Here is a 115343-nt window from a genome sequence, read left to right as displayed (position 1 = left end):
GCAGGTGCGCGAGGGTGGCCTCGGTCCACTGCGTCAGCCCGGCCTCGCGCCACTCCGGCGCCGCGTACAGGTCCAGCGCCAGCTTCACCTGGCGGTGCAGCGACTGCACGACGCCGATGTCCGACTCCTTGCCGATGCCGGAGAGCACCAGGGCGAGGTAGTCGCGGGTCGCCAGCTCGCCGTCGCGCGTCATGTCCCAGGCGGAGGCCCAGCACAGGGCGCGGGGGAGGGACTCCGTGAAGTCGCCGAGGTGCTCGGTGACGACGCGCAGCGACTCCTCGTCGAGCCGGACCTTCGCGTACGAGAGGTCGTCGTCGTTGAGCAGGATCACGGCGGGGCGGGCGGTACCGGCCGGGAACGGCACGGTCGTGCGCGCGCCGTCGACGTCCAGCTCGATGCGGTCGGTGCGGACCAGCTTGCCGGAGGCGTCGAGGTCGTAGCAGCCGATGGCGATGCGGTGCGGGCGCAGGGTCGACTCGCCCTTCGCGCCGGCGGGGAGGGCCGGGGCCTCCTGGAGCACGGTGAACGAGGTGACGTGGCCGTTCTCGTCCGTGGTGATCTCCGGGCGCAGGATGTTGATGCCCGCCGTCTCCAGCCACGCCTTCGACCAGGTCTTCAGGTCGCGGCCGGAGGTCTCCTCCAGGGCGCCCAGCAGGTCGGAGAGCCGGGTGTTGCCGAAGGCGTGCGCCTTGAAGTACGCCTGGACGCCCTTGAAGAACTCGTCCATGCCGACGTACGCCACCAGCTGCTTCAGGACCGAGGCGCCCTTGGCGTAGGTGATCCCGTCGAAGTTGACCAGCACGTCGTCCAGATCACGGATGTCCGCCATGATCGGGTGGGTGGACGGCAGCTGGTCCTGGCGGTAGGCCCAGGTCTTCTCGGAGTTGGCGAACGTGGTCCAGGAGTTCGGCCACTTCGAGCCCTGCGCGTACGCCTGGCAGGCGACCGAGGTGTACGTGGCGAACGACTCGTTCAGCCACAGGTCGTTCCACCACTCCATGGTGACGAGGTCGCCGAACCACATGTGCGCCAGCTCGTGCAGGATGGTCTCCGCACGCCGCTCGTACGCCGCGTCCGTCACCTTCGAACGGAACACGTACTGGTCGCGGATGGTGACCGCGCCCGCGTTCTCCATCGCGCCGGCGTTGAACTCCGGGACGAACAGCTGGTCGTACTTGGCGAACGGGTAGTCGTAGGCGAACTTCTCCTGGAACCAGTCGAAGCCCTGCCGCGTGACGTCGAAGATCTCGTCCGCGTCGAGGAACTCGGCCAGCGACGGGCGGCAGTAGATGCCGAGCGGGACCGTCTGGCCGTCCCGCTCGTAGCTGCTGTGCACCGAGTGGTACGGGCCGGCGATCAGGGCGGTGATGTACGACGAGATGCGCGGCGTCGGTTCGAAGGACCAGACGTCGTCCTGCGGCTCGGGCGTCGGCGAGTTCGAGATGACCGTCCAGCCGTGCGGCGCCTTCACGGTGAACCGGAACGTAGCCTTCAGGTCCGGCTGCTCGAAGCTCGCGAAGACCCGGCGCGCGTCCGGCACCTCGAACTGGGTGTACAGGTAGGCCTGCTGGTCGACCGGGTCGACGAAGCGGTGCAGGCCCTCGCCCGTGTTGGTGTACGCGCAGTCGGCGACGACCTTCAGCTCGTTGGAGCCGGCGACCAGGTGCGGGAGCGCGATGCGCGAGTCGCGGAAGACGGCCGCGACGTCCAGGGCCTTGCCGTTCAGCTCGACCTCGTGCACGGCCGGGGCGACCAGGTCGATGAAGGTCTCCGCACCGGCTTCGGCGGAGTCGAAGCGCACGGTGGTCACGGACCGGTAGGTGCCGCCCTCCTGCGCTCCGGAGAGGTCGAGATCGATCTCGTACGCGTCCACGGTCAGCAGGCGCGCCCGCTCCTGTGCCTCTTCGCGGGTCAGATTGGTGCCAGGCACGCGGTCATCTCCTTGGTATGTGACGTTTCCGGTCATCCTTCCACGTCACAGGCTCCGGCGGGGGGCCCGGTCCGCGGTGGACACGCGCATAGGAATGGGCGGCCACCGGGACCCGGTGGCCGCCCATTCCTATGCGCGTGTCCGTCCGGCGTCAGCCGTTCAGCTCCGCCGCGACCAGCTCCGCGATCTGGATCGCGTTCAGCGCCGCGCCCTTGCGCAGGTTGTCGCCGGAGACGAAGAGCGCGAGGCCGTTCTCCACGGTCTCGTCGGCCCGGATCCGGCCGACGAACGAGACGTCCTTGCCGGCGGCCTGGAGCGGGGTGGGGATCTCGGAGACCTCGACGCCCGGCGCGTCCTTCAGCAGCTCGTAGGCGCGCTCGACGCCGATCGGACGGGCGAAACGGGCGTTGATCTGGAGCGAGTGGCCGGTGAAGACCGGCACCCGGACGCAGGTGCCGGACACCTTCAGCTCCGGGATCTCCAGGATCTTGCGGGACTCGTTGCGGAGCTTCTGCTCCTCGTCGGTCTCGAAGGAGCCGTCGTCCACGATCGCCCCGGCCAGCGGCAGCACGTTGAAGGCGATCGGACGCTTGTAGACGCCCGGCTCGGGGAACTCGACGGCCCCGCCGTCGTGGGTGAGCCGGTCGGCCTCGGCGACGACCTTGGACGCCTGGCCGTGCAGCTCGGCGACACCGGCCAGCCCGGAGCCGGACACCGCCTGGTAGCTGGCGACGACCAGCGCGTCGAGCCCGGCCTCGTCGTGCAGCGGGCGCAGCACGGGCATGGCGGCCATCGTGGTGCAGTTCGGGTTGGCGATGATGCCCTTGGGCCGGTCCGCGATCGCGTGCGGGTTGACCTCGGAGACGACGAGCGGGACCTCGGGGTCCCTGCGCCAGGCGGAGGAGTTGTCGATCACGACGGCGCCCTGCGAGGCGACCTTCTCGGCGAGCGCCTTCGAGGTCGCGCCGCCGGCCGAGAACAGCACGATGTCCAGCCCGGTGTAGTCGGCCGTCGAGGCGTCCTCGACGGTGATCTCCCGGCCCTGCCACTCGATCGTCGAGCCCGCGGAACGCGCGGAGGCGAACAGCCGCAGTTCGTCGGCCGGGAACTTCCGCTCGGCCAGGATCCTGCGCATGACAGTGCCGACCTGACCGGTGGCGCCGACGATTCCGACCTTCACAGGGACTCCTTCGAACGTACGAACTGAGACGGTTGCCGTTCCATGATGCGTATGTTCACGGCTTTCTTGTCCAATCCATTGTCCGAGGTACGGACAGTGCCCGCCCGGCGGGGCGCACAGCAGTGGGGCGGGAGCTCCATCGAGCGCCCGCCCCACTGCCGTACCTGTCGTACGGATCACACGGTGACCGTTACGGCGTGACCTTCTCGATCACGACGCTGCCGGTGCCCGCGGCGGTGCCGCGGCTGTTCACCAGGTGGACCTCGCCGAAGAACTGCCGGCCCTCGGGAGCCGCCCCGGCGGCCACGACCTCGGCGGCGATCTGGGCGGAGGCGCCGTTGGCCAGGTTCAGGGCCTTCGACTCGTCGACCTTGATCGTGCCGAGCGACGGCGCGTAGTACACGTCGCGGTAGTCGTACGTGGTGGTCCCGGCCGGGACGTCGTAGCCGTCGATCAGGACGGTGTACGTACCGGCGGCGGGCTTCACCAGGCTGACGGACTCCTCGGAGCCCGCCGTGGTGGACTTTCCGACCTCGGTGTCGCCCCGGTAGACGTACAGGTCCAGGTCGGCGTTGGCGTCCGCCGTGCCGCCGATGGCGACGTCCAGCTTCTCGACGCCCTCACCGATGGTGACCGTGTACTCCTGCTGGTCGCCCGTCTTGATCGACGGCTTCGCGACCTTGGCCGAGCCCAGCGAGCCGCCCTTGAGCGTGCCCGCCAGGTCACCCGCGTTGTTGGTGACCTTCCAGTTCACCGCGGCCGGCGTACCGATCTTCGCCTCGGCGATGGTCTGCACCGCCGGGTCGAAGGTGGCACCGAGCAGTGAGACATCCAGCTTGTACGGGTTGTCCAGCAGCGGCGAGGTACGCCGTGCCTCGACCTCGATCTCCCAGACGCCCGGCTGCGGGTCCTTGTAGGAGCGCACGTCGGGGCGGCAGGTGTTGGCCGGGTTCTCGTAGTTCGGGTAGCAGAAGATCGTGGAGCTGTCCTCCATCTGCACCCCGTACGGGTGGATCGAGATGAAGCGGGTCTGGCTGCCCGAACGCAGCGCGCTCATCGCGACCTCAAGGGTCTTGGCGCCCTCCGGAACCGTCAGGAAGTACGACGTGCTGCTGTTGCGCTGCACCGAGCCGGAGGCCTTGAACGCGTAGGCGGGCTTCACGAGCTTCGTGGAGACGACCACCGTGGTGAGGATCTGCTGGTCCACACCGACGGTCTTGCTGTCGTCCACCTTCAGGATCGCGCTGTGCACGCCCGCGCTGCCCGGCTTCGCCTGGACCTTGACGGTCACGGGCTTGTCCAGCGGCAGGGCGACGGTGGCCGGACCGACCAGCTTGAAGGTGCCGTCGTTGTTCTTCCACGACAGCTTGTGCTTGACGGCCTTGTCCGGGCCCGTGGTGCGGGTGATCGTGACGTCGTACGTCTTCGTCTGGCCGGCCTTCAGGCCGCCCTCGCGGTCGTACAGGCCGGTGCCGAAGCCGGGGGTCTTCAGCGCGAAGTCGATCGCGGTGTCGACCGGGGCCTTCACCGAGTACTCGTGCGCCGGGGCACCCTGCTTCTCGATCTGCTTCCAGGCGCCGACGATGTCGATCAGACCGGAGCCCTGGGCGTGCGCGGGCACGTCCTTGATGTGGGTGGCGGTGCTGGTCAGCGCGGTGCGCAGATCGGCCGGGGGCAGCTCGATGTGCTTCTGCTTCGCGGCGGACAGCAGCAGCGCGGTCGCGCCCGCGGCCTGCGGCGAGGCCATCGAGGTGCCCTGCAGCATGGAGTAGCCGGCCGGCAGCTCGTAGCCCGACTCCTTGACCGGGCCGCCGGGCAGCCAGGTCTGGGTGGTGTTGATGGCCGCGCCCGGGGCCGTCAGGATCGGGGCGAAGCCGCCGTCCTCACGCGGACCGCGCGAGGAGAAGGGCAGCATGTCGTACTTCTTGGTGACGTTGGAGCCGTAGTTGGCGGCCCAGGTCTCCTTGGAGATCGACGCGCCGACGGAGATGACGTGGTCGGCGAGGCCGGGGTCACCGATGGTGTTGACACCCGGGCCGTCGTTGCCGGCCGAGATGACCAGCTGGACGCCGTACATGTCGATGAGTCGCTTGTAGAGCGCGGCGCGGGCGTTGTTGCCGTCGTTGAGCGGCGGCAGGCCGCCGATCGACATGTTGACGACATCGACACCGCGGTTCACGACGAGGTCGATCATGCCCTCGGTGAGCGCGATGTTGGTGCAGCCGCCGTCCCAGGTGCAGGCGCGCGAGGAGACGATCTGCGCGCCCGGCGCGGCACCGTTCATCTTGCCGCCGAACAGGCCGTTCGCGGCGGTGATGCCCGCGACGTGGGTGCCGTGCTCGCTCTCGATGACGCCGATGTTGACGTAGTCGGAGGTGGCGCCGGCGGCGTTGTAGACGACGTTCTTGCGGGTCTCGACGACGAACGGGATCCGCTCGGCGACATCGGTCCGCGGGTCGTCCTTGCCGAAGTAGGAGACCTGGTGCTTCTCCTTGTACGGCTTGAGCACGGCGTCGTCGGAGAAGTCCGCGTTGTCGTTCAGGTCGACACGGGTGGTGCCGGTGACCGGGTCGTAGAGCACGGCCCACACATCGGTGGTGTCGCCGTCCCGGTTCAGGTCGCCCTTCATGTCGCCGCCCCTGGTGGCGGCCTCGGCGAACAGCTTGATCCGGTAGTCGCCCGCGGGCGCCTTGTACGTACGGTCCTTGTACGTGAACGTCGGACCGGACACGGCGTCCGTCATCCGCAGCCACGTGCCGTCGCCGTCGCTGACCGGGTCGGTCGCGGTCACCCAGTCGACGATCTTGCGGGCACCGGTGGTGGTCTTCTGCAGCGCCGGGTGGCCGAGGTCGACACCCGAGTCGAGGACACCGATGGTCACCCCGCGGCCGTCGGCCTTCGGGTGCTGCTGGACGAAGTCGACCGCGCCCGTCTCGAAGGACGGGTTGTACGGGTTCTTCGCCGGGGTCTTCTTGCCGGGCGCCGGGTACGAGCCGGTGGCCTTCGCCTTCACCCCGGACCCGGTGGCGCGGTCGCCCGCGGGCGTCGGGTCGTCCAGCTTGATCTCCTGCTTGAGATCGATGCCCTGGACGGACGACAGCTTGGACGCCGCCCTGATGGTGGCATCGGCGGTCGCGGTGGGCACGGTGGCCCGCACGTAGCCGAGCTTGTCGTAGGCACGTCCCAGCACGGAGCCCTTGACGGCGTCCAACTGCTTGGTGACCTGCTCGGTCGCACCGGGAGCGGTGGCGACCATCATCGTGATGTTCTTCTGGCCCTTGGCCTTCGCCTTGGCCAGCAGCTGCTCGTCATGGGTGCCGAGCTTGTTCGCCGTGGCGCCCTCGGCGGCCGACTTGACGGGAGCGGTGTCGGGCGTGTCGGCGGCGAAGACGGGGGCGACACCGGTGGCGGCCAGTGCGGCCACCAGACCGGCGGCGGCCGCGACTCGGGCCACGCGTCTCGCCCCGGGTATGGAACTGGGGGATTCGGAGGTCATCAGCATCCCTGGATATGAAAGAGAGAGTCCGGAATTCGGTACCGGATGACCGCTCACCCTTTCGTAAATGACAGGGGTTTGTGGAGAGTTGAAGGGGGCTAGATGTGGACATGGCAGAATCCCGCCACTGGTGCTGATGTGCCATCAGGGACGAAGCGACAGATAAGTGACGCCCGTGACCCGCTCCGCCGATCCTCGCGTGCTCAGCGGGGCAGGATCATCACATACGCGGCCGGTTCGCGGTCGGCCGCCGCCATCAGCGCCGTACGCACCACGACCGCCTGCTGCTCGCCCGTGTCGCGGAGCCGCCTCGGGGAGAGGCGTACGACGGTGACGCCGAGCCGCTCCAGATGCTCCCGCTCCGCCGCGTGCCCCGACCACGGCGCCCGGGTGTCCAGCTCCACCGCGACCGCATGCTCGGGCCAGTAGGCGTCCACGCCGCCGAGGCAGGGGCCGCCCGGCAGTCTCAGCTCCACGTTCCACAGCGGCTCCGGCAGGCCGTACGCCCGCACCACCTCGTACAGCCGGCCCTCCGCCAGTGCCCGGCCCTCGGCGAGGAACGAGTCCACGGCCTGCACCACCTGGGGCCGGCCGAGCAGCTCGGCGCGGCTCAACTCCCTTACCACCGCAGCTGGTTCGCAGTGCCCGCCGCGCACCGCCTCGATGAGCAGCCCGCGCACGGCCAAAGGATCCTCTAGCCCGGCGATCGCGTCCGCGAGCGCCCGCTCCACCGGGGCCACGGGCAGGCCGTCCACCAACTCGGCGCGGGGCGAAGCGGGGGAGCGCACCACGCGCACGTACCCGACCGAACGCAGCCGCCGGGTGCGCGGCACCAGCACGTCGATCCCGGCCGCCGGGGAGAGCGGCGGCGCGGCGGCGAAGCCGTGCAGGGCGAGTGCGGCGAGACCGGTGATCATCGCCTCGCCGTACCCGGTCCCCGGGTCCGTCCCCGCTCCGGGCTGCGCCGGTACGTCCCGGCGGCCGGGGGCCGGTGTCCGGCCGGCGTACAGCAGCGCGGAGACCAGCCGCTCCTCGCCGGTGGGCGGCTCCGGGTGCAGGACGTACACGCCGGGCAGCGGACGCTGCCACGGCCCGCCGGTCCGGCAGCGCGCGGCGGCCTGTGCGGCGGACACCCCCCGCGCCCTCAACTGCGTCGCGGACAGCACACGTTGGCGGACATCGCCGTCGGTGCGGGGGTGGCAGGGGGAGAGTGGCGTGTTCTGGCTCATGTTCCGGGGTATCCCGCATGCCACGGCGGCGCTAACCCCTGTTACACGCTCGTCGACAATTCAGGACAACGTCGTCCTAAAGTACGCATGTTCGACGACCGAAAAGGCCCGGCTTCTCCGAGAACCGGACGAGCCGGAAGCCGGGCGACCCGGGGCCGGAAGAACCGGGCCCGGGCGAGCCGGGGCGGGGCGGGGCCGGACGTACCGGCCCCGCCCCGCCCCGCATCCGTCAGATCCCCGCCGCGGCCCGTGCCGCGCCCGTGTCGCACGCCTGCGCCCGCAAGGCCCGCGCCAGGTCGTCCCGGGCCTCCAGCACCAGCCTGCGCAGCGCCGGCGCCGCGTCCTCGTGGGCGGCCAGCCACGCGTCCGTCGCGGCCAGCGTCGACGGGTCGTCCTGGAGCGCCGGGAACAGGCCCTTGACCACGATCACCCCGATCTGGATCGACCGCTCGGCCCAGACCCGCTCGATCGCGTCGAAGTACGTGCTGGTGTAAGGCGCCAGCAGCTCCCGCTGCGACGACTGGGCGAAGCCCGCGATCGTCGCCTCGACCAGCGCGTTGGACAGCGCGTCCGACTCCACGACGGCCGCCCAGGCCTGCGCCTTGACCGCCTCGGAGGGCCGCGAGGCCAGGCACCGCACCTGGTGCCGCTTGCCGGACGCCGTGTCGTCGCGGGCCAGTTCGGCGTCGATCGCCGACTCGTCGGCCACCCCGTGCGAGGCCAGCGGGGAGAGGAACGCCCACCGCAGCTCCTGGTCGACGTCGAGCCCGTCGATCCGGGCCGAGCCGTCCAGCAGCCCTGTCAGCAGCTGGAAGTCCGTGTCGGAGTCGGCGACCGACGCGAAGAACCGCGCCCACGCCAGCTGGTGCTCGCTGCCCGGCTCCGCGACCCGCAGCTCCCGCAGCGCACCCTCGGACAGCGCCCGGCCGCCCTCCTCGCGCCATCCGGGCGCCGCGTACTGCACCAGCGCGGTCCGGGTCCAGGCGTGCAGCATCTGGAGCACACCGATGTCGGACTCCCGGCCCGAGAAGGCCAGCACGAGGGAGACGAAGTCACGGGCGGGCATCAGCCCGTCCCGGGTCAGGTTCCACAGCGCCGACCAGCACAGCGCCCGGGCGAGGGGGTCCGTGATGTCGCCCAGGTGCTCCCGCAGCGTGGCCAGCGACACCTCGTCGAAGCGGACCTTGCAGTACGTGAGGTCGTCGTCGTTGACCAGGATCAGCTCGGGCCGCTCGGCCCCCGCCAGCTCCCCGACCACCGTGCGCGGTCCGGCCACGTCGACCTCGGCGCGCGCGTAGCGCACCAGGTCGCCGTCGGGGGTGCGCCGGTACAGGCCGACCGCGACCCGGTGCGGCCGCAGCTCCGGGTGGGACTCGGCCGCCTCCTGGAGGACCGCCAGCTCCGTGATCCGGTCCGCCGCGTCGTACGTCACGACCGGGGTCAGCGAGTTGACGCCCGCGGTCTGCAGCCACGACCGCGACCAGGCGGTCATGTCCCGCCCGGACGTCTCGGCCAGCACCGACAGCAGGTCGCCCAGCTGGGTGTTGCCGTAGGCGTGCTTCTTGAAGTAGCGCCGGGCGCCCTCCAGGAACGCCTCCCGCCCCACGTACGCCACCAGCTGCTTCAGGACCGAGGCGCCCTTGGCGTACGTGATGCCGTCGAAGTTCAGCTTGGCGTCCTCCAGGTCACGGATGTCGGCCGTGACCGGGTGCGTGGACGGCAGCTGGTCGGCGCGGTACGCCCAGGACTTGCGGTTGTTGGCGAAGGTGATCCAGCCGTTCTCGAAACGGGTCGACTCCACCATGGAGAACGCGCCCATGAAGTCGGCGAAGGACTCCTTCAGCCACAGGTCGTCCCACCACTGCATGGTGACGAGGTCGCCGAACCACATGTGCGCCATCTCGTGCAGGATGACGTTGGCCCGGCTCTCGTACGCGGCCTGCGTCACCTTGCCGCGGAAGATGTACTCCTCGCGGAACGTGACACAGCCCGGGTTCTCCATCGCACCGAGGTTGTACTCCGGCACGAACGCCTGGTCGTACTTCCCGAACGGGTACGGGTAGTCGAAGTTGTCGTGGAAGAAGTCCAGGCCCTGCTTGGTGATCAGGAAGACGTCGTCCGCGTCGAAGTGCCGGGCCAGCCCCTTGCGGCACATCGCGCCGAGCGGGATCTCCAGCGTCGTGCCGTCCTCGAACGTACGGCTGTAGGAGTCCGTCACGTAGTGGTACGGACCGGCGACGACCGCCGTGATGTACGTGGAGATCGGCTTCGTCTCGGCGAACCGCCGGACCTCGCCCTCCCGGGACTCCTCCGCGCCGTTGCTCCACACCGTCCAGCCCTCCGGCGCCGTCACCTGGAAGCGGAAGGGAGCCTTCAGGTCGGGCTGCTCGAAGTTGGTGAAGACGCGCCGCGCGTCGGCCGGCTCGTACTGCGTGTAGAGGTAGACCTCGCCGTCCTCCGGGTCGACGAAGCGGTGCATGCCCTCGCCGGTCCGGCTGTACGCGCACTGCGCGTCGACCACCAGGACGTTCTCGCCCTCGGGCAGTCCGTCCAGCGCCACCCGGGTGCCGTCGAAGACCACGGCGGGGTCGAGCGGCTGCCCGTTCAGCGTCACCGCGTCCACCGCCGGTGCCACCAGGTCCGCGAAGGTCGACGCCCCGGCCCGCGCGTTGCGGAAGCGGATCGTGGTCACCGAGCGGAAGGTGCGCGGACCGGATGCGGCGTCCCCGTCCCCGTCGGGCCCGCCGATGGCGGAACGCAGATCGAGCTCGACCTCGTAACCGTCGACGGTCAGCAGCTCGGCCCTCACGCGGGCCTCGTCACGGGACAGGTTCTCACCGGGCACGGGCACACTCCTTTGTGTCACGTTCGAATGGATTTGATCCTCCCATGCTGCTGCTCGGCCCGGAACTCGGGAATGGCGGGCGCCTCCGGCGACGTTCATCGCACAGATGCGATCGCCCTTATGAGGAGAGACGATGCCCGAGAACAGCACGGCGACCGGCAGGACCCCTGTCGATTTCTGGTTCGACCCGCTCTGCCCCTGGGCCTGGATGACCTCCCGCTGGATGCTGGAGGTGGAGAAGGTCCGCGACGTCGAGGTCCGCTGGCACGTGATGAGCCTGTCGGTCCTCAACGAGGACCGGATCGACGAGCTGCCGGAGCAGTACCGCGAGCTGCTGGAGACGGGCTGGGGCCCGGTCCGTGTGGTCATCGCCGCCCAGCAGAAGCACGGCGACGAGGTCGTCGGCCCGCTGTACACCGCGCTCGGCACCCGCTTCCACAACCAGGGCGAGGGAGCCACCCGCGAGGCGGTCGTGGGCGCGCTCCAGGACGTCGGCCTGCCCGTCGATCTGGCGGACTTCGCGGACTCGGACGTGTACGACGCGGAGCTGCGCGCCTCCCACAAGGAGGGCATCGACAAGGTCGGCCAGGAAGTCGGCACCCCGGTCATCGCGGTCCCCGGCGCGGACGGCGAGCAGATCGCCTTCTTCGGCCCGGTCGTCACCCCCGCCCCGAAGGGCGAGGAGGCGGCGAAGCTCTGGGACGGCACGCTGCTGGTGGCGTCGATCCCCGGCTTCTACGAGATCAAGCGGACCCGGACCCAGGGCCCGATCTTCGACTGACCTGCCGGACACGGTGCGGGTCCGGGCGGCGGTCCGGGCCCGCACCGTTCCCGTCCTCGGCCTCGTCGAAATCCCCCAGGTGCAGTGGAGGCCGCGGACCGGGTTCCGGTCGCCCGAGCAGGGGCGGCAGGAGCCCGTCCATGCCCTGCGGCCGGACCGTCTCCCGGGTGGCCGCCAGCTCGTCCACCGTCCACCATCGATGGCCGTACCGGGCCTCGTCGGTCTCCACCCGCACCGCCGCCACCTCGGCGGCGGTGACGCGGGCCACGCGGTACTCCTCGTACTGGTCGAAGCCCTGGCCGTCCACGCCGAACAACGTCTGCCGGGTCCACACCACCGGCCCGATCCGGTCGGCCGGCAGGCTCAGCGCGGTCTCCTCCCGGACCTCACGCATCGCGGCCCGCACGTAGTCCTCGCCGTCCTCGACCCCGCCGCCGACGGTGAACCACCAGCGGGCACCGTCCCGTACCGGGTCCCTGCCGCACAACAGCAGCAGTCGGTCATGCCCGTCGATCAGCAGTACCCGAGACGTCCACCGCTTTCGAAGCCTTCGAAGTCCCATGTTCCGCAGTCCCATGTTCCGAAGTCCCGTGGGGCGCAAGGTTATCCACCGCTCCCGCGGCCCGGCGCCCGGCCGCGGTCAGGGCCAGGGTGACCGTGATCGAGGCCGCCGCCATCACGGTCATCGCCGTCGCGGGCGAGGTCCACTGGGCGACGGTGCCGGCCAGCGCTGCCGCGACGCCCTGCATGGTGAGCATTCCGGAGGAGTGCAGGCCGAGCGCCTGGCCGGTGAACTCGTCCGGGACCAGGGCCATCAGCCGCTCCTGGAACAGCAGGCTCGCCGAGAACCCGACCGAGGCGAGCACCGCCAGCGCGAGCGCCAGGGGAAGCGCCGGGCGCGTGACGAAGAGCAGATACGGGGCGGCCAGGAGCAGTTGCAGGGGAGTGGCCAGCCGTCCCCGCCACTGCCGCGCGAACAGCCGGCCCGCCACGGTGTCCCCGATGAGCATCCCCAGCGCGGCGAAGGCGAAGAGGAGCCCGGCCTGCTCAGGGGCGTACGGGACGAAGAGCGACTCGCAGCCGACGATCAGCCCGTTCGGCACCCAGAGCGCGAGATAGACCCGGCGGCGCGGGCCCGAGGACCACAGCAGGGCGTTGACCCGCCAGGTCTCGGCGGCCGACGGCCGTCCGGAGGCGCGCGGCGCCCTGCGAGCCAGCCCGAACCGGGCGACGGCCGCACCCGCCAGATACAGCGCGGCGGCGACCAGCAGCGTGCCGCGCGCGGAGAGTGTCGCCACCAGCAGCCCGCCGAGCGCGAACCCGCCGATCTGCATCAGGCCGGAGCACATGTTCAGTACGGAACGCCCCAGCAGGTAGCCGTCCTTGGGCAGCACCTCGTTGAGCAGTCCGTACCGCACCCCGCCGCCCACGGCCGCGACCACCCCCTGGGCCAGGATGATCGCGAAGACCACCGGCAACGGCAGGCCGGGCACGGCGAGGACGGCGGTGGCCAGTCCGAAGGCGAGCGCCAGACCGGTCGTCGCGGCCCGGGGCGGCAGCCGGTCCGCCGCCGACATCAGCAGGGTCGCCCCGATCATCTGGGCGAGCGAGGAGCCGAACATGGACAGGGCGGCGAGCAGCGGCGAGTCGGTCGCGGCGTAGACGAGGGTGCCGAGGGCCAGCCCGCTCGTCGTTGACGCGGCGACCTGGACGGCGCTGGTCGCGAAGAACGGTCCGAACTGCGGCGTACGGAAGAGTTCCCGGTAGGTGCGCATGCGGGGAGTCTCGGCGGCGGTCCGGGACGGCCGTTACAGTTTCGCGCGGAGGCGAAACGTCATGGGTATGTGGCAGATCGACACGGACACGCTCGCGGGGAGCCGGTTCGTCGTCTCACCCCTCGCCGAGACCGTCTCCGCCCTGAACTCCCTGGAGCGGGGCCGGCCCGAGCACTCCGGCGAACGGGCCTGGCTCGACGCCCATCTGCCCGCCTACCGGGCCCTGAAGGCAGCCGACCCGGTCGCGGCCCTGCTGGTACCGGCGGGGCTCGGCGGCAGCTGGAGCGCGGACTTCCTCACCCCCACGCCGACGGGCGAGGGCGCCCCGTCCTTCGAGGAGGAGCTGGCCCCCGTCCGGGCGACCACCCCCGAGCGCGCCCGGGCGGACCTGACGGTCGCGCTCGGCGGCGGCCCCCTCCCGGACCTCCTGGACCGGGACGACCTGGCCCGGCGGGCCGCCGACGTCCTGCACTGGGTCTGGCTGCACACCGTGCTGCCCGACTGGCCGCGCCGCCGCCGGATCATCGAGGCGGACATCGTCGCGCGGACCGGTCAGCTGAGCCAGGGCGGCTGGGCGGCCGCCCTGGGCGGTCTGTGCCCGGGGATGCGGTGGCTGGGCGGGAGCCGGCTCCAGATCAACAGGCACGACTATCCCCCGAAGCAACTCTCCGGCGTACGGCTGCTGTTCGTCCCGGTCACCCAGCGCTCGGGCTGGGCCTCCTGGGACGACGCGGCCGAGCGTTACGCGCTCGTCTACCCCTGCTCCGGCGCCCTGGCCGACGCGCACCGGGCCCGGGTCCCGGACAGCCTGTCCCGCCTGCTGGGTCCCGCGCGGGCGTCGGTCCTGGTCCTCCTCTCCAGCCCGAAGAGCACCACCCAACTGGTGGCCCTGACCGGCCAGGCCCTCGGCTCGGTGGGCCGCCACCTCAAGATCCTCCTGGACGCGGGCCTGGCGTGCCGCCGCCGGGCCGGCCGGTCGGTGCTGTACTTCCGCACGGAGGCGGGGGACGTGCTGGTGGGGGCGCAGGGGGGTGGTTGAGGGGCCCGCCCGCTCACCCCTTCGAAGCAGCAGCGGCGCTCGTCGGCGGAGCGGTCCCCTCGCCGACCGCGAACGCGATGCTCCGCGCGCGGCGGCGGACGGCTCCAACGACGCGGAGATCGCCGCCGCGCTTCACCTCTCCGCGGCCATTCGGGAACTGGCGGCCCGCAACCACGCGGAGGCGGGCCGCATCGCGCGGGAAGAGGGCCGTCGTCAGCGCGTTCCGTCGGGATCAGGCCGGGCTCAGGTGGGGAATTCGCCGAGCCAGGTGTGCTCGAGGAGATGCTTGGGCAGGTACTCGGACTCGACATCGATGGGGAGTTCCCCGTCGTACGCGAGGCACGCGATGGCCAGGGGCCCGAGCGCGATGCTGCCGTCGATGTCGGCGGCCCGTTCGTCGTTCAGGGTCCAGTACGTCTGGTGCAGTTTCAGGGCTTCGACGAGTGCGGGGCTGAAGCCTTCGGTATCCCTGGTGACGAAGTGGTAGAAGAGATTGATCGGCGGATAGAGCTGCCCCTGGAGAAGGTCGAGCGGAGTGATCCGTGCGACTGAGGGATCCGACATCTGGATCGCGGCGGTGAGCTTTTCCACCAGCCCGGGGCGTCGCAGCCAGTAGGTCTGGAGTGCGTCGACCCAGTGGTAGATGTACTCGTCGTACGCCCCCTCCGGAGCGCGCAGCCGCTCCAGCGGGATCTCGCACAACTGCGTCATCCGCTGCTGCTCACGGCAGATGACGGCGAGCCAGAACGCCGTCAGCCAGTTGCCCGCGTCAGCGGCCGACAGTGGGCCGGCAGCCGGGAGAGTTCGTAGCTTACGATCGATGCGGCACTCGATTGTTCCTTCGCTCGTCCCTGTCACGGCGAAGAGTGCCGAGCCGAGCTGCATCGCGTTGACCGCGGCCTCCCACGTCTCGACATTCGCTGCTCGTGGGTCGGCGACGCAATGAGCATTCAGGGCCATGACAGCCGTACTGAATGTGAAGTCGATCATGTCCGCAGACTCTTCGGTCCTGCCGATTCGCCTGGATACTCGCTCACTCAGCTGCTGCGCGAAGCCTTCGGCTTCGGGACCGCTGGGCAAGGCGTGGCGGATGAAGGATTCGGTCACGAAATGGTTCCCTTGCTTATATCGAATCGCCTGTACCTGTAGCCATTGTACGTCCCTGAGTTCTTTTCCCCCTTGACTACGACATATTCGAGTTTTTCTGTCCCCAAGACCTTTTCTATGGCGTCGACGAGCTTTGTTTCGCCTCGCTTTTCCATGATTTTGAGGATTTCTGAGAAATATTCTCTGCTTCCCTGGGAAACTTGCTTACCGTTGGATAGGGTCCTTCTCCCGAGTTCTGTTGTCGTGCTGCTCTTCGCCTCGATGACGACGACGCGACCGTCCTCATGTGTCCATATTTGATCGAACTGATCGTTCCCGTTCCTCGGGCCGAGAAGTTCCTCTTTCTGGAACCCCGGATGCTGCTCGGCCATGTAATGGTACTCGGCCACCTTCTCCCCGAATTCCTCGGTGGCATGTCCCATCTGGGTGTGGGATTCTTTGTATGTGCCTTTCGCTTCTCCCAGGAGCCCGCCTGATTCGAATGTTCCCTGAGCCTCGTGGGTCCTGGCGGCTTCTGCCTTCCAATCTGTTACCAGGTTGTCCCACCGGATGGCGAAGTGTCGCTTCTTCGTGGCCTCTTCCAGAATTCTCAGCCTGAGCTTGCTTTTGACGGTTTCCGCTTTGACGGAAACGTATCCGTCGTCCAGGTAGTGAGGGGTGGGGGGAGCGGGGACGTCCTTGGCGCGGATCCACGGGTCGCTCTCCAGCAGACGGGTGAGCTGAGGCGGAGCGAACCCGCTCGCGTCGTGCCGCTCCACCCTGATGCGTGTTCCGTCTTTCCTGTAGTAGCGCTCGAAGTAACCCGGCTCTTCGTTGGCGCGGTGGACCTGGATCTCCTCGATCTGCTCCCGGGTGAGTGAATCGCGAGGACCGTAGGGGTTGGCGCCGTCGTGCATGAAACTGGGGCGCGGCACGGGCTGGCGTTGCGGCGGAATCGCACTGTCGCCGATGTGCGGGGCGCCGCTGTGGCCGCCGGTGCCAGGGGGGCCGGGGTGGGCGGAGCCGGTGGGGAGGTCGAGGCCGGAGGTGGGGCCCGCGCCTGGTGGCCCGGGGTGGTGGGCGGGGCCGTTTCCGCCTGACCCGCCGCTGGGGGTGCTGCTGTCCAGATGGTTGCTGAGGGTGTGGTCGCCGACGCCGCCGCCAGGTGCGTGGTTGAGGCCGCTGTCCGGCAGGCGGTTGCCCGCGCTCCCGCCCGATGCGTCGCTTCCGGGCCGGCCGAGATCGCCCAGGTCGTTGCCGATGCGGGTGGCGTCGTCGCCGGTGCGGGCGCCTGCGCCGGTCAGGGCGGGTTCGCGTACGGGTTCGGGGGTCTGCGCACGGGGTTGTTGGTGGGCCTGGTCGGCGCGTTGGGCGAGGGAGCCGTCCTCGTTGTAGAGGTTGCCGTCGCGGTCCAGGTACGGAGCGCCCTCGTCGAAGGGGGATCTGACGGTGCCCTCGGGGAGTGCCACGGCTCCGTCGGGGAGCTTGACGGTGCCCTCGGGGAGGGCGGTGGCGCCTTCGGGGACGGTGGCGCCCTCGGGGAGGTGGAGGGTGCCGTCGGGGAGTTTGACGGTGCCTTCGGGAAGAGTGATGACGTGATCGGGGAGGGGCGGGAACTCGACGCGGCCCAGACCCTTGAGGCCGGCCATCACGTCGCCGATCCTCCTCAGCCCGACGCCTGCGCCCTTGAAGACGTACGTCATGGGGTCCACGGCGCGGGCGGTCTTGCTGGTGAGGGAGAGGGCCTTGGCGGCCAGTCCGGCTTTGCCCGCGCCTGCGGCTGCGCCGCCGGAGCCGCCAGTGAAGACGGTGGTCAGGACGTTGAAGGTGACGGCGCCGGCGGCGCGGGAGGGGTTGCTGCCCCACTGATCCCAGGCGATCAGGGCCTTGCCGGTCTCCTTCACCGCAGTCTGGGAGTCGCGTATCCAGGCCGAGTGGTCGCCGGGCAGGGCGTGCAGGACGAGCATCGCGGCGGGGGAGAGCCCGGTGGCGAGTTTGGCCAGGCCGGTCCAGGCCTCCTTCGCGGCGTCGCCGCCCTCGAAACCGGCCAGGGTGCCCAGGCCCTTGATCGTGCCCCAGACCCCGTCGACGAGGAAGCCCTTGCCGAAGTCGTAGGCGTGCTCCCACACCTGCCACCAGGGAGTCGACTCCTCGACCGCCTCTCCCCAGGGCAGGCTCTTCGCCTGCTTGAGGGCCTCGGTGTCGTACCCGTAGGTGCCCTTCTTGCCGGAGCCGTCATCGATCGTGAGGGCCTTGCCGCCGACCAGGGCGACGATCTTGGCGTGACAGGCCCGTTCCACCTCCTGGAAGGCGGTCCAGACCTCGGCTATCTCGCCACGGCGCCGGTTGTTCTCCTCGACCAGGTCGCCGTCCTCGCGCCACTTGTCGTCGCTGTCGACCTTGACCCGGAAGGCGACGGCGTCCCGCTTCAGCTCCTTGAGCTTCTCCACCAGCGGGAACGCGTCGTCCGAGTAGGTGCCCAGTGCGCCGGCGATGACGCACAGGTCCGAACTCAGCGTGAGTCCGGTCGACGCGACCGGGGCGGTCGTCGCGAACAACTGCTCCGCCTCGGGAGCCTTGTAGAAGGCGCTCAGCCCGCCGAAGCTGCTGTGCACATCCCCGGCAGCCGTCGCGATCGCGGCCCCGTGGCCCGACAGCGCCGTCACCTTCGTGTCGAGCAGCGCCAGATCACCGGTGAACACCGGTATCCCCACCGGGTCGACCGGCTCGGCGTCACTCACCGGTGCCCCTGCATGCCCTTGAGGACGTCCAGACGTACGGCCTTCGCCGCGTTCTGCGCATGCCTGGCCGTCTCCAGATCACCCTCGCAGTACGCGTTGGTGGCCTCGACCGCACCCAGCACGGACGCCTGAATCCGCTCCGCCGCCGCCTCCAGGTCCTTCTTGCGCACGCCCAGATACTCACCCAGCGCCGCCGCCACCGGACCCATCGCCTGGCGGGACAACGGCGCCTGACCCGGAGCCACCGGACCCTGAAGGTGCGTGACCGCCTGTGGGCCCGGTACCGCCGTGCCCGCCGCCTGAGCAGCCTCCGACACCGTCGCCATCAACGCCGTCAGGGCCTTCTCCAGATCACCGGCATGCCCGCCGACCACCCTCAACTGCCCCTGCACACCCTGCGGTCTGATGTCCCACGCCACCATGAAGTACCCCCCCTTGCACCGGTTGCCCTTGCCGTCAGAGGCTTTCAGCAATCGGAAGCAATCATCCGTGGGCTCTTCTCTATCAACGTCAACATCGCTTGTGCAATCAGCAAATCGCCAATCGGCCAATTGTGGCCGGTGCACCCTCGGCTTGGTGGGCCGCCACCTCAAGATCCTCCTGGACGCGGGCCTGGCGGGCCGCCGCCGGGCCGGCCGCTCGGTCCTGTACTTCCGCACGGAGGCGGGGGATGTGCTGGTGGGGGCGCAGGGGGGCGGTTGAGGGGCTGCGGGGCCGAGCACTTCCTTGCCCCGGTCGGTACAGCCGCTGTTCTCGGCCGGCCTCGCCGTCCCACCACGCAGCCGTCGGCCTGAAGCACCTCGAAGGTGATGACGCCCGAGGGGTCCGGGCCGGGAGCGACCGGCCCGGCTGCCGGGGGCGGCTTCCCGGCCGGTCACTGCCTGCGACTCGTCGTTCAGGCGAGCGCCGGTGCGGCAGCGGGCAGGTAGGGGGTGATGTTGCGCCAGGCGCGCTCGACGTATTCCTCCTTCTCGCCGACCGGGGCGACGTAGTGCAGCGCGCTTTCGGCGGCGTCGTTGCCCTTGAGTCGGGCGATGACCCAGGCGGCGAGGTAGTGCGAGGCCAGGCAGCCGCCGGCGGTCGCAATGTTGTCCTCGGCGTAGAAGGGCTGGTTGAGCACCTCGACGCCGGCGGCGACGACCCAGGGCCTGGTGATCAGGTCGGTGCAAGCGGGAACGCCGTTGAGCAGGCCGAGCCTGGCCAGCACCAGCGCGCCGGAGCACTGTGCCGCGATGAGCTGGCGCGAGGGGTCCAGGCGGCGCAGGACGCTCATGATCGCCGGGTCCTCGACGACCTCGCGGGTGGCCCTGCCACTGCCGACGATGACGGCGTCAGCGGTGCACGCCTCCTCAAGAGTGGACATCTGCTCGATGACCACCCCGTTCATCGACGTCACCCTGGGACTCGGGGTGGCAATGGTGACGCGCCAGTCGTCGGCCCTGATGCGGTTGAGCACACCGAGAGCGATCAGGGAGTCGAGCTCGTTGTAGCCCTCGAAGGTGAGGATGGCGATGTGCACGGCGGCTGTCCTTCCCGGTAGGTGGGTCCTGACCGTAAGGGCCCACGACCAGGACAGTCGAGAAATTGTCATGCATACAATCCGGTGCATGGCAGCTTCGCGGTACAAAAAGCTGGTCGACGCGTTCGCATGCGACATCCGGACCGGGCGGCTCGCCGCGGGCGTGCGGCTGCCGACACACCGCGGGCTCGCCGCTCGTGAGGGCATCGCCGTGGTGACCGCGACCCGGGTGTACGCCGAGCTGGAAACGATGGGTCTGGTGAGCCGGGAACAGGGCCGCGGTACGTTCGTGCGTGACATCGCGGTGCCCGCCGGTCACGGCATCGATCAGCAGGCCGTCGCCACGGATGCGGTCGACCTCAGCTTCAACTGTCCGTCGCTGCCCGGGCAGGCCGATCTCCTCCGGCAGGCACTGCGAGAGGTGGCCACCTCCGGCGATCTCGACTCGCTGCTGCGCTACCAGCCACATCGAGGGCGCCCCCAGGACAGAGCCTCGATCGCGCGGCACCTGAGGCGCCGGGGAATCACCACGGACGCGGACCGGATCCTCATCACCAACGGTGCGCAGCAGGGCCTGGCCATCACTGTCATGGCCGCGCTCAACGTCGGCGACGTCGTCGCGGTCGACGCACTCACCTACCCGGGTTTCAAGGTGCTCGCGCATGCCTTTCGTCTCGACCTGGCGCCCATACCCGTAACCGCCGACGGGCCGGATCTCGATGCCCTCGAAGAACTGTGTGCGACGCGCCCGGTGCGCGCGATCTACACCATGCCCACCTTGCACAACCCTCTGGGCTGGGTCATGCCGGAACCTGACCGGACCCGCCTCGTCGGGATCGCCCGGCAGTACGGTCCGCTCCTCATCGAAGACGCCTCCTACGCCTACCTGGTGGAGGACCCGCCACCGCCCCTGGCGGCAATCGCGCCGGACATCACCGTCCACGTCTCGGGACTGTCCAAGAGCGTCGCCACCGGTCTCCGGGTCGGTTTCGTCGTTGCCCCGCCCTCTGCGGTGCCCTCGCTCGAACGCGCGATTCGGGCGACCACCTGGAACACCCCGGCCCTCACCACGGCCATCGTCTGCCGCTGGATCGAGGACGGCACGGTGGACCGCCTGGAAGCGCTGAAACGGGACGACGCCAGGACCCGCCAAGCACTCGCCGGACAAGAGCTGGCCGGCCTGCCCCTCATCGGCCACCCCTCGTCCTACTTCACATGGCTGCCGCTGCCCGACGACGCACGCGCCGACCGCCTGACCGCCACCCTCGCACGTCAGCACATCGCGGTGTCCACGGCCGAGCCGTTCACCACCTCGCTGCACACACCGCAAGCGATCCGCCTCGCTCTGGGCTCGACCGATCTGGACAGTCTCCGCTCGACCCTGCGTGCAGTGCGACGAGCAGCCGTCGAGGACGCCTGCGCTTGAACCCCCCTTCGGCGCAAGGTACTCGGCCGCGCTGTGCTTCCTCTCATGGGGCGAAGGCCGCGGAGAGGATCCGGTCGACCAGGGCGAGATCATTTCCTCCGCCGTTGGTGGGGTTGAAGGAGTACACCAGGCGGCGACGCAGGTCACGGGTCGTGAACATGCCGTCGGTGTAGCCGAAGGTGCTGCCGGTCTTGCCCCATACGGTCACTCCGTCGGGCAGGGTCGCGCGCATCAGTCCGGCGCTGTAGTAGGCGCGGCCGTGACCCGGGTCGTGGGCGTTGCCGTCGAGGTAGGGGACATGGGGGACGGTGAAGAGTTCCGCCTGCCCGGCCGGTGGCAGGAGCCGTCCTCGGAAGAGCGCGGTCAGGAAGCGGTCGAGGTCGGCCGTGGTGGAGATCATGCCCCCGGCGCCCGGGTTCTGTTCGGTGATGTCGACCAGTTGCGTCCCGCCGTCCGGCCGGGGCACGGCGATGTAGCCGTGGGAGTGAGGGCCCGGGATCGTGGGGTCGGTCTCCGGGGCGGTGGTGTCGCGAAGGTGCAGCGGCCGCAGGATCCGGTTGGTGATCTCCTGCTGGTAGGTGTGTCCCGTGAGGCTCTCGATGAGCAGTCCGGCGACGTAGTAGCCGGTGGCTCCGTACGCCTGCATGGAGCCGGGCACGGCGAACGGTCGCTCGTGCTGAACGGCCTTGGCGATCAGCTCCGCGAGCGGGTGGTCGTCGAAGCGGTGCCCGACGATGCCGTCCGGGGTGGTGGGGATGTCGTCCGGTGTCAGTTCGGGAAGGCTGCTGGTGAAGTTGAGCAGGGTCCGGACCGGGATCGGCGGGTAGCTGTCGGGCAGTACGTTCGGCAGGTACCGCTGGACGGGCTGATCGAGGTCGACGCGGTCTTCGGAGGCGAGCTGCAGCACCACGGTGGCGATGAAGGTCTTGGTGACACTGCCGAGGCGGAACCTGCCGTCGGCCGGAACCGGCGCCCCGGTCGCGATGTCGGCAGTCCCGTACGTGCCGATCCAGTGACCGTCCGGGCCACTCACCCGCGCAAGCACTCCTGTGACCCGGTCAGGCGCACTCGAGAGCGCCCGTTGCAGGACCTGCGGGTCCAGGCACGGCAACCGGCCACCGGCGCGCTCGACCGCCACCGCGGGCCGCTCGGCAGGAGCCGCTGCCGCCGGGAGGGCCGTGCCCGGCGTCACCGCGGCGAGAACCGCGCAGGCGAGCGCCGTCACCGGTACCCGCCTGCGCCGGACCCTCGTCGTAGTTGCCTCGGTATCGGAAGGACCTGGCTTGGAAGTCATGCCTACGACGGTGTCGCACGGCCGCTGTGCGGCTCATCAGGGAACACCCCCGGCGGGCCCCGACAGGCCCCGCATCGATCCCTGAGACCGGCTTCGGCCCGATCCGGTGGTCAGGGGTGACGCGGGCCGGAACCGGTGGAGTTCTCGCGCCGATCGGGTTGGGATACCGCTGATCCCGAGGCCCCGGCCGGCCGGGGCGCCGAGCCGGCCAGCGGTGAGGTGTCTTCGTAGCGGACCTCGTAGACCCGCTCCGTGAATTTCCAGCCGTCGCCGGTGCGCTGGTAACGGTCGTGGTAGATCGCGTAGTTCAGCCCGCCACGGCCATCGTGACCACGCCCCACCTCCGAGATGTAGGCGCGGCCGGACGCCGTGTCGCCGTCGAGCCGGATCACACCCGGGTGCGTGTTCTGCACGAGAAATTCCACGATGTCCGGCACCCGCCTGCCCCAGGCGCGGATCGCCTCCCGCCCTTCGAGTTCAACGGGAATGTTGGGCATCCGCAGAACGCCGTCCGGTGTGAACAGTGAAGCGACGCGGTCGTAGTCGCGCATCATCGCCCCGTCGGTGAACTCGCCGCGCAGCGCCTCGATCTCCACGCGATCCGCGATGGCCTGAAAGTCGCTCATCGGTCTCCTCCTTGTCGCCTGGGAACCGGTGCACGCGACATCCGCTGGATGGCGCGTCTGTCCCGGCAGTACGACGGCACGGCCCTCCGGAATGTGACACGGGCCCGCCCGGGGACAGGGCCGGGCTGCGGCATGACGCGGGAAATGGGCAACACCCTGTACATCGAGGGCAAGGGCCTGAGCAACTGCCGGAAGGCGATCGCCTGGCCGTCACGTCCGACATCGCGGAGTCCATCGAGCCGCGATCGCGCCGACCGCGGCGACGGGCAGGACCCGCACGGGGCGCGCGGACCAGTCGACGACGCGTCCGCCCGCGCGAGCGGTACAGGCGTACCGCTCGCCTGCCCTGAGCCGTATGACGGCCTCCCACTGACTGTGGTCGAGCCAGCGGAAGGTGCGGTCGCGGTCCTCCGCGTCGAACACGGAGATCAGGGTCCGTACGGAGACCCGCATCCAGATCAGCGCCTGCGGGGGAGTCGCGGCGTGCTCGGTCCGTACGAGCAGGCCGTCGACGGCGAACTCGCACCGCCAGGCGGTCCGGAGGGGCTGCCTCACGTCAACTCCGTGTGCGTGATGGTCAGATGGACCCAGACGGTCTTGCCGGGGTCGCGGGGCCGTACGCCCCACTTCGCCGCGACCGCGTCCACGATGACCAGGCCCCGGCCGGAGAGGTCGTCGAGCGTGGGCGCGCGCAGCTCGGGCATCCGCCACTGGTACGAGTCGGAGACCTCCAGCACGAGCGTGCCGTTGCGACGGCGTAAGCCTAGTTCGAAGTAGTCACCGGTCCCTTTGCCGTGGTTGACCGCGTTGGTGCTCAACTCGCTTGCGACGAGGGTTGTTTCGTCGATGATCCCGCCGAGCTTCCACTCGGTGAGGACGCTTTCGACGTGGCGCCGGGCGGCGGGGACGGAGTCCCTGCGGGCCCGGAATCTCCTGATGTGCGTGCGCCCGGACATGGGTCCCCCGAGGTCGTGGGTGGGCAGGCGGATTCGCGGTCACGGAGTGCGCCCGTCATGTGGCGCAGTGTGATGCAAGCCACGCTAGGGGTGGGTTCTGACGAAAGGCAAGTGAATCTTGAGTGCAAGCTTGCATTCACCCGTGAGGGTCAAGTCGCTAGCGCCTGCAAACAGTTGGTGGGCACACTGGATCGGAGAGTGAGGGGGACGTATGCCCGCAGGTGGAAAGCCCACGGTGCGCAGCCGCCGGTTGGGGGCGGCGCTGAAGCGCCTGCGCTTGAACGCGCTCCTGGACCAGGAACACGCCGCCGAGGCGGTTGCGTGCTCAACGGCCAAGATCAGTCGGATCGAGTCCGGGTCGGTCAGTGCGCGTGTGGGTGACGTGCGCGTGCTGCTCGACTTGTACGAGGTCGAAGACGCGTCAGAGCGCGCGTTGTTGGAGAAGCTGGCCCGGGAGAGCAGCAAGCGCGGCTGGTGGCTCGACTTCGAGGCCGGCCATCCCATGCGTGAAATCTTGGGCGACTTCCTGTCGCTGGAGTCCGACGCTACGTACATCCGTACCTGGCATCCGCTGCTCGTGCCGGCGTTGCTCCAGATCCCTGAGTACACGCGGGCTCTGACCGATGTGAGTCCCGACGTCGTCGAGGAGTCGGCGGCCGATCTGGTCGTCAAGGTGCGGCAGGAGCGGCGTCGGATCTTTGAGGAGAACAGCCGACGGTTCGCGGCGGTCATCTGGGAGCCCGTGGTAACGGGCCCGATGCCCGATCTCGCCGCTCATCGGGCGCAGTTGGCGCATCTCATCAAGATGGCCAAGCAGCCGAACGTGACGATTCAGGTGCTCCCCCTCAGCGAGTGGGCCGCCGCCAGGGTCTCACCGGCGTTCGTCGGCTTCTCCTACGCGAGCGAGACCTCCCCGGAAGTCGTTGTTCACGATACGGTTTCCAACTGCGTCATTCTGGAAGACCCCGACGCCATGGCCGGTTACGTGCATGCGTTTGACGCACTCCGGTCGGCGGCCCTCACGCCGAACAAGAGTGTGTCGTTCATCCGCGGGATCATGAACGGCCTCGCCATCGAGAATGAGGAAATGTGAACAGCCCGGAGATCATCACCCCCTTCATAAAGTCGTCCTACTCCGGCGGCGGACAGGCCAACGACTGCGTCGAAGTCGCCCACACCGCCGACGGCGGCCGGGCCGTCCGGGACAGCAAGAACCCCGGTGGCGGGCTTCAGTTCTACGCCCCCGAGGGGTGGGCCGCGTTCCTCGACGGGGTGAAGGACGGGGCCTTCGGGGGCTGACGCACCCCGGGCGGAACCCGGCGGACCCGGGGGTGGACCGCGCTAGTTGTTCTGTTCGGGGAGGTTCACCGGGTTGGGTACGCTGGCCGCCCCTTTCGGCGAGCGAGGAGGGGGGAGGCGTGTCCGGGCGACGGCCGATGGACGAGGCCATGAACCTGCTTCAGGAAGAGCTGCAGGTCGGGCGGATTGCGCTTTCCGATCTGACCACGGAGGATGCGTGGCTCGCGTTCATCCGTTTCGGTCGCCGGCGCTTGGACATGCCGAGAGCTCCCGATGCCGACGGCCTCCTCTTCCAGTACGGGACCTACTCGTTCGACGGGCCTGCGACGTTCACGCTGGACCGCACCCGGCAGTTCGAAATCAACGACAGCGACGGCGATCACGACCATTACGTGCAGGTGCACTGTGAACTCCGGTATGCCCATGCCGCCGAGCTGCAGGCCCTTGGACACTTCGAGTCGTGGTTCTTCCACGACGGCGGAGGCGACCTCGATCGGTGGACCGAGGGGGTGGTCAGCCGGGCGGCCTGGTCGGTTGTCCGAGAACTCAGGCCCGTAGACGTCAAGGTCTACCAGGAACGGGTTTAGTCGCCATCGAGTGCGGGGCCGGTAGGAGTACCGGGCCGGAGCTGCCACGGCGGGCAGCCCTCGTTCGGTTCGCGCCCCTAGATCGGACGTCATGGCACATCCGAACGGGCGCGGATCCAGCCCGGTGAACCTATGCGGTCAGAGCACTACACGTCCGCGAGGAGTCGCTCCAGCGGTCCGGGCACGTGGTTGAGGTCCAGGTGGGCGATCAGCGCCTGCGCGTACAGCGCCTTGCGGCCGCTGTGCGTGCCCATGAACCGGCGCAGCTGGTGCTCCACGGGGCGTTCCCGCTGTGCCGGCTGGCCCTGGAACGTACGGAAGGGGCGCATCTCGCCCTGGGCCTCGATCACCTGCTGTACGCCCTCGGCCCCGAGGGCGCGGATCAGTTCGTCCTCCAGGTCGGCGACGCACACCTGGAACCCGAGGGCCTCCAGTCCGGCGCGGGTGAGGCCGGAGCCGAGCCCGACCCGTTCCAGATGGCGCCGGAAGTGCCGCTCCTCGCCGATGTCGCTGAGCCCCACCAGCGGGAGGCCGAGCCCCGGCGGGCCGCACACGTCCAGGAAGCGCCCGATGCTCATCGCGCCGCCGAGCGGTACCACCGCGACGCCCTCCGCGCCGAGGTCGCGGCCGCAACGGGTGGCCAGTGCTTCGATCGCGACCTGGTCGCTGGTCCCCTCGACCAGCACGACCGTACGCACACCGCCGGCCAGCTCCCGCGCCTCCGCGGCTGCCGCGTCCGACCCCGCTCCGCCGGCCGCCCATACGACCGCCGCCCGGCTGAATCGCCTCAACTCGTCCACGAGACCTCGCTTTCCGGTGCCGGCGCCATCCTGCCCGGCCGGGATCCGTCACGCACACACGTTTTCCCGGCCCGTGCCGCCCGGACGAGCAGTTCCGAAGTGCCGAGTCCTGCACACTACGTTGCTCGCATGACCTGCGCGGAGAACGAGATCGTGCGCATCGGGCCGCAGCAGTTCCACGAGACCAACGGTGTGGAGGACCGGCGTGTCGTGGGCGAGGAGGCGTGTGCGTACGTCCGCGCCGGTTCGTTCGCGGCCGGCGCCCGGTTCGTGCAGGCGGTCAGTGAGTTGCCTGCACCACCGCACGCCGGTCCGTGACGATCGCCAGTGACGTGAAGCCCCGTGTGCGCCGGGAGTTCGGCCGCTCGACAGCCCACCGGCGGGTGGGGTTGACCGGTATGAACGCGCCCTCTGGGTGATCCGCCATCCGGTAGCCCGGCTCGATCAGCAGGTTGCGGGAACTGTTGTCCAGGGCCGCGTCCGTCCGAACTGCCGGACGGACGCGGCCCTGTCCGGGATCACATGGTCTTCTCCTCCAGCACCGCGGTGGGCATGGGGATCCGCCAGGTGACGAACCCGGCCGCGGCGAGCCCGGCGATGGCCAGGAAGCTACTGACGAGGAACGGGTCGGTGCCGCCCGAGGCGGGAGCGAACCCGATGCCGACGTAGATCGTGATCCCGGTGGAACCGCCCAGTTGGTCGGCGGCTCGCTGGATGCCGGAGGCGATACCGGCGTCGTCTTCGGTCACTCCGGTCACCGCGATGTACTGCAGCCCGACGATCCCGAACCCCATCCCGGCAGCGATGAGCATCATCGCCGGAATCATCGCCGGACCGGAGGCTCCGAGGCGGGAGACCAGGGCGATGCCGGTCATCGCCAGTACGGTGAAGCCGATTCCCGCCAGCACACAAGCCCGGGCGCCCCACCGTCCGAGCAGCCGAGGGGCCACCACCGAGGCCGCGATCAGGCTCACCGCCAAAGGCAGCATCGTCAGGCCGGCCCGGAGCGGGCCGGCCTCCAACCGGTCCTGCAGGTAGTAGGTGAACAGCAGGAACGAGGTGGACAGTGCTGCGCTCAACAGAGCGGTGGCCAGGTTGGCCAGGATGCGAGGCCGGTTGCGGAAGAACCGCGGCGGCACAAGCGGGTTCCGTGAACGGCGCTCGGCCCCGATGAACAAGACTCCGGCTGCCGCCGCACCGACCAGCGCCACCGGCGGCAACCATGGCAGCGCGCCGTCCGCCCTTCCTGTCTCGACGACCCCGAGGGTGAACAGCAGCGGAGCCGCGACCAGCAGGAGCGAACCGGGAAGGTCCAAGGATGTTGATCCGACCGGCCGTTCACTCGGCACGAGGAAGGCCACTGCCGCGAGCACCACCGCGACGAAAGGCACGGACACCAGGAAGATCCACCGCCAGCCCAGCAGCTCGATGACGATCCCGGAGAGTACGAACCCGAGAACGAGGCCACAGCTGGTGACGGCCGCCCACACGCTCAGCGCCCGCGACCTGCGCGGACCCTCAGGGAACATGAGCACGATCACTGCCATCGCCGCCGGAAGCGCGATCGCCTCACCGGCCCCTTGCAGCAGACGGGCTGTCACCAGAATCGCGAAGGAGGGAGCGAGCCCGGCCAGCAATGACGCCGCGCCGAAGACAGCGGTGCCGAGCAGGAGGATGCGGCGCCTGCCGAGCACGTCGCCCAGCCGGCCGCCGAGCATGAGCAGCCCGCCACCAGTGATCGTGTACCCGACCACGACCCAGGTCAGTGCGTGACCGTCGACGCCGAAGTCGGCGCCGATCGAGGGCAGGGCAACATTGACCACGGTCACGTCGACCGCGATGAAGAACTGCAGCATGGCCATGCAGCACAGCGCCAGCCACGCACGCACCGGGGACGATCCGCCCCGGCGCGAAAAGTGAATGCCTGAAAACACCGAGTGCTCCGTTGCTCAGAAGAAGTTCCGAGCAGCACGAACGTGCCGCTCCGGTTCGACCACGGAGCGACGGAACGTTCAACAGAAGTGAGACGAACGCTCCGCCGCTAGCGGAGCGTCCTCGTCACTGCGGCACAAGCGGCCGCACACGAAGCAGCAGACATGCCACCGATGCTATCGGAGCCGACGGCGGGTGATCCCTCGGTGTCTGTCACGCAGCGGACGGTGGCGCCGGGCCCGTACGCCAGGATCTCGTACGGGCCGATCGCGTCGAGCGGTTCGAAGCGGCCGAAGAGCGGGATCACGATGTCCATGCCCGGCAGCCCGGCCATCGCGCGGTGCGGTGACGTCCGGGGTGTTTACGCGCCGAGCCACTCCGCGACCTCGACCACGTCCCCGACGCTCACCGTGCCCTCGCAGACCACGGCGTTCTTCGCGCCGAAGCTGACCCTGTTCCCGTACTCCGGCTCGCGCCGGTACGTCGACAGGGTGCGGATCGGTTCCGGGCCCGCACGGTGGCCGGTGGTCTGGTCGACCATGGGGACGGCGCACCGCATCGCCCTCACGGAGTGGGCGAGTTCGACGGAACCGATGGTCATCCGGCGGACCCGGTCCTCGAAGTGGGGTTCGTCGTCGCCGGTCAGGACGATGTTGGGGCGGAAGCGGTTCATGGGGACCGGCTTCGCGTCGCCCCGGGCGGTGATGCGGGCGTTGAGGTCGTCCAGGGAGGCCGTCGAGGCGACCAGCACCGCGTGCGCGTCGGCGAAGTTGACCTTGCCCGGGGTGTCGCCCCAGCCGTCCCGGTCGAAGCCGGGAGCCACCCGTACCAGACGGGACTTCACGCCGAGCGCGTCGGAGAACCACTCCGCGACCGCGTCACCCTGGTCGACGGCCGAGCCGAGCGGGCGGTCGAACATGCTGACGTCGCGGCGCGGGCCGTGCGGGTCGACGGCGAGATGGAGCGGTTCGACGCCGATGGACTTCAGGGCCAACGACGCGCCCGCGTCCAGGACTTCGACGCTGATCGCGGCCATCGCGGGGTGCGTGCGCTGGCTGCGGAAAGCGCCGTCCGCGGCGTCCACCACCATGAACGTCCGGTCGTGTTCGAGGCCGGTGCCGAAGACCTGCGCGGAGTCGACCGTGGTCCCGGCGCAGCCCTTGACCGGGTAGTAGGCCAGTTCGCGGACGGTGATCGTCATGCTGTCCCTTCCGGGGCGGCCGCTTCGAGGGCGTCGACGCTGCCGGACGCGATGGTGCGGATGTGGCGGGTGAGGTGGTCGGTGGGCCAGTCCCACCAGGCGACGGCGAGGAGCCGGGCCACGGTCTCCTCGTCGTACCGGGTGCGGATCAGCTTGGCCGGGTTGCCGCCGACGATGCCGTAGTCGGGTACGTCGGAGGTGACGACGGAGCCGGCGCCGATGATCGCGCCGTGCCCGATGCGTACGCCCGGCATCACCATGGAGCCGTAGCCGAACCAGACGTCGTTGCCCACGACCGTGTCGCCCCGGCCCGGCAGCCCGGTCAGCAGGTCGAAGTGGTCGGCCCAGGAGCCGCCCATGGTGGGGAACGGGAAGGTGGACGGGCCGTCCATACGGTGGTTGGCGCCGTTCATGATGAACCGCACCCCGGTACCGAGCGCGCAGAACTTCCCTATGACGAGCTTCTCCGGGCCGTAGTGGTACAGCACGTTGCGGGTCTCGAACGCGGTCGCGTCGTCGGGGTCGTCGTAGTACGTGAAGTCCCCGACCTCGATCAGTTCGGACTTCACCAGGGGCTTCAGCAGGACGACCCGGGGCTGGCCCGGCATCGGGTGCAGGGCGGTGGGGTCGGCGGGGACCGGGCTCGTGGCGTTCATGGCGCTCATCATCGCATTGGCACCGGGTGGGGTAAGTTCTCTTTGGGAACTCGCAACGGATCGAGAGGAACATGCCGTGACGCTGGCGCAATGGACCGAGGTCGACGACTACTTCAACGGTCTGCTCGTGGGGCCGGACGAGGCCCTGGACGCGGCCGTGGAGGCCAGCGACGGTGCCGGGCTCCCGGCGATCCAGGTCGCCGCCAACCAGGGCAAGCTGCTGAACCTGCTGGCCAGGCTCCAGGGCGCGCGCACCGTGCTGGAGATCGGCACCCTGGGCGGCTACAGCACCATCTGGCTGGCCCGCGCGCTGCCGGAGGGCGGCAGGGTCGTGACGCTGGAGGCCGATCCGGCGTACGCGGAGGTCGCGCGGGCCAACATCGAGCGGGCCGGACTCGCGGACGTCGTCGAGATCCGGGTCGGCCGCGCCCTCGACACACTGCCGGAGCTGGCGGCGCAGGGGTACGGGCCGTTCGACGTCGTGTTCATCGACGCCGACAAGCCGAGCAACCCCGACTACCTGGCCTGGTCCCTGAAGCTGACCCGGCCCGGCAGCCTGATCGTCGCCGACAACGTCGTACGCGACGGAGAGGTGGTCGACGGCGCCAGCGAGGACCCGAAGGTCCAGGGCGTGCGCCGGTTCACCGAACTCGTCGCGGCCGAGCCGACGTTGACCGCGACCGCGCTGCAGACCGTCGGGAGCAAGGGGTACGACGGGCTGATGATGGCGCTGGTCACCGGCTGACATTTGCCGTCATCGGCCGGGATGCCCGCGCGGAGCGGTGCCGAGCCGTCGGGGGACGCCTCCCCGTGCGCGCAACCTGACAGATGGGCCCCCACCTGTCACGTCCGGGCAGGAGGCCCCTCATCCCGCCCGTCCGGCGCCCTCCTCCGGACCGGGCAGCCGCCATGCGTAGGGGAAGAGGTCCCCGCCCCATCGGGACGGGGCTCCCGGCCGGTCCGCGGCGTCCGGGGCCCTCAGGAGGCAGCGGTGGCGCAGGAGGTCGCGCCGTTCCGCCGGGGTCAGCAGCTGTTCCTCGTCGCCGAGGTGCGCCGGGTCGTCGATGTCCGTGGACTCGGCGACGTTGAGGCGCGTGGCTGCCGGTGTCCGGTAGTCGAGGCGGAGATCGGTCCGCCACTGCGAGTTGCTGCCCCAGCCGTCGGACAGGTCGCGGGTCGGGCGGTACCGGCGCAGATACGTCCAGTACAGCGGGGAGCAGTCGGCGACGCCGCGTCGGGCGTGGTGGGCCCCGGCCCGGACCCGGACCCCGGCCCGGCTGAAGAGCAACTGCCCGAGCATCAGCCCCGGCCACACCACCTCCGTGATCCGGATGGGCTCGTCCGGATCGTCGCTCTGTTCCACCTCGGTGATCTCATGACGGAACGGGTCGAAACCGGTGCCGTCGAACGGGGTCATGCCCAGAGCGGTGAACAGCTCCAGGTATTCGGCGCGGGTGACCACCGGCCATCCGTCGTACGTGCTGAGCGCACCGGACCACTGTCGTGTGCCGTCCGGGTCCGGTGCGGGCTGGAAGTGGTGGAGCAGGGCGTCGCTGACGCGGCTGAGGGCGTAGAGCTCGTGGGGGAGATACAGGTCCTGCCGCTCGGGCACCCCGTCGCCGGTGCGCCAGACGCCGTCGGTGGAGGCGTGCGCGATCGCGTCGCGGTAGCTCCGTCCGGCCTTCGCCAGCCACGGTACGACCACCCGGCCGAAGACATCCGGCCCTTCGTGGTCGACCAGGGCGCCGAAGAGCTCGCGGGCATCGGTTACTTCCTCGTCCATGGGCCGAGCGTAGGAGCCCGCGGTGGGCCGATCCACGGGATTACCCCGCTGTCCGGACCGGAGCAGCGAGCGGCTCGAAGCGCGCGCCGAACGGGATGCGGGCGCTCGTCACCGGGCAGGTCCGGGAGTCGCGTTGATAGGATCATGCGTTCGGCACGTGTCGGTGGCTCCTCGGCACCCGGCCATCACCTCGTGGAGAGATCATGCAGCGCCACCTCGTCCCGCTCGTCGTCGCCGCGGCACTGTTGTGCGCCGGATGCTCCGGGGGATCGGGATCGGGATCGGGATCGGCGCGAGAGGCGGAGAAGCCCGGGAAAGCCTCCCCGCCCCGCTCGGCGGAGGACCACGGGGCGGCGGTGCGGGCCGCGGTGGCCGCGACGAAGAAGAGCAGCGCCCGGATCGATGAGCGGATCGAGATAGGGGACGGCACCACCGACTACGTCATCTCGATCAAGGGCGACTTCGACTGGGCGGGTGCCAGGGGGCGTCTCGTGGTTGCCCTCCGGAACGCGGCGGTTCCCGGGAAGACGTTGCCCCGCATGGACGAGATCTTCGACGGTGACACTGTCTACATGGGTGGATTCGCCGAGATGGAGGGCTCCTGGGGATCGATTCGCCGGGACAGGGCCGAGGCTCACTATGTGCTGCGGGCACCGATGAACGACCCCGAGCACGTCCTGCGCCAGGTGGCGCAGATGCGCCGGATCTCGAAGGTCGGCGAGGAGACGGTGAACGGCGCGTCCACGGTCCACTACCGCGGGGTGCTCCCCGACGAGGCGGTCACGCTGCGGATGGCGAAGGACATGCGAGCCAAGATCGACTCCGCGCGGGAGCAGGTCGGTGGGATCACCGTGTACGCGGATGCCTGGATCGACCGGAACGGGCGGATCGCGCGTACCCGGCTCGACTGGCCGATGGGAACGGCGGGCGCCAGGGCGACGATGAACCTGGCGGACCACGGCAAGCCGGTGCGGGCCGAGGCTCCGGCCCCCGGCAAGGTCGTCCCCATGCCGGACCTCGGCGGCCCGCTGCCCGGCTGACCTGTCCCCTGCCGTGCACCCTGACGGAAGGGCCCTCGCCTGTCTCGCTCCCTTTCCAGCGGTCGTCGCGACACCCCGGTTCAGGGGCGCGACGGACTTCGAGTTCCGGGAGAACCGGGGAGAGTCTCAGGGCCGCAAAGCCCTGGTCTGTGGCTGACATCTGCATGGGATGCTTGCGGTGATCACGGCAAGCAGTTAAAGGGGCGGGGAGTTTCCAGGGTGGGGATCGGGAGAAGAACATCGGCGGCGCTGTTCGCCGTCGCGATGACGTGCGGGTTGGCCGGATGTGACGGGAGCGGCGGCAAGGCAGGGGAAGAGGGACCGTCCGTCCCGGCCCCCGTGAGCGATGCCCGGAGGATGAGCGAATCCCTCACCCTGCTCAAGGGCTATCGCTCCCTCGGGCTGAAGGGCGAATTCAGGGGCGAAGTGTCGAGGATGATCGACCTGCACGCCGATCGGCACGGAAACTGCGTCGGTACGTACCTGGAGTTGGGCACGACCACCGAGGTGGTCGTCATCGGTGACCGCGGCTGGGCGCGGTACGACGACAAAAGGCTGGAGGAGACGCGCTCCTTCGCGAAGACCTACGTGCCGGACAAGCTTGCCGCCGTCGAGGAAGCGGTCGAGAAGGCCCGTGGAAAGTACGTCGAGTACCCGGCCCGTCAGATGTTGCAGGACCCGGGTCTGATCCTGTGCGATCCCGGCCGGGCGTTCGCGAAGGTGCCCGGGGCGGTGAGCAGCGCGGAGGAGACGGGCAATCCGCGCATCAAGGGCGGTGAGCGAACCGTTCAGCTCACGCACGGTTCCGGCGGCGACGAAGTGTCGGTGCACGTGCCGGAGAAGGGAGGGGCCGTGCCCCGGGGCATCGACTTCACTCTCGGTGATGCCCCGGTGCTGCTCGAACTCGGTGATTACGACGAGCCGGTGCGGGTGAAGCCGCCCAGCCGTGCGGACATCGTGAGCGCCGAAGAGGTGAAGGGGCTGGACGCGTTCGCCGAGTGACCGAGGGACGACCACGGCGCTCCGCATGTGCTTGCCCGGCCTGGGTCCTGGACGGCGTTCAGCTGCCGACGGGAATTACCTTGGACGCGGGCGGCGGACCCGGTCATGATCGGGCGTATGAGTTTGCGCGTGAGTGACCCGGTTCGTATCGGTACGGAACAGCTGCCCGGAGGGCGGTTGCTGGGCTGGGCCGAGTGGGGGCCGGGGGACGGGGTGCCGGTGCTGTTCTCGCCCGGCGCGGCCACCAGCAGGCATCTCGGCTTCGGTGCCGATGTGCTGGACGGGCTCGGGGTGCGGCTGATCTCCGTGGACCGCCCCGGTCTGGGGGTCTCCTCGCCCGCGCCGGGGCGTACGTTCGGTGACTTCGTCGACGACGTCCGCGCGTTCGCCGGTCTGCGTGGCCTGGGGCGGCCCCTGATGGTCGGCAACTCGCAGGGGGCGCCGTTCGCACTGGCGTGTGCCGCTGCCGGCGCGGTCCGGGCGCTGGCGGTGGTGTCCGGTGCGGACGAGGTCGCCGAGCCGTGCTTCGCCGACGCGCTTCCGGAGGAGTTGCGGCGTCTGGTCGGCCTGGCCGTGGCCGATCCGGCCGCCGCCGAGCGGGTCTTCGCCGGGTTCACCGCGCAGGGGATGTGGGACATGGTCATGTCCGGCAGTCCGGAGTGCGACCTCGATGTGTACCGGCGACCCGCGTTCGCGGCGGCCTACCGGCGTGCCCTGGACGAAGCCTTCGCGCAGGGGGCGGCCGGATATGCCCGGGACACCGCGCTGGCCATGGGGCGCTGGGGGATCGGGCTGTCGGACATCGCCGTACCCGTCGACCTCTGGTACGGGGAGAAGGACACCGGTCACTCGCCCGACCAGGGGGTCCGGCTGGCCTCGCGCATCCCGGGTGCGGTCCGGCATCTGGTGCCGGAGGCCGGCGGGGCGGTGCTCTGGACCCACGCCGAGCAGGTGCTGAGCACGCTGCTGGGGCGCGTCGCGGCCCCCTGAGCCCCCGGCCACGACAGAAGGGCCCTCGCCTGTCACGTCCAGGCGAGGGCCCTCCCTTCAACCGCCTGCCCGGTGAAGGTTGAGAAGACGATCACGAGGCAGGGCGTATGTGCGCCTCCCGGTCAGGGAGCGAGCAGCAGTACGTCGGCGCGCTCCTTGGCGGCCGCGTAACGCTTCGCCACGTCCTGCCAGTTGACGACGGCCCACATCGCTTCGATGAAGTCGACCTTCTGGTTCTTGTACTGGAGGTAGAAAGCGTGCTCCCAGGCGTCGAAGACCAGGACCGGGACGGAGCCCTGGCCGACATTGCCCTGGTGGTCGTAGACCTGCTCGACGATCAGCTTGCCGCTGACCGGCTCGTACGCCAGGACGCCCCAGCCGGAGCCCTGCGTGGTGGCCGCGGCCTTCGTCAGCTGGGCCTTGAAACCGGCGAAGGAGCCGAACGACTCGGCGATCGCGTCCGCCAGATCGCCGACACCGTCCGCCGCGAGCGGCTCGCCGCCGCCGTCACCGGTCATGTTGTGCCAGTAGATCGAGTGGAGGATGTGGCCGGAGAGGTGGAACGCGAGGCTCTTCTGGAGCCCGTTGATCGCTCCCCAGGCCTCCTTGTCGCGCGCCTCCGCCAGCTGCTCCAGGGTGTCGTTCGCACCCTTCACATAGGCGGCGTGGTGCTTGTCGTGGTGGAGCTCGATGATCTGCGGATTGATGACCGGTTCGAGCGCCGCGTAGTCGTACGGGAGTTCCGGAAGCGTGTACGTGGCCATGTGGTCGAACCCTCCAGCTGCTGTCATGTCGTTATTGCAACCTCTATGCAAGAGCAGGCTAACAGCAGGAAGTGTGCCGAGGTGATCAGTCCTTCGACCTAGGCCGTGTCCTCGGCGCGGCGGCGCGTACGCCGGACCCGGGGCGACGGCGGCTCAAGACCGGACCTTCCGCGGGGGCGGCGCACCGGTCCCCGCGTCCGGGCCGTGGAGCCGGGCATAGGTGCGGCCGCGCAGCAGCAGCTCCTCGTGCGTGCCGCGCTCGACGACCCGGCCGCGGTCCAGCACCACCGTGGACGTGGCGTCGCGGACGGTGAGCGGATTGTGCGAGATGACGATGGTGGTGCGCCCGGCCATCAGCCGGCGCAGCGGTTCCATGACCCGGCGGTTCGATCCGGCGTCCAGCCCCGTGGTCGGCTCGTCCAGGAGCAGCACGGGAGCGTCCCTGATCATCGCGCGGGCGATCGCGAGGCGCTGCGCCTGCCCGCCGGACAGCGTCCGGCCGCGCTGGCCCACCACGGTGTCGTAGCCCTCGGGGAGCAGCCGGACGAAGCCGTCGGCGTCGGCGGCGCGGGCCGCCGCGACGATGTCCGCCTCCGACGCGTCCGGGCGGCCGTAGGCGATGTTCTCCCGCACGGTGCCGTGCAGGACGAGCGTCTCCTGCAGCACCACCGCGACGTTCTCCCGCAGCTCGGACAGGGACAGTTCCCTCAGGTCGGTGCCGTCGAGCAGGATCGCGCCCCGGTCAGGGTCGTAGAAGCGCAGTTGGAGCTTTCCGACCGTGGACTTGCCGGCGCCGCTCGCACCGACCAGCGCCAGCGTCGTACCGGGCGTCACATGGAACGACACGTCCGCGAGCGCCCACCGGGACGTCCCCGGATAGCGGAACGAGACGCCGCGGAACTCCACGTCGCCCCGGGCGCGCCCGATCCGCCGGGCTCCGGCGGCCTCGCTGACCTGGGGGCGCTGGTCTAGCAGCTCGATGATCCGCTCGGCGGAGGCGGACGCCGCGTAGAACGTGCCGGCGAGACGGGACAGATCCCGGATCGGGCTGTAGAGGTTGCCCAGCAGCACCAGGAAGACCAGCAGCCCGCCCAGTGTGAGCTGCCCCTGTGCCAGCTTCCAGGTGCCCAGGCCCATGACGGCCAGCGCACCGGCCAGCTCGATCACCTCGACGACCGGCCCGTACACGCCACGGATGCGTGCCGAGGCCATCGCCGCGTGGAACCTGCCCACGCCCTCGCGCTCGAACCGGTGCTCCTCCGTCGCCTGCCGGTTGTACGCCTGCACCAGCGCCACGTTGCCCAGCGACTCCTCGGCGATCGCGCTGATCGAACCGCTGCGCCGCCGCCGCTCCCGCGACGCGGCCTTGATCAGCCGGGTGAAGTGCCGGGCCGCGTACCAGAAGAGCGGCACGATGACGAGTGCGAGCAGGGTCAGGTCCCATCGCAGGTAGAACAGCAGGCCGAGGAAGACGCCCAGCCGGATCACGAAGTACAGGCCGTCCGCCACCCCCGAGAGAAGGAACGTCTCGACCGCGTCGACGTCGCCCGTGAGGCGCGACAGCACGTCCCCCAGCCGGCGCCGCTCGAAGAAGCCGAGCGAGAGACCCTGGACGTGCCGGAACACATCCGTACGGAGAGCCAGCAGGAAACGCTCGCTCACCCAGGTGGACAGCACGTCGTCGGAGAACTCCAGTACGCCGGAGCAGACGATGAGCCCCGCGTACGCCGGCGCGATCCAGGCGAAGGGGCGCAGATCGCGCGGGACGAGGACATCGTCCACCACGATCTTGAAGAGCCAGATCTCGGCCGCGTCGACGACGGGGCCGACCATGCTGAGGGCGAGGACCGGAACGAGCCGGTGCCGCCCGCCGCGCGTATAGGGCCAGAAGCGCCGGAACACCTCGCGCGGGGCGACCACCGGCGCGGCGGCGACGACCGCTTCGGGATCGTCCGCCACCGAGAGCAACCGCCGCACGAGATGCCGCGAGACACGCCTCATCGACGCGTTCCTCATGAACCGGGGGCCGAGCGGACCAGGAACAGGGGCCCGCTCGGCCGTGCTGGATGGTGGTCACCAGTGGTGGCCGTGGTGGTCGTCGCGGTGATCACGCCGACGGTCCCGTTCGTCGCCGTCGTGGCGCTCCGACGTCATGTCCCTCCGTTCGTCACGGTGTCCGGTGGGGATCAGATTCTTGAAGATCGCCATGAGCTTCCCTCCTGAGAGGCTTCTGGACGGGATACGCGTCAGGGCGCTCGCCGGATTGCCGGTACCGGGAAATTCCCGTCACGTCGCCGGCGCCGTCCGCCTTCAGCCACGCCAGGAAGGCGAGCACGAAGACGACTTCGGCGATCAGGCACAGGATTCCGTACGGCGGTTCCCAGCCCGCTTCGCGATAGCCCGGCAGCCCGACCGTCCGCGACAGCAGGAAACCGGCGATCATGCCGATGCTGGTGACCGCCCCGATCAGCCAGGCGCCGAGCGGCCGTTGCCGAAGCGCGAGACCCGCGGCGACGGCGAGCAGCACCACGCCGCCGATCAGGAACAGGACGCCGATGTACGGCATCTCCGTCAGGTGCGGGGGGACCAGCAGGAGATGGAGCACCGCGGAGGCCAGGGCGCAGAGCGCCCCGGTCCCGCGCCATGCCCGTTGTGCCGTGCGGGACGTCATCACGACTCCAGGGGTCCGGGGCGGCCTGCGCCGCCGTGTTCGGTAGGGCGCGCCTGCCATACCTACGGTTTCGCCGGGCCGATGGTTCATGATCGGCCAGCCCGTCCGGCACGCCCGTCCGGAGCGGCGGGAAACGAGAGGTCCCGGGGCGCCCGCAGCAGGAAATCCCGGCGGGCGCGTGTTACGTAAGGAGTATGCGCAGGATTGGCATCCCCCTGGAGCGGGTGCCCGACGAAGCGCTGCTGGCCGGGCTCATGACCGGCGATCCCGAGATCGCCGTGGCCTTCGTACGGCGGTTCCGGCGTCGGGTCTTCGGCGTGGCCCTCGCAGTGGTCGGCGACACCCAGCTCGCCGAGGACATCGCCCAGCAGACCTTCGAGCGCGCCTGCCGGCACGCCCAGGTCTACGACTCGCGCCGGGGATCGGTGCCCACCTGGCTGTCGGCCATCGCGCACAACCTCGCGATCGACGCCGTACGTGCCCGCAGGACCACCCCGGTCGACCCCGCGGACCTGGAGAACATGATGGAGACAGTCGCCGACACCCCGGAGCGGCACGCGCTCTCCGACGAAGCCGCGGCGGACGTGCGCCGCGCGGTCGGCGCGCTGCCCCGGGAGCAGGCACGTGCCCTGGTGATGGCCGGCATCTACGGGATGACGGCCCAACAGGTCGCCGACTTCGAGCACATACCGCTCGGCACCGCCAAGACCCGGATCAGGGCGGCCATGGGCAAGCTCAGGGCGTCCCTCGCGAGCAGGCAGGTGGACCATGACTGACAACGGCGGGCTGAGCTGCGAGCAGCTCCGGGAGGTCGGCGCGGAGCTGGCGCTCGGTGTGCTGCCCGCCGAGGATCGCGCCGTGGCGATGGGACACCTGGAGGACTGCCCCGCCTGCCGTGAACACGTCCACGAGCTGACCGCCGCCTCGGACGCGCTGCTGGACCTCGTCCCCGGCAGCGAACCGCCGGCCGGGTTCGAGGACCGGGTGATCGAGCGGCTCGGGCTCGCCCCGGCGCGGCGGCCGGCCGCCCGGCACCCGCGGTGGCGGCGCTTCGCCCTCGCCGCAGCGTCCGCGGCGGCGGGCCTGGCGCTCGGTGCCGGCGGCTGGGTGCTCGGCGCGTCCACCGCGGGCGAGGCGCCGGTCGTGCCCGCCGTCTCCTCGGTGCAGCCGCAGCTGCTCACCGCCCGGCTCGCCCACGGGAACCAGTCGTTCGGGCACGTCTACCTCTACGCCGGTGCCTCGCCCTGGCTGTACATGGCGGTGGACGCCGACGGCCACTCCGGCACCGTCCGCTGCCTGGTCCAGCGGGCCGACGGCACCACCGCCGAGGCCGGTTCCTTCACGCTCGACCACGACGGCTACGGCTCCTGGGGCGGGCCCTACCCGGCCGGCACGGCGCCGGTCACCGGCGTACGCCTGACCGACGCACACGGCACCGTGCTCGCGACCGCCTCCTTCGGCCCGTCCTACCTCTGAGTTCAGGCGCGGGCGCGCGTGCGGGCCTCCGCGAGCCGGTTCAGGTGGTCCTCGTACTCCTTCGCGTAGTACGCCGCCCGCGCCGGGTCCGGTTCGACGACCGCGGTGGGGGCCGTCCACGCGGCCGTGTCCAGCTCCTCGCCGAACCGCCGCGCCGCCGCGAGCACCGCGCCCCGGGCACCGACCTCGCCCTCCACGATCCGGACCGGCCGTCCCAGCACATCGGCGAACAGCCGCATCCAGGCGGGGGAGCGGGTGCCGCCGCCGCACAGGGCGAGGGTGCCGGTGAGGCCCGCCGCCTCCAGGCAGTGCCTCGCGGCGAAGCCGATGCCCTCGCAGACGGCGCGGATCAGGTCCGGCGGGGTGGTCTCCAGGGACACGCCGGTGAACTCGGCGCGCAGCCTCGGTTCGACGAACGGGGCGCGTTCGCCGGACGGGGCGAAGTAGGGGAGCACCCGGACACCGTTCGCGCCGGGCGGGGTGGCGGCGAGCAGCGCGTCGACCTCCGTGTGGCGTACGCCGGTGGTGGTCAGGACCCAGTCCAGGGCGGCGGTGCCGACCATCGCGGGCATGGCGCGCAGCCAGTGGCCGGGGCGGTCGGTGGAGATGTGCAGCCCGGCCGGTTCGCCGTCCAGGTCGAGCCGTTCGGTGGCCACCAGGGCGGCCAGACAGGTGCCGACGATCAGTAATCCGTCGCCGGGGCGGGTGACGCCCGCGCCGAGCGCGCTGGCCGGCAGGTCGTACGGGCCGTTGGACAGCCGTACTCCGGAGGGGAGTTGGGCGGTCGCGACCGGGTCGCTGACCGGGGCGAGGAGCGGGGTCCGGTGGGTGAGGCCGAGGGCGGCCACGACATCGGGGGCGTACGCGCGGGTCAGCGGGTCCAGGAACGGCATCGACGCGTCGGAGACATCCGTGGCCCGGACCCCCGTCAGCCGCTGGAACACCATGTCCTTGCAGTACAGGGCGGTCGTCGCGCCGTCGAGCGCGGCCGGTTCGTGCCGGTCGAGCCAGGCCAGCACCGGGCCCGGACAGCCAGGGAACATCGCGCTGCCGGTGCGCCGGTAGACGGTCTCGAAGACGCCGGACGCCAGCCAGGCGTCGACCAGTTCATGGGCCCGGCCGTCCATCCAGGAGATCGCCTTGCGGACCGGCCGGCCCGCCTCGTCGACCAGCCAGACGCCGTCGCCCTGGCCGGTGAGCCCGGCGAACGCGACCCCGTCGGAGCCGAGTGCGTCCAGTACCTCGCCGACCGCGCCGTACACCTCGTCCATGTCCTGCTCCACGGAGCCGTCGTGGATCGCCAGCCCCACCGGGCGGGACTCGACGGCCAGCGTGCGGCCGCCCGGGTCGAAGGCGGCGGCCTTCACCACGGACGTACCGACGTCGATGCCGATGTACCTCGTCGTGCTCGCGGTCATCGTCACGGCTCCCCTCACAGCGCGTGGGCGAGCGGCTCGCCCCGCACATAGCGCGTCACCTCGGCCGCCGCGATCCGGGCCGCCTTCTCCGCGACGGCCCGGCTGGCCCCCGCCACATGCGGGGTCATCAGCAGATGCGGGGTACGGAAGAGCCGCGAGCCGGGCGGCGGCGGCTCCTGCTCGTACGTGTCGAGCGCCGCGGCCCGCAACTGTCCCGAGTCCAGCGCGTCGCACAACGCGTCCGTGTCCAGCAGCCCGCCCCGGGCCGCGTTCACCAGCACCGCGCCGCGCGGCAGCAGCGCCAGCTCGCGGGCGCCGATGAGGTGCCGGGACTCCGGGGTGAGCCGGGCGTGCAGGGTGAGGACGCGTGAGCGGGACAGCAGCGCCTCCAGCGAGCCGGCCCGCATGCCGTGGACGTCGCCGCGCACATACGGGTCGTACACCTCGACCTCGGCGCCGAACGCGGAGAGCACCCGCGCCACCCGGCTGCCCACCGCGCCGTAGCCGATCAGCCCGACCGGGGTGTCCTCCAGCTCCAGGCCGCAGTTCTCGTACGTGTAGTGGGTGGCGTCCCAACGGCCGTCGGCGGCGAGAGCGCGGTGCGCGTCGGGGATGCGCCGCAGGGCGGAGAGGATCAGCCCGACGGTGAACTCGGCGGTCGCCGCCGCGTTGCGGCCCGGCGCGAAGCACACCCGCACCCCCCGGGCGCGGGCCGCGGCCGCGTTCACATTGACCGGGCCGCCCCGGCAGACCACGACCAGCCGCAGATCCGGCGCGGCGGCCAGCACCCGCTCGGTGAACGGGCCCATCTGGGTCACGCACACCTCCACCCCGTCCAGGGCGGCGATCAGCGCGTCCTCGACGTCGCTCGCCTCGTCGACCTCGGCGACCTTGCCGAAGGGCTCCAGCGGCCAGGGCAGGGTGAGTTCGCCGAGCCGCGGCTCCGAGCCGAGCGGACCGAGCGCCCGGTGCAGGGCATCGGCGAGCAGGGAGTTGCGGACGAAGTGGTCACCGGCGAGCAGAATCCTCGGGGCGGGGCGGGTGCTCTCGGGGCGGGTCATCGCAGAGCGTCTCCTGTCTGGGCGTCGAAGACATGGATGTGCTGTGGATCGGCGGTGATGCGTACGGTGTCGTCCCGGTCGAGCCGTACCTCCGGACCGGTCACGACGACCAGTGGCTCCGCCACCCCGTCGAGCGACAGCGTGGCGATGCCGGATTCCAGCAGGGGTTCATGGGCGGTGACCCGGGCCCGTGCACCAGTGTCGTCCAGGCGGAGGTCCTCCGGGCGGATGCCGAGCACCACCGCGCGTCCCGCCGCGATCCGGTGCGGCACGGGGACGCGCACGGAGTCCGAGAGACGCACCCCGCCCGTTCCGTCGGCCGTGGCCGGCAGCAGATTGACGGCCGGTTCCCCGACGAAGTCGGCGACGAAGAGATTGGCCGGGGAGTCGTAGATCTCCTCGGGCGTGCCGAGCTGCTGGATCTCGCCGTCCCGCATCACCGCGATCCGGTCGGCGAGCGACAGTGCCTCCTCCTGGTCGTGCGTGACCAGGATCGTGGTGTGGCCGCTGTCGCGCTGGATGCGTTTCAACTCCCGCCGAGTGGTGTCGCGTTGGGCGGCGTCGAGATGGGAGAGCGGTTCGTCCAGCAGGAGGACGTCGGGGACCCGGATCAACGCGCGGGCCAGCGCGACCCGCTGCTTCTGGCCGCTGGAGAGCCCGGCCGGGCGGGCGTCCAGAAGCTCGGTGATCCCGATGCGTCCGGCCATGTCGGCGACCCGGCGGCGGATCTCGGCCCGCCCGCAGCCGCCCCGGGCGGCGAGCCCGAACCCCAGGTTCTCCGCGACCGTCAGCGGCGGGTAGAGCGCGTAGTTCTCGAACGCCACCCCGATGTTGCGTTGCCGGGCCGGGAGCCCGACCACCGACGCACCGCCGATGAGGATGTCGCCGCCGGTGACCGTCTCCAGGCCCGCGATCATCCGCAGCGTCGTGGACTTCCCGCAGCCGGACGGGCCGAGCAGCCCCAGCAGCTCGCCGGAGCGCAGCTCGACATCGAGGGAGCGGACGGCCTCGACGGCGGGCCGGCCCCGCCCGGTGTAGGTCTTGCGCAGGGATCTCAGGGCCAGTTCAGTCATCCGTCACCGCCGCCTCGCGCTCGTCCGTCGACGCCGCCCCGCGCTCACCCGTCATCGCGCTCACCGGCCCCGCGCTCACCCGTCATCGCGGTCCTCCGCTCCGGAGTCCCGTCCGGTGGAGCAGACCTCGTAGGGCACCTTGTGCTCGTCCAGCTCGCGCAGCGCCTGCGGGGACGCCCCGTCGTCGACCAGCAGCAGATCGAAACGGGAGAGCGGGGCGAGCCGGTGCAGTGCGACCCGGCCCAGCTTCGAGTGGTCGAGCAGCAGCACATTGCGGCTCGCCGAGTCGAGCATCGCCCGCTTCACGGAGATGATGTGCTGCTCCTGGTGGTAGGCGAAGCCGCCGGACGCGGCGGAGGTGGAGGTGAAGCAGATGTCCACCTGGAGCGACTGCACCGCCTCCACGCACGACACACCCAGGAACGAGGAGTGCAGCGGGTCGAAGTCCCCGCCCAGGCCCATCAGATGGATGCCGCGCTCCTGGGACAGCAGATTGATCGCCTCCAGGAAGTTGGTGACGACGGTCAGCGGGGTGATGGAGCGCAGCCTGCGCGCTATCTCCAGCGTGGACGTCGAGTCGTCGAGCATCACCGCCATGCCCGGCTCTATGAGCTTCAGGGCCCGCTCGGCCACGGCGGCCTTCTCGGCCCGCATCGTCTTCAGCCGGTAGGAGACGTTCGACTCGAACACGCCGGACGGCTGCGCGGTGACCCCGCCGCGGAACTTGCGGACGATGCCCTGCCGTTCCAGCTCGTCCAGATCGCGGTGGATGGTCATCAGGCTCACGTCGAAACGCTCCGCCAGTTCGGCGGCGCTCACCTCGCCCTGGGCGAGGACGTACTCGGCTATGGATGCCTGACGCGGGGCGGGACCCCGCTGCGGAACGTTGCTCACGTGCTGATCCTTCGTCCTGGACGTGCCGGCCGGTCGGCCTCGAACAGCAGCAGACTCTCAGGCGCCACCGAGAGCCGGACCGGATGGTCGGGGCTCAGCCCGGCCGCCTCGGCACGCGGGACGACGAGGGAGAGCCGCTGCCCGCCGATCCGGACGGTGACCTCGGTGGCCCGGCCCAGCAGCTCGGTGACATGGACGGCACCGGTCAGCTCCAGGACCCGGCCCGCGCCGCCGGCCCCCGCCGGCCCGCCGAGCCCGATGTCCCGCGGCCGTACGCCCAGCTGGACGGCGGTCCCGGGCGGCGCGGGCACCGCCAACGGCAGCTCGCAGGCCCCGTCCGGCGACCGGAAGTGCCCCTCGGGCGTCACCGTCCCGGGCAGCAGATTGATCCGCGGCCGGCCGAAGGACCGGGCGACGAAGGTGTCGTACGGGCGGTGCCACAGCTCCTCGCGGGTGCCGGTCTGCACCATGCGGCCCTCCCTGATCACCCCGATCCGGTCGCCGAGCGCCAGCGCCTCCACCGAGTCGTGGGTGACGTACAGCGTGGTGGTGCGCCGCACCGCGCCGATCGCCCGCAGCTCCGCGCGCATCGCCTGCCGCAGCTTCGCGTCCAGGTGCGACAGCGGCTCGTCCAGCAGGAACGCCCTGGCCGGCCGCACCAGCACCCGGCCGAGCGCCACCCGCTGCCGCTGGCCGTTGGAGAGCCGGCCCACCTGGCGGTCCAGCAGGGCGCCGATGCCCAGGAGTTCGGCGATCTCCCCGATCCGCTCGTGCGCCTCGTGCGCGGGGAGGCGGTGGCGCGGCGAGCGGAGCGGGGAAGCGAGATTGTCGTACGCGGTGCGGTGCGGGTAGAGCGCGTACGACTCGAAGCACATGGCGACGCCCCGGTCGTAGGGCTCCACGCCCGCCATGTCCGCCCCGCCCAGCTCGACCGTCCCGGCCTCGGGCTGCTCCAGGCCCGCGATCGTCTTGAGCGTGGTCGTCTTCCCGGCACCGGACGGGCCGAGCAGACAGAAGAACTCGCCCTCCGCCACCTCCAGGTCCAGGCCGTCGAGCGCGGTGTTCCTCCCGTACCGCTTGCCGACCCCGCGCAGCGTGATCGCCGCGGGGCCGGTCATGACTTCACCGCCCCGAACGACAGACCGCGCACCAGATACCGCTGGATGGTGAGCGCCAGCAGCAGCGGCGGGACCACCGAGACCAGGGCCGCCGCGGCCGTCAGGTTGTACTTGGGCCGGTCGCCGCCGAGGAAGGACAGCGCGCCGACCGTCACCGTCTGCGCGTTCGACGAGGTGAGGATCAGCGGGAAGACGAAGTTGTTCCAGGCGAAGATGAACGCCAGCAGCGAGACGGCCGCGATCCCCGGCTTCACCAGCGGCAGCGCCACCCTGAAGAACGCCTGCCTGCGGGTGTAGCCGTCCAGCAGCGCCGCCTGCTCCAGCTCGGGGGAGAGATCGGAGAAGTACGACCGCATGATCCAGACGATCAGCGGGAGCGTCACCAGTTGCAGCACCCACACCATGCCGACGTAGGTGTCGAACAGCCCGAGCTGCTGGTAGAGCACGAACAGCGGGATGATGACGGTGAGTTCGGGCGCGAAGCGGAACGAGAGCAGGGTGAACATCAGGTTCTCCGAGCCGCGGAACCGCCATCGCGCGGCGGCGTACGCGGCGGGCAGCCCGATCACCAGCGACAGCGCCACGGCGCCCAGCGACACGACGAGGCTGTTCACGAAGAACCGGAGGAACGGCACGCCCTGGTCGTCCCCGGCGCCCAGCACCGTGCGGTACGAGTCGAGGGTCGGGGTGAACGAGAAGTACGTGCTGAACAGCTCGTTCGCCGGCTTCAGCGACAGGACCACCATCCAGGCGACGGGGAACAGCGCGAAGACGAAGTAGGCGATCAGCGCCAGGTCGGCGGCGACGGAGAGCAGCCGGCGTTTCATCGCTCCACCTCCGCGGCCCGGTTCTGGATCCGGCCCAGATAGCGCACCAGCACCATCGTGACCAGGTAGACCACGGCCCACAGCACGATCATGTAGCTGATCCCGAACGAGTAGCGCTGGAAACGGATCGCCTCCAGATAGGCCCGGATCTGGAGCACCATCGTCGAGTCACCGGGGCCGCCCTCGGTCAGCGCGTAGATGATGTCGAACACCTTCAGCGAGTCCATGAACCGGAAGATCACTGCGACCAGGACGTACGGCCAGAGCATCGGCAGGGTCAGGCGCCGGAAGGTGAACCACCAGCCCGCCCCGTCGACCGCCGCCGCCTCGAACGGCGAGGCGGGCAGCGAGCGCAGACCGGCCAGCGCGAGGATCGCGACGAACGGGGTGTAGACCCACACGTCCACCGTGATCGAGGAGAGCAGCGCACCCGTCGGGGTGTCCGTCCACTGCACACCGCCGAGGCCGAACGGCTCCAGGAGATGGTTGATGACACCGACCGACGGCTGGAGCATCAGCTTCCACATGATCGCGGCGATCACCGGCGCGATCATCAGCGGCAGGATCAGGATCTTCTCCAGCACCCGCCCGACCCGGCTCGACCGGTGCAGCAGCAGCGCCACGGACACCCCGAGCACCGTCTCGACGGCCGCCGCGCCGACCGCGTACGCCACCGTCACCCGCGCCGAGTCCCAGAACGCCGGCTGGGTGAAGATCCGCCGGTAGTTCCCGATGCCCACCAGGTCGGGCCGCGGCTTGCTCGCCGCGAAGTCGAACACCGTGTAGTAGAGGCCGAGCCCGAACGGGTAGAGGATGCCGCCGGTCAGCAGCAGCGCGGGCACGATCAGCAGATACGGCCGCAGCGAGCGGCGCCAGGCCGGCACCGCCCGTACTGCCTGCTTCCCGGCCCCCGTGCCGGAGACCGCCCCGCGGTCGGCCTCCGGCACGGGGGCCGTGCGTCCCGGCACCGGTCAGCCGACCTTCGACGCCAGATCGCCGGCCAGGCCGTTCAGCACCGACGAGGCGTTCTTCCCGCCGTAGATCTCCTGGAGCGCGGCGGCCCAGGAGGTCGTCGCGTCGAAGAACTGCTCCTGCGGGGTGAACTGGATCCGGGTCTGGTCGACGACCGCCTCGAAGGTCTCGATGAAGCCCGGGATGGCCCGCATCTTGTTCTTGTACGCGGCGTCCTGGCCGACCGACCTGCGTACCGGGTCGATGTGGTTGTGCTCGACCGCGCCCTTGCGCAGGTGCTCCTTGCCGGTCGCCCACTGGAGGAACAGCCAGGCGGCGGACTTGTTGCGGCTCCTGGCGTTCATGCCGAGCGACCAGATCCACATATTGGTGGCGAGCGAGCCGCCGGGCCCCTTCGGCCCGGGGTGGAAGGCGATCTTCCCGGAGGCGGGGGAGGCCCCCTTCACCGCCTGGAAGTAGGCGGCGGTGTCCGCGTCGAAGAGCATCCCCGCCTTCTTGGCCCCGAGGTCGCTGGAGCACTGGTACCAGGTGTACGAGGTCCAGGACGGCGGCCCGCCCTTCCTGACCATCTCCGCCCAGTCCCGGGTGAACGCGATCGCCTCCGGGGAGTTCATCGCGGGCTTCACCTTCCCGCCCTCGACGGTGAAGTCCTTCAGGCCGTTGCGGGCGTACATCGTCATGAAGCCGGGGTGGATCGTCGCCCAGCTGCGCGAACCGCGCACCGCGACCCCGTACATCCCGTCGAAGCCCGCCCCCGGCGCCCGGCGGGTGATCGCCCCGGCGACCTCGCGCAGCTCGTCGAAGGTCTCGGCGGGCTTCAGGCCGAGCTTCCCGAACACCTCGGTGTTGTACGCGACGACATTGGTCTCCCAGCCCCACGGCAGCGCGTACTGCCCGCCCCGCCCGAGCGGCGCGCCCGCCTTCAGCGACCACTGGTCGGCCGAGAGCAGGTTGGGGAAGAAGTCCTCCTGGTCCCATTCGGCCCCGGTGGCCGAGGAACTGCGCATCCACGGGCCGAGGTCCTCCAGCCAGCCCGGCGGTCCGTACTGCCACACCATGTACGCGCCGAGCATGAACACGTCGTAGGAGGCGCGTCCGCTGGAGAGGTCGACGGTGAGCTTGTCGAAGTAGTTGTCCTCGGGGAAGACGTCGTACTCGACCCTGATCCCGGTCTTCTCGGTGAACGCCTTCAGATCGGCGATCAGCGCGTCGGTGTACGGGTGCTTGTTCAGCAGCGCCTTGACGGTTGTGCCCTTGGCCCGCTTCCAGTCGAAGGGGCCGGTGACGTCGTCGGCCGCGGAGCCGTCGTTCCCGGCCTTGTCGCCGCCGAAGCCCGCGCCGCAGCCGGTGAGCAGCGGGGTGGCGGCCGTGGCCGCGCCGATGGCGAGGAACCGTCGCCGGTCGTGGGCGTGCATGTCCATCCGTGACCTCCACGGTCCGGCCGGAGATGGGTGGGGGGCCCGTTCACACGTTGAATCGACTGGTTAACAGAGCTTGGAACAACCGAAGTTGGCCGTCAATCCCTCGCGCAACGGAAATTCTCGGTGCAGAGTGAGAAGTTCACAGAGGGGACCGATATGTGGATGGGCATCGATCTCGGCACGCAGAGCGTCCGGGCGGTGGTGGCAGGAGACCGCGGCGAGATCCTCGGCAGCGGCTCGGCACCGCTCACGGGCAGACGTGACGGCGTACGGCATGAGCAGCGGCCCCTCGACTGGTGGACGGCCCTGTGCGCGGCCAGCCGGCAGGCGCTGCGCGACTGCCCCGCCCCGCGGGCCCTCGCCGTCTGCGCCACCTCCGGCACCGTGCTGCTCGGCGACCGGGAGGGCCGGCCGCTGACCCCGGGGGTGATGTACGACGACGGGCGGGCCGTCGCGGAGGCGGCCCGGGCGGGGGCCCCGCCGAGCTGGGCCCTGCCCAAGGCGATGTGGCTGCTGCGGGAGTACGGGGGAGGGGCGGACGGGGCCGTACGGGTGATGCACCAGGCCGATGTGGTCCTGGCGCGGCTCGCCGGGAAGCCGCTGCCCACCGACTCCAGCCACGCCCTGAAGACCGGCTACGACCTGGAGCGGGACGACTGGCCGCGACGGAGGTTCGGGAAGCTGGGCCTGCCCGACGGGCTGTTCCCGGACGTGGTGCGGCCGGGGACCCGGATCGGCGAGGTGGGGCGGGCGGCGGCCGAGGAGACCGGGATTCCGGCGGGCACCGCCCTCGTGGCCGGGATGACGGACGGGTGCGCGGCGCAGCTCGCCTCCGGTTCGCTCAACGTCGGCTCCTGGAATTCGGTGCTCGGCACGACGCTGGTCCTCAAAGGGGTCACCTCGTCCCCGGTCGAGGACCCGGCCGGGGTCGTCTACAACCATCGCGCGCCGGACGGGGCCTGGCTGCCGGGCGGCGCCTCCGGGGTCGGCGGCGGGGTGCTGACGGCCGCCTTCCCGGCCGTGGACCCGATCCGCATGGACGCGCTGGCCCGCGCTCATGAACCGGTGCGGGTGGTGGCGTACCCGCTGGTGGCGACGGGCGAGCGGTTCCCCTTCGTGGCGCCGGAGGCCACGGGCTTCCTGCTCGGCGAGCCCGCCTCCGACGCCGAGCACTGGCTGGCCCTGCTGACCGGGGTGGGCCTGGTCGAACGGCTCTGCTTCGACTACCTCGACCTGCTCGGCGCCCAGAACTACGGCCGGCTCACCCTCACCGGCGGCGCGGCCCGCAGCGGCTACTGGAGCCGGCTGCGCGCCGACATCCTGGGCCGGCCCGTGGCCATCCCGCAGTACAGCGAGCCCGCCCTCGGCATGGCGATCCTCGCCGCGTACGGTGCGGGAACCGGGACCAGCCTGATCGGGACGGCGGGTGCGATGGTGCGGCTGCGCCACGTACTGCACCCGCACCCGGTGCGGACGGCGTGGTACACCGAGCCCTACCTCACGCTGGTGGACGAACTGGAGCGGCGCGGCTGGCTCCCCGGCCCGGTCGCCGCCCACGCCCGCACCCGGACGGAGCGGCCGTGACCATGCGCGACCACCTGGACCCGAACGGAGAAGCCATGACCGGGAGTCCGGCCACCCTGCTCCTCGCCCGCCACGGCCAGACCGTCTGGCACGCGGAGAACCGCTACGCCGGGGTCAGCGACATCGCCCTCACCGACGAGGGCCGCCGCCAGGCCCGGCAGCTGGGCGCGTGGGCCGCCCGGAGCGAGGTGGACGCGATCTGGACCTCCACGGTCAGCCGCGCGATCGAGACCGCGCGCCCCGCGTGCGAGGCGCTGGGCGTCACCCCTCGGCGCGAACACGAGCTGCGCGAATGCGACTTCGGCGAGGTGGAGGGGCGCACCTTGGCGGAATTCGCGGCCGAGCAGCCGGAGCGGGCCCGGGAGTACCGCGCCGACCCGGTGGCCCACCCCTTTCCCGGCGCCGAGGACCCCCGGACCGCGGCGGCCCGGGGGACAGCGGCGCTGCGCCGGATCGCGCGCGGGCACCCGGGGCAGCGGGTGCTCGTCGTCGCGCACAACACCCTGCTGCGGCTGGTGCTGTGCGAACTGCTGTCGATCCCTCTGGGCTCCTACCGCCGGGTCTTCCCGCAGCTGCGGAACACGGCGGTGAGCGAGGTGCGGATCGGGGAGCAGGGCGGCGCGCTGCTCTCCCTCAACGTGCCCTGCGTACCGGGCGTCAGCCCTTGAGGGCCGCCGCCCGGCGCTGCCGCACGAGACCGATGGCGATGAGCACCAGGGTCAGGGCGCCGGTCGCCAGCAACTGGTCACGGGTGTCCGGCTGGCGCAGCATCAGGAAGAAGATGCCGGCCATCGCCAGGAGCGCCAGCACCGGCAGGACGGGGAAGAACCACATCCGTACGACGAGCAGCTCCGGCGCGTCGCGCTCCAGCCGGACGCGCAGGATCAGCTGGGAGACGGCGATGAAGATCCAGACGACCAGGATCACCGCGCCGATCATGTTCAGCAGCCACGGGAACACGTCGTCGGGGCGCCAGTAGCTGAGCAGCACGCACAGGAAGCCGAAAACGGACGAGACCAGGACCGCGGTGCGCGGGACTCCCGAGGAGATCCGGCCGAGCCGCTTCGGGCCCTGGCCGCGGGCGACCAGCGAGCAGGCCATGCGCGAGGCGCCGTAGATGTTGGCGTTCATCGCGGAGAGCAGGGCGACCAGGATGACCACGTTCATGATCTCGGCCGCGCCGCTGATCCCGAGGTGGTCCAGGGCCGCGTAGAACGGACCGACCGCCACGACCTTCGGGTCGTTCCACGGGACCAGCGTGACGACGACCGCCATCGAGCCGACGTAGAAGAGCGCGATCCGCCACATCGCCGTCCGCACGGCCTTGGCGACACCCTGCACCGGGTTCTCGGACTCGGCCGCGGCGATGGTGACGGTCTCCAGACCGCCGTACGCGAAGACGGAGGCGAGCAGCCCGATCACCAGGCCCTCGGTGCCGTTCGGCATGAAGCCGCCCGCACCGCTGAGGTTGCTGGTGCCGGGGGCGTCCGTGCCGGGCAGCACGCCCAGGATCGCCAGCACGCCGAGAACCAGGAAGAGCGTGATCGCCACGACCTTGAGGGTGGCGAACCAGAACTCGAACTCGCCGAACTTCGTCACCGAGGCCAGGTTGGTGCCGAGGAAGACCACCATGAACAGCGCGACCCAGGCCCACTCCGGGGTACCGGGCAGCCAGCCGGTGACGATCTTCGCGGCGCCGATGCCCTCCAGGCCGACGGCGACACAGAGCAGCACCCAGAACGCCCAGCCCGCGGTGAACCCCGCCCACGGCCCGATCGCCCGCTCCGCGTGCACGGAGAAGGAGCCGGAGGCCGGGTTGGCGGCCGACATCTCGCCGAGCATGCGCATCACGAGCATGACCAGCAGCCCGGAGACGGCGTACGCGACGATGATCGACGGGCCCGCGGCGGCGATGCCCGCGCCCGAGCCGACGAAGAGCCCGGCGCCGATGACACCGCCGAGGGCGATCATCGACAGATGGCGCTGCTTGAGCCCGTGGGTGAGAGCCGAGTCGGCCCCGGCATCGGAGACGGCGGCCGGGGATCCGGTGGGGGGAGACACGGAATTCCGAGACATGGACAAGCTCTGTTCGATAGGTGAGACGTGGGGGGAGGTGCGCGGACAGTCTGGGCACGCACACCGCCGACGGGGAACCGGTGTCCGCTATACGGGCACGATGCTCACACAAGGTGCACACCCGGACACGGGGGGACGGCCGCCCCGTCCGGGGCCGGTCCGCCGCCCGTACGACCGCCGGCTCCGGTCCGGACCGGAGCCGGCGTGGAATTGGCGAGACCCTACAGTCCCTCCCGGCGGCCGCTCCTCGCCGAATCCGAGCCTCTCCGCCCCCACCTCAGTGACGAGCATCACGCCGCCGCATGATTGTGAACGGCCCTTTGTGCGAACCCCACCAAGCCCTCGGTCGTCGCTTTGTGGGCCACTGATGGTGATCGGGCGTTAACACGTGGGCTAACGTCGGGCTCAGTCTGTCCCCCACCTGCCCTCACCCCCGCGGAGTCCCGATGAGCACTGCTGCCGCCGCCCCTGCCCGCACCGGAGCGGTCCTCGCCGACCTGCTGCCCGCCGCCAGGAACCGTTACGCCGTCGACACGGCCCTGGTCCTGGGCGGTGCCGCGCTCACCGGCATCGCCGCCCAGATCGCCGTGCCGGTCCCCGGCTCCCCGGTCCCGGTCACCGGCCAGACCTTCGCCGCGCTCCTCGTCGGCACCGCGCTCGGCGCCCGCCGCGGCTTCCTCTCCCTCGCGGTGTACGCGCTGGTGGGCATGGCGGGCATGCCGTGGTTCTCCGAGGGCACCTCCGGAATGGGCTTCCCCTCGTTCGGCTACGTCCTCGGCATGCTGCTCGCCGCCGCCGTGGTCGGCGGCCTCGCCCGCCGCGGCGGCGACCGCTCCGTGCTGCGCACCGCGGGCACGATGGTGCTGGGCTCCGCGATCATCTACGCCGTCGGCGTCCCGTACCTGGCGCTGGCCACCGGCATGTCGGCGAGCGCCGCGATCGCGGCCGGCCTGGTGCCGTTCCTGCTCGGCGACGCGCTGAAGGCGGCGCTGGCCATGGGCGCGCTGCCCGCGGCCTGGAAGCTCATCGGCCGCCGGGGCTGACGCCGTAACTCCCCCCGAAGAGGCTCGCCGGGTCGTGACGCGACACCAGACCGGCGAGCCTCTGCCATGTCCGGGCGTCGTGGAAGCCCTCGGTCCGGTCCCCGCCGCCGAAGGAGAAGTTCAGCGAACGACCCAGGGCGGCCGGTGCGAGCACCTCGGCCACCTCCGCGTACAGGGCCCGTACCGACGCCACGTCCGTACCGTCGAGCGGTGAGAGCAGCCGCACCAGGAACCCGGCCTCGCGGTGGGGCACCGCGTTGTCGACGGCGGGCCGCACGGCGAGCGCGCCGCCCAGGTGATTGATCTGGACCACGGTCATCATCGGGGCCTTCGGCCCGGTCAGCTCCAGCACCCGCCCGGCACTGCTCCCGTCCAGTGCGCCGAGCACCACGCTGTCGCCGTAGTAGGCGTGCGGGAACGGCGGGTCGCTGTGAATGGTGTGGCTGTCGGTGTACGGCATCTCCCGCAGCGAATCCGCGAGCGCGGGCCCGATCGCCCGCAGCGGCGCGACCAGCCGCTCGCCCTCGGCCGTGCTGCCGGTGTACGCGACCCGCACCGAGACCACGTACCGCCCCCGCAGCGCCTCCGGCAGCTGCGGCAGGTCGGGGTACCGGAGCGCCGCCAGCGAGGACGTCAGCGTGTCGGGCAGGGCCCCGGCCCACTCCAGATAGCGGCCGGCCACCTCGGCGGCGCCCGTCCCCGCCGCCTCCCCGTCGAAGGCGACCGAGCCGCCGTACAGCCGCGCGGCCCGGACCAGGCCGATCTCCATGGCGGTCACCACGCCGAGCCGGTGGCCGCCGCCGCGCAGCGCCCAGAAGAGCTCGGGTTCGCTGTCCGGGGAGACCTGGCGCAGCACACCGTCGGCCGTCACCACGTCGAGCGCGTGCACATGGTCGGCCGCGTAGCCGAACTGCCTGGCCAGCACCCCCAGCCCGCCCCCGAGGGTGTAGGAGACCGCGCCGACCGACGGGGACGACCCGTTCAGCGGGGCGAGCCCGTGCGGTGCGGCGGCCTCGATCACCTGCGCCCAGGTGACGCCCGCGCCGATCCGCGCGGTGCGGTGGACCGGGTCGATCGCGACGGAGTCCATCCGGCGGGTGCTGATCAGGACCCCGCCCTCGACGGCCCCGGGCAGCCCGTGGCCGGTGGCGTGGACGCGGACCGGGAGCCCGCGCGCGGCGGCGCCGGCCACGGCGGTGCGTACGTCCTCGGCGTGGGCGGCCTCGACGACGAGGTCGGGCCGGACGGCGAAACCGGTCTGGAAGCCGGCGGGGGCGGTGGTCATGGAAAGGCTCTCCGATCGCGCGCTCGGTGGCGTTGCGGGGGAGAGCCTTTCCGGTAAACCTGACAACCGCCGTCAGGTATGGGTGGGGGTTTCCACGGCCGTGCGGTTCTTGCGGCTCCTGGCCTCGCGGACCAGCGAGATGACCACCACCAGCGCCGCGACCAGCAGCGAGAGCAGCACCTGCTGACGCCCGTCGTCGTCGGTCAGCATGTAGACCAGGACGAACGAGATCATCGCGATGGTCGCCCAGGTCAGATACGGGAAGAGCCACATCCGTACGACCAGCTTCTCCGGCGACTCGCGCAGGATCATGCCGCGCATCCGCAGCTGGGTGAAGCAGATGACCAGCCAGACGAACAGGGCGACCGCGCCGGAGGAGTTCAGCAGGAACTGGAAGACGGTGTCGGGCCACTGGTAGTTGAAGAACACGGCGACGAAGCCGAAGACCACCGAGGACAGGATGGCGGCCTGCGGCACGCCCCGCTTGTTCGTCCGGGCGAAGGCCTTCGGCGCGTCCCCGCGGCCGCCGAGCGAGAAGGCCATCCGCGAGGCGGTGTAGAGGCCGGAGTTCAGACACGACAGCACGGCGGTCAGGACGATGACGTTCATGACCTGTCCGGCGTGCGGAATGCCGATGGAGTTGAGGGCGGCGACGTAGCTGCCGTCCTTCACGATCGATGCGTCGTTCCACGGCAGGAGGGTGAGCACGATGAAGATCGAGCCCAGGTAGAAGACGGCGATCCGCCAGATCACGCTGTTGGTGGCCTTCTGGACGGCGCGCTGCGGGTTCTCGGACTCACCGGCGGCGAGGGTGACGATCTCACTGCCCATGAAGGAGAAGACGACCATCAGCACACCGGTGAGGATCGCGCCCGGTCCCTCGGGGAAGAACCCGCCGGTGTCGGTGAGATGCGCGAGGCCCGCGCCGGGGTTGTCCGAGCCGGGCAGCACCCCGAAGACGGCGAGCAGTCCGACGACCACGAAGGCGCCGATCGCCACGACCTTGATCCCGGCGAACCAGAACTCGAACTCGCCGTACGACCCGACCGAGACCAGGTTCGTCGCGGTCAGCACCACCATCACGATCAGCGCCCACGCCCACTGCGGGACGCCCGGCACCCAGCCCTCCAGGATCTTGGCACCCGCCGTGGCCTCGACGGCGAGCACCACGACCCAGAAGAACCAGTACAGCCAGCCGATCGAGAAACCGGCCCAGCGGCCCAGCGCCTGGTCGGCGTAGGCGGAGAAGGAGCCCGAGCTGGGGCGGGCCGCGGCCATCTCGCCGAGCATCCGCATCACGAAGACGACCATCAGGCCGACCAGGGCGTACGACAGCAGGATGGCCGGTCCCGCGGCGGCGATGCCGGCGCCGGAGCCCACGAAGAGGCCCGCGCCGATCACCCCTCCGATGGCGATCATCGAGAGATGGCGGTTCTTGAGTCCCGCCTGGAGTCCGCCCGGGGAGTCCGGGGAGTGGGGGGAGTCCGGGGTTTCCGGCCCGTTCGACCGGCCCGGCCCTGCCGTAGTCGTCTGCGACGTCATGGATCGAATCCTTACGTTCTCGGATCACGCGCTGCGTGTCCGGCCGCCGCAGTGGGGTGCGGCAGCGAGTGATGCATTGAAGCCCGGCGAACCGGAAAAGCGGAACCCCTTCCTCCGAATCGTTGACCTAATCGTTGCCAGGACCACCACCCGGGTGGTCTCGCTCACACCGGGCCCGCGCATCGCGATCACCCGAGGTCCGCCGCGTGCACCGGCCCGGTCCGGACGAAGGACCCCGACCCCGATGGCGGCTACCCCGCGTCGCACGTGCCACACTCGGAACATGCGCGTGTACCTCGGCTCGGACCATGCCGGCTATGAACTCAAGAACCACCTCGTCGAGTGGCTCACGGCCCAGGGCCACGAGGCCGTCGACTGCGGCCCCCACATCTACGACGCCCAGGACGACTACCCGCCGTTCTGCCTGCGCGCCGCCGAGCGGACCGCCGCGGACCCGGACAGCCTCGGCATCGTGATCGGCGGCTCCGGCAACGGCGAGCAGATCGCCGCCAACAAGGTCAAGGGCGTCCGCGCCGCACTGGCCTGGAGCGAGCAGACCGCCGCGCTGGGCCGCGAGCACAACAACGCCAACGTGATCGCCATCGGCGGCCGGATGCACTCGGTGGAGGAGTCCACCAAGTTCGTCGAGATCTTCCTCGCCACCCCGTACTCCAACGAGGAGCGTCACACCCGCCGCATCGAGATGCTGACGGCGTACGAGACGACCGGCGAGCTCCCCCCGATCCCGGCCCACCACCCGCAGCAGGGCTGACCGGTCTCCACCTGTGCCGCCGGTGCCCCCGGCGGCACAGCCATGTCCGCCCCCGTATCCCACCGAGGAGAGCCGCCACCGTGCCCGAGGGACACACCATCCACCGCCTCGCGGCGGACCACCGGGACAGGTTCGCCGGGCGGCCCGTGCGGGTGAGCAGCCCGCAGGGCAGGTTCTCCGAAGGCGCCGCGCTGCTCGACGGCCGCCCCCTCACCGGGGTCGACGCCCACGGCAAGCACCTCTTCCTCGGCTTCGACGGCGCCGGCTGGGTCCACATCCACCTGGGCCTGTTCGGCAAGCTCGGATTCGGTACGGCCCCGGCCCCGCCGCCCACCGACACGGTCCGGCTGCGCCTGCTGAACGAGGAGCACCACGCGGATCTGCGCGGCCCGACGGCCTGCGCCCTGATCACCGGTCCGGAGAAGCGCGCGATACACGGCCGCCTCGGGCCGGACCCGCTGCGGACCGACGAGGACGGCGAGCGGGCCTGGCTGCGGATCTCGCGCAGCCGGATCACCGTCGCGGCCCTGCTGATGGACCAGAAGGTCATCGCGGGGGTCGGCAACGTCTACCGGGCGGAGGTGCTGTTCCGGCACGGGATCGACCCGTACCGCTCCGGCAGGGACCTCACGCGCGCGCAGTGGGACGCGATCTGGGCGGACCTGGTGGCGCTGATGCGCGAGGGCGTGCGGAACAACCGGATCGACACGGTCCGGCCCGAGCACCTGCCGGAGGCGATGGGACGCCCGCCGCGCGTCGACGACCACGGCGGCGAGGTGTACGTGTACCGCCGCGCCCGTCAGGCCTGCCACATCTGCGGCGGCGAGATCCGCACCGCCGATCTCGCCGCCCGCAATCTCTTCTGGTGCCCGGGGTGCCAGAAGCCCTGAAGTCCGTCGTCCGGACCGGGCCGGATCCGCGAGCCCGGCACGATCCGGACGGGAGAACCTAGAACCCCCGGGGCAGCCACGGGGCCGTGTCCGACAGGAACGCCGACGACGTCTCCGCCAGCGCGCCCGCCCGCAGCTCCCGCACCCGCCCGGCCAGACCCAGCGAGCTCAGCGACTCTCCGCCCAGATAGGCGGAGCCCAACTCCCGTACCGAGAGCGCGAGATCGGCCGGGTCCTCGGTGCGCCGACACGACGCGACGCCCTTCTCGTCGGCGGTGAGCCGCCAACGCCCCGCGTTCCAGGGGCAGAACGCGTCCTCCACCTCGAACACCACGTCCAGCGGCCCCCGGTACGTCCGGGCCTCCAGCGCCGCGCCCAGCTCCACCAGACGCACATGGAGCGAGTCGCGGACCCGGATGTTGCACCGCCGCACGTCCGACACCAGGTGCAGCACCGCGTCGTCGACCGGGCGGTTGCGGGCCACGATCGTCGTCATCAGGTCGATGTCGAAGACGAACCGCCACAGCGCCGCGTACGCCGCCGGATCCAGCGCGGCCAGGTCGTTGACCACGACGGTGCCCTTGGGGCCGGCCGGTTCCCACTCCGGCTTGATGTGGTACGTCACATTGCCGACGATCTTCCCGTCCCGCTCCGCCAGCACGCACTGCTGCGCCGAGGAGCCCTGCCTGCTGGAGACCGGGTCGATCATGGGCTTGCGGTCCCAGCCGGGCCCGTGGGCCGGGACGCCGGGACGGCCGGAGACCAGCTGCTCGTACACGCCCTCGCACGCCGCCATCGCCTCGTCCGCCTTCGCGTGACGCAGCCGCACCTCGTCCGTGCCCGGCGGCACGTCCAGCCGGATCCGGTCCTTCTCGATCGTCAGGGACATCTGCTTCGAGGCGGCGCCGTAGCCGTACCGGCCGTAGATCACCGGTTCCGAAGCCGTCAGCACGGCGAACGGCTCGCCCAGCGCACGGATGTCGTCCAGCTGCCGGCGCATCATCGAGGTCAGCAGCCCGCGCCTGCGGTGCGTGGAGGCCACACTCACCATCGTGATCGCGGCGGCGGGCACCAGCGCCCCGCCCGGCACCGCGACCCGGAAGCTGAACGCCCCCGCCGTGCCGACCACGTCGTCACCGTCCCAGATACCGAGCGACCGCTCGTGCTCGGTCAGCTGCTCGAACAGCTCGCGCTCCTCGGGACTCTCCGGGTCCCCGCCGAACGCCAGCTCCAGACACCCGAACCATTGGTTCCATTCGGACGGACGCAGTACACGAAGCTCAGTAGTCATGGGCCATGCCTACCAGGGGGTGCGGCGGCCGGGCGACCCGATTTCGAACGCATTGTCATGGGGTCCCCCTGCACCTCGGGCGGCCGGGTGGATAAAGTCCCGGCAATGGCCCGTCGCGCAGGAGCAGACTCGTACCCGGCCCGATTTCGGAAATCGGCGCACCGGGCACGCATCGCGCTGCGCAAATCCGGGGTCGACTACTTCCGCGGCGACGGCTCGGACTGGATCGCGCTGGCCGGCCTGCTGCTGACCATTCCCGCCATCACCTGCGCCACGCTCTTCTACCCGATGTGGTGCTCACCGGCCGCGCTCGTCCTGCCGATCGTCGCGGGCGGCCTGCTGCTGCGCCCGGCCAGCCTGCTGGGCCTGTACGCGACCGCCGCCACGGCCCTGATCGTGGAGTCGATCGGCCTGGGCCCGTACGACGACGGCCCGGCCCGGGTGACCCCCGGAATCGTCCTGGTGGTCGCTGCCTGCGGCTTCTTCGGGCTGGTCCTCGCCCAGTTCCGGGCCAGGGTCGGCGTGCCGTGGCGGCGCGGCGGCACCATGCTCTTCGACCTGCGCGAACGCATCCGGGTGCAGAGCGCCCTGCCCAGGCTGCCGCAGGGCTGGCACCGGGAGATGGCGCTGCGCCCGGCGGGCGGGCAGTCCTTCTCCGGTGACTTCGTCGTCGCCGCCCGCACCAACGGCGGCCGGACCCTGGAGGCCGTGCTCACCGACGTCTCCGGCAAGGGCATGGACGCGGGCTCCCGCGCCCTCCTGCTGTCCGGGGCCTTCGGCGGCCTCCTCGGCTCGCTGCCCCCGCACGGCTTCCTGCCCGCGGCCAACGGCTATCTGCTGCGCCAGGACTGGGACGAGGGGTTCGCCACCTCGATCCATCTGGTCCTGGACCTCGAATCGGGTGACTACGAACTCCTGTCGGCCGGACACCCGCCCGCCCTCCAGCTCCACTCGGGCAGCGGCCAGTGGGAGGAGAAGGTGGCCGAGGGGCCGCTGCTGGGGGTGTACGACGGGGCGCAGTTCGACGCCGTGAAGGGCTCGCTGGCCCCCGGCGACGTGCTGATGCTGTTCACGGACGGCCTGGTCGAGGCGTCGGACCGCGACATCGCGGACGGCATCGACCGGCTGACCGGTGAGGCCGACCGCTATGTCGCCACCGGCTTCGAGGGCGCGGCCTGGCACCTGATCGAGGCATGCGCCAAGGACGTCAACGACGACCGGGCGCTGCTGCTGTTGTCGCGCACATCCTGAACCGTACGCAAACGGCTCGAACCGGGCACGGGTCAACAGCTGTCGCCCCGTCACCGGAACGTGGACGGCGGCCTGTCCGGGTACGGGGAGGCCTCGGGGGCCTCGTGTCCGGATCGGGCCCGGCTCACGCCGGACGGAAGATCCTGGGACCGTCCCCGTACCCGGAACGCCGCGGGTGCCGGCTCAGGCCGGGACCGCGAGCTTCCCGGCGCCGTCGTCGCTGTCGCTGTCCTCACCCCGGCCCCGGCCGCCCGGCAGGACGCGGGCCAGCCAGTGCGAGCGCCCGGCCGCCAGCGGCGCGAGGACCGCGAGGAGGAGCACATAGCCCGCGATGAAGGGGGAGAGCCGCTCGTCCAGCCCCGCGGCCGCCGCCATCGTGGCGAGGATCAGGGCGAACTCGCCGCGCGCCACCAGCGTGGTGGAGATGTTCGCCGTGGCCTGCGGGCCGAAGCCGTACACCTTCGCGGCGGCGAGCCCGGCCGCGACGTTCATGGCCAGGGTCACCGCGACGGCGGCCAGCACCGGCCACAGCACGGTCGGCAGGTCGCCCGGGTCGATGGAGAGCCCGAAGGCGAAGAAGAAGATCGCGCCGAAGGCGTCCCGCAGCGGGTGGACCAGCTTGAGGATGCGTTCGCCGGAGGTCGTGCTGCCGAGCATCAGGCCGACCATGAACGCGCCGATCGCGTCCGCGACCCCGAACCACTCCGAGACGCCCGCCACGAAGACCGCGGCGCCGAGGAAGGAGATGACGAGGAGTTCGTCGTCCCGGGTGTTGATCAGCTTGCCGACGACCCTGGTGCCGAACCGGGCGGCCAGCGCGAGCAGCAGCAGGAAGCCGAAGGCCTTGCCGCCGTCGACCGCCGCGGCGGAGAGGCTTTCGGCACCCGACAGGATGGGCTGGAGGGCGGCCAGGTAGAGGGCGAGGAAGACGTCCTCGACCACGATGATGCCGAGGATCGGCTTGGTCTCCGGATTGCCGATGCGGCCCAGGTCGACCAGGACTTTGGTGACGATGGCCGACGACGAGATGCCCAGCACCCCGGCGAGCACGAGCGCCTCGGAGGTGCCCCAGCCCAGCGCGAAGCCGAAGCCGAGCCCGGCGCCGACGTTCAGGGCGAGATAGGTGCCGCCGGCGAGGGCCATCTTGCGGCCGCCGGCCTTGAGGTCGTCGAGGTGGAATTCGAGGCCGAGGTAGAAGAGCAGCAGCACCAGGCCGAGTGCGGAGAGCATCTCCAGCTCGTGCGGATCGGCGACGAGCACGATGCCGGGCGTGTGCGGGCCGAGCAGGATTCCGGCCAGGATGAACAGGGGGATGGTCGGCAGTCCGATGCGGCTGCCGACGCGGGCGAGAACGGCGGCGGCGAGGAAGGCGCCGCCCATGGCGATGAGCGTGTCTGCGTGTCCGATGAGCCCGGCCCTTCGTTAGGTCAAGAGAACGTCAAGGAAGCGTCAGTAATTAGTTTACCGAATGATTGACGTTGCAACTGTTCCCCCACGTGAATACCTGGGGGAACACCGGTGCCCCGCCCGCCGCGCTCCGCCTCCCCCCGGTCGGACCTGGGGTTTCCCCCACCCCCGATCCGCCAGCAGCCGCCATGTTCCGCACCCGCCCCAGCTCCGTAGGTTCGAGTCATGGTCGAAGAAGCGGCCGATGAGCAACGGAAGGCGGACATCATGGGGCTGCGACGCACCAGGCAGCGCGCGCAGGACGGTCAGTACACGGCGGACACCCACCAGGTGTCCGGACCCTCGGACCTCGCCGTCGAACTGCGCGGCGTCCGCAGGCAGTACGGCCGGGGCGGCTCCGCCGTCCACGCGCTGCGGGGCATCGACCTCGCCCTCCCGCGCTCCACCTTCACCGCCGTCATGGGACCGTCCGGCTCCGGGAAGTCGACCTTCCTGCAGTGCGCGGCCGGACTGGACCGCCCCACCGAGGGCTCCGTACGCCTCGGCGGCACCGAGATCACCGGCATGAGCGAGAACCGGCTCACCGAGCTGCGCCGCACCCGCCTCGGCTTCGTCTTCCAGGCCTTCAACCTGCTGCCGTCGCTGACGGTCGAACAGAACGTCGTCCTGCCCATGCGCCTGGCCGGACAGCGCACCGGCTCCGCCCGCGCCCGCCGCGAAGCCGCCGAGATGCTCACCCGGGTCGGCCTCGGCGACAAGGGCGACCGCCGCCCCGGCCAGCTCTCCGGCGGCCAGCAGCAGCGCGTCGCCGTCGCCCGCGCCCTGGTCACCCGACCCGATGTGATCTTCGCCGACGAGCCGACCGGCGCCCTCGACACCACCACCGCCGCCGAGATCCTCGCCCTGCTCCGCAACGCGGTGGACGGCCTCGGCGCCACCGTCGTCATGGTCACCCACGACCCGGCCGCCGCCGCCTACGCCGACCAGGTGCTCTTCCTCGCCGACGGCGCGATCGCCGACAGCCTGCCGCGCGCCGGTGCCGATCGGATCGCCGCCCGGATGACCGCGCTGACCGCGCGCACCGCCCCCGCCCACGCAGGAGCAGCAGCCTGATGTTCACCCCGCACCTCCCGAACGGCCTCGCCCGCGCGGCCGTCCGCTTCAAACCCTCGTCGTTCGTCGGGACCTTCGTCGCGCTCCTGCTCGCCGCCGCCGTCGTCTCCGCCTGCGGCATCCTGACGGAGACCGGCCTGCGCGCCTCCGTACCCGCGGACCGCTACGCCAAGGCCCCCGTGGTGGTCGCCGCCGACCAGAAGATCCACCTGAGGTCCGGCAGCGGCGACAGCGAGGAGAAGACCGACGTACTCCTCCCGGACACCGCACGGCTGCCCGAATCCCTGGTGGCGAAGGCCGCCTCGGCCCCCGGCGCGGCCACCGCGATCGGGGACGTCGGCTACTCCGTACGACACGACGACACCCCCCTCACCGCGCACGGCTGGGGCTCCACCGCCCTCACCGGCACGCGGCTGGTCACCGGCACCGCGCCCCGGACCGACGAGGCCGTCGTCCCGGCCGGCACCGGGAGCCGGGTCGGTGACACCGTCACCCTCGACACACCCGCCGGCGTACGGGAGTTCCGGGTGTCGGGCACCACCGCCACCGACGCCACCGTCTGGTTCGCCGACCGGCAGGCCGTACAGCTCTCCGGCCACCCCGGCAGGGTCGACGCCATCGCCGTGCTCGCCGACCGGGGCACCGCCACCGACACCCTCGCCGGCCAGGTCCGCGAGGCCGTCGGCCACACCGCGACCGCCCGGGTCCACACCGGTGACGACCGGGGCACCGTCGAGACCCCGGCGCTCGCGGGCACCAGGGAACTCCTCCTCGGACTCGGCCTCTCCTTCGGCGGCGTCGCCACCATGGTCGCCGTCTTCACCGCCGCCGGCACGGTCGCACTCTCCGTGGGCCAGCGCAGCCGCGAGTTCGCCCTGCTGCGCGCCATCGGGGCCACCCCGCGCCAGCTGCGCCGCACCATCGCCACCGAGTCCCTGCTCGTCGCCCCGCTCGCCGGAGCGCTCGGCTGCCTGCCCGGGGCCGCCCTGGCCAGGTGGTGGTTCGGGCAGCTCCAGGACCGGGGAGCGGCCCTCGACAGCGTCGACCTGCACATCTCCTGGCTGCCGCTGACCATCGCGGCAGCCACCACCATGCTCACCGCACTGGGCGCCGGCTACCTCGCCGCACGGCGCCCCGCCAAGCTGAAGCCGGGACTCGCCCTCGCCCAGACGGCCGTGGAACGCGCCCCGTTCGGCGTGATCCGCACCCCGCTCGGCATCGCCGCCCTCGCCGGCGGCGCGGTCCTCGCCGGAGTCGCCGCCTCCTCGGTCGGCGAGGACGCGGCGAACGCCGCTCTCGGCGTCGTCATGCTCTTCATGGTCGCGGTCGGGCTGCTCGGCCCGGTGATCGCCCGGATCTGCGCCGCCGTCATCGGCCTCCCGCTGCGCGCGGCCGGTGCGTCGGGCTCACTGGCCGCCGCCAACTCCCGTACCAACTCCCGCAGGCTGGCCTCCGCGATCACCCCGATCGTGCTCGCCATGGCCTTCTCCTCGACGCTCGTCTTCATGCAGACCAGCCAGGAACGGGTGACCGCACACCAGCAGCGCGACGCGATCACCGCCGACCACATCGTCACCGCCCCGGCGGGACTCCGCTCCGACGCGACCGAACGGGCCGCCGCCACCCCCGGTGTCTCCACCGCGGTCGGACTGCTCCGCGGCTCCGTCCTGGTCCCCGGCGGCGACGGCGTGAACCTGCAGAGCGCCTCCGCCCAGGGCGTCATCGGCTCCGGCAAGAAGCTCGCCGAGGTCCAGGACCTCGACGTCAGGACCGGCTCCCTCACCGGCCTGCGGCCCGGGACCGTCGCCGTCGACACCACGCTCGCCGAATCGGCGGACCTGCGCACCGGCGACCGGCTCGCCCTGCGGCTGCCGGACGGCACCAAGGCGAACCCGGAGGTCGTCGCGGTCTACGGACGCGGCCTCGGCACCAGCCTCCTCACCTTCCCCGCGGCAGACCTGAAGCCTCATATGACCTCGCCGTACGCCACCGACGTCCTCGTACGGGCCACCCCCGCCGCCGCCCGGGAACTCGCCGTGCTCGGCACCGTCACCGACTCCTCCGGCTACGCCGCGGCCCAGGACAAGGACCGCGAGCTCAACGCCTGGGCCAACACCGTCATGGCCGCGGTCCTCGGCGGATTCGCCGCGATCGCCGCCGTCAACACCCTGGTGATGACCGTCCTGGACCGCCGCCGCGAACTGACCATGCTGCGCCTGGTCGGCTCCACCCACAGCCAGGTCATGGGCATGATTCGCTGGGAGGCGCTGCTGGTCACGGTGGCCGGCGCCGCGCTCGGCACCGGCATCGCCATGGCCACGCTCTTCCCGATGATGCGGGGCCTGACCGGCGAGTCGCCGTACATCCCGCCGGTCCTGTACGGGAGCTTCGTCGCCGCGACGGTCGGCCTCGGCCTGCTCGCCATGGCGGTCCCGGCCCGCGCGGCCCTGCGCAGAGCGGAACCCCGTCCGTAGGGGGGAACGCGAGCCCGTCCGTAGAGTCGGACCATGACCGAGCCGCACGCACACCTGACCCTGGCCGAAATCGAGGCGATCGCCCGCGAGGCCCACGCCGAGCAGCGGGACAAGGCGGGACGCCCGTACACCGAACACCTCGCCGCCGTCGCCGAGGGGGTACGGACCAGGGGCGGCAGCGAGGCACAGATGGCCGCGGCCTGGCTGCACGACGCGGTCGAGGACGACGCGCTGTCGGAGCGGTGGCTGGCCGGCGCCGCGCTGCCGCAGCAGGTGAAGGACATGGTCCTCGCCGTCACCAGACGTGACGGCGAGGACCTCCGTGCGTACACCCGGCGCATCCTGGACACCCCGGGCGCGCTGCTGATCAAGGAGTCCGACCTGGCGCACAACGCGGACCCGGCCCGCCTCGCCGTACTGGAACCGGCGACCCGTACCCGGCTGACCGAGAAGTATGCGCTGGTACGGGGGCTACTGGGACTCACCCCGGGCGAATCGCCCACCGAGCAATCGGATCCAGCCAACACGGCGAAGGACTGATCCGCGCGCCGGCGGGGCTCAGAGCCCGGCCGAGTCCCGCCGGAACGCCCAGTCCATGTCCGGCTCCGTCACCGGGCGCAGCGCCCGCCGCACCGGTGGCGTGCACATCAGCGTCACGGCGACGGCCGCGACCAGGGAGACCAGGACCAGGCCGACGGGCGCCGCGAGCCAGTCGTAGACGTCGAACACCCCGGCGTACTCGGCTCCCTTGATCAGGAAGCCGTGCAGCAGATAGCCGCAGATCGTCCCGGCACCGAGGACCGTGAACCACATGTGGCGGCGCGGCACCCAGGACAGGAACCCGATGGTGAGCAGCAGCGCGCAGCCGAACATCGCCAGGGTCATCACGGCACCGGACCACCAGGGGGCGCCCATCTCCTGCGCGCTGTTGCTGCGGTAGAACCAGCCCAGCTGCATCCGCGGCGCCGCCCAGTAGGCGAACGCCAGGGCCCCGGCGAACAGCGGGAGCGCGAGCATCCGCACCTCGCGCCGGCGCACCAGCTCGAAGTGCTCGGGCCGCAGCCGGAGCCCCAGCACGAAGAACGGCAGGAACTGCAGTACGCGCTGGAGATCGAGGTCGTCGCCGATCGTCGGGGAGAAGGAGGCGAGCACGGCGATGACGAGCGCGACCGGCAGCGGATGGCGCAGCGACTGCCACAGCGGAGTGGTGATCCGCCAGATGAACAGCGCGATCAGGAACCAGGTGAGGTACCAGGGGTCGAGCAGGCTGATCGACGGATCGGCCTGCTCGTCCGCGTACCGCTTGAACAGCGAATACGCCGTCTCGAACACCACATAGGGCACGACGACGCCGGTGATCAGGCGCTTCACCTTGGCGGCGGACATGTCGAACGAGCGGGAGAAGTAGCCGGAGACGATGATGAACGCCGGCATGTGGAAGGTGTACGCCACCATGTACAGCGCACGGGCGGTCCGGCTGCCGTCCATCACCGGTTCCCACGAGTGCGCCACCGCGACGAGCACGATGGCCAGGTATTTGACGTTGTCGAAGTAGGCGTCGCGCCGCTTCGCCGGTGCGGCCGCCGACGGCTTGTTCGCCACCGGTGCGGGGGGTGCCGCGGTGACGGTCGTCCCTCGGGGTCTGGGCTCCGACTCCCGGGTCGCCGATGGGAGCGGGGCCCTCTGAAATTCGTTCGGAGCGTGGAACATCCCATGCATCTTAGACGCCTCGATCGGAATTCGTAAAACCGCTCGGTGATATCGCATGCTCCCGCACAATCGAAAGTGAAACCGCCGCCAACCGCCCGCTATGCACCGATTCATCCACCTTAAATAGGGCATATCGGCAGGTTTTTGTGGGACGTGAATTTCATCGCACTTAAACCTTGGAATTCCATGTGAATGAAGTGTGTGGATATGGAAATCGTCACATCTGCAAGATATTGCGAATGGCTGGGCCACAGTTCACTCACAGGTGTTGGGAGACCCCGTGCGACCCCTCGTGCGGCTGTGCGCCCCGAGTGCACGCGGGGCGCAAGGATGGCGCGATTCCGTCACATCGATCCGTCAGGCGGCAGCGACCACAGGGGAGTTGGTGGCACGATGGACGGGACGGAGGGGTGCTCGGCCGTACTTCTCCGGGCCGGCAAGGCGGACCGACCAAGGGTGTGAGCAGTCGTGGCCATTTCACTGTCTGTGGTGCTGATGTTGGCGATCATCCTGGTGGTCCTGATCCGGGGAGGCTCGATCAAGCCCGGGCCGGCGATCGTCGCGATACTTTTCGGCTTCTTCCTGGCATCGACCGGGATGGCGCCGTCGATCCAGAGGTTCATGAACTCGATAGCGGAGACCGTCAACCAGATCTCCTTCTGAACCGGCCGATCCGGCAGCCCGCGCTCCGGCGCGGGCAGTCCGGCGCCACACATGAGGAACGCAAAGGGCCCGGTCCGGCGAGGAATTCGCCGGACCGGGCCCAAGCATGGAGCGGGCGACGGGAATCGAACCCGCGTAGCTAGTTTGGAAGACTAGGGCTCTACCATTGAGCTACGCCCGCAAAGCCGCACCGCAGGCCCGGAGGCCGTCGGCACGTGAAGCATCGTAGCGGGTCGCGGACGCTGCCCGCACACCCGATTGCGGCCACCCGGTGTCGTGTTCGGTGCCGCCCGCGCAAAGCGGCCGATGCACTGCCTGACTGCATGTACCCTACGTGTCGCACCGACGGGGTGTGGCGCAGCTTGGTAGCGCGTCCGCTTTGGGAGCGGAAGGTCGTCGGTTCGAATCCGGCCACCCCGACCACCGGCAAGATCGCATTGTGGGAGTCCGACTCCTTGCCGTTACTATGCAAAATGCGTGCCCGTGTGTCTGATGTACCGGGCTCGGTCCGCGAAGCCGCCACCCGTGCGGCGGAGCAGAACCCCAAGAAGTCAGCCACAAGGAGACCGAACCGTGAAGAGCGCCGTGGAGACCCTGAACCCGACCCGGGTTCGGCTCACTGTCGAGGTGCCCTTCGAGGAGCTCAAGGACAGCCTCGACGCGGCGTACAAGAAGATCAACCAGCAGGTCACGGTGAAGGGCTTCCGCAAGGGCAAGATCCCTGCCCGGGTCATCGACCAGCGCTTCGGCCGCGGTGCGGTGCTGGAGGAGGCCGTCAACGACGCCCTCCCGAAGTTCTACACCGAGGCCGTCAACGAGGGTGAGCTCAACGTCCTCGGTCAGCCCGAGGTCGACATCACCGAGCTGAAGGACGGCGAGCTGCTGGCCTTCACCGCCGAGGTTGACGTACGCCCCGAGATCGAGATCCCGGACTACTCCGGCATCGAGGTCACCGTCGACGCCCTCGAGGTCAGCGACGAGGACGTCGAGAAGGCCGTGGAGCAGCTCCGTGAGCGCTTCGCCTCCACCAACCCGGTCGAGCGCGCCGCCGCCGAGGGCGACGTCGTGACGATCGACCTGCAGGCCAAGGTCGACGGCGAGGTCCTGGAGGACGGCGTCGCCGAGGGTGTCTCGTACACCATCGGTTCCGGCGAGCTCCTCGACGGCATCGACGCCGCCGTGACCGGCCTGGAGGCGGGTGGCGAGGCCACCTTCACCTCCGAGCTGAAGGGCGGCTCCGCCGAGGGCAAGGAGGCCGAGGTCACCGTCAAGGTCTCCGCCGTCGCCGCCCGTGAGCTCCCCGAGCTGGACGACGAGTTCGCCCAGATGGCGAGCGAGTTCGACACCCTCGACGAGCTGAAGGCCGACAGCCGCAAGCGCCTCGAGAACACCAAGCAGTACGACCAGGCCACCCAGGCCCAGGAGCGTGTCCTGGACGAGCTGCTGAAGCTCGCCGAGGTCCCGATCCCGGAGAAGCTGCTCGCGGACGAGGTCCAGACCCGCAAGCACAACCTGGAGCACCACCAGCTCGGTCAGATGGGCCTGACCCTCGACAAGTACCTGGAGATCCAGGGCAAGACGGCCGAGGAGTTCGACGCCGAGACCTCCGAGCAGGCGATCAAGGGCATCAAGACCCAGTTCATCCTGGACGAGATCGTCAACAAGGAGAAGCTGAACGTCAACCAGGAGGAGCTCACCGAGCACCTCATGCGGCGCGCTGCTTCCTCCGGCATGAGCCCCGACCAGTTCGCCCAGGCCGTCGTCGAGGGCGGCCAGGTGCCGATGCTCGTCGGCGAGGTCGCCCGCGGCAAGGCGCTGGCCGTGGTCGTCGAGGCCGCCAAGGTCGTCGACACCAAGGGTGAGATCGTCGAGCTGGAAGACGATGAGGACGTGGCGGAGGAGGCCATCGAGGCCGTCGAGGCCGCCGAGGGCACCACCGACGCCGCCGCCGAGGCCGCCGAGGAGAAGAACGAGGCCTGAGCCTCGCGCTGAACCCGAACGACGGGCTCCGGACGCCGCTGCGTCCGGAGCCCGTCGTCGTACGGCGTGCGGTGCCCGTCGTCGTATGGCGTACGGTGCCCCACAACCCTTGTGCGGACTGCGGAGCTTGCGCTCCGAGCGAACAGTTGCGGAAGCGGGATGGCGTTGTCCCACCTGCGCGTTAGGGTCCATGAATAGGAAGGGCAGGGGAGTCCTTGCCCACCCGGTACGAAGACGCTGAGACGGCCGGAGCCGTCAGAGACGAGCAGGTGGATACGTGACGAATCTGATGCCCTACGCCGCCGGTGAGCCGTCCCTCGGTGGAGGCCTCGGTGACCAGGTCTACAGCCGGCTGCTCGGCGAGCGCATCATCTTCCTCGGTCAGCAGGTGGACGATGAGATCGCCAACAAGATCACCGCGCAGCTGCTCCTCCTCGCCGCGGAGCCCGAGAAGGACATCTACCTCTACATCAACAGCCCCGGCGGCTCGGTGACGGCCGGCATGGCGGTCTACGACACCATGCAGTACATCCCGAACGACGTGGTCACCATCGGTATGGGCATGGCGGCCTCGATGGGCCAGTTCCTGCTCACCGGCGGCACCGCGGGCAAGCGCTTCGCGCTCCCCAACACCGACATCCTCATGCACCAGGGTTCGGCCGGCATCGGCGGCACGGCCTCGGACATCAAGATCCAGGCCCAGTACCTGCTGCGCACCAAGCAGCGGATGGCGGAGATCACCGCCCGTCACTCCGGCCAGACCGTCGAGACGATCATCCGCGACGGCGACCGCGACCGCTGGTACACCGCGGAGGAGGCCAAGGAGTACGGCCTCATCGACGAGATCATCACGATCGCATCGGGCGTTCCGGGCGGCGGCGGCACCGGCGCCTGATCCGGTACCCACCGGATCCGGCTCCACCGCCCCGCGCACCTCTCGTACGCCGAGACACCCAGCCACAGAACGCCACCAGGATGGTGAACACCCACATGAACAACTTCCCCGGCGCCTCCGCGAGCGGCCTCTACACCGGCCCGCAGGTGGACAACCGCTACATCGTGCCGCGCTTCGTGGAGCGCACCTCGCAGGGCGTGCGCGAGTACGACCCGTACGCGAAGCTCTTCGAGGAGCGCGTGATCTTCCTCGGCGTGCAGATCGACGACGCCTCGGCCAATGACGTCATGGCGCAGCTGCTGTGCCTGGAGTCGATGGACCCGGACCGGGACATCTCGATCTACATCAACAGCCCCGGCGGCTCGTTCACCGCGCTCACCGCGATCTACGACACGATGCAGTTCGTGAAGCCGGACATCCAGACGGTCTGCATGGGCCAGGCGGCCTCCGCCGCGGCCGTGCTGCTCGCCGCGGGCACGCCCGGCAAGCGGATGGCGCTGCCCAACGCCCGTGTGCTGATCCACCAGCCGTCCTCGCAGACCGGCCGTGAGCAGCTCTCCGACCTGGAGATCGCGGCCAACGAAATCCTGCGGATGCGCACCCAGCTGGAGGAGATGCTGGCCAAGCACTCCACCACGCCGATCGACAAGATCCGCGACGACATCGAGCGCGACAAGATCCTGACCGCCGAGGACGCCCTCGCCTACGGTCTCGTCGACCAGATCGTGTCGACCCGCAAGCAGGCGGCCACGGCCGTCTGACGTCGGCCTTCACCCCTTGGCACGCCACGTTCGCCCGGTCTTGGCCGTGTGAACCGTGCCAAGGGGGGCCCGAACGGGGGCCAAGGCAAGGTACCGTCGGATAGAGGCACCAGGAGCCGCTGAACCAAGCTGCTCCCAGGCGAAGGGGAAGCACCTCGTGGCACGCATCGGTGATGGCGGCGACCTGCTCAAGTGCTCGTTCTGCGGAAAGAGCCAGAAGCAGGTGAAGAAGCTCATCGCGGGTCCCGGTGTGTACATCTGCGACGAGTGCATCGATCTCTGCAACGAGATCATCGAGGAGGAGCTCGCGGAGACCTCCGAGGTGCGGTGGGAGGAACTCCCCAAGCCGCGCGAGATCTACGAGTTCCTCGAGGGGTACGTCGTCGGGCAGGAGCCCGCGAAGAAGGCCCTCTCGGTCGCTGTGTACAACCACTACAAGCGGGTCCAGGCGGGTGAGAACGGCGGCGCGCAGGGCAGGGACGACGCCATCGAGCTGGCCAAGTCCAACATCCTGCTGCTGGGCCCCACGGGCTCCGGCAAGACGCTGCTCGCGCAGACGCTGGCCCGCATGCTCAACGTCCCGTTCGCCATCGCCGACGCGACGGCGCTGACGGAGGCCGGCTATGTCGGCGAGGACGTCGAGAACATCCTGCTGAAGCTGATCCAGGCCGCGGACTACGACGTCAAGAAGGCCGAGACCGGGATCATCTACATCGACGAGATCGACAAGGTCGCCCGCAAGAGCGAGAACCCGTCGATCACCCGCGATGTCTCCGGCGAGGGCGTCCAGCAGGCCCTGCTGAAGATCCTGGAGGGCACCACCGCCTCCGTACCGCCGCAGGGCGGCCGGAAGCACCCGCACCAGGAGTTCATCCAGATCGACACGACGAACGTGCTGTTCATCGTGGGCGGTGCCTTCTCCGGCCTGGAGCGGATCATCGAGTCCCGGGCGGGTGCCAAGGGCATCGGCTTCGGCGCGACGATCCGTTCGAAGCGGGAGATCGAGGCGAGCGACCAGTTCCAGGAGGTCATGCCGGAGGACCTGGTGAAGTTCGGGATGATCCCGGAGTTCATCGGCCGGCTGCCCGTCCTGACCTCGGTCCACAACCTGGACCGCGAGGCGCTGCTCCAGATCCTGGTCGAGCCGCGCAACGCGCTGGTGAAGCAGTACCAGCGCCTCTTCGAACTCGACGGCGTCGAGCTGGACTTCGACCGCCCGGCCCTGGAGGCCATCGCCGACCAGGCGATCCTCCGTGGCACCGGCGCGCGTGGCCTGCGGGCCATCATGGAGGAGGTCCTCCAGTCCGTGATGTACGAGGTGCCGTCCCGCAAGGACGTCGCCCGCGTCGTCATCACGGCTGACGTCGTCCGCAACAACGTGAACCCGACGCTGGTCCCGCGCGAGCCGCGGACGATCGGCAAGGGCGACGGCGGGCGGCACGAGAAGTCCGCGTAGCGGCAGACATACGGAAAAGGGGCGCCCGGCCGGGCGCCCCTTTTCCGTATGCCGCAGTCTGATCAGACCTTGGTGCGGGACGTGTTGTAGAGCTTCGCGGTCAGAGCGGCCAGTTCGTCCTGGGGCATCGGCTTGTTGGTCAGAGCGCCGCCGACGTCCATGCCCACGACGACACCGACCGTGCTGTAGTCGGCCCACACACAGACGGGCATGATGAACTCCTTGGGGCCCTTCGCCGCCGAGCCGTCGCCCTTCTCGTTGATGCCCTTGAGGTTCTGGCACTTCATCAGCGCGCCCTTGAAACCGGGGGGAGTGACCTGTTCGGCGCTGCCGACCAGTGAGACGTTCGAGTTCTCGCTCTTCTTCATCTCCAGCTCGGCGTTGTTGAAGGAACCGTCGATGACCTTGGCCGGGTCGCTGACTTCACCCCACGTACCGTTGAAGTAGAGGAACTTCGCGGTCAGCGGGTTGTCCTCGCTGCCGCTGAGGTACTGGGCGCCGGTCTGCTGGGGGTTCTTGATTCCCGATGCCTCGGCCTTGGTCTTCTCCGTGCCTGTCAGAGGGCCGGACGGCTCTTTGGCCGAAGGACTGGTGTCCTTCTTGTAGTCGTCCACAGCCGCGGGCGGCGTCAGCTTGTACCCCTTGGTGGAGTCCGCCACGTCACTGTTGCTGGCACCCCCCGACGTCAGGAAGTACACCCCGCCCGCGATGACCGCCAGCGCCACGACGACGCCGCCGATGATCAGGCCGGTCTTCTTCTTCGGAGCCTCGGGAGGCATGCCGTAGGCCGCCTGGCCGCCGTACGGGGGAGTGGGTGGCTGCTGGCCGTACGGGCCGGGCTGCTGGGCCTGGGGGTAGCCGTAGCCCGGCTGGGGCTGCTGCTGGGGCGGGACACCCTGGGGGGCCTGCTGCGGGTATCCGTACCCCGGCTGGCCCTGCGGGGGCTGGCCGCCGTACGGGCCCGGCTGCTGGCCGTACGGGCCGGGCTGACCCTGCGGCTGCTGGCCGTAGGGGCCGGGCTGACCCTGGGGCGGCTGGCCGCCGTACGGACCCGGCTGGCCCTGGGGCGGCTGGCCGCCGTACGGGCCCGGCTGGTTGTAGCTCATCTGCGGTGTCCCCTGTTCGTCATACTTATGCGTTCCGAACATCCTGACGGAAGGGCTCCCCGTATGGAGCACCGGGAGTCACTCCGTTACTCAACAAACCGGTTTCAGTGCACGACTGTGACGGCCCTAAACTGTCCACCGTGACCGAGAAGACTCAGCAGACGCCAGCCAGCAACCCCGAACTGCCGACCCAGTACGCACCGGCCGAGGTAGAGGGGAAGCTGTATGAGCGCTGGGTAGAACGGGGTTACTTCGAAGCCGACGAGCACAGCGACAAGCCGCCGTACTCCATCGTCATCCCGCCGCCGAACGTCACGGGCAGCCTGCACCTCGGACACGCCTTCGAGCACACGCTGATCGACGCCCTCGTCCGCCGCAAGCGCATGCAGGGCTTCGAGGCGCTCTACCAGCCCGGCATGGACCACGCCGGCATCGCCACCCAGAACGTCGTCGAGCGCGAACTCGGCAAGGAGGGCAAGTCCCGCCACGACCTGGGCCGCGAGGCCTTCGTCGACCGCGTCTGGAAGTGGAAGAACGAGTCCGGCGGCCAGATCTCCGGCCAGATGCGCCGCCTCGGCGAGGGCGTCGCCTGGTCCCGTGAGCGCTTCACCATGGACGAGGGCCTGTCCACCGCCGTCCAGACCATCTTCAAGCGGATGTACGACGAAGAGCTCATCTATCGCAAAGAGCGCATCGTCAACTGGTGCCCGCGCTGTCTGACGGCGATCTCGGACATCGAGGTCGAGTACCAGGACGACGACGGCGAGCTGGTCTCGATGGCGTACGGGGACGGGGACGACACCATCGTCGTCGCCACGACCCGCGCCGAGACGATGCTCGGCGACACCGCCGTCGCCGTCCACCCCGACGACGAGCGCTACAAGCACCTCGTCGGCAAGCAGATCAGGCTGCCGCTGACCGACCGCACGATCCCCGTCGTCGCCGACCACCACGTCGACCCGGAGTTCGGCACCGGTGCCGTGAAGGTCACTCCCGCGCACGACCCGAACGACTTCGAGATCGGTACGCGCCACGACCTGCCGTTCCTCACGGTCATGGACGAGCGCGCCGTCATCACCGTCCCCGGTCCGTTCGAGGGCCTGGACCGGCTGGAGGCCCGCTCCGCGATCGTCGCCGCGCTGCGCGCCGAGGGCCGGATCGTCGCCGAGAAGCGTCCGTACGTCCACTCCGTCGGCCACTGCTCGCGCTGCAAGACCACCGTCGAGCCCCGGCTGTCCATGCAGTGGTGGGTCAAGGTCGCCCCGCTCGCCAAGGCGGCCGGTGACGCCGTCCGCGACGGCAAGGTCAAGATCCACCCGCAGGAGATGGAGAAGCGGTACTTCGACTGGGTCGACAACCTCCACGACTGGTGCATCTCGCGCCAGCTGTGGTGGGGGCACCGCATTCCCGTCTGGCACGGCCCCGACGGAGAGATGGTCTGCGTCGGACCGGACGACGAGCCGCCGACCGGCGAGGGCTGGACGCAGGACGCCGACGTCCTGGACACCTGGTTCTCCTCCGGCCTGTGGCCCTTCTCCACCCTCGGCTGGCCCGAACGGACCGACAGCCTCGCGAAGTTCTACCCGAACTCCGTCCTGGTCACCGGCTACGACATCCTCTTCTTCTGGGTCGCCCGGATGATGATGTTCGGCCTGTACGTCAATGACGGCGTCCCGCCGTTCGAGACCATCGTCCTGCACGGCATGGTCCGCGACGAGCACGGCAAGAAGATGTCGAAGTCCTTCGGCAATGTCGTCAACCCGCTGGACTGGATGGACAAGTACGGCTCCGACGCGCTGCGCTTCACCCTGGCGCGTGGTGCCAACCCCGGCGTCGACGTCCCGATCGGCGAGGAGTGGGTCCAGGGCTCCGCCAAGTTCGCCAACAAGATCTGGAACGCCACCCGCTTCGCGCTGATGAACGGCGCGACGATCGAGGGCGAACTGCCGTCCGCCGACGAGATGTCGGTGACCGACCGCTGGATCCTCTCCCGGCTGGGCAAGACGGTTGCCGAAGTCGACGCGTACTACGACGACTACCAGTTCTCCAAGCTCAGCGAGGCGCTGCGGCACTTCGCCTGGGACGAGGTCTTCGACTGGTACGTCGAGCTGTCCAAGACCACGTTCTTCGCGGGCGGCAGGCCGGCCGAGGTCTCGGGCCGGGTCCTCGGCGAGGTCCTCGACGTGATGCTGCGACTGCTGCACCCGGTCGTCCCGTTCGTCACGGAGACGCTCTGGACGGCGCTCACCGGCCGGGAGTCCCTCGTCATCGCCGACTGGCCCACCGACTCCGGCTTCCGCGACGACGCGGCCGAGCAGGAGATCGCGCTCGTCCAGCAGGTCGTCACCGAGGTCCGCCGGTTCCGCTCCGACCAGGGCCTGCAGCCCGGCCAGAAGGTCCCGGCCGAGCTCACCCTGACCGGCACGCCGCTCGCCCCGCACGAGGCGGCCATCCGCCAGCTGCTGCGGCTCCAGCCGGCCGAGGAGGGCTTCCACGCCACCGCCTCGCTGCCCGTCGCGGGCGCCACGGTCGCGCTCGACCTCTCCGGCACCATCGATGTCGAGGCCGAGCGCAAGCGCCTGACGAAGGACCTGGGCGCCGCCGAGAAGGAGAAGGCTCAGGCGGTCGGCAAGCTCTCCAACGAGGCGTTCCTCGGCAAGGCCCCGGACAATGTCGTCGACAAGATCCGTGGCCGGCTCGCCAAGGCCGAGGCCGACATCGAGCGGATCTCCGGTCAGCTGGCGAACCTGCCGCAGAGCTGATGACCTGAGCACGGAGCCCCCGTTCCCCTGACCGACCAGAGGGACGGGGGCTTCGCCCTTTTCCGCGTACGGTCAGGACTCCAGCGCCACCGGGCCGGCGGTCACCGGCTCCGCGTTGCGCCGGGTCCTCGCCCAGCCGTCGCGGTCACGCAGCATGCGCACGAAGGCCCGCGCCGGTCGACCACCGCGATCGGCAGATCGCTCATGTCCCGCACCCGGCCCAGCACCTCCCACGGATCGAGGCCGGGCAGCCGGAGGCTGAGGATCAGGCTGTCGGGGCGGTACTCGTACAGGGCGCGCAGCGCGCTCTCACCGGTACGGACGACCAGCGTCTCGTACCGCGGGTCGGCGGTCAGCCGGGCGAGTGCCGGGTGCAGGCCGTCGGGTGCGGCGATCAGGGGACGGGGGCGCACACTTCCCACCATGCGCCCGCTCGGCGCGACATGCCGACAGCGGTCCCGGCGCCGGTGGTCCCGGTCCGCCACCGGGCGCTGCGCGCGATGTCCGTGGCCATCCGTAGACTGGCCCCGTGAGTGAGCCCCGCCCTTCCGACCGGCACGACAACTCCGATTCCGACGACGCCTTCGCGGAGATCGTCGACGAAGAGACCCAGCGCGACCCCGACCTGGCGGTGATCGAGGCCGGTAGCCGCACGCTGCGCACCCGCTCCGGGCCGCCGCAGGGCGACGAGGTCCCGGCCCGCCCCGCCGACCCCGAGGTGGACAAGGCGCTGCGCGCCGTGGAGCAGGAGCTCGCCGGACGCTGGGGCGAGACCAAGCTGGAGCCCTCCGTCACGCGCATCGCCGCGCTGATGGACGTGCTCGGCGAGCCGCAGCGCGCCTACCCCTCGATCCACATCACCGGGACCAACGGCAAGACGAGCACGGCCCGCATGATCGAGGCGCTGCTCGGCGCCTTCGACCTGCGTACCGGCCGCTACACCTCGCCGCACGTCCAGTCGATCACCGAGCGGATCAGCCTGGACGGCTCCCCGATCGACCCCGAGCGGTTCATCGAGGCGTACCAGGACATCAAGCCGTACGTGGAGATGGTCGACACCCAGCAGCCGTACCGGCTCTCCTTCTTCGAGGTACTGACGGGCATGGCCTACGCGGCCTTCGCCGACGCCCCGGTCGACGTCGCGGTGGTCGAGGTCGGCATGGGCGGCAGCTGGGACGCGACCAACGTCATCGACGGCTCGGTCGCCGTCGTCACGCCCATCTCGCTGGACCACACCGACCGGCTGGGCACCACGCCCGCCGAGATCGCCGGTGAGAAGGCCGGGATCATCAAGCAGGGCGCCACGGTCATCCTCGCCCAGCAGCCGGTGGACGCCGCGCAGGTCATGCTGAAGAAGGCCGTCGAGGTCGATGCCACGGTGGCCCGCGAGGGCATGGAGTTCGGCGTCGTCTCCCGCGAGATCGCGGTCGGCGGGCAGCTGCTGACGCTGCGCGGCCTCGGCGGCGAGTACGAGGAGATCTTCCTCCCGCTGTACGGCGCCCACCAGGCGCACAACGCGGCGGTGGCGCTCTCCGCGGTGGAGGCCTTCTTCGGGATCGGCGCCGAGCAGCCCGGCTCGCTCGACGTCGACACGGTCCGCCGGGCCTTCGCCTCGGTGATCTCCCCGGGCCGCCTCGAAGTCGTCCGTTCCAGCCCCACTGTCGTCCTGGACGCGGCGCACAACCCGGCGGGTGCCCGCGCCACCGCCGACGGGCTCTCCGAGGCCTTCGGCTTCTCCCGGCTGATCGGTGTGGTCGGCACCAGCTCCGACAAGGACGTCAAGGGGCTCCTCGAAGCCTTCGAGCCGATCTTCGCCGAGGTCGTCATCACGCAGAACTCCAGCGGCCGCGCGATGGACGTCGACGAGCTGGCCGCCGTCGCGGTCGAGGTCTTCGGCGAGGACCGCGTCCAGGTGGAGCCACGCCTGGACGACGCCCTGGAGGCGGCGATCACCCTCGCCGAGGAGGAGGACGAATACGCGGGCGCCGGTGTTCTGGTGACCGGCTCCGTGATCACGGTCGGCGAGGCCCGGCTGCTCCTGGGAAGGCGCTGACCCATGCGTACGCTCTGTGCATCCACGCTGATCGGCGAGTTCTTCGTGATCGGCTTCGCCGGACTCGTCGCGATGAAGTCCGACGACCTGACCGGTGCCACGGTCTGGACGGTCTGCGGCGCAGGCATGCTGCTCTCCGTGCTGCTCTGCGGAATGATCACCCGCCCCGGCGGCATACAGCTCGGCTGGGCGCTGCAGATCGCCCTGGTGCTGAGCGGCTTCGTCGTCCCGATGATGTTCATCCTCGGTGTGGTCTTCGCCGGTCTGTGGTGGGCCTCGGTGCACTACGGCCGCAAGATCGACGAGGCGAAGGCCCGCTGGGCGGCGGCGCAGGAGGCGGCCGGATCCCCGGCCGGCGGCTGACGCGGTGCCTGTGGGCCAAACCCGGCCGCCGGGCCTTCCCCGTACCCCTGTAGCCTCGGTTCACCGCACCCGCATGCCTGCAAGGAGCCGCACACCATGACCCAGCGCACCCTCGTTCTCCTCAAGCCCGACGCTGTCCGGCGCGGACTGGTCGGCGAGATCGTCGGGCGGATCGAGCGCAAGGCCGGCTGGCGGATCACCGCACTGGAGCTGCGCTCCCTCGACCGCGCCACGCTGGAGCAGCACTACGCCGAGCACGTCGGCCGTCCGTTCTACGAGCCGCTCGTCGAGTTCATGCAGTCCGGTCCGATCGTGGCGCTGGTCGCCGAGGGCGAGCGGGTCATCGAGGGCATCCGTACGCTGGCCGGCCCCACCGACCCGATCGCCGCCGCGCCCGGTTCCATCCGCGGCGACTTCGGCACGATCACCCGGGAGAACCTCATTCACGCCTCGGACTCCGAGGAGTCCGCGGAGCGGGAACTGAAGCTCTTCTTCCCCGGAATCGCCTGATCGCCGATCAGCCGAACAGCGCTCAAGACCTGGGGCGACCGAATTAATTCGGTCGCCCTTCGGTATAGGGTCCGGGATCGCGGGAACGCATCCCTCCGACGTAACGTCACCATGAGTGGAACGGCCACCCGTTCCGCCCACAATGGCGAAGGACCCTCGCGCGGTGTCCGTCATTGCGGCACTACGATGGAATCTTCCACGCCCGCCGCGCTCACCTCGCCGACCAGAACAAGCCACATCGCTTTCTCGGAAGGCCCGACGCATCCTCATGGGGAACAAGGGGAACTCAATGTCGTTCATCGGCCGTGACATGGCTATCGACCTCGGGACTGCCAACACGCTGGTGTACGTCAGGGGGCGCGGCATCGTTCTGAACGAGCCGTCCGTCGTGGCCATCAACACCAACACCGGCGGCATCCTGGCGGTCGGCTCCGAGGCCAAGAAGATGATCGGGCGTACACCGGGCAACATCGTTGCCGTACGGCCCCTGAAGGACGGCGTGATCGCCGACTTCGAGATCACCGAGCGGATGCTCCGCTACTTCATCCTGAAGATCCACAAGCGCCGCTACCTGGCCCGCCCGCGGGTCGTCGTCTGCGTGCCCTCCGGCATCACCGGGGTCGAGCGACGCGCCGTGATCGAGGCATCGACGCAGGCCGGCGCGCGCCAGGTGCACATCATCGAGGAGCCCATGGCGGCGGCCATCGGCTCCGGGCTGCCGGTCCACGAGGCCACCGGCAACATGGTCGTCGACATCGGTGGCGGCACCACCGAGGTCGCGGTCATCTCGCTGGGCGGAATCGTCACTGCCCAGTCGATCCGGGTCGCCGGTGACGAGCTGGACAACGCGATCATCCAGCACGTCAAGAAGGAGTACTCGCTCCTCCTCGGCGAGCGCACCTCCGAACAGATCAAGATCACCATCGGCTCGGCGTACGACATGGACAAGGACGAGCACACCGAGATCCGCGGCCGCGACCTCGTCTCCGGACTGCCCAAGACCGTGGTCATCTCGGCCGCCGAGGTCCGCAAGGCCATCGAGGAACCGGTCAACGCGATCGTCGACGCCGTGAAGACCACGCTCGACAAGTGCCCGCCGGAACTCTCCGGCGACGTCATGGACCGCGGCATCGTCCTGACCGGCGGCGGCGCGCTGCTGCGCGGACTGGACGAGCGGCTGCGCCGCGAGACCGGCATGCCGATCCACATCGCGGAGGACCCGCTGGACTCGGTGGCCCTCGGATCCGGCAAGTGCGTCGAGGAGTTCGAGGCGCTCCAGCAGGTGCTGGACGCACAGCCCCGCAGGTGAACAGCCCCGCGGGCGAACCGCCGCGCGGGTGAACAACACAGCGGTCCGCTGCACGGAACACTGCCGCTCCGTACGGCTGATCGTTGATATACAGGCACGAATATTCCGACGAGGAAGGCACGGCCGCCGCACGTGAGGGACACACGAGAGAGCCGGCTGCTCCTGGTGCTGCTGATCGCCATCGCGTTCGCTTTGATCACGGTGGACATCCGCGGGGGCGAGGAGTCACCGGTGGACGGCGCCCGGCGGGCCGCCGCAGCGGCCTTCGGGCCGGTGGAGAACGGCGTCGCGGCAGCCGTCGACCCGGTGGGCAACGCCATAGGGGCGGTACGCGACTCCGGGAAACGGCACAACCGGATCGCCGAGCTCGAACAGCAGAACGCCGCGCTCAAGACGAAGCTCGGCAGCGACGACAGCAACCGCAACAGGGTCCGCGAACTCGACCGGATGCTGAAGAAGTCGGCCGCCGGACAGTACGGCATCAAGGGCGCCGAGGTCATCGCCATAGGAGCGGCCCAGGGCTTCTCCTGGACGGTCACCATCGACGCGGGTTCCAACGACGGAATCAAGCGCGACATGACCGTCATCAACGGCGACGGACTGGTCGGCCGGGTCACCACCGTCGGCCCGGACACCTCCACGGTGCTCCTCGCCAACGACCCCGACTTCACCGTCGGCACCCGGATGGAGAAGACCGACGAACTCGGCTTCGCCACCGGCCAGGGCTCCCGGCCGCTCTCCGTCCAGTTCCTCAACGGCAAGGCCAAGGTGAAGAAGGGCGACCGGCTCGTCACCTTCGGCTCCAGCAAGGACAAGCCCTTCGTGCCCGGCGTCCCGGTCGGCGAGGTCGTCCGGGTCGACCCGTCCGGCGGCGGCCTGACCCGTACCGTCTACGTCCGCCCGTACGTCGGCTTCACCAAGCTCGACATCGTCGGCGTCGTGGTCCAGGCCCCGCGCGAGGACCCCCGTGACATGGTCCTGCCGAAGCAGCCGGCCAAGCCCGCCAAGCCGAAGCCGACCCCCACCGTCACCGTCACGATCTCGCCCAACGGCGACATCGTCGACACCGAAGGAAACGTCGTCGGGAACATCCACGAGAGCCCGGACGCCGGCAACAGCCCGGACCCGAACGGCACTCCGGGCGCCACACCGAACGCCGGCACCGCGGTCAACGAGCAGAGGTAGAGCTGATTCCCATGCGTCTGAACCGGATTCTGCTCTCCGCCGTCCTGGTTGTCGTCGCCCTCGTCGTCCAGGTCTCGGTGCTGGCCCGTCTCCAGCTCCCCGGCGCCGTGCCCGACCTGCTGCTTCTGGTCGTCCTCGGCCTCGCCTTCGTGTACGGACATGTCAGCGGCGCCCTCATCGGTTTCGGCGCGGGGCTCCTCGCCGACCTGGCACCGCCCGCCGACCACGCCGCCGGACGCTACGCGCTGGTCCTCTGCGTCATCGGCTACCTCGCGGGGCTCTTGAAGCCGGAGAACGGGCAGCTGAAATCGGCGATGGTCCCGATGATCGGGGTGGTCGCCGCGGCGATCGGATCGACCCTGCTGTACGCGCTCGTCGGCGCGCTCGTCGGGGACACGGCGGCCCGCCACGTCGGCCTCGGCAGCCTGCTGTTCACCGCCGCCGTCTACGACCTGCTGCTGGCCCCCTTCGTCGTACCGCTCATCATGGCCGTCGCCAGACGCACGGTGAACGACCCGCTCGCCGATACCTCCGGCGGCGGGGACGTGGCCGCGGGCTGGCTCGCCTCCGGCACCGGACTGCGGATCGGCAGTCAGCGCGGCGGACTGCGTGTCAAGGCCGCCCGCAACCGCGCGGCCCGCGCCGGACGCATCAAGGGGGTCAAGCGACTGTGAGGCCGCACCGCAGCCAGGAAACCCCGCACACCTCCGGCCCGACCACCACCGGGGGCGCCCCGTGACCAACATCCCCGAGACGGGCCGGACCCAACGCGTCCAGATCCGACTCGTCGTCATCCAGGTCCTCGTCTTCTCCCTGCTGCTCACCCTCGGCGGACGCCTCTGGTACCTCCAGATCCGCAACGGCCAGGAGTACAGCGACGAGGCGAAGAACAACCACGTCCAGCAGGTCGTCCAGCCCGCCGTCCGCGGCTCCATCCTCGATGCGCGCGGCGTGCCCCTCGCCGACAACGAGACCCGGCTGGTGGTCTCCGCCAGCCGCACCGAGCTGATGAAGATGGAGGACGACGGCAAGAGCGTCCTGACCCGGCTCGCCGGCGTCCTCGGCATGAAGCCCAAGGAGGTCCTCGACAAGGTCCGGCTCTGCGACTCGAAGACGCCGCAGCCCTGCTGGAACGGCTCGCCGTACCAGCCGATCCCGGTCACCGACGAGGCCACCACCCAGCAGGCCCTCACGATCCGCGAACGCGCCGAGGACTTCCCCGGCATCACCGCCGAGCCCACCGCCGTACGCCGGTACGGAGAACCCGGCAAGGCCAACACCGCGCAGGTCCTCGGCTACCTCTCGCCGGTCACCGACGACGAGATCACCAAGGCCCAGAACACCGACTCGCCGTACCTCCGCTCCGACCAGGTCGGCCGCTCCGGCCTGGAGCGCACCTACGACAAGGAACTGCGCGGCAAGGCCGGCGTCACCCGTTACGAGGTCGACAACCTCGGCCGGGTCATCGGCGAGGCGAAGAACGACAAGGCGGAGCCCGGCTCCAGCGTCGTCACCTCCATCGACGCCCGGGTCCAGGCCGTCGCCGAGTACGAGCTCAACGAGGCCATGAAGACGGCCCGTCAGTCCTTCGACAAGAACACCGGGGAGAACTACAAGGCCGACTCCGGCGCCGTCGTCGTCATGGAGGCCAAGACCGGCCGCGTCGTCGCGATGGCCTCCCTGCCCAACTACGACCCCAACTCCTGGGTCGGCGGCATCTCCGCCAAGGACTACGCCAAGCTCACCGGCAAGAACTCCAACTTCCCGCTGCTGAACCGGGCCATCCAGGGCCAGGCCGCCCCCGGCTCGATCTTCAAGGTCATCTCCTCGACCGCCGCGGTCAACGCCGGATACCCCTTCGACGGCCACTACCCCTGCCCCAGCTCGTACAACGTCGGCGGCCAGACCTTCAAGAACTTCGAGTCCCAGGGCTACGGCGACATCACCATCGGCCGGGCCCTCGAAGTCTCCTGCGACACCGTCTACTACGGCATCGCGCACAAGGAGTGGCTGAAGGACGGCGGGATGAACCCCAAGAAGAACGCCAAGGACTGGTTCTACAAGACCGCCCACCAGTTCGGCCTCGGCAAGGAGACCGGCATCGACCTCCCCAACGAGGTCAGCGGCCGGGTCCCCGACCGCAAGTGGAAGCAGGACTTCTACAAGGCGAACAAGGACGCCTGGTGCAAGCAGGGCAAGAAGGGCGGCACGTACGTCGAGCAGATCGCGTACGAGAACTGCCTCGAAGGCGACAAGATGCGCGCCGGTGACTCCGTCAACTACTCGATCGGCCAGGGCGACACGCTCGTCACCCCGATCCAGATGGCCACCATCTACGCCGCGATCTCCAACGGCGGCACCCTCCACGACCCCACCGTCGGCAAGGCGATCGTCAGCGGCGACGGCAGGACCGTCCAGGAGATCAAGCCCAAGTCGCACGGCAAGCTGCCCTTCAGCCGCAAGACGCGCAACGAGATAGACGGCGCCCTCGCGGGTGTCGCGACCCGTGGTTCGGCCGCCTGGCGATTCGGCGGCTGGCCGCAGGACAAGATCCCGATGCACGCCAAGACGGGTACGGCCGAGGTCTACGGCAAGCAGACGACCTCCTGGTTCGCCACGTACACCAAGGACTACTCGATCGTCATGACGATCTCCCAGGGCGGTACGGGCTCCGGCGCGTCCGGGCCCGCCGTGCGCAACATCTACGACGCCCTCTACGGTCTCGACGACTCCGGCAAGCAGGACCTGAAGAAGGCGCTGCTGCCCACCCCGCAGAAGTCCCTGCCCAAGATCCAGCAGGACGGCTCGATCGACGCCCCGGAGATCAAGCCCTACAACCCGGACTCGCAGAAGACCCCGGAGGAACAGACCCTCGCCGCGGCCCTGGGGAGGCGCGACTGATGGCCGGCTTCTCCGTCCAGCGGTACGCCCCCGAGCGCTCCGCCTGGGGCAAACTCACCGCCCGTGACTCCCTCGTCCGCAAACTCGACTGGCCGCTGCTCGGGTCCGCGATCGCGCTCTCCTTCATCGGCTCGCTGCTGGTCTACTCGGCGACCCGGGGACGCGACTCGCTCACCCACGGCGACCCGTACTACTTCCTCTTCCGGCACGCCCTCAACACCGGCATCGGATTCGCCCTGATGGTCGGCACGATCTGGCTCGGCCACCGCACCCTGCGCGGCGCCGTCCCGATCCTCTACGGCCTCTCGGTGCTGCTGGTGCTCGCCGTGCTCACCCCGCTCGGCGCCACCGTCAACGGCGCCCACGCCTGGATCATCATCGGCGGCGGCTTCTCGCTCCAGCCGTCCGAGTTCACCAAGATCACCATCATCCTGATCATGGCGATGCTGCTCGCCGAGCGCGTCGACGCGGGCGACCAGCTCCATCCCGACCACCGGACCGTCGCCAAGGCCCTCGGTCTGGCGGCCGTCCCGATGGCCGTAGTCATGGGGATGCCGGACCTCGGCTCCGTCATGGTCATGGTCGTCATCGTGCTCGGCGTGCTCCTCGCCTCCGGCGCGTCGAACCGGTGGATCGCCGGACTGCTCGGCGCGGGCGTGGCCGGCGCCATCGCGATCTGGCAGCTCGGCCTGCTCGACGAGTACCAGATCGCCCGCTTCGCCGCCTTCGCCAACCCGGCGCTCGACCCGGCGGGCGTCGGCTACAACACCAACCAGGCCCGCATCGCGATCGGCTCCGGCGGCCTCTCCGGGACGGGGCTCTTCCACGGCACCCAGACCACCGGCCAGTTCGTCCCCGAGCAGCAGACCGACTTCGTCTTCACCGTCGCGGGCGAGGAGCTCGGCTTCCTCGGCGCCGGGCTGATCCTCGTCCTGCTCGGCGTCGTCCTGTGGCGGGCCTGCCGGATCGCCCGCGAGACGACCGAGCTGTACGGCACGATCGTCGCCGCCGGAATCATCGCCTGGTTCGCCTTCCAGTCCTTCGAGAACATCGGGATGACGCTCGGCATCATGCCGGTCGCCGGACTCCCGCTGCCGTTCGTCTCGTACGGAGGGTCCTCGATGTTCGCCGTCTGGGTGGCCGTCGGGCTGCTCCAGTCGATCAGGGTGCAGCGGCCGATAAGCGCCTGAGCCGGTGCGCGAGCACTGCCCATTCGCGCACACAACGTCTAGATTCGGTTCATGGCGGACTCGAAGCGTGAGATCGAGCGGAAGTACGAAGCCACCACGGAGACCCGGCTCCCGGACCTGAGCCGGGTGGCCGGGGTGTCGGCCGTCGTCCACCGGGGCGTCAGCGAACTGGACGCCGTCTACTACGACACCGAGGACCTCCGGCTCGTGGCGGACTCCCTCACCCTGCGCCGCCGCACCGGCGGGAGCGACGCCGGCTGGCACCTCAAGTTCCCGGTCGCCTCCGGCATCCGGGACGAGCTGCGCGAACCGCTCTCCGACACCCTGCCCCGCTCCTTCGCGGGGCTGCTGCGCTCCCGGGTCCGCGACCGCGGCCTCGTCCCCGTCGTCCGGCTGGTCTCCGCCCGCGACGTCCACCACCTGCTCGACGCCGACGGCGCCCTGCTCGCCGAGGTCAGCGTCGACCGGGTGCAGGCCGAGCGGCTGACCGGCGGCGACGGTACGGCCGCCTGGACCGAGATCGAGGCCGAACTCGCCGACGACGGCGACCCCGCCTTCCTCGACGCCGTGGAGCGCAGGCTGCGCAAGGCCGGGGTCCGGCCGTCCGCGTCCCCGTCCAAGCTGGCCAGAGCACTCGCCGAGACCGCGCCCGAGCCGAGCCGGAGCCCCGCCGCGCGGGCCCGGCGGACCACCGCGGGCGACCATGTCCTCGCGTACATCCGGCACCAGGCCGAGGCGATCGTCGCCCTCGACCCCGCCGTCCGCCGCGACCTGCCCGACTCCGTGCACCAGATGCGGGTCGCCACCCGCAGGCTGCGCAGCGCGCTGCGGACGTACCGGAAGATCCTCGACCGCTCCGTCACCGACCCGGTCGGCGACGAGCTGAAGTGGCTGGCGGCCGAGCTCGGCATCGAACGCGACCAGGAGGTGCTCGACGCCCGGCTGCGCGCCCTCCTCGACGGCCTGCCCCGCACCCTGGTCCTCGGCCCGGTCCGCGGCCGGCTCCGGATCTGGTCGGCGGCGCGGCGCAGCGGCTCCCGCCGCCGCACCGTGGCCGTGCTCGACGGGAAGCGGTACCTGGCACTCCTGGAGAGCCTCGATGCCCTGCTCGCCGGCCCGCCCCTGCTGCCCGCCGCCTCCCGGGCACCCGGGCGGGCGCTGCCCCGGGCCGTGCTGAAGGAGTACCGGCGCCTCGCGGCCCGGGTCGGCCACGCCCTGGAGCTGCCGCCCGGCCACGACCGGGACGTGGCCCTGCACGAGGCCCGCAAGGCCGCCAAACGTGCCCGGTACGCGGCGGAGTCGGCCCGGCCCGCGCTCGGCGGGCCCGCCAAGCGGTTCGCCAAACGGATGAAGGCCGTCCAGAGCCTCCTCGGCGACCACCAGGACAGCGTGGTGGCCCGCGAGGCGCTGCGCGCCCTGGCCGTCCAGGCACACGCGGCGGGGGAGCCGGCCTTCACCTGGGGACTGCTGTACGGACGGGAGGAGGCGGCCGCCGCGGCGGACGAACGGGAGCTGCCGGAGGTGTGGGAGCGGGCCTCGCGGGAGGGACTGCGGACGGCGCTGGGAGGCTGAGCGCCGGGGTACGCTTGATGGTCACCCTTGCCGGCTCTCGAAAGTTCGCGATGTCTGTCGATTCGGTCTTCCCACAGCTCGAAGCTCTGCTCCCGCATGTGCAGAAGCCCATCCAGTACGTCGGCGGTGAGCTGAACTCCACCGTCAAGCCGTGGGACGACTGCGACGTCCGCTGGGCACTGATGTACCCGGACGCGTACGAGGTCGGGCTCCCCAACCAGGGCGTCATGATCCTCTACGAGGTGCTCAACGAGCGTCAGGGCGTCCTCGCCGAGCGCACCTACAGCGTGTGGCCGGACCTCGAAGAGCTGATGCGCGAGCACAAGGTCCCGCAGTTCACCGTGGACAGCCACCGCCCGGTCAAGGCGTTCGACGTCTTCGGGCTGAGCTTCTCCACCGAGCTCGGCTACACCAACATGCTCACCGCCCTGGACCTCGCGGGGATTCCCCTGGAGGCCCGTGACCGCGGCCTCGACGACCCGATCGTCCTCGCGGGCGGCCACGCCGCCTTCAACCCCGAGCCGATCGCCGAGTTCATCGACTGCGCGGTCATCGGCGACGGCGAGCAGGCCGTCCTGGAGATCACCGAGATCGTCCGCGCCTGGAAGGCCGAGGGCCGTCCCGGCGGCCGCGAGGAGGTGCTCTTCCGCCTCGCCAGGACCGGCGGCGTCTACGTCCCGGGCTTCTACGACGTCGAGTACCTCCCCGACGGGCGGATCGGCCGTGTCGTGCCCAACAAGTCGGGCGTGCCGTGGCGGGTGTCCAAGCACACCGTGATGGACCTCGACGAGTGGCCGTACCCGAAGCAGCCCCTCGTACCGCTCGCCGAGACCGTCCACGAGCGGATGTCCGTCGAGATCTTCCGCGGCTGCACCCGCGGCTGCCGTTTCTGCCAGGCCGGCATGATCACGCGCCCCGTGCGGGAGCGAAGCATCACCGGCATCGGCGAGATGGTCGAGAAGGGCCTCAAGGCGACCGGCTTCGAGGAGGTCGGCCTGCTCTCGCTCTCCTCCGCGGACCACACCGAGATCGGCGAGATCGCCAAGGGCCTCGCCGACCGGTACACCGAGGACAAGATCGGCCTCTCGCTGCCGTCCACCCGCGTCGACGCGTTCAACGTGGACCTGGCCAACGAGCTGACCCGCAACGGCCGCCGCTCCGGACTCACCTTCGCCCCCGAGGGCGGCTCCGAGCGGATGCGCAAGGTCATCAACAAGATGGTCTCGGAAGAGGACCTCATCCGCACCGTCGCCACCGCGTACGGCAACGGCTGGCGCCAGGTGAAGCTGTACTTCATGTGCGGCCTGCCCACCGAGACCGACGAGGACGTCCTCCAGATCGGCGACATGGCGGTCAACGTGATCGCCAAGGGCCGCGAGGTCTCCGGCCAGAACGACATCCGCTGCACCGTCTCCATCGGCGGCTTCGTGCCCAAGCCGCACACGCCGTTCCAGTGGGCCCCGCAGCTGAGTGCCGAGGAGACCGACGCCCGGCTCACCAAGCTCCGCGACAAGATCCGCGGCGACAAGAAGTACGGCCGCTCCATCGGCTTCCGCTACCACGACGGCAAGCCCGGCATCGTCGAGGGCCTCCTCTCGCGCGGCGACCGCCGCGTCGGCTCCGTCATCCGCGCGGTCTACGAGTCCGGTGGCCGCTTCGACGGCTGGCGCGAGCACTTCAGCTACGACCGCTGGATGACCGCCGCCGGGAAGACGCTGCCCGGGTACGGCGTGGACGTCGACTGGTACACCACCCGCGAGCGCTCCTACGAGGAGGTCCTGCCCTGGGACCACCTGGACTCCGGCCTGGACAAGGACTGGCTCTGGGAGGACTGGCAGGACTCGCTCGACGAGACCGAGGTCGAGGACTGCCGCTGGACCCCGTGCTTCGACTGCGGCGTCTGCCCGCAGATGGACACCAGCATCCAGATCGGCCCGACCGGCAAGAAGCTGCTGCCGCTGTCGGTCGTGAAGTAGCCGCCGCGAGCGCGTCCCCGCAGGTGACGGATGAGTGACGAAGGCCCGGCCCGGGAAACTCCCGGCCGGGCCTTCGCGTCGTTCAGGGCATGGACCACGGCAAACACCGGGCCCCGGCGGAGTACGAAGCCGGCGAGGGCTGTCTGACCACGCTGATCCGGATCCCGGTACGGATCGTGGTGCTGGTCGTCGTGCTGCCCGTACGGATGGTCTGGGACGCCCTGGTGGTGGCGGCCCGTGCCGCCCGCCGGAGCCTGTTGCGTCCACTGGGACGTTGCCTGTCCTGGCTGTTCGGGACGCTGGTGGTGGTCCCCGCCGGCCGGCTGTACGCGTCGGTGCTCACTCCGCTCGGGCATGTGCTGCGGTGGGTGGCCGGGGCGGTCTTCGTGTGGCCGTGGGTCGCGCTCTGGCGGTATGTACTGGTGCCGGGGGCGCGGTACGGGCTGGTGGTGCCCGTGGTGTGGCTGTACGGGGCGGTGCTCACTCCGCTCGGGCATGTGCTGCGGTGGGTGTACCGGGAGTTGCTCGCCCCTGCCGGACGCGGGATCCGTACGGCCGTCGGTCTGCTTCTCACGGCGGTCCTCGTCCTGCCGGTGACCGGCCTGTGGCGGTATGTCGTGGTGCCGCTCGCCCTCGCCGCGGCCCGGCTGGCCGAGCACCTGGTCGTACGGCCCCTGGGGTGGCTGTACCGGGGGGTGCTCACCCCGCTCGGTCACGGCGTCGCCCGGCTGCTCGACGGGCTGGCACGCGGGATCGCGGCCGCCGGGGCCGGGCTGTGGGCGGCGGTGGTGTGGCTGGTCGGGACCCTGCTGGTCGCGCCGGTCCGTTGGCTCTACCGACGAGTCCTCCACCCGGTGGGCCGGGAGATCGCCGCCGCGGTCGGCATCGCCTGGCAGGTCGCGGGGTACATCTCGCGGGCCGTCGGCCGGGCCGTCGCCTGGCTGGCCCGGCATCTGGTCGGGGCGCCCGTGGCCTGGGCCTACCGCACGGTCTGCACACCCGTGGGCCACTTCCTGCGCGATCGGATCCGGGCCCCGGCCGCGCGCGCCGCCGTCGAGGCCGGACGCGCGGCCCGGTCGGCGCTGCGCTCGGCGCGCGAGACCGTACGCCAGGCACGCCGCGACGCATGGCGGGCCCTGGTCGGCGGGCCGGGGACGGCCGAGCCCCGGGAACCGGGGAGGCCTGGTACGCGTACTCTGGGTAGTACAACGACTGTGCCCAGCGTGGCGCCCGAACCAGAGATCTCCTCGCCCGGAGGGAAAAGAGCCGAGCGGGGGTGAGCCGGACCGGACACCCCGGGCCACCCGCATTTCGAGGGCGGCGCCCCACCGCGTCCGCCCCGCACCGAGGAGAAGAACCACTGGGCAAGCGACAGCCCGAAGGCCCGCCGCCCGCACCGGCGGTGCAGCGCATCCGACTGCGCTACACCAAGCGCGGCCGCCTCCGGTTCACCAGTCACCGTGACTTCCAGCGCGCCTTCGAGCGGGCACTGCGCCGCTCCGAGGTGCCCATGGCCTACTCGGCCGGCTTCACCCCGCACCCGAAGGTGTCGTACGCCAACGCCGCTCCGACCGGCACGGGCAGTGAGGCCGAGTTCCTGGAGATCGCCCTCACCGAGTACCGCGATCCGGCCGTTCTGCGGGAGCTGCTCAACGGCTCGCTGCCGGACGGTCTCGACATCACCGACGCCGTGGAGGCCCGTACCTCGGGTCTCGCCGACCGGCTGACCGCTTCCGTCTGGGAGCTCCGTCTCGACGGTGTCACCGCGGCGGAGGCGGCCGAGGCCGTGACCGCCTTCAACGAGGCGGAGACCGTCGAGGTCCAGCGCCGCGCGAAGAACGGCATGCGGACCTTCGACGCCCGCGCCGCCGTGGTCGATCTGCAGGCTCTTGATCCACAGGCTGATAGGCCCGAGGACAGGCCCTGTGCGATACTGCGGCTGGTTGTTCGGCACGTGACACCTGCCGTGCGACCCGACGACGTCCTGTCCGGTCTCCGCGTTGTGGCCGACCTGGCGCCGCCGGTCCCCGCAGCGGTGACCAGGCTGGCGCAGGGGCTCTTCGACGAGGAGTCCGGCACGGTGACCGACCCGCTCGCGCCCGACCGCGAGGCAGCCCCGGCCGCTCCACCAGCGGCCACCGGGACCGCCGTCGCGACGGCGCCGGAAGGTGCAGGTTCCGCGTAAGGCGGTCGTTGCAGCGCAGCCTCCGACTCGGGAGCCATCCGGTTCGGGCCGCGCGATGACCCATAAGACTTTCGCCAGGCCGTATGCACAGCGCGTACGGAACCGGCGAGCCAGACATTGAGCTCCCGTGCGGCGCCCGCGCCCCGGACGGCGGAGCCGCGTACATCGCGCGGACCGTGCCGGACCGGAACCAGACGCGGCGCCCGGGAGCCTGACGGGAGAACCGCCCGCATGCCCCAGTCCAACGAACCCGGCACGACCGGGAACGCCGAAGAGAACAACGCACCCGGCGACAAGCTGCCGCCGCGCCGCAGGCGCCGCGCAGCGTCCCGCCCGGCCGGTCCGCCGGTGGCGGAGGCCCAGGGCGCAGCCGCCGAGGCGGCCGCGCCGGCCATACCGGCCGTTGACGCCGCAGTGTCCGACAGCGCCACCGCCGACGCCGGAAGCGCCGCGTCGGCGGAGGCCGCGCCGCCCGCTCGTACGCGTCGTCGCGCGGTCCGCAAGGCGACGGCCCCGGCCGGTGCGCCGCAGGCCGCAGAGGCCGCAGAGGTCGTCGAGGCCGCCGCACCGACTGCCGAGCCCGTGGCCGAGGCACCGGCGGAGGAGGCGCCCGCGCGCCCGCGCCGTCGTGCGGTCCGCAAGGCGACCTCGTCGGCCGGTGCGCCGAAGGCCGCCGAGGTCACCGAGGCCGCCGCACCGGTTGTCGAGGCCGAGCCCGTGGCCGAGGCACCGGTGGAGGAGGCGCCCGCGCGCCCGCGCCGTCGTGCGGTCCGCAAGGCGACCTCGCCGGCCGGTGCGCCGAAGGCCGCCGAAGCCGTGGAGATCGTCGAGGAAGCGCCGGTCGTGGCCGAGCCCGAGCCGGCCGCCGAGGCCGTCGAGCCCGAGCCCGCCGCGCCGCGCGGCCGCACCCGGCGCCGGGCATCGGCCCCTGCCGGTGCGCCGCAGCACGCCGAGGCGCCTGCCGCGCCCGCGGAACCCGCCGTGGCCGCCGAGGAAGAGGTCGTCGAGGAAGAGGCCGCCGAGGAAGAGGTCGTCGAGCCCGTCGAGGTCCCGCGCGGCCGTCGTCGTGCGGTCCGCAAGGCGACCTCGCCGGCCGGTGCGCCGAAGGCCGCCGAAGCCGTGGAGATCGTCGAGGAAGCGCCGACCGTGGCCGAGCCCGAGCCGGCCGCCGAGCCCGCCGAGGCCGAGGACACCGCGCCGCGCGGCCGTCAGCGCCGCCGGGCCACCGCCCCCGCGGGCCGGCCGGAGTTCACCGCCAAGGCGGAGGAGCCCGTCCGCAAGAGCCGTCGTGCCGAGCGCCCCGCCGTGGCCGTGTTCCAGGCGCCGGTCTTCGCCGAGCCGATGTTCCAGACCCCGGAGACCGCGGCCGCCGCCGCTGCGGCGTCGCGCCACGTGGAGGTCGAGGAAGAGGCCGAGACGGTGGAGGAGCCGACGGCCACCGTCGAGGCCCCGGCCGCCGAGGCCGCGCCGCAGGCCGGTTCGCGTCGCCGTCGCCGCCGTCGCGGTGAGGCCGCCGAGCCCGAGCAGGCCGCCGCCCCCGTGGTGGAGGAGCCCGCCGAGGAGGAGCACGAGCCGGAGCACGAGGCCGAGCACGAGGGCGAGGGCGAGGAGACGGACGAGTACGGGGACCGGCCCTCGCGCCGTCGCCGTCGCGGAGGCCGTCGCCGTCGTCGTGGCGAGGTCAGCGAGGGCGAGGAGGCTGCGGAGCAGCACGCCGACGAGGCCGCCGCCGAGCACGCCGAGGACGAGCAGGAGCGCGCTCAGGAGTCCGAGGACGAGGACGAGGAGCACGAGGCGTCCGCCGCCGGGTCGAGCAGCAGCCGTCGCCGTCGCCGTCGCCGTCGTCGCAGCGGGGACGTCTCCGCCGACGCCGACAACGGCACGGACGACCCGGAGCGCACGGTCGTCAAGGTCCGTGAGCCCCGTAAGAAGGAAGAGCGGGAGCCCGGCACCGGCTTCGACGAGGTCCAGTCCATCAAGGGCTCGACCCGTATGGAGGCCAAGAAGCAGCGCCGCCGCGAGGGCCGTGAGCAGGGCCGCCGCCGTGTCCCGATCATCACCGAGGCCGAGTTCCTGGCCCGGCGCGAGGCCGTGGAGCGGGTCATGGTCGTCCGCCAGAACGGCGAGCGCACCCAGATCGGCGTCCTCGAGGACAACGTGCTCGTCGAGCACTACGTCAACAAGGAGCAGGCCACCAGCTACGTCGGCAACGTCTACCTGGGCAAGGTGCAGAACGTACTGCCGTCCATGGAGGCCGCCTTCGTCGACATCGGCAAGGGCCGCAACGCGGTGCTCTACGCCGGTGAGGTGAACTTCGAGGCGCTCGGCATGGCCCACGGGCCGCGCCGTATCGAGACCGCGCTCAAGTCCGGCCAGTCCGTCCTCGTCCAGGTGACCAAGGACCCGATCGGCCACAAGGGCGCCCGCCTGACCAGCCAGGTCTCGCTGCCCGGCCGCTACCTGGTCTACGTGCCCGAGGGCTCGATGACCGGCATCAGCCGCAAGCTGCCCGACACCGAGCGGGCCCGGCTGAAGACCATCCTCAAGAAGATCGTCCCCGAGGACGCGGGCGTCATCGTCCGTACCGCCGCGGAGGGCGCGAGCGAGGACGAGCTGCGCCGCGATGTCGAGCGGCTCCAGCAGCAGTGGGAGGACATCCAGAAGAAGTCGAAGAGCACCGGCAGCTCCAATGCGCCGACCCTGCTCTACGGCGAGCCGGACATGACCGTCCGGGTCGTCCGTGACATCTTCAACGAGGACTTCTCCAAGGTCATCGTCAGCGGCGACGACGCGTGGGAGACCATCCACGGCTACGTCTCGCAGGTGGCGCCCGACCTGACGGACCGCCTGTCGCGGTGGACCTCCGAGGTCGACATCTTCGCGACGTACCGGATCGACGAGCAGCTGATGAAGGCGCTGGACCGGAAGGTCTATCTGCCGAGCGGCGGCTCGCTGGTGATCGACAAGACCGAGGCGATGGTCGTCGTCGACGTCAACACCGGCAAGTTCACCGGTCAGGGCGGCAACCTCGAAGAGACCGTCACCAAGAACAACCTGGAGGCGGCCGAGGAGATCGTGCGCCAGCTGCGGCTGCGCGACCTCGGCGGCATCGTCGTCGTCGACTTCATCGACATGGTGCTGGAGTCCAACCGGGACCTGGTGCTGCGGCGTCTGCTGGAGTGCCTGGGACGCGACCGTACGAAGCACCAGGTCGCCGAGGTCACGTCGCTGGGCCTGGTCCAGATGACCCGCAAGCGGGTGGGCCAGGGCCTGCTGGAGTCCTTCTCCGAGACGTGTGTCCACTGCAACGGGCGCGGCGTGATCGTGCACATGGAGCAGCCGACCTCGATCGGTGGCGGCGGCAAGCGTTCCAAGAAGCGCGGCCGGGGCGGCGCGGACCACGAGCACGTGGCCGAAGCCGCGACAGAGATCGAGACCGAGACCGAGGCCGAGGTGGCTGCCGAGGTGGCCGCACCGGTGGCGCTGCCCGAGCCGGAGTTCGTCCCGGACGAGGAGCTGTACAGCAGCCCGGCGGAGGCCGAGGCGGCCGCCACGCGCGGTCGTGGGCGTCGCCGTGCGACCCGTAAGGCAACGGCCCCGGCCGGTGCCCCGAAGGCCGCTGCCGCCCCGGCCGTCGAGCCGGAGCCGGTCGTGGTCGCGGAGCCCGAGCCGGTCGTCGAGCCGGAGCCGGTCGTCGAGACCCCGGCCCCGGTGGTCGAGGAGGCACCCGCGGCCGAGGCCCCGCAGGGCCGTACGCGCCGTCGGGCGACCCGGAAGGCGACCGCCCCGGCGGGCTCGCCGGCCCCGGCCGAGCAGCCGGAACCGGTGCAGGCCGCCGAGCCGGCCGAGCAGCCGGCCGAGGCCGTCGAGGCCCCGCAGCCCGAGGCCGCACCCGAGGAGGTGGCCCCCGAGGCCGCCCCGCCGCGTGCGCGTCGCCGGGTGACCCGCAAGGTCACGGCTCCCGCGGGTTCGCCCGCAGGCGCGGACGGTGCGGAGGTCGTCGTGGTGACCGGCCCCGTCGAGCCGAAGCCCGAATCCGAGCCGACGCCCGACGCCGAGACCGCCGAGGCGGCCCCGGCCAAGAAGGCGGTCCGCAAGACCGCCAAGAAGGCCACGGCCAAGAAGGCGGCCACAAAGAAGACGGCCGCCAAGAAGACCGCGGCGAAGAAGACGACGGCGAAGAAGGCGGCGACGAAGAAGACCGTCGCCGCGGAGAAGCCGTCGAAGACCGCCGTCCCGGCCGACGCCGAGAGCTGACCGGCGACCGGATCACATAGGAAGAAGGTGCGGGTCCCGAGGGGGCCCGCACCTTCTTCGCGTGCGGTGGGTTGGCGCGGAGCATACGGGCCAGCACCTCGTGCCGTTAACCTCCACGAAACCGCCTGTGAAAAGCCTGATAATGTGACGCGGCTGCCGCCTGACAGGCTGATTCCAGAAAGCTGATCGGCGCGTCGGCCCACTTCAGGCAGGACCAGAAAGCCTCATTGCCCCGGGTGCACCCCAGGGTAAAAGGGCGATTTGAGCACAATGTTTCGGTACAGAATCGGCCATGCGCCGGGGCGGCGGTGCCTCATCCGACATTCGCATGCCCTTGGAGTCATCGCCTCTCAAAGCTCTTGCGGTGTTCAAGGAGGGTGTCCATGTCGAGCGACCACAGGGAAATGATTCCTGCGGCCCGACCGGTGATCGGCGAGGAAGAGATCGAGGCCGTGGTACGCGTGCTGCGCAGCGGCCGTGTCGTGCAGGGGCCGGAGGTCGCGGCCTTCGAGGAGGGCTTCTCCGAACTGGTCGACGGACGCCACTGCGTGGCGGTCAACTCGGGCACCTCCGCGCTCCACCTCCTTCTGCTCGCCCTCGGGATCGGCCCCGGCGACGAGGTGATCGTCCCGTCGTTCTCGTTCGCGGCCTCCGCGAACGCGGTTCGTCTGACCGGTGCGGACGTGGTCTTCGCGGACATCGAGCCGGGCAGCTTCGGCCTGGACCCGGCCGCCGTCGAGGCAGCCATCACGCCGCGCACGGCCGCGATCATGCCCGTCCACCTGTACGGTCACCCGGCCGCGATGGACGCGCTGATGCCGATCGCGCGGAAGCACGGGCTCGCGGTCGTCGAGGACGCCTGCCAGGCGCACACCGCGGCGATCGGCGGGACGCCGGTCGGCGCCTTCGGCTCCGGTGGCACCTTCAGCTTCTACCCCACCAAGAACATGCACTCCCTCGAAGGCGGCATGGTCACCACCGCCGATGCCGAGATCGCGCGCACCCTCAGGCTGCTGCGCAATCAGGGCATGGAGCAGCGCTACGCCAATGAGATCGTCGGCGCCAACATGCGCATGACCGACGTGTCCGCCGCCGTCGGGCGCGTACAGCTCGGGAAGGTGCTCGGCTGGACCGAGCAGCGGCGCGCCAACGCCACGTACCTCGACCGGCACATCAGCGCGCCCAACGTCACCGTCCCGCCCGTCGCCGACGGTGCACGCCACGTTTACCACCAGTACACCATCCGGGTGCAGGGTGACCGTGACGCCGCCATGGCCAGGCTGAGCGAGGCGGGCATCGGCAACGCCGTGTACTACCCGACCCCGATCCACCGGCTGAAGCCGTACTGGGAGCCTGACCAGAAGGCGGGCCGGAACTGGGACCTGCCGCAGACCGAGCGTGCCGCCGCCGAGGTCGTCTCACTGCCTGTGCACCCCTCGCTGACGACGCAGGACCTTGAGCGCATCGTCGACGCCGTGAACTCGCTGGGAGAGATGCAGTGACCGCAGGACTGAGAGCGGGCCTGATCGGCCTCGGCTCGATGGGCCGCCACCATGCCCGTGTGCTGGCCGGCCTGGAGGGCGTGCAACTGGTCGGCGTCGTCGACCCGATGGGGGACAAGAACGGCTGGGCGCAGGGCGCCCCCGTGCTGTCCACGGTCGACGAGCTCATCTCGCTCGGCATCGACTACGCGGTCGTGGCGTGTCCCACCGCCCTGCACGAGGAAGTCGGGCTCCGCCTGGCCGAGGCCGGCGTCTGCGCACTGGTCGAGAAGCCCGTCGCGGACACCGTCGAAGGCGCCCGGCGACTGGTGGAGGCCTTCGAGTCGCGCGGCCTCGTCGCCGGCGTCGGCCACATCGAGCGCTGTAACCCGGCTCTGCGGTCCATGCGTTCCCGACTGGAGGCGGGCGAGCTGGGCGAGGTCTTCCAGATCGTCACCCGTCGGCAGGGACCGTTCCCGCACCGAATAGCCGATGTCGGCGTGGTCAAGGACCTCGCCACCCACGACGTCGACCTGACCGGCTGGGTGACGGGTCAGACCTACACCTCGATCTCCGCCCACACCGTGTCGAAGTCCGGCCGCCCGCACGAGGACATGGTCTCCGCAGTGGGCCGGCTCTCCGACGGGACCATGGTCAACCACCTGGTCAACTGGCTGAGCCCGTTCAAGGAGCGGTTCACCTCCGTCACCGGCGAGCGCGGCACGTTCATCGCCGACACCCTCACCGCCGACCTCACCTTCCACTCGAACGCCGCGGTGGCCACCGAGTGGGAGGCACTCCAGGCATTCCGGGGGGTCTCCGAAGGGGACATGATCCGCTACGCCATCCCCAAGCGCGAGCCGCTGCTGGTCGAGCACGAGCTCTTCAGGGACGCGGTGCGCGGCGACTCGAAGGACATCTGCACCCTGCGGGAGGGGCTCCGCACGGTCGAGGTGGCCGCGGCGGTACTGGAATCGGCGAGGAGCGGACGCACCGTCATGACCTCTGTGGGAGAGCTGGCCACACATGGAACCTGAGAACATCGTCACGTCACGTCCCGGCAGCCGGGGCCGGATCGTCATGCTTGTCGACAACGGGGTGAACGGGGACTCCCGGGTCCAGAAGGAAGCGCGCTCCGCGGCCGACGCGGGCTGGGACGTCGTCCTGCTCGGCAAGTCCCCCGGTAAGACCGAGCAGCACTGGCTGCTCGGCGAGGCGCAGGTCCGGCTGCTCAAGGTGCCCAGCCCGATGCAGCGCCGTCGGCACGAGTACCGACGTGCTCCCCTGCGCGCGCCGCTGGCCTACCGCCCGGGACCGCTCGCGGCCTACCGCAAGCAGAAGATGAAGGCGTGGCGGGCCGACCTCAACATCCGTCTCATCGAGGCGAGTGAGAAGGGATCGGCGCTGTCGAAGGCGAGGCTGGTCCCGGAGCGGGTCGGAGCGAAGGCGGCCAGCCGGTGGGTCGGTGTGCGTCTGCGGCGCACCCATGCCCTGGAGCAGCGGCGCAAGCGGATGGACTCCCCTCTCGACCGGTTCACCACGGCGTTCTGGCAGCGCGCGATGGGCGAGCGGGCCTGGCGGAAGCTGGACCCGTACCTGCTCGACCTCGACCTCGCCTACGGCAAGGTGATCGACGAGCTGAAGCCCGATCTGATCCACGCCAACGACTTCCGCATGCTGGGTATTGGCGCACGGGCCGTGGTGCGGGCGCGCGCCGCGAAGCGGGACGTCAAGCTCGTCTGGGACGCACACGAGTTCCTGCCCGGCATCAAGCCGTGGGAGTCGCACCCCCGTTGGCACATCGCGCAGTGCCTCCACGAGTTGTCCTACTCCAAGTACGCCGACGCGGTGACCACCGTCTCGGCGACTCTCGCGGACATGCTGGTCGAACGGCACGGGCTGGCCGAGACTCCCGCGGTCGTGCTGAACGCCCCCGACGCGGAGATCTCGCCCGAGCAGGCCGCGGAACCGGTGCCCGACCTGCGCGAGCTGTGCGGGATCGGCCCCGACGTCCCGCTCTCCGTCTACAGCGGTTCGGCAGCCCCGCAGCGAGGTCTGGACATCATGGTCGAGTCGCTGCCGCAGCTGCCGGACCTGCACGTGGCGTTCATCGTGCTGCGGCCGAAGTCGCCGTACATGACGGGACTGGCACAGCGCGCGGAGGAGCTCGGGGTCGCCGACCGGGTGCACATCCTCCCGTACGTACCGCACTACCAGGTCGTGCCCTTCCTGGCGACGGCGGACCTCGGCGTCATCCCGATTCACCACTGGCCGAACCACGAGATCGCTCTCATCACCAAGTTCTTCGAGTACTCGCACGCCCGGCTGCCGTTCGTGGTGAGCGATGTGAAGACGATGGGCGACATGGTCGCGCAGACCGGCCAGGGAGAGGTCTTCAAGGCCGAGGACGTGGCCGACTACGTCCGTGCGGTGAAGAAGGTCCTGGCGGACCCGAAGAAGTACCGGGACGTCTACGACAGGCCCGGACTGCTCGACCAGTGGACCTGGGAAGCCCAGGCGGCGGCGCTCGACGAGGTGTACACGAGGCTGCTGCCCGGTAGTAAGCGCGCATCCGTCGAGAGACTCACCGAGGTGACCGTGTGACCGGCAGACCCGATGCCCTCGCTGTTCCTGACGTTACGGTCGTCGTGGCCGTGTACAACACCATGCCCTACCTCACCGAGTGCCTGAACTCGCTCGTGGGGCAGTCCATCGGGCTGGACCGGCTGGAGGTCGTCGCGGTCGACGACGGTTCGACGGACGACAGCGGTACCGAGCTCGACCGGTTCGCCGAGCGTTTCCCCGGCACGGTCAAGGTCGTCCACCAGGCCAACTCCGGCGGCCCCGCGACGCCGAGTAACCGGGCGCTGGAACTTGCCACCGGCAGATACGTCTACTTCATCGGCTCCGACGACTACCTCGGCGAGGAAGCGCTGGAGCGGATGGTGGCGTGCGCGGACACCAACGGCTCCGATGTCGTCATAGGCAAGATGGTCGGCACCAACGGGCGCTACGTCCGGCAGTCGCTCTACAAGGCCAGCGACCCGGACATCAGCCTCTACGGGGCCGAGCTGCCGTTCGCGCTGGCCAACACCAAGCTCTTCCGCCGTGACCTCGTGGAGCAGCACAAGCTGCGCTTCCCCGAGGACATGCCGGTCGGCAGCGACCAGCCCTTCACCATCGAGGCGTGCGTCCGAGCCCGCAAGATATCCGTGGTCGCCGACTACACTTGCTACTACGCGGTGAAGCGCGGCGACGCGAGCAACATCACCTACCGGGCCAACCATCTGGCACGACTGCGCTGCGCCGCCGCGATCATGGACCGAGCGGCGGAGCTGATCGAGGCCGGACCGAAGCGGGACGCCGTCTTCAAACGTCACTTCGCCTGGGAGCTCTCCAAGCTCATCCGGGACGACTTCGTCGGGCTCGACGACGAGACGAAGCGGAACATCTGCGCCGGCATCACCCGTCTCGCCGACGCTTATCTGACCGACGCGCTGAGCGATTCGCTCTCCGTCAAACTGCGGGCGCGGCTCCGGCTCGCGCAGCGCGGTGCCGTCGATGAACTCTGCCGTGCCATTGCCGAAGAGGCCGCGCACGGTGCACCGCCCTTCCATCTGGAGGGCGGCAGGGCCTTCGCCCGCTACCCCGGTTTCCGTGACGCGGGTCTGGATCTCCCCGACCGCTGCTTCGAACTGGTCGGGGAGATCGTCCCCGGCCGGCTCGCCAACAAGACCGAGCTGGTCGAGTCGGGGTGGGTGCAGACCGGCGATGAACTGGCGTTGGCACTGACGGTCCGGGTCGGCGTCGTCGGCGACACCGGCTCCGCGGTCGTCCGTCTCGTCGAGGGGGCAATGCCCAAGAGCGCCGACAAGGCGCGTGCCCGGCGTCTGCCGGGTGGACGCGATCTGCCTCCGGCACAGGGGGAGTTCACCAGGGAGGTCACGGCCGACGGCAACGCCACCCTGCTGCGCGCCCGGATCCCGCTCGCGGCGGACAAGTCCAAGCGCGGGGTACGCGTCTTCGTCGATGTCGCCGGAGGAACGTACGAGATTCCGGTACGTGGGGAGGGGCAGCCCATGCCGCTGGCCCGCAGGTGGCACGGTGAGGCGGACCCGTACCGTGTCGCGGCGCGGCCCAACTCCAAGGGGCGCATGGTGATCAGCACCGGCCCGCTCCACCCGCCCAAGGCATCGCTGGGCTCGCGGCTGCGATCCCGACTGCTCGGCGCCAAGAGTTCCAAGAGGAAGTAACCCATGAACATCTGTGTAGTCGCCCTGGGCAAGATCGGCCTGCCGCTCGCCGTGCAGTTCGCCGCCAAGGGCCACCGGGTGATCGGCGCCGACGTCAACGAGAAGGTCGTCGAGCTGGTCAACTCCGGTGTCGAGCCGTTCCCCGGTGAACACGATCTCGACGTGAAGCTCAAGGAAACGGTTGAGGCGGGCCTGCTCACAGCGACGACGGACACCGCGTCCGCGGTCGCGCAGTCCGAGGCCGTCGTGGTCGTCGTCCCGCTCTTCGTGGACGCGGAGGGCACCCCGGACTTCGGCTGGATGGACTCCGCGACCAAGGCGATCGCCGCCGGTCTCAAGCCGGGCACCCTCGTCAGCTACGAGACCACGCTGCCGGTCGGTACCACCCGTACCCGCTGGGCGCCGATGCTCGAAGAGGGCTCCGGGCTCAGGGCCGGCGAGGACTTCCACCTGGTGTTCTCCCCGGAGCGGGTGCTCACCGGCCGGGTCTTCGCCGACCTGCGTCGCTACCCGAAGCTGGTCGGCGGGATCGACGAGGCGTCGGCCGAGCACGGCATCTCGTTCTACGAGTCGGTCCTGGACTTCGACGACCGTACGGACCTGCCGCGCCCCAATGGTGTCTGGGACCTGGGCACCGCTGAGGCGTCCGAGCTGGCCAAGCTCGCCGAGACGACCTACCGGGACGTCAACATCGGGCTGGCTAACCAGTTCGCCCGCTTCGCCGACCAGCAGAACATAGATGTCCTCAAGGTCATCGAGGCGTGCAACTCCCAGCCGTACAGCCACATCCACCAGCCGGGCATTGCCGTCGGCGGCCACTGCATCCCGATCTACCCGCGGATGTACCTCTGGAACGACCCGTCGGCGACCGTGGTGCGTTCGGCGCGCGAGGCCAACGCGGCCATGCCCGAGTACGCGGTCGATCTGCTGGCCGCCGCCTACGGCGACCTGGACGGGGTAGGTGTGCTGGTGCTGGGCGCGGCCTACCGCGGCGGCGTGAAGGAGACGGCCTTCTCCGGCGTCTTCCCGACCGTCGAGGCGCTCAAGGCGCGCGGCGCGGTGCCGTTCGTCTCCGACCCGATGTACACGGCCGACGAACTGACCGCGCACGGCCTCGTCCCGCACGAGGGTCAGACCGTCACCGCCGCTATCCTCCAGGCCGACCACGCCGAGTACCGCGAGCTGGCCGCCGCCGACCTCCCGGACGTCCGCGTCCTGGTCGACGGCCGCCGCACGACGGACCCGGCCCTCTGGGAGGGCGTCCGCCGCGTCGTCATCGGCGGCTGACCACCGTACGCACGCGAGGGGCCCCGGCCAACCACCAGGTCGGCCGGGGCCCCTCGTACGTTCCGCTCCGGTCCGCCTACGACGCCGCGGGGCCTGCCTCGACGAGCGTGGACTCATCGGTGATGCGGTAGCGCGTGCCGGTCTGCGGGCACTCCCAGAGGCCCGGCTCGCCCTCGCTCTCCACGAGCTTTACCCCGGTGTGGCCGACCCAGCCGATCTGCCGGGCCGGGACGCCGACGACCAGGGCGAAGTCGGGGACGTCCTTGGTGACCACTGCGCCGGCGGCGATCATGGCCCAGCGGCCGATCCGGACCGGGGCGACGGCGACGGAGCGGGCGCCCAGGGATGCGCCTTCGGCGATTTTCACGCCCACGGCCTCCCAGTCGCCGCCGCGCTTCTGCTTGCCGTCGGGGTCGACTGAGCGCGGGTTGTGGTCGTTGGTGAGGACCACCGACGGGCCGATGAAGACTCCGTCGGCGAGTTCGGCGGGTTCGTACACGAGTGCGTAGTTCTGGATCTTGACGTTGTCGCCGATCCGGACACCCGTGCCGACGTAGGCGCCGCGTCCGACCACACAGCCCTCGCCGAGCCGGGCCTGCTCGCGGATCTGGGCGAGCTCCCAGACACTGCTCCCGGCGCCGATCTCGGCGGTCTCGTCGACCTGGGCGGTGGGCTGGACTCTGTAGTTCACTGCGCATCTGCCTTTCGGAGTGGGTCCTCGACCGGCGAGCCTACGTCGTGGCCCGTGCTCAGCAGCAGGCGGTCGTAGTCGGCCCGCACGGTCTCCCAGTCCCAGGTCGAGAGGGCGTACCGGGACGCCTCGCGCCCTGCCTGGGCCCGTATCTCCTCGGACGCGGTCGCGGAGAGGATGCGGTCGGCGGCCTGCTGCGGGGTGGTGACGACCCAGTCCTCGGGGAAAAGAGTGCGCGTGCTGTGCGGGCGTCCGGCCACGAACGGCCAGTCCCGGACGACCGGCACGGCACCGGAGGCCGCTCCCTCCATCAGCCCGACATGGCAGCCCTCGCGGACGGAGCTGCTGAGGATCACTCCCACTCCGGCGAGCACACCGGGCACGTCGTCGCTCGGCCCGAGCCTGCGCACGGCGCCCGAAGGCTCCAGCTCGGCGAGTTCCTTCTCCAGAGCCGAGTGATAGGCGGCGGCCGCGGCGCTCGGCTCCGGATTGATGCCGCCACCGACCATCAGCAGGCGGTAGCGCTCGTCCCGGGCCCGGAGCAGCCGCAGCACCTCCAGGGCCCAGCGCGGGTCCTTGGCGATCTGCCCGATCCCCACAAGGCCCACGGTGAACCGCGCGTCATCGCTCTTGGGGCGGTCGAAGCGCCGCAGGTCCAGCGCGTTGTGCAGGAAGTGGAGGTGCGGCGCGTCGGGGGCGAGCAGCCGGGGGACAGCCGCGGTGGTCATCTCCCGCATGTGCTCCGCGATGAAGACGATGTCGTCGACCCGGGAGAAGTCCATGATGTGCGGCCAGTGGGTGAACGACTCGTACTTGTGGAGCCGGACCACGATCCGGGTGCTGCCGGGGTCGACCAGGGTCATGAACGCGGCAGCCGTGGAACACCATTCGACGAAGACCGTGTCCGCCCAGTCCAGATGGGGGCGCAGCGCCGCTTCCACCGCGGCCCCATACGCGGCCTGGCCCCCGAGCGGCAGCTCGATCATCCGCTGCAGGCCTTTGGCCAGCGGCGCGGTCACGGGGTCGGCCGCCAGGTCCAGGGTGCGCAGCTCGACATCGGGGTGGTTCGCGTAACGCTCGGTGAGCAGGCCCAGGAAGTTGGCGTTGACGAGGTTCACCACCAGCAGCCGCAGCGGCCGGTCGGCCGGGGGTGCGGCAGGGGGCGTCTTCCGGCCACGGGGCGCGGCCACCGCGCGGGCGGCGGCGCTGGCCCGCAGCCGGGCAGTAAAGCCGGCCGGGTCGTCGGAGAGGGGGGAGTGGAGCCGGTCGATGTGCGGGACCCGGTGGAAGGCCAGCTGCAGGGCCCGGGTGAGAGCCGCCGCGGCCTCCTTCCTGCGGCCTGCCTTCAGCTGCGCGTCCGCGCAAGCCAGCTCGGCGGAGTACGCCTGGACGAGATGGCGTGGGACGAGGCCCCGGCCGAGCTGGGCATCGGCTGCCTCGCCCAGCAGATCCGCCTTGAGCCGACGGTTTCCGATGCGTTGCGCGCAGACTCCCAGGACCCGCTCGGCGACAAATGGCCGGTCGGTGCGGGTCAGCCGGGCGACCGCGCGGCGGGCAACCTTGGCCAGAAGTTCATCGGGGATCTGTGGTCTTGGCACGATTCGGCTCCACTGTCTCGGTAGAACTCGGACCGTACGGTCAAATGCTGGTGAGGGAAAGTCGCGAACGCCTTCTGTGATCAAGTGACTTCGAAGAGTCATCAATGTTCGCGGGAGGTACCAGCGAAGGAGGGCGGTCGGGCTCGTGCCGTCGCCGACGGGTCGCCGTACGTCATCTTTCCAACGGCATGTCGGACCGGCCGGTGAGGGTGGCCGATCCAGCCCTGTGGTCGTCGCGATCGAGGCTGCTGGCGGCATGGAGGTCGCTCAACTCTCGGACGCTTTCCTGGAGGCGGGAACCCGTGCCGCCGTACGCCAGTGACGGATGCGGTCGAGATTTCGGTGTCGTTCCGCAACCTGGCACCAGGCCTGAAATCGTCGGTCCAGGCCCATGCTCTGCCGCCAGTGCATGCGCTGGGTGCATCTGTAAATCACTCTGGCTGTGAAATCGCCCGGCCGTGACAGTGTCGACGCATCTGAAGCGGCCGGCCCGCCGTCGGACTTCTGCTTGCCAAGAAACAGGGGGCCGCGTTGAGAGCTGCTGTTGCCGAGTGGTCGCCGCGTGAATCATTTAGCGATCGCCTTCAAGGCCGACGCACCGTCAACAGTGGCTGGGTTGCCGCGACGGTGACTGGTCCCGCTGTATGCGGCATGTATATGTGTCGGGGGCCACTCATTCCTCTTGTGTGGATTTAGTGATGCTTTGAAGTGTTGAACATGTGTATCCGACCTACCCACCATAAGGCTTTAATGTCGCCTTTTTGAAACTTGTCGCTGCTCGGCGCCGGCTTAATAGCATGTATCGGACATGTTCTTGACAGGCTCATGTGGTCGTTATTGCATTCGCTTTGCTGTGTGCTGCCAAAAGTTCGCGAGTCGGGGGGTGGGCGGTGTGCGGCTTTCTCTCAAGGGGTGGGATGTGAATACGAAATCCGGCATGTCCGGAATTATTGCCGTGATCGGCCTGCTTGTTGCGACCGCTGGTGCGACGGCCGCGGGGGCCGTCCCCGCTGCCGCGGCGGCCTCCTGCGCGGGCGCGAGCACGGACTTCAACGGTGACGGCCTCGTCGACAACGTGGTCACGGACCCGCAGGCGACCGTGGACGGAGTCCCGCAGGCCGGCCTGGTCCGGGTGCTCTACGGCGGAGACAAGGGCGTCAGCGAGATTTCGCAGGCAACCCCCGGGATGGGGGTCTCTCCGGAGCGGGGGGACCAGTTCGGGTCTGCGGTCGCCTGGACGGACTTCAACGGCGACGGCTGTTCCGACCTGGTGATCGGGACCCCGTACGAGGACACCGGTGGCTCCGGTGCGGACGTCAAGGACACCGGCTGTCTGCACATCGTCTACGGCTCGCCCACCGGGATCGGTGTGGGCTCGACCATCGAGGGCTACACCCAGTCGACGTTCACTCCGGGGGCCAACAACGAGGAGGGGGACCGCTTCGGCTACGCACTCCAGGCAGGTACGGCCGACACGGGCCAGCCGTATCTCGTTGTCGGGGTACCGGGCGAGGGGGTGGTCGTGAACGGTGTGAACCAGGTCGATGCCGGTGTCATCGTCTACCAGCAGGGTGCCAAGCGGACCACGGTCACGCAGGACAGCCCGGGCGTGCCCGGCGTGGTCGAGGCCGGTGATCAGTTCGGGGCTGCGCTGACCGGTACCAATCGCTACTTCGCCGTCGGGGTACCGGGCGAGACGATCGGCGCCGACGCGGTCGCCGCGGGAGCCGTGGCCGTGTTCAACCACACGCTCACCGACGGGGTGCCGACCGCGATCGCCGGTATGGACCAGGCAGGCGAAGGCGAAGCTCTCACGGGCATCGCCGAGGCCGGTGACAGGTTCGGTGCCGCGCTGTCGATGACCGGCTACCGTCCGGCGAATCAGACGTACAACTCCGACGCCCTCCTCGCCATCGGCACGCCGGGCGAGGGCATAGGCAATGTGCCCGACGCGGGCGGCGTGGCCGTGGTGAGGATCGAGCCCTCGGGCCGGGTCACGGAGATCAAGGCATTCGATGCCGGGACCGCGAACGTCGAAGGCGATCCAGGAGCGGGCGACTTCTTCGGGCAGCGTGTGGCCATCACTAACACGGACACCGGTGTCGTCACCGGCACCTCCACCGTCCGGCTGGCCGTGGGCATTCCCGGCCGGGATGTCGGCGGAGTGAAGGACGCCGGGGTGATCCAGGTGTTCAAGCCGCTGGACAGCGACATCGGAGCGGCCGACAGGATCATCGAGCGCGGCTCGCCTGTCCTGCCCGGCAAACCGAACGCCCGTGACTTCACCGGTATCTCACTGCGATCCGGCGCCGTGACCCTCTACGTCGGTATCCCTTACAGCAAGGACCCCGCCACTTCCAAGGGCGTCCTCCACACGATGCCGTGGTCCGACATCGACGGCACGACGACCGGGGGGACCAAGACCTTCCAGCCCGGTAGCGGCGGGCTCTCGGACATCGGAACTTCCTTTGCGGCAGTCGGATGACCGGCGTGGGACGCCAGGAACTGGACAACGATGAGAGCGACAGAGAGCAGACCGCGATCGTGAACGGGCGTGCTATATACGGGCGTCTGCGGAGTCGCGGCCCCTTGGTGGCCGTGACACTTACGGCCCTGCTGGCCACGGGGCTGGGCTTCCCTGCCCTGCCCGGCGAGCTTACGGAGGCCGCTGCGGCACCCGCCGAGGGCAGTACTGCCGTCGGGGCCGAGGAGGCTCAGCAGGCCGCCTCCAGGAGCGATGACCCGGTCGAGGTGCTGAGCCTGCGCGACGAGCGCAGCACGACGGTGGCCAACCCGGACGGCACTTTCACCACCACCACGGCCGTCCAGCCCGTACGGACTCGTAAAGACGGACGTTGGGTGGACATCGACACCACCCTCGTCCGACAGGCGGACGGTTCGTACGCGCCGAAGGCGGCCGTATCGGCGATGTCCTTCTCCGGGGGCGGCGCCACGACGTTCGCCACGATCGAGAAGGACGGGCGCGCGCTTTCCCTGGACTGGACCGGCAAGCTGCCCGCTCCTGCGGTCGACGGACCGACCGCGACCTACCAGGACGTGCTGCCCGGGGTCGACCTGAAGGTGACCGCCAACGCAGAAGGCTTCTCGCACCTGATCGTCGTGAAGGATGCTGAGGCCGCCGCCAATCCGAAACTGGCCGAACTGCAACTGCCGGTGGACGCGACCGCGGTCGATCTCGAGAAGTCCGCTGACGGCGGTCTTACGGCCACCGACGCGGCGGGCGGCACCGTGTTCGAGGCTCCCGCACCGCTGATGTGGGACAGCAGCCAGGGTGTGGGGAAGTCCGAGGAGGATCCCGCTCCCACGCAGTCCGAGCCGACCAGTGAGGACGTCGCCGTGACGCCCCCGGACGGAACCCGTGTCGCCGATGTCGACATGCGGGTCGGTACCGATGAGATGACGCTGACTCCGGACAGGACACTGCTCCGGGGTGAGGACACGGTGTATCCGGTCTACATCGACCCGGTGGTCAAAACCGCCAGCCGCACAGGCTGGACGATGGTGTCGTCGTACTACTCGTCGGCCTCGTTCTGGAAGTTCAACGACCACGAGGGTGTCGGAAAGTGCCCTGCCGATGTGTCCTACCAGTGCGCCAGTACCAACGACAAGAAGCGCCAGTTCTTCGCCATCCCTACCGCGTCCTTCGAGGGCAAGGACATCATCTCGGCCGAGTTCGCCGTGACGATGGTCCACACGTACAGCACCTCCGCCAAGGCCGTACAGCTGGGACGGGCCAACTCCACCGGTGCGAGCGCGATCAACTCCACCACCAACTGGGGTAACCAGCCCACGCTGAAGGAGACGCTCGCCAGCAAGTCCCCCACCAACCCTGCGGGGTCGTGCACGTCGACCAACCAGAACGTGCGGTTCGACGTGAAGGGCACCGTCCAGAAGGCCGCCGACAACGGCTGGGACACCACGACGTTCCGGCTGCGTGCGGACAATGAGGACGACTACTCGTACTGGAAGCGGTTCTGCGGAAACGCTCACCTCGAAGTGACGTACAACCGGCCGCCGCTGGCGCCCGCCATGAGCGACCTCAGCATGTCGCCTGGCGGCTCGTGCCAGTACGGGAAGGCGGATGAGCACTACGTGTCCGAGGCCCCGGTCCTCAACGCGGTCATCAAGGACTACGACCACAACGACACCGCCGGCAAGTCCGAGAGTCTGAAGGCACGGTTCCACGTCTTCTGGACCAAGAACGGTGTACAGGTCGATCACTACGCCACCACCGGAGCCCGCACGACGACAGGCACGGGACAGACGGGCTCGGCATCGTTCAAATACACCGCCGGCTCGGATCTCAGCACCGATTCGGACCCCGGGTTCACCATCCCGTCCAACGTCACGATCGGCTGGGAGGTCCAGGGGACGGATGGAACCGCCTGGGGCCCATGGAGCAGCGCGGGCAGTGCCACCCGCTGTGAGTTCATCCACGACGCCACCGCGCCCGCCGCGCCGGTGATCAGTTCCGTCGAGTATCCCGACGACGGCGCCTGGCACGCGGGTGTCGGTGACTACGGAAGCTTCACCTTCGACTCTCCTGCCGCCGACGTGGTCCGCTACCAGTACCGGTTCAAGGGCAACGACGGGTGGTCCACGGTGGACACCGCGAATCCCGGCGGACCCGCGACCGTGAAGTTCATGCCGACATCCGAGGGCGACTGGTCTGTGGAGGCCAAGGCCGTCGACGCGGCCGGGAACGCCCAGAAGACGACCATGGGGTACATGTTCCTCGTCTCCGGCGGACGGGCTCCGATCGGGGGCTGGACCCTCGGTGACGTCAAGGGGTCCGGCTCGGCGGCCGGTACGGGGACTTCACCCGCCGCCGTACCCGGCACAGGAGTCGCCTTCGGTGCCAAGCCCGGACCACTCGGTGCGGCTGACACCTACGCGGCCCTGGACGGTACCGAGAACGCCTATCTGGACGCCGGGCGGCACATCGTGGACACCGGCACCGGATTCTCGGTCAGTGCCTGGGTCAATCTTCCCGAGGAACCGAAGCAGGACCAGACCGTGGTCAGCCAGGACGGTACGGGCCTGTCCGGCTTCGACCTGGGTTACGACGCCGACAGCCGCAGCTGGGTCTTCCGGGCCCCGTTCAACGACCTTGAGTCCATGGGCGACTGGAAGGTCACCGGGGGCAAGGTGGTTCCGGGTACCTGGACGCACCTCATCGGCTCCTACGACGGCGTCACCGGTGTGATGAGGCTGTACGTGGACGGCACGGCGGTCACGGCCACCGCGAAGCGACAGGCCCCGTGGAACGCGGCCGGAGCCCTGCAGATCGGCCGCAGACTCGCGCTGGAGGGATACACCGCCCACCTCAAGGGCGGTGTCGCCGATGTCCAGGTCTACGACCGGGTCGTGACCGGCCCCGAGAGCGCCGATCTGGGCGGCATCGTGGCCCAGCAGCTCGCCTACTGGGACGCGGACTCCGCACCCGGCGGCCTGGCACCGGAGGCGGGCGGCGGAACCGGGCTCACGCTCGGAGGCGGCGCGTCCATCTACGTACCGGCACCGGGAAGTTGCGATCCGGAGGTCGATCCGGAGTGCGTCGAGACGCCGTCCGAGGACCCCATGTGGGGTGACGGTCACCTGCTGCTGAACGGCACCGACGCCTATGCCACCCGGGCTGCTGGGCTGCTCACGAAGCGGGACAGCTTCACCCTGACCGGGCGGGCCCGGCTCTCCTCGGTGTCGCCCACCAAGGATCAGACGGTCATGGCGCTGTCCGGCACCAAGGGCAGTGCGGTCACCGTGGGCTACTCGGCCGCAGACAGCCGCTGGACCCTCACGGTCACCGACGGGGACTCGGCCACCGCCACGAGCACGACCGCGAAGGCAACGGGCTTCCTGCCCAGCACCGGTATCAAGGGGGATCACCTGGCCCTCGTCTACTCGGCGGTCTTCGGCGACGTGGTGCTCTACGTCAACGGAGTCGAGAGCGCCCGGGTGCCCTGGGACAACACCTGGGACTTCACCACCACTGCGTTCCAGGTCGGCCGCAAGCTCACCGGCGGCACCTCCGGAGCCTTCCTCTCGGGGGCGGCCGACGAACTGCGCCTGTTCCAGGGCGCACTGGACGCGAGTCTCGTGAACCTGGTCAGCGGTCTCGCAGATGACACGAGCATCGAGGCGACCGTGACCTGATCGACCACCGCGGCCGGGGGCGGGACGCCGATGTCCCGTCCCCGGCCGCCTGCTTTGCCGCACGTTCCTGACCGATATCTCCTGACGGAGCTTTCATGCGCTCATCACCTTTTGGAAGACCGCGCTTCCATATGCCAGTACGTATAGTGCGCAATTGCGTACTCACCGTAGCGTTCGCCCTTTCTGTCGGCCTGCTTCCGCAGTACGCCCCGGAGGCCAGCGCCACACCCGACACAGCGGCCTTGCCCGAAATCCAGGCCAAGAACGACGATCCGGTCTCTGGCAAGAACGGCAGGGCCCGGAAGTTCACCGGGACCGACCAGGCCGCCCGCGCCGAGGTCACCAAGGCGGCCGTCACCCGCTGGCCCAAGGCCACCTCCGACGAGGTCGCGGTCGGGGCCAAGGGGTCCAGGGGAACGCAGGCCGACGGCCTCCCCCTGAAGGTTGCGGCCACCGGCACCAGCAGCCCGGACCGTGTCCGGCTCGAGGTCCTGGGCCGGAAGAAGGCCGAGGCGGCGGGCGCCGACGGCCCGCTGATGACGGTGTCGCGGGCCGACGGCAAGGCGAAGCGCGGGCCGGTCCAGGTCGCACTCGACTACCGGGACTTCGCGGGTGCCTACGGTGGCGGCTACGGCTCACGACTGCGCCTGGTGACTTATCCGGAGTGTGTGCTCACCACACCGGACCGGCCGGGATGCTCCACGGCGACCCCGCTGCCGACCACCAACGACACCCAGCGCTCCACGCTGACCGCGAAGGTGCCCGCCGCACCGGACTCGACGACGGACATGCCGGACTCGATGGCCCTGGCGGCAACGGCCTCCCCGGCCACCGTCCTGGCCGTCACCGCCGGCTCCGGCGGCGACCAGGGCGACTTCGGAGCCACCTCGCTCAAGCCCTCGTCGCAGTGGAGCGTCTCCAACTCCTCCGGCGTCTTCAACTGGTCCTACCCGATCAGCGCCCCGCCGGTGCCCGGCGGTCTGGCACCGGGGGTCTCTCTGGCCTACAGCTCCCAGGCGGTGGACGGACAGACCGCCGCCACGAATAACCAGGGCTCCTGGGTCGGCGAGGGCTTCGGCTACGAACCCGGCTTCATCGAGCGCCGCTACAAGCCGTGTGCCGACGACGGCCACGACGACACCAACGGCGATCAGTGCTGGGGCTACGACAACGCCACCATCTCCCTGGCCGGCGGCACCTCGGGCGAGCTGATCAAGAACGACGCCACCGGCGAGTGGCATGTCAGCTCCGACGACTTCTCCAAGGTCGAGAAGCTCACCGGGGCCACCAACGGTGCCAATGACGGCGAGCACTGGAAGGTCACCTCGACGGACGGGACCCAGTACTTCTTCGGTCTCAACCGACTGCCCGGCTTCGCGTCCGGCAACGAGACCACCAACTCCGCCTGGACCGTCCCGGTCTACGGCGACGACAGCGGCGAGCCCTGCTACAAGTCCACCCTCGCGGACGCCTACTGCGACCAGGCGTGGCGCTGGAACCTCGACTATGTCGTGGATCCGCACGGCAACACCATGTCGTACTTCTACGGCACGGAGACGAACTACTACACGCAGGGCCTGAAGACCGGCGAGAACGGCAAGCCGTACATCCGGGGCGGCTACCTGAAGCGCATCGACTACGGGCAGCGGGAGAACAAGGCGTACTCCACCAAGCCCGCCGCGCGCGTCGTGTTCGCCACCGAGGAGCGGTGTCTGGGCAAGCTCACGGACTGCTCGGTATCGGCGCTGAAGGACACGACGGCCGCCGACTGGCCGGACGTGCCGTGGGACCGCAACTGCAAGGTCGACACCAAGTGCCCGGGGCAGAACTCGCCCACCTTCTGGACCCGCAAGATGCTCAGCGGGATCACCACGCAGATCCGCAACGGCGACACCACCTACGAGGACGTCGACGTCTGGAAGCTGGGCCACAATTTCACCGACAACGGTGACGGCTCCCGGTCGCTGTGGCTCGACACCATCGACCACACGGGCCGGGTGGGCACCGACAAGTCCGTCCCCACGGTGCGCCTGCACGGCATCCAGCTCGCCAACCGCATCGACGTTCCCGACGACAACATCCAGCCGTTCCACCGCTTCCGCCTCAGCGGGGTGGAGAGCGAGTCGGGCAGCGTCCTGTCGGTCAACTACTCGAAGCCGGAGTGCACCCCCACCACGCTGCCCAAGCCCGGTGGATCGACGGTGCGCTGCTACCCGGTCAAGTGGAACCCGCCGGGTGTGAAGGACCCCGTCACCGACTGGTTCAACAAGTACGTCGTCACCGGCGTCGCTGAGGAGGACCTGGTTGGTGGCGCCCCGGATCTGGAGACCACGTACACGTACCTGGGTGATGCGGGATGGCGCAAGTCCAAGCCCGACGGCCTGTCCAAGACCGAGTACCTGACGTGGAGTGACTGGCGCGGTTACGGCAAGGTCCGGGTCGAGACCTCGGACGGCAGTGTCAAGCCGTCCAACACCAAGACCGAGCACGTCTTCTTCCGAGGTCTGGACGGGGACACCGACCCTGACGGCGGCACCCGCTCGGTCAAGGTGACCGCCTCCAGCGGGACCGTGTACGACGACTCCGACTGGAAGTCCGGCACGGAGCTGGAGACCACGACCTACGATGGTGCCAAGGTCGTCTCCAAGTCGATCAACGTCCCCTGGACCCAGGTCACCGGAACCCGGGTCAAGGACTGGGGCACCTCCACCTCGCGCTTCGTCAGGGCCGGCCGCACCGACACCTACGAGGCGCTGGACGCGGGAGGCTGGCGGCAGACCGCCTCCACCACGTCGTACGACGACAAGGGCCGTGCCGTCCAGGTCGCGGACGTCGGAGACGTGAAGGTCGCCGACAACCAGTGCACCCGCACCGAGTACGCCGACAATCCCGCCAAGCACCTGTACAGCTATGTGTCGCGGGTCGAGACCGTCGCGGTGGACTGCGGCGTGACACCGGATCGCTCCAAGCACGTCATTTCCGACGACCTGACCTTCTACGACAGTACGACCACGCTCGGTGCCGCACCGACCAAGGGCGAGCCGACCCTGATGAAGCGGCTGGCCTCGCACGACGGCAAGACCGCGACGTACCAGGAGGTCTCCACCTCCACGTTCGACAGCTACGGGCGCCCGCTGACCGTGACCGACGCGGCGAAGACGCCGACCACGGCCACCTACAAGGAGAACGCGTACGGGCTGGCCGTGTCCAAGACCGAGACGAACGTCTTCGGCTGGGCCTCGACCACCGAGTACGCACCCCAGTGGGGCACGGTCTCGGCGCAGACCGACATGAACGGCAAGCGCACGGACCTGGCGTACGACGGGCTCGGCCGCCTCGTCTCGGTCTGGATGCCCGACCGGGCGAAGGCGGACCACACACCGTCCATC

The 115343-nt window shown here is 70.3% G+C and carries 91 protein-coding genes, 2 tRNA genes and 2 pseudogenes (2 of these 95 running past the window's edge); 52 read left to right on the top strand and 43 right to left on the bottom strand.

Annotated elements, in window-relative coordinates; genetic code table 11:
* From pepN (AB0D53_RS15090) to pepN (AB0D53_RS15070), 5 genes are all read right to left on the bottom strand, one after another.
* Positions 1–1930: the 5' portion of an aminopeptidase N gene (pepN, locus tag AB0D53_RS15090; protein ID WP_362445435.1), read on the bottom strand. 647 nt of this gene lie to the left of the window's left edge; 1930 of the gene's 2577 nt are visible here — the first part of the coding sequence; its start codon is at positions 1928–1930; its stop codon lies beyond the left edge, outside the window.
* A gap of 151 nt (positions 1931–2081) precedes the next feature.
* The gene (locus tag AB0D53_RS15085; protein WP_362445430.1) at positions 2082–3110 is read right to left on the bottom strand and encodes an aspartate-semialdehyde dehydrogenase; all 1029 of its coding nucleotides are present in this window, start codon (positions 3108–3110) and stop codon (positions 2082–2084) included.
* 190 nt (positions 3111–3300) lie between these two features.
* Positions 3301–6612, bottom strand: a complete 3312-nt coding sequence (locus tag AB0D53_RS15080) for a S8 family serine peptidase (RefSeq protein ID WP_362445427.1) — start codon at positions 6610–6612, stop codon at positions 3301–3303.
* Positions 6613–6809: 197 nt separating this feature from the next.
* On the bottom strand, positions 6810–7835 hold the full coding sequence (locus AB0D53_RS15075) for a hypothetical protein (RefSeq protein WP_362445424.1): 1026 nt from the start codon (positions 7833–7835) through the stop codon (positions 6810–6812).
* Between the two features lie 229 nt (positions 7836–8064).
* Complete coding sequence (pepN, locus tag AB0D53_RS15070; RefSeq protein ID WP_362445421.1) at positions 8065–10680, bottom strand: aminopeptidase N; 2616 nt, start codon at positions 10678–10680, stop codon at positions 8065–8067.
* A 133-nt stretch (positions 10681–10813) separates the two neighbouring features.
* Between pepN (AB0D53_RS15070) and AB0D53_RS15065 the strand changes: the two genes are divergently transcribed.
* Positions 10814–11461 carry a disulfide bond formation protein DsbA gene (locus AB0D53_RS15065; RefSeq protein WP_329820984.1) on the top strand — a complete coding sequence of 216 codons (648 nt, stop codon included), beginning with the start codon at positions 10814–10816 and terminating at the stop codon, positions 11459–11461.
* Here the strand turns inward: AB0D53_RS15065 and AB0D53_RS15060 are convergent.
* A complete protein-coding gene (locus AB0D53_RS15060; protein ID WP_362445418.1) occupies positions 11424–11948 on the bottom strand; it encodes an NUDIX domain-containing protein in 525 nt (174 codons plus the stop codon). The two genes, AB0D53_RS15065 and AB0D53_RS15060, sit on opposite strands and share 38 nt — an antisense overlap.
* Before the next feature lie 13 nt (positions 11949–11961).
* Positions 11962–13236, bottom strand: a complete 1275-nt coding sequence (locus AB0D53_RS15055) for an MFS transporter (protein WP_362445415.1) — start codon at positions 13234–13236, stop codon at positions 11962–11964.
* Between the two features lie 61 nt (positions 13237–13297).
* Between AB0D53_RS15055 and AB0D53_RS15050 the strand changes: the two genes are divergently transcribed.
* Both AB0D53_RS15050 and AB0D53_RS15045 read left to right on the top strand, forming a co-directional pair.
* Positions 13298–14275, top strand: coding sequence for a winged helix-turn-helix domain-containing protein (locus tag AB0D53_RS15050; protein ID WP_362445412.1), 978 nt, complete (start codon positions 13298–13300; stop codon positions 14273–14275).
* Positions 14276–14324: 49 nt separating this feature from the next.
* Positions 14325–14483 (top strand): annotated as a pseudogene (locus AB0D53_RS15045) (DNA-binding response regulator); the annotation flags it as partial.
* A 35-nt stretch (positions 14484–14518) separates the two neighbouring features.
* Here AB0D53_RS15045 and AB0D53_RS15040 read toward each other — a convergent pair.
* From AB0D53_RS15040 to AB0D53_RS15030, 3 genes are read right to left on the bottom strand one after another with little or no spacing between them, the layout of a single operon-like run.
* Positions 14519–15382 (bottom strand): immunity 49 family protein, encoded by an 864-nt coding sequence (locus AB0D53_RS15040; protein WP_362445409.1) that lies wholly within the window; start codon positions 15380–15382, stop codon positions 14519–14521.
* Entirely contained in the window at positions 15379–18102 is a 2724-nt protein-coding gene (locus AB0D53_RS15035; RefSeq protein WP_362445406.1) for a hypothetical protein, read from the bottom strand. Before AB0D53_RS15035 ends, AB0D53_RS15040 begins: the two co-directional genes overlap by 4 nt.
* Positions 18099–18524 carry a DUF6507 family protein gene (locus tag AB0D53_RS15030; RefSeq protein WP_329820989.1) on the bottom strand — a complete coding sequence of 142 codons (426 nt, stop codon included), beginning with the start codon at positions 18522–18524 and terminating at the stop codon, positions 18099–18101. The genes AB0D53_RS15035 and AB0D53_RS15030 overlap by 4 nt, the downstream gene beginning before the upstream one ends.
* Before the next feature lie 133 nt (positions 18525–18657).
* Here AB0D53_RS15030 and AB0D53_RS15025 point away from each other — a divergent pair.
* Positions 18658–18804 (top strand): annotated as a pseudogene (locus AB0D53_RS15025) (transcriptional regulator); the annotation flags it as partial.
* 193 nt (positions 18805–18997) lie between these two features.
* Here the strand turns inward: AB0D53_RS15025 and AB0D53_RS15020 are convergent.
* Positions 18998–19621, bottom strand: coding sequence for a DJ-1/PfpI family protein (locus tag AB0D53_RS15020; protein ID WP_362445402.1), 624 nt, complete (start codon positions 19619–19621; stop codon positions 18998–19000).
* Positions 19622–19709: 88 nt separating this feature from the next.
* On the opposite strand from AB0D53_RS15020, the gene AB0D53_RS15015 reads away from it, so the two are divergent.
* Positions 19710–21047: a PLP-dependent aminotransferase family protein gene (locus AB0D53_RS15015; RefSeq protein ID WP_362445399.1), complete on the top strand. Its 1338-nt coding sequence runs from the start codon at positions 19710–19712 to the stop codon at positions 21045–21047.
* Positions 21048–21090: 43 nt separating this feature from the next.
* Here the strand turns inward: AB0D53_RS15015 and AB0D53_RS15010 are convergent, their stop codons facing one another.
* From AB0D53_RS15010 to AB0D53_RS14995, 4 genes are all read right to left on the bottom strand, one after another.
* Positions 21091–22185, bottom strand: coding sequence for a serine hydrolase domain-containing protein (locus tag AB0D53_RS15010; RefSeq protein WP_362445669.1), 1095 nt, complete (start codon positions 22183–22185; stop codon positions 21091–21093).
* Positions 22186–22451: 266 nt separating this feature from the next.
* Entirely contained in the window at positions 22452–22967 is a 516-nt protein-coding gene (locus tag AB0D53_RS15005) for a nuclear transport factor 2 family protein (RefSeq protein ID WP_362445396.1), read from the bottom strand.
* 210 nt (positions 22968–23177) lie between these two features.
* Complete coding sequence (locus AB0D53_RS15000) at positions 23178–23522, bottom strand: hypothetical protein (RefSeq protein ID WP_362445393.1); 345 nt, start codon at positions 23520–23522, stop codon at positions 23178–23180.
* Entirely contained in the window at positions 23519–23923 is a 405-nt protein-coding gene (locus AB0D53_RS14995; protein ID WP_362445390.1) for an ATP-binding protein, read from the bottom strand. The genes AB0D53_RS15000 and AB0D53_RS14995 overlap by 4 nt, the downstream gene beginning before the upstream one ends.
* A 211-nt stretch (positions 23924–24134) precedes the next feature.
* On the opposite strand from AB0D53_RS14995, the gene AB0D53_RS14990 reads away from it, so the two are divergent.
* The 3 genes from AB0D53_RS14990 (at position 24135) to AB0D53_RS14980 (ending at position 25809) form a co-directional block, all read left to right on the top strand.
* Complete coding sequence (locus tag AB0D53_RS14990) at positions 24135–25016, top strand: helix-turn-helix transcriptional regulator (RefSeq protein ID WP_362445387.1); 882 nt, start codon at positions 24135–24137, stop codon at positions 25014–25016.
* Positions 25013–25222 carry a DUF397 domain-containing protein gene (locus AB0D53_RS14985; protein WP_362445384.1) on the top strand — a complete coding sequence of 70 codons (210 nt, stop codon included), beginning with the start codon at positions 25013–25015 and terminating at the stop codon, positions 25220–25222. Before AB0D53_RS14990 ends, AB0D53_RS14985 begins: the two co-directional genes overlap by 4 nt.
* A gap of 149 nt (positions 25223–25371) precedes the next feature.
* Entirely contained in the window at positions 25372–25809 is a 438-nt protein-coding gene (locus AB0D53_RS14980; RefSeq protein WP_362445381.1) for a hypothetical protein, read from the top strand.
* 146 nt (positions 25810–25955) lie between these two features.
* On the opposite strand, the gene AB0D53_RS14975 is transcribed toward AB0D53_RS14980, so the two are convergent.
* Complete coding sequence (locus tag AB0D53_RS14975) at positions 25956–26609, bottom strand: ATP-dependent endonuclease (protein WP_362445378.1); 654 nt, start codon at positions 26607–26609, stop codon at positions 25956–25958.
* Positions 26610–26738: 129 nt separating this feature from the next.
* On the opposite strand from AB0D53_RS14975, the gene AB0D53_RS14970 reads away from it, so the two are divergent.
* Positions 26739–26927 carry a hypothetical protein gene (locus AB0D53_RS14970; protein WP_362445375.1) on the top strand — a complete coding sequence of 63 codons (189 nt, stop codon included), beginning with the start codon at positions 26739–26741 and terminating at the stop codon, positions 26925–26927.
* A gap of 200 nt (positions 26928–27127) precedes the next feature.
* Here AB0D53_RS14970 and AB0D53_RS14965 read toward each other — a convergent pair whose 3' ends face one another.
* The 4 genes from AB0D53_RS14965 to AB0D53_RS14950 all read right to left on the bottom strand — a co-directional run bounded on the left by AB0D53_RS14965 (position 27128) and on the right by AB0D53_RS14950 (position 30398).
* Positions 27128–28471 (bottom strand): MFS transporter, encoded by a 1344-nt coding sequence (locus AB0D53_RS14965; protein ID WP_362445372.1) that lies wholly within the window; start codon positions 28469–28471, stop codon positions 27128–27130.
* Positions 28472–28650: 179 nt separating this feature from the next.
* On the bottom strand, positions 28651–28857 hold the full coding sequence (locus AB0D53_RS14960) for a hypothetical protein (RefSeq protein WP_362445369.1): 207 nt from the start codon (positions 28855–28857) through the stop codon (positions 28651–28653).
* A 45-nt stretch (positions 28858–28902) separates the two neighbouring features.
* Positions 28903–29742: an MOSC N-terminal beta barrel domain-containing protein gene (locus AB0D53_RS14955; RefSeq protein ID WP_362445366.1), complete on the bottom strand. Its 840-nt coding sequence runs from the start codon at positions 29740–29742 to the stop codon at positions 28903–28905.
* The gene (locus tag AB0D53_RS14950; protein WP_362445363.1) at positions 29739–30398 is read right to left on the bottom strand and encodes a CatB-related O-acetyltransferase; all 660 of its coding nucleotides are present in this window, start codon (positions 30396–30398) and stop codon (positions 29739–29741) included. Before AB0D53_RS14950 ends, AB0D53_RS14955 begins: the two co-directional genes overlap by 4 nt.
* Before the next feature lie 76 nt (positions 30399–30474).
* On the opposite strand from AB0D53_RS14950, the gene AB0D53_RS14945 reads away from it, so the two are divergent.
* Positions 30475–31143 carry an O-methyltransferase gene (locus tag AB0D53_RS14945; protein ID WP_362445360.1) on the top strand — a complete coding sequence of 223 codons (669 nt, stop codon included), beginning with the start codon at positions 30475–30477 and terminating at the stop codon, positions 31141–31143.
* A gap of 120 nt (positions 31144–31263) precedes the next feature.
* Here the strand turns inward: AB0D53_RS14945 and AB0D53_RS14940 are convergent, their stop codons facing one another.
* Positions 31264–32181: a hypothetical protein gene (locus tag AB0D53_RS14940; RefSeq protein ID WP_362445357.1), complete on the bottom strand. Its 918-nt coding sequence runs from the start codon at positions 32179–32181 to the stop codon at positions 31264–31266.
* A gap of 203 nt (positions 32182–32384) precedes the next feature.
* Here AB0D53_RS14940 and AB0D53_RS14935 point away from each other — a divergent pair, with 203 nt between their 5' ends.
* The 3 genes from AB0D53_RS14935 to AB0D53_RS14925 all read left to right on the top strand — a co-directional run bounded on the left by AB0D53_RS14935 (position 32385) and on the right by AB0D53_RS14925 (position 35213).
* Entirely contained in the window at positions 32385–33221 is an 837-nt protein-coding gene (locus AB0D53_RS14935) for a hypothetical protein (RefSeq protein WP_362445354.1), read from the top strand.
* 357 nt (positions 33222–33578) lie between these two features.
* A complete protein-coding gene (locus AB0D53_RS14930; RefSeq protein ID WP_362445351.1) occupies positions 33579–34223 on the top strand; it encodes a hypothetical protein in 645 nt (214 codons plus the stop codon).
* A gap of 117 nt (positions 34224–34340) precedes the next feature.
* On the top strand, positions 34341–35213 hold the full coding sequence (locus AB0D53_RS14925; protein ID WP_362445348.1) for an alpha/beta hydrolase: 873 nt from the start codon (positions 34341–34343) through the stop codon (positions 35211–35213).
* 122 nt (positions 35214–35335) lie between these two features.
* Here AB0D53_RS14925 and AB0D53_RS14920 read toward each other — a convergent pair whose 3' ends face one another.
* The 3 genes from AB0D53_RS14920 to AB0D53_RS14910 all read right to left on the bottom strand — a co-directional run bounded on the left by AB0D53_RS14920 (position 35336) and on the right by AB0D53_RS14910 (position 38543).
* A complete protein-coding gene (locus tag AB0D53_RS14920; RefSeq protein WP_362445666.1) occupies positions 35336–35977 on the bottom strand; it encodes a superoxide dismutase in 642 nt (213 codons plus the stop codon).
* A 153-nt stretch (positions 35978–36130) separates the two neighbouring features.
* Positions 36131–37978, bottom strand: coding sequence for an ABC transporter ATP-binding protein (locus AB0D53_RS14915; protein ID WP_362445344.1), 1848 nt, complete (start codon positions 37976–37978; stop codon positions 36131–36133).
* Positions 37979–38144: 166 nt separating this feature from the next.
* The gene (locus AB0D53_RS14910; RefSeq protein WP_362445341.1) at positions 38145–38543 is read right to left on the bottom strand and encodes a hypothetical protein; all 399 of its coding nucleotides are present in this window, start codon (positions 38541–38543) and stop codon (positions 38145–38147) included.
* A 299-nt stretch (positions 38544–38842) separates the two neighbouring features.
* Between AB0D53_RS14910 and AB0D53_RS14905 the strand changes: the two genes are divergently transcribed.
* Complete coding sequence (locus tag AB0D53_RS14905; RefSeq protein ID WP_362445338.1) at positions 38843–39424, top strand: sigma-70 family RNA polymerase sigma factor; 582 nt, start codon at positions 38843–38845, stop codon at positions 39422–39424.
* Positions 39417–40124, top strand: a complete 708-nt coding sequence (locus AB0D53_RS14900) for a hypothetical protein (protein ID WP_362445336.1) — start codon at positions 39417–39419, stop codon at positions 40122–40124. The genes AB0D53_RS14905 and AB0D53_RS14900 overlap by 8 nt, the downstream gene beginning before the upstream one ends.
* Positions 40125–40126: 2 nt before the next feature.
* On the opposite strand, the gene AB0D53_RS14895 is transcribed toward AB0D53_RS14900, so the two are convergent.
* The 8 genes from AB0D53_RS14895 to AB0D53_RS14860 form a co-directional block, all read right to left on the bottom strand.
* Complete coding sequence (locus tag AB0D53_RS14895; protein WP_362445333.1) at positions 40127–41542, bottom strand: FGGY-family carbohydrate kinase; 1416 nt, start codon at positions 41540–41542, stop codon at positions 40127–40129.
* A 14-nt stretch (positions 41543–41556) separates the two neighbouring features.
* A complete protein-coding gene (locus AB0D53_RS14890; protein ID WP_362445330.1) occupies positions 41557–42603 on the bottom strand; it encodes an NAD(P)-dependent oxidoreductase in 1047 nt (348 codons plus the stop codon).
* Positions 42600–43676 carry an ABC transporter ATP-binding protein gene (locus AB0D53_RS14885; RefSeq protein ID WP_362445327.1) on the bottom strand — a complete coding sequence of 359 codons (1077 nt, stop codon included), beginning with the start codon at positions 43674–43676 and terminating at the stop codon, positions 42600–42602. Before AB0D53_RS14885 ends, AB0D53_RS14890 begins: the two co-directional genes overlap by 4 nt.
* 75 nt (positions 43677–43751) lie before the next feature.
* Entirely contained in the window at positions 43752–44570 is an 819-nt protein-coding gene (locus AB0D53_RS14880; RefSeq protein WP_362445324.1) for a DeoR/GlpR family DNA-binding transcription regulator, read from the bottom strand.
* On the bottom strand, positions 44567–45688 hold the full coding sequence (locus AB0D53_RS14875) for an ABC transporter ATP-binding protein (protein ID WP_362445321.1): 1122 nt from the start codon (positions 45686–45688) through the stop codon (positions 44567–44569). The genes AB0D53_RS14880 and AB0D53_RS14875 overlap by 4 nt, the downstream gene beginning before the upstream one ends.
* Complete coding sequence (locus tag AB0D53_RS14870; protein WP_362445318.1) at positions 45685–46515, bottom strand: carbohydrate ABC transporter permease; 831 nt, start codon at positions 46513–46515, stop codon at positions 45685–45687. The genes AB0D53_RS14875 and AB0D53_RS14870 overlap by 4 nt, the downstream gene beginning before the upstream one ends.
* A complete protein-coding gene (locus tag AB0D53_RS14865; protein WP_362445314.1) occupies positions 46512–47483 on the bottom strand; it encodes a sugar ABC transporter permease in 972 nt (323 codons plus the stop codon). Before AB0D53_RS14865 ends, AB0D53_RS14870 begins: the two co-directional genes overlap by 4 nt.
* A gap of 3 nt (positions 47484–47486) precedes the next feature.
* Entirely contained in the window at positions 47487–48908 is a 1422-nt protein-coding gene (locus tag AB0D53_RS14860; protein WP_362445311.1) for a sugar ABC transporter substrate-binding protein, read from the bottom strand.
* A 156-nt stretch (positions 48909–49064) separates the two neighbouring features.
* On the opposite strand from AB0D53_RS14860, the gene AB0D53_RS14855 reads away from it, so the two are divergent.
* Both AB0D53_RS14855 and AB0D53_RS14850 read left to right on the top strand, forming a co-directional pair.
* On the top strand, positions 49065–50492 hold the full coding sequence (locus AB0D53_RS14855; protein ID WP_362445308.1) for an FGGY family carbohydrate kinase: 1428 nt from the start codon (positions 49065–49067) through the stop codon (positions 50490–50492).
* 35 nt (positions 50493–50527) lie between these two features.
* Complete coding sequence (locus tag AB0D53_RS14850; protein WP_362445663.1) at positions 50528–51160, top strand: histidine phosphatase family protein; 633 nt, start codon at positions 50528–50530, stop codon at positions 51158–51160.
* Here AB0D53_RS14850 and AB0D53_RS14845 read toward each other — a convergent pair.
* Entirely contained in the window at positions 51150–52568 is a 1419-nt protein-coding gene (locus tag AB0D53_RS14845; protein ID WP_362445305.1) for an amino acid permease, read from the bottom strand. The genes AB0D53_RS14850 and AB0D53_RS14845 overlap by 11 nt on opposite strands.
* Positions 52569–53014: 446 nt before the next feature.
* Between AB0D53_RS14845 and AB0D53_RS14840 the strand changes: the two genes are divergently transcribed.
* Positions 53015–53611: a biotin transporter BioY gene (locus AB0D53_RS14840; protein ID WP_362445302.1), complete on the top strand. Its 597-nt coding sequence runs from the start codon at positions 53015–53017 to the stop codon at positions 53609–53611.
* Here the strand turns inward: AB0D53_RS14840 and AB0D53_RS14835 are convergent.
* Together AB0D53_RS14835 and AB0D53_RS14830 are read right to left on the bottom strand one after the other, a co-directional pair.
* A complete protein-coding gene (locus AB0D53_RS14835; protein ID WP_362445299.1) occupies positions 53592–54896 on the bottom strand; it encodes an FAD-dependent oxidoreductase in 1305 nt (434 codons plus the stop codon). The two genes, AB0D53_RS14840 and AB0D53_RS14835, sit on opposite strands and share 20 nt — an antisense overlap.
* A gap of 72 nt (positions 54897–54968) precedes the next feature.
* Positions 54969–56438: an amino acid permease gene (locus AB0D53_RS14830; RefSeq protein ID WP_362445296.1), complete on the bottom strand. Its 1470-nt coding sequence runs from the start codon at positions 56436–56438 to the stop codon at positions 54969–54971.
* Between the two features lie 283 nt (positions 56439–56721).
* Between AB0D53_RS14830 and AB0D53_RS14825 the strand changes: the two genes are divergently transcribed.
* Positions 56722–57210 (top strand): ribose-5-phosphate isomerase, encoded by a 489-nt coding sequence (locus tag AB0D53_RS14825; protein WP_362445293.1) that lies wholly within the window; start codon positions 56722–56724, stop codon positions 57208–57210.
* 80 nt (positions 57211–57290) lie between these two features.
* Positions 57291–58100 (top strand): DNA-formamidopyrimidine glycosylase family protein, encoded by an 810-nt coding sequence (locus AB0D53_RS14820; protein WP_362445290.1) that lies wholly within the window; start codon positions 57291–57293, stop codon positions 58098–58100.
* Between the two features lie 58 nt (positions 58101–58158).
* Here the strand turns inward: AB0D53_RS14820 and AB0D53_RS14815 are convergent, their stop codons facing one another.
* Positions 58159–59391, bottom strand: coding sequence for a GNAT family N-acetyltransferase (locus tag AB0D53_RS14815; RefSeq protein ID WP_362445287.1), 1233 nt, complete (start codon positions 59389–59391; stop codon positions 58159–58161).
* Between the two features lie 105 nt (positions 59392–59496).
* Between AB0D53_RS14815 and AB0D53_RS14810 the strand changes: the two genes are divergently transcribed.
* On the top strand, positions 59497–60642 hold the full coding sequence (locus AB0D53_RS14810; protein ID WP_362445284.1) for a PP2C family protein-serine/threonine phosphatase: 1146 nt from the start codon (positions 59497–59499) through the stop codon (positions 60640–60642).
* A gap of 183 nt (positions 60643–60825) precedes the next feature.
* Here AB0D53_RS14810 and AB0D53_RS14805 read toward each other — a convergent pair whose 3' ends face one another.
* Positions 60826–62022, bottom strand: coding sequence for a cation:proton antiporter (locus AB0D53_RS14805; protein ID WP_362445281.1), 1197 nt, complete (start codon positions 62020–62022; stop codon positions 60826–60828).
* 294 nt (positions 62023–62316) lie between these two features.
* Here AB0D53_RS14805 and AB0D53_RS14800 point away from each other — a divergent pair, with 294 nt between their 5' ends.
* The 3 genes from AB0D53_RS14800 to AB0D53_RS14790 are packed head-to-tail and all read left to right on the top strand — an operon-like array spanning position 62317 to position 66176.
* Positions 62317–63162, top strand: a complete 846-nt coding sequence (locus tag AB0D53_RS14800; RefSeq protein ID WP_362445660.1) for an ABC transporter ATP-binding protein — start codon at positions 62317–62319, stop codon at positions 63160–63162.
* On the top strand, positions 63162–65636 hold the full coding sequence (locus AB0D53_RS14795) for an FtsX-like permease family protein (protein WP_362445278.1): 2475 nt from the start codon (positions 63162–63164) through the stop codon (positions 65634–65636). Before AB0D53_RS14800 ends, AB0D53_RS14795 begins: the two co-directional genes overlap by 1 nt.
* Positions 65637–65669: 33 nt before the next feature.
* The gene (locus tag AB0D53_RS14790; protein ID WP_362445275.1) at positions 65670–66176 is read left to right on the top strand and encodes an HD domain-containing protein; all 507 of its coding nucleotides are present in this window, start codon (positions 65670–65672) and stop codon (positions 66174–66176) included.
* Positions 66177–66194: 18 nt separating this feature from the next.
* Here the strand turns inward: AB0D53_RS14790 and AB0D53_RS14785 are convergent, their stop codons facing one another.
* On the bottom strand, positions 66195–67346 hold the full coding sequence (locus AB0D53_RS14785) for an acyltransferase family protein (protein WP_362445272.1): 1152 nt from the start codon (positions 67344–67346) through the stop codon (positions 66195–66197).
* 468 nt (positions 67347–67814) lie between these two features.
* On the opposite strand from AB0D53_RS14785, the gene AB0D53_RS14780 reads away from it, so the two are divergent.
* Positions 67815–68009 (top strand): hypothetical protein, encoded by a 195-nt coding sequence (locus tag AB0D53_RS14780; RefSeq protein WP_362445269.1) that lies wholly within the window; start codon positions 67815–67817, stop codon positions 68007–68009.
* Between the two features lie 107 nt (positions 68010–68116).
* Here AB0D53_RS14780 and AB0D53_RS14775 read toward each other — a convergent pair.
* Positions 68117–68190: transfer RNA gene (locus tag AB0D53_RS14775), tRNA-Gly, on the bottom strand.
* A 165-nt stretch (positions 68191–68355) separates the two neighbouring features.
* Between AB0D53_RS14775 and AB0D53_RS14770 the strand changes: the two genes are divergently transcribed.
* The 5 genes from AB0D53_RS14770 (at position 68356) to clpX (ending at position 73101) form a co-directional block, all read left to right on the top strand.
* A tRNA-Pro gene (locus AB0D53_RS14770) sits at positions 68356–68432 on the top strand.
* A 150-nt stretch (positions 68433–68582) separates the two neighbouring features.
* The gene (tig, locus tag AB0D53_RS14765) at positions 68583–69989 is read left to right on the top strand and encodes a trigger factor (protein ID WP_362445265.1); all 1407 of its coding nucleotides are present in this window, start codon (positions 68583–68585) and stop codon (positions 69987–69989) included.
* A 289-nt stretch (positions 69990–70278) separates the two neighbouring features.
* Complete coding sequence (locus AB0D53_RS14760; RefSeq protein ID WP_177328013.1) at positions 70279–70884, top strand: ATP-dependent Clp protease proteolytic subunit; 606 nt, start codon at positions 70279–70281, stop codon at positions 70882–70884.
* An 80-nt stretch (positions 70885–70964) separates the two neighbouring features.
* Positions 70965–71645 (top strand): ATP-dependent Clp protease proteolytic subunit, encoded by a 681-nt coding sequence (locus tag AB0D53_RS14755; protein WP_093898221.1) that lies wholly within the window; start codon positions 70965–70967, stop codon positions 71643–71645.
* A 157-nt stretch (positions 71646–71802) separates the two neighbouring features.
* Positions 71803–73101 (top strand): ATP-dependent Clp protease ATP-binding subunit ClpX, encoded by a 1299-nt coding sequence (clpX, locus tag AB0D53_RS14750; protein ID WP_072483632.1) that lies wholly within the window; start codon positions 71803–71805, stop codon positions 73099–73101.
* Between the two features lie 62 nt (positions 73102–73163).
* On the opposite strand, the gene AB0D53_RS14745 is transcribed toward clpX, so the two are convergent.
* Positions 73164–74207, bottom strand: a complete 1044-nt coding sequence (locus AB0D53_RS14745) for a hypothetical protein (RefSeq protein ID WP_362445261.1) — start codon at positions 74205–74207, stop codon at positions 73164–73166.
* Between the two features lie 140 nt (positions 74208–74347).
* Here AB0D53_RS14745 and AB0D53_RS14740 point away from each other — a divergent pair, with 140 nt between their 5' ends.
* On the top strand, positions 74348–76969 hold the full coding sequence (locus AB0D53_RS14740; protein ID WP_362445258.1) for a valine--tRNA ligase: 2622 nt from the start codon (positions 74348–74350) through the stop codon (positions 76967–76969).
* A gap of 101 nt (positions 76970–77070) precedes the next feature.
* Here AB0D53_RS14740 and AB0D53_RS14735 read toward each other — a convergent pair whose 3' ends face one another.
* Positions 77071–77382 (bottom strand): hypothetical protein, encoded by a 312-nt coding sequence (locus tag AB0D53_RS14735; protein WP_362445254.1) that lies wholly within the window; start codon positions 77380–77382, stop codon positions 77071–77073.
* A gap of 116 nt (positions 77383–77498) precedes the next feature.
* Between AB0D53_RS14735 and AB0D53_RS14730 the strand changes: the two genes are divergently transcribed.
* The 18 genes from AB0D53_RS14730 (at position 77499) to AB0D53_RS14645 (ending at position 103491) form a co-directional block, all read left to right on the top strand.
* Positions 77499–79022: a folylpolyglutamate synthase/dihydrofolate synthase family protein gene (locus AB0D53_RS14730; protein WP_362445251.1), complete on the top strand. Its 1524-nt coding sequence runs from the start codon at positions 77499–77501 to the stop codon at positions 79020–79022.
* Positions 79023–79025: 3 nt separating this feature from the next.
* A complete protein-coding gene (locus AB0D53_RS14725; protein WP_362445248.1) occupies positions 79026–79385 on the top strand; it encodes a DUF4233 domain-containing protein in 360 nt (119 codons plus the stop codon).
* Positions 79386–79481: 96 nt separating this feature from the next.
* On the top strand, positions 79482–79895 hold the full coding sequence (ndk, locus tag AB0D53_RS14720) for a nucleoside-diphosphate kinase (protein WP_362445245.1): 414 nt from the start codon (positions 79482–79484) through the stop codon (positions 79893–79895).
* 289 nt (positions 79896–80184) lie between these two features.
* Complete coding sequence (locus AB0D53_RS14715; protein ID WP_317860288.1) at positions 80185–81204, top strand: rod shape-determining protein; 1020 nt, start codon at positions 80185–80187, stop codon at positions 81202–81204.
* 132 nt (positions 81205–81336) lie between these two features.
* Positions 81337–82389, top strand: a complete 1053-nt coding sequence (mreC, locus tag AB0D53_RS14710) for a rod shape-determining protein MreC (protein WP_362445241.1) — start codon at positions 81337–81339, stop codon at positions 82387–82389.
* An 11-nt stretch (positions 82390–82400) separates the two neighbouring features.
* Positions 82401–83063 carry a rod shape-determining protein MreD gene (mreD, locus tag AB0D53_RS14705; RefSeq protein WP_362445237.1) on the top strand — a complete coding sequence of 221 codons (663 nt, stop codon included), beginning with the start codon at positions 82401–82403 and terminating at the stop codon, positions 83061–83063.
* A 61-nt stretch (positions 83064–83124) separates the two neighbouring features.
* Positions 83125–85290 (top strand): penicillin-binding protein 2, encoded by a 2166-nt coding sequence (mrdA, locus tag AB0D53_RS14700; RefSeq protein ID WP_362445234.1) that lies wholly within the window; start codon positions 83125–83127, stop codon positions 85288–85290.
* Entirely contained in the window at positions 85290–86480 is a 1191-nt protein-coding gene (gene rodA / locus AB0D53_RS14695) for a rod shape-determining protein RodA (RefSeq protein WP_329821032.1), read from the top strand. Before mrdA ends, rodA begins: the two co-directional genes overlap by 1 nt.
* A 51-nt stretch (positions 86481–86531) precedes the next feature.
* Positions 86532–88052: a CYTH and CHAD domain-containing protein gene (locus AB0D53_RS14690; protein ID WP_362445231.1), complete on the top strand. Its 1521-nt coding sequence runs from the start codon at positions 86532–86534 to the stop codon at positions 88050–88052.
* Positions 88053–88102: 50 nt separating this feature from the next.
* Positions 88103–90028: a TIGR03960 family B12-binding radical SAM protein gene (locus AB0D53_RS14685; protein WP_362445228.1), complete on the top strand. Its 1926-nt coding sequence runs from the start codon at positions 88103–88105 to the stop codon at positions 90026–90028.
* A gap of 89 nt (positions 90029–90117) precedes the next feature.
* Positions 90118–91308, top strand: coding sequence for a hypothetical protein (locus tag AB0D53_RS14680; protein ID WP_362445225.1), 1191 nt, complete (start codon positions 90118–90120; stop codon positions 91306–91308).
* Between the two features lie 122 nt (positions 91309–91430).
* Entirely contained in the window at positions 91431–92213 is a 783-nt protein-coding gene (locus AB0D53_RS14675) for a TIGR03936 family radical SAM-associated protein (protein WP_362445220.1), read from the top strand.
* Between the two features lie 231 nt (positions 92214–92444).
* Positions 92445–96470, top strand: coding sequence for an Rne/Rng family ribonuclease (locus AB0D53_RS14670; protein ID WP_362445217.1), 4026 nt, complete (start codon positions 92445–92447; stop codon positions 96468–96470).
* Positions 96471–96853: 383 nt separating this feature from the next.
* On the top strand, positions 96854–97972 hold the full coding sequence (locus AB0D53_RS14665; protein WP_362445214.1) for a DegT/DnrJ/EryC1/StrS family aminotransferase: 1119 nt from the start codon (positions 96854–96856) through the stop codon (positions 97970–97972).
* Positions 97969–98988 (top strand): Gfo/Idh/MocA family oxidoreductase, encoded by a 1020-nt coding sequence (locus tag AB0D53_RS14660; protein WP_362445211.1) that lies wholly within the window; start codon positions 97969–97971, stop codon positions 98986–98988. The genes AB0D53_RS14665 and AB0D53_RS14660 overlap by 4 nt, the downstream gene beginning before the upstream one ends.
* A complete protein-coding gene (locus tag AB0D53_RS14655; protein WP_362445208.1) occupies positions 98978–100555 on the top strand; it encodes a glycosyltransferase family 4 protein in 1578 nt (525 codons plus the stop codon). Before AB0D53_RS14660 ends, AB0D53_RS14655 begins: the two co-directional genes overlap by 11 nt.
* Positions 100552–102204, top strand: a complete 1653-nt coding sequence (locus AB0D53_RS14650) for a glycosyltransferase (RefSeq protein ID WP_362445205.1) — start codon at positions 100552–100554, stop codon at positions 102202–102204. The genes AB0D53_RS14655 and AB0D53_RS14650 overlap by 4 nt, the downstream gene beginning before the upstream one ends.
* Positions 102205–102207: 3 nt before the next feature.
* Positions 102208–103491 carry a nucleotide sugar dehydrogenase gene (locus AB0D53_RS14645; RefSeq protein WP_362445202.1) on the top strand — a complete coding sequence of 428 codons (1284 nt, stop codon included), beginning with the start codon at positions 102208–102210 and terminating at the stop codon, positions 103489–103491.
* A 76-nt stretch (positions 103492–103567) separates the two neighbouring features.
* On the opposite strand, the gene AB0D53_RS14640 is transcribed toward AB0D53_RS14645, so the two are convergent.
* Together AB0D53_RS14640 and AB0D53_RS14635 are read right to left on the bottom strand one after the other, a co-directional pair.
* Positions 103568–104182: an acyltransferase gene (locus tag AB0D53_RS14640; RefSeq protein ID WP_362445199.1), complete on the bottom strand. Its 615-nt coding sequence runs from the start codon at positions 104180–104182 to the stop codon at positions 103568–103570.
* Entirely contained in the window at positions 104179–105780 is a 1602-nt protein-coding gene (locus AB0D53_RS14635) for a hypothetical protein (RefSeq protein ID WP_362445196.1), read from the bottom strand. The genes AB0D53_RS14640 and AB0D53_RS14635 overlap by 4 nt, the downstream gene beginning before the upstream one ends.
* 919 nt (positions 105781–106699) lie before the next feature.
* On the opposite strand from AB0D53_RS14635, the gene AB0D53_RS14630 reads away from it, so the two are divergent.
* The 3 genes from AB0D53_RS14630 to AB0D53_RS14620 all read left to right on the top strand — a co-directional run.
* Positions 106700–108265: an FG-GAP repeat protein gene (locus tag AB0D53_RS14630; RefSeq protein ID WP_362445193.1), complete on the top strand. Its 1566-nt coding sequence runs from the start codon at positions 106700–106702 to the stop codon at positions 108263–108265.
* 113 nt (positions 108266–108378) lie between these two features.
* Positions 108379–111954: a LamG-like jellyroll fold domain-containing protein gene (locus AB0D53_RS14625; protein ID WP_362445190.1), complete on the top strand. Its 3576-nt coding sequence runs from the start codon at positions 108379–108381 to the stop codon at positions 111952–111954.
* Positions 111955–112196: 242 nt separating this feature from the next.
* Positions 112197–115343 carry the 5' portion of a polymorphic toxin-type HINT domain-containing protein gene (locus AB0D53_RS14620; protein WP_362445187.1) on the top strand. The gene runs 3597 nt beyond the window's last position, so 3147 of the gene's 6744 nt are visible here — the first part of the coding sequence; it begins with the start codon at positions 112197–112199; its stop codon lies beyond the right edge, outside the window.

The sequence above is a fragment of the Streptomyces sp. NPDC048295 genome (assembly GCF_040652135.1).
Lineage (GTDB): Bacteria > Actinomycetota > Actinomycetes > Streptomycetales > Streptomycetaceae > Streptomyces.
This window is presented reverse-complemented; position numbering and strand designations above follow the sequence as displayed.

Excerpts from the sequence above, each read along its gene's own strand:
- AB0D53_RS15080 (WP_362445427.1), bottom strand. The coding sequence starts at position 6,612 with ATGCTGATGACCTCCGAATCCCCCAGTTCCATACCCGGGGCGAGACGC.
- AB0D53_RS14875 (WP_362445321.1), bottom strand. The coding sequence starts at position 45,688 with ATGACCGGCCCCGCGGCGATCACGCTGCGCGGGGTCGGCAAGCGGTAC.
- AB0D53_RS14845 (WP_362445305.1), bottom strand. The coding sequence starts at position 52,568 with ATGTCTCGGAATTCCGTGTCTCCCCCCACCGGATCCCCGGCCGCCGTC.
- AB0D53_RS14755 (WP_093898221.1), top strand. The coding sequence starts at position 70,965 with ATGGTGAACACCCACATGAACAACTTCCCCGGCGCCTCCGCGAGCGGC.
- rodA (WP_329821032.1), top strand. The coding sequence starts at position 85,290 with ATGGCCGGCTTCTCCGTCCAGCGGTACGCCCCCGAGCGCTCCGCCTGG.
- AB0D53_RS14960 (WP_362445369.1), bottom strand. The coding sequence starts at position 28,857 with ATGGACATCGTGATCCCGCTCTTCGGCCGCTTCGAACCGCTCGACGCG.
- AB0D53_RS14900 (WP_362445336.1), top strand. The coding sequence starts at position 39,417 with ATGACTGACAACGGCGGGCTGAGCTGCGAGCAGCTCCGGGAGGTCGGC.
- AB0D53_RS14930 (WP_362445351.1), top strand. The coding sequence starts at position 33,579 with ATGAGCGAATCCCTCACCCTGCTCAAGGGCTATCGCTCCCTCGGGCTG.
- AB0D53_RS15055 (WP_362445415.1), bottom strand. The coding sequence starts at position 13,236 with ATGCGCACCTACCGGGAACTCTTCCGTACGCCGCAGTTCGGACCGTTC.
- mreD (WP_362445237.1), top strand. The coding sequence starts at position 82,401 with ATGCGTCTGAACCGGATTCTGCTCTCCGCCGTCCTGGTTGTCGTCGCC.
- AB0D53_RS14915 (WP_362445344.1), bottom strand. The coding sequence starts at position 37,978 with ATGAGGCGTGTCTCGCGGCATCTCGTGCGGCGGTTGCTCTCGGTGGCG.
- AB0D53_RS14995 (WP_362445390.1), bottom strand. The coding sequence starts at position 23,923 with ATGTCCGGGCGCACGCACATCAGGAGATTCCGGGCCCGCAGGGACTCC.
- AB0D53_RS14665 (WP_362445214.1), top strand. The coding sequence starts at position 96,854 with ATGTCGAGCGACCACAGGGAAATGATTCCTGCGGCCCGACCGGTGATC.
- AB0D53_RS14790 (WP_362445275.1), top strand. The coding sequence starts at position 65,670 with ATGACCGAGCCGCACGCACACCTGACCCTGGCCGAAATCGAGGCGATC.
- AB0D53_RS14965 (WP_362445372.1), bottom strand. The coding sequence starts at position 28,471 with ATGGCCATGCTGCAGTTCTTCATCGCGGTCGACGTGACCGTGGTCAAT.
- AB0D53_RS14970 (WP_362445375.1), top strand. The coding sequence starts at position 26,739 with ATGACCTGCGCGGAGAACGAGATCGTGCGCATCGGGCCGCAGCAGTTC.
- AB0D53_RS14860 (WP_362445311.1), bottom strand. The coding sequence starts at position 48,908 with ATGGACATGCACGCCCACGACCGGCGACGGTTCCTCGCCATCGGCGCG.
- AB0D53_RS14890 (WP_362445330.1), bottom strand. The coding sequence starts at position 42,603 with ATGACCCGCCCCGAGAGCACCCGCCCCGCCCCGAGGATTCTGCTCGCC.
- AB0D53_RS14830 (WP_362445296.1), bottom strand. The coding sequence starts at position 56,438 with ATGACGTCGCAGACGACTACGGCAGGGCCGGGCCGGTCGAACGGGCCG.
- AB0D53_RS14940 (WP_362445357.1), bottom strand. The coding sequence starts at position 32,181 with ATGGACGAGGAAGTAACCGATGCCCGCGAGCTCTTCGGCGCCCTGGTC.
- AB0D53_RS14950 (WP_362445363.1), bottom strand. The coding sequence starts at position 30,398 with ATGAACGCCACGAGCCCGGTCCCCGCCGACCCCACCGCCCTGCACCCG.
- AB0D53_RS14905 (WP_362445338.1), top strand. The coding sequence starts at position 38,843 with ATGCGCAGGATTGGCATCCCCCTGGAGCGGGTGCCCGACGAAGCGCTG.
- AB0D53_RS14920 (WP_362445666.1), bottom strand. The coding sequence starts at position 35,977 with ATGGCCACGTACACGCTTCCGGAACTCCCGTACGACTACGCGGCGCTC.
- AB0D53_RS14795 (WP_362445278.1), top strand. The coding sequence starts at position 63,162 with ATGTTCACCCCGCACCTCCCGAACGGCCTCGCCCGCGCGGCCGTCCGC.
- AB0D53_RS14760 (WP_177328013.1), top strand. The coding sequence starts at position 70,279 with ATGCCCTACGCCGCCGGTGAGCCGTCCCTCGGTGGAGGCCTCGGTGAC.
- AB0D53_RS14835 (WP_362445299.1), bottom strand. The coding sequence starts at position 54,896 with ATGACCACCGCCCCCGCCGGCTTCCAGACCGGTTTCGCCGTCCGGCCC.
- AB0D53_RS14855 (WP_362445308.1), top strand. The coding sequence starts at position 49,065 with ATGTGGATGGGCATCGATCTCGGCACGCAGAGCGTCCGGGCGGTGGTG.
- AB0D53_RS14690 (WP_362445231.1), top strand. The coding sequence starts at position 86,532 with ATGGCGGACTCGAAGCGTGAGATCGAGCGGAAGTACGAAGCCACCACG.
- AB0D53_RS14670 (WP_362445217.1), top strand. The coding sequence starts at position 92,445 with ATGCCCCAGTCCAACGAACCCGGCACGACCGGGAACGCCGAAGAGAAC.
- AB0D53_RS14800 (WP_362445660.1), top strand. The coding sequence starts at position 62,317 with ATGGGGCTGCGACGCACCAGGCAGCGCGCGCAGGACGGTCAGTACACG.
- AB0D53_RS14840 (WP_362445302.1), top strand. The coding sequence starts at position 53,015 with ATGAGCACTGCTGCCGCCGCCCCTGCCCGCACCGGAGCGGTCCTCGCC.
- AB0D53_RS14685 (WP_362445228.1), top strand. The coding sequence starts at position 88,103 with ATGTCTGTCGATTCGGTCTTCCCACAGCTCGAAGCTCTGCTCCCGCAT.
- AB0D53_RS15075 (WP_362445424.1), bottom strand. The coding sequence starts at position 7,835 with ATGAGCCAGAACACGCCACTCTCCCCCTGCCACCCCCGCACCGACGGC.
- AB0D53_RS14935 (WP_362445354.1), top strand. The coding sequence starts at position 32,385 with ATGCAGCGCCACCTCGTCCCGCTCGTCGTCGCCGCGGCACTGTTGTGC.
- AB0D53_RS14990 (WP_362445387.1), top strand. The coding sequence starts at position 24,135 with ATGCCCGCAGGTGGAAAGCCCACGGTGCGCAGCCGCCGGTTGGGGGCG.
- AB0D53_RS15065 (WP_329820984.1), top strand. The coding sequence starts at position 10,814 with ATGCCCGAGAACAGCACGGCGACCGGCAGGACCCCTGTCGATTTCTGG.
- AB0D53_RS15005 (WP_362445396.1), bottom strand. The coding sequence starts at position 22,967 with ATGAGCGACTTTCAGGCCATCGCGGATCGCGTGGAGATCGAGGCGCTG.
- AB0D53_RS14870 (WP_362445318.1), bottom strand. The coding sequence starts at position 46,515 with ATGAAACGCCGGCTGCTCTCCGTCGCCGCCGACCTGGCGCTGATCGCC.
- AB0D53_RS14850 (WP_362445663.1), top strand. The coding sequence starts at position 50,528 with ATGACCGGGAGTCCGGCCACCCTGCTCCTCGCCCGCCACGGCCAGACC.
- AB0D53_RS14745 (WP_362445261.1), bottom strand. The coding sequence starts at position 74,207 with ATGAGCTACAACCAGCCGGGCCCGTACGGCGGCCAGCCGCCCCAGGGC.
- AB0D53_RS14825 (WP_362445293.1), top strand. The coding sequence starts at position 56,722 with ATGCGCGTGTACCTCGGCTCGGACCATGCCGGCTATGAACTCAAGAAC.
- AB0D53_RS14680 (WP_362445225.1), top strand. The coding sequence starts at position 90,118 with ATGGACCACGGCAAACACCGGGCCCCGGCGGAGTACGAAGCCGGCGAG.
- AB0D53_RS14725 (WP_362445248.1), top strand. The coding sequence starts at position 79,026 with ATGCGTACGCTCTGTGCATCCACGCTGATCGGCGAGTTCTTCGTGATC.
- AB0D53_RS14810 (WP_362445284.1), top strand. The coding sequence starts at position 59,497 with ATGGCCCGTCGCGCAGGAGCAGACTCGTACCCGGCCCGATTTCGGAAA.
- AB0D53_RS14655 (WP_362445208.1), top strand. The coding sequence starts at position 98,978 with ATGGAACCTGAGAACATCGTCACGTCACGTCCCGGCAGCCGGGGCCGG.
- AB0D53_RS14785 (WP_362445272.1), bottom strand. The coding sequence starts at position 67,346 with ATGTTCCACGCTCCGAACGAATTTCAGAGGGCCCCGCTCCCATCGGCG.
- AB0D53_RS15050 (WP_362445412.1), top strand. The coding sequence starts at position 13,298 with ATGGGTATGTGGCAGATCGACACGGACACGCTCGCGGGGAGCCGGTTC.
- AB0D53_RS14885 (WP_362445327.1), bottom strand. The coding sequence starts at position 43,676 with ATGACTGAACTGGCCCTGAGATCCCTGCGCAAGACCTACACCGGGCGG.
- AB0D53_RS14910 (WP_362445341.1), bottom strand. The coding sequence starts at position 38,543 with ATGCCGTACATCGGCGTCCTGTTCCTGATCGGCGGCGTGGTGCTGCTC.
- ndk (WP_362445245.1), top strand. The coding sequence starts at position 79,482 with ATGACCCAGCGCACCCTCGTTCTCCTCAAGCCCGACGCTGTCCGGCGC.
- AB0D53_RS14645 (WP_362445202.1), top strand. The coding sequence starts at position 102,208 with ATGAACATCTGTGTAGTCGCCCTGGGCAAGATCGGCCTGCCGCTCGCC.
- AB0D53_RS14715 (WP_317860288.1), top strand. The coding sequence starts at position 80,185 with ATGTCGTTCATCGGCCGTGACATGGCTATCGACCTCGGGACTGCCAAC.
- AB0D53_RS14980 (WP_362445381.1), top strand. The coding sequence starts at position 25,372 with ATGAACCTGCTTCAGGAAGAGCTGCAGGTCGGGCGGATTGCGCTTTCC.
- AB0D53_RS15015 (WP_362445399.1), top strand. The coding sequence starts at position 19,710 with ATGGCAGCTTCGCGGTACAAAAAGCTGGTCGACGCGTTCGCATGCGAC.
- AB0D53_RS14805 (WP_362445281.1), bottom strand. The coding sequence starts at position 62,022 with ATGGGCGGCGCCTTCCTCGCCGCCGCCGTTCTCGCCCGCGTCGGCAGC.
- AB0D53_RS14955 (WP_362445366.1), bottom strand. The coding sequence starts at position 29,742 with ATGACGATCACCGTCCGCGAACTGGCCTACTACCCGGTCAAGGGCTGC.
- AB0D53_RS14925 (WP_362445348.1), top strand. The coding sequence starts at position 34,341 with ATGAGTTTGCGCGTGAGTGACCCGGTTCGTATCGGTACGGAACAGCTG.
- AB0D53_RS15030 (WP_329820989.1), bottom strand. The coding sequence starts at position 18,524 with ATGGTGGCGTGGGACATCAGACCGCAGGGTGTGCAGGGGCAGTTGAGG.
- AB0D53_RS14815 (WP_362445287.1), bottom strand. The coding sequence starts at position 59,391 with ATGACTACTGAGCTTCGTGTACTGCGTCCGTCCGAATGGAACCAATGG.
- AB0D53_RS14895 (WP_362445333.1), bottom strand. The coding sequence starts at position 41,542 with ATGACCGCGAGCACGACGAGGTACATCGGCATCGACGTCGGTACGTCC.